The following is a 102,596-nucleotide window of genomic DNA, read 5'->3' on the forward strand; positions in this document are numbered from 1 at the left end:
AAAACAGGGCATGGCAAAAAACAACAACAAACAAAAACCACCAAACACACTATTGAGTTCTCAAACAACACACCCGCACGGCCGCGCCACTAGTCCGCGGCTTTGAAGCCGCGTACTCGTAGTGCGGACGCTCAGGAACCCACCGAAGTGGGATTTCCCTCTGGGAGTCGCCGCGCTCTTCGGGCTTGGCCCGTGTCGCAGCGACGAGTCCATAAGTTACGTGAGGGAAAAGTAGGAGTCAAATGGCCTGATAGAACGGGTTTTTCAGATCGATACCCGTCGCGCGCACCGGAGTGCGTTGGCTCCTACCGAGGGGTTCAACGCTTCCCCCCGCGTTATTGTTCCCGCCTCGCTCGAGCCCTCAAGCCACCCGTTCGATGCCGGCGATGTTGCGCTTACCGCGACGCAGCACCAGCCACCGCTCATGCAGGAAGTCAGCGGGCTGTGGAACCCATTCTTCGCTATCGACCCGGGCGTTGTTGACGTAGACGCCGCCTTCGGCGACGGTGCGCCTGGCGGCACCCTTGCTCGGCGAGAGCCCACTGGCCACGAGCAGGTCGATGATCGTGTCGGGCCCGCCGGGGTCCAGCTGAGCTACGGCGGCCTCGCGCAGCGCGGCACCCAGTGTCGGCTCGTCCAGCTCTGCCAGCTCGGCCCGGCCGAAAAGAGCCTGGCTGGCGTGCTCGACGGACTGCGTCGCGGCTTCGCCGTGCACCAACGTGGTGAGCTCGCGCGCCAGGCGTCGCTGCGCGGCACGTTCGTGGGCCCGTTCCGCCGTCGCCTGTTCCAGCTCGGTCAACTCCTCGGGCGCCAGGAAGGTGAACCAACGCAAATAGCGGACGACGTCCGCGTCGGCGGTGTTGATGAAGTACTGGTACCAGGCGTACGGGCTCGTCATCTCGGGGTCCAGCCACAGGCTGCCGCCTCCGGTCGACTTACCGAACTTCTTGCCTTCGGAGTCGGTCACCAACGGGGTGGTCAGGGCGTGCACCGTGGCTCCGTCCTTCTGGCGGACCAGCCGGACGCCGGCGATGATGTTGCCCCACTGATCGGAACCGCCGATCTGCAGAGAACAGTCGTAGCGCCGATGCAGCTCCACATAGTCGTTGGCCTGCAGCAGCATGTAGCTGAACTCGGTGTAGGAGATGCCCTCGCCCTCGAGGCGGCGCCGGACGGTGTCGCGGTCGAGCATGACGTTGACAGAGAAGTACTTGCCGACGTCGCGCAGGAACTCGATCGTCGACAGCGGGCCGGTCCACGACAGGTTGTTCTCGATGACGGCCCCGGTGTCGGTGTCGTCGAACTCGACGAAGCGCTCGAGCTGCCCGCGGATACGGTCCGCCCATTCCGCGACGGTGTCGGCGGTGTTCAGCGTGCGCTCCCCGGCATCGCGGGGGTCACCGATCATGCCGGTCGCACCGCCTGCCAGAACGATGGGCCGATGGCCCGCCTGCTGGAAGCGGCGCAGTGTCAGCAGCGGGATGAGATGGCCCGCATGCAGGCTCGGAGCGGTCGGGTCAAAGCCCGAGTAGACGGTGACCGGTCCGGCCCCAAGTGCTTCGGCCAGCGCGTCACGGTCGGTGGATTGCGCGATCAGCCCGCGCCACTCCAATTCGTCGAGGATCGACGTACCCATGCGTGCGATCTTTCCGTACTAGTCGCTTTCTCCGGGAGCCGGTGCCCGCGGGCTCCGCCGATACGCCGACACCTCGGGTCGGCCTTCCAGCCAGAATCGCCAGGGACGGTCGGCGGCCTTGCTCACGCCGACGCGCGGCCCCTCGGCGGCCACATGCCGCTCACCCAGCGTCAACTGGATCGGGCTGTCGGGGCCGAAGATGTCGATCCCGTTGTCTTCCATCGTGATTCCCAGTGCCGAGCACAGGTTGCCCGGCCCTCGAGCCAGCGCAGCGGGGCGGACCGAATCTCCGCGGCGGGCGTATGCGGCGCTCAAACCCGCCTCGATGGCGGCGGCCCTGAGCAGCACGGCACCTGCCACACCGTCCGTCGCGCACACGACGTTGGCGCAGACGTGGATGCCGTGGCTGCGATAGGTGTACAGCCGCCCCGGCGGGCCGAACATCACGCGATTGCGCGTTCCGGGTCCGCGGTACGAATGGGCGGCGGCGTCGGGCCACGGTCCGTCCGGTGGCCCGCCGTAGGCCTCGACCTCGACGATCATTGCGCTGACCCCGCGGCAGGTGAGGTCGGCGCCGAGCAGTCGGTGGGCAGCGGTCAGCGGGTCGACCGACAACAGTTCAGTGGTCACCGTCGACCGGGCCTTTTCGATTCATCGATGGCGATCCTACGGAGGCTCTTGACACGACGGCGCAGCGCGAGGATATTTCATCACATGATGACTTCATCGGCTGATGAATTACTCGAGCAGCGTGTTTCTCCGGCCGTTGAGATCAGGAACCTGCGGGTCATCCGAGGTAATCGCCTGGCAGTCGATGACGTCACGGTGTCCGTCGCCCCCGGCACGATCACGGGCCTGCTCGGACCATCCGGCTGCGGCAAGACGACGCTGATGCGAAGCGTTGTCGGCACCCAGATCATCAGTTCCGGCACGGTGACGGTGCTAGGGAAACCGGCCGGCTCGGCCGGCCTACGCCACCGCGTCGGCTATGTCACCCAGAACCCCACGATCTACGACGACCTACGGGTCATCGACAACGTCCGCTACTTCGCATCGCTGTACGGCACCGGCGCCGACTCCGCCGACGACGCCGTAACCGCCGTAGGGCTCAACGACCACAGAACAGCGTTGGGGGCCAACCTTTCCGGAGGCCAACGTACGCGGGTCTCGCTGGCGTGTGCGTTGGTCTCGCATCCCGATCTGCTGGTGCTCGACGAACCCACCGTGGGACTCGATCCCGTTCTGCGCGTGGAGCTGTGGGCCCATTTTCAGCAGCTGTCCCGCCAAGGGACCACTCTCCTGGTCTCCAGCCATGTGATGGACGAGGCCGACCACTGCGGCGACCTGCTGCTCATGCGTGAAGGCCGGGTGCTCGCCCACACCACGCCCTCGAAACTACGAGAGGACACGAGATGTCAGTCACTGGAGGAGGCGTTTCTGTCCGTCATCAAGCGCAGCACCGCAGCCAGCGCAGCCGGAGCCGACTGAGTCCGCAGGCGTACCTGGCCACCACCGGCCGCATCCTGCGCCAACTCGCCACCGATCACCGCAGTGTCGCGATGATCTTGATCGTGCCGAGCGCGGTCATCGCCCTGATGTACTTCATGTTTCAGAATTCCCCGCACCCGCCCGGCGCACCGAGTCCGTTCAACACCGCCTGCCTGATCATGCTCGGTCTGTTCCCCCTGGTGGTGATGTTTCTGATCACATCGATAACGATGCAGCGGGAACGGGTTTCGGGCACGTTGGAGCGGATCCTGACCACTCCCCTGCGCAGGCTCGACCTGCTCGCGGCGTACGGCACCGCGTTCTCGCTTGCCGCCGCAGCTCAGGCGACGATCGCGTGCGTCGTGTCCTACGCGTTCTTCGGCCTGCACACCGAAGGCAGCCCGGTGTGGGTCTTCACGATCGCGATCATCAACGCCGTCCTCGGAGTCGGGTTGGGATTGTTGTGTAGCGCGTTCGCGCGCACCGAATTTCAGGCCGTGCAGTTCATGCCCGTGGTGATCGTCCCCCAACTTCTGCTGTGCGGGATCATCGTGCCGCGCGCCGTGCTGCCGGAGTGGCTGCAGTGGATCAGCAACGTGATGCCGGCAAGTTACGCTCTGGAGGCGCTGCAACAGGTCGGGGCATACGCAGAGCCGACGTTCACCGTGGTGCGCGACGTCGCGGTCGTCATCGGCTTCGCGGTCGTCTCCCTCTGCCTGGCCGCGGCCACGCTACGACGAAGGACACCGTGACTACGTTGACCACCAACGCCGAACGTAAACGGCCGGGACGCCCACCCGGGCCGTCCGATACCCGTGAACGGATCCTGAACAGTGCGCGGGAGTTGTTCGCGCGCAATGGTATCGACAAGACCTCGATCCGCGCGATCGCGGCGGCGGCGGGCGTCGACCCCGCGCTGGTACATCACTACTTCGGAACCAAGACCCAGCTGTTCGCCGCGGCGATTCACATTCCGATCGATCCCATGCAGGTCATCGGCCCGCTGCAGCAAGTCCCCGTCGAGGAGATCGGCCGCACGCTGCCGTCCCTTCTGCTGCCGCTGTGGGATTCGGAACTGGGTAAGGGTTTCATCGCGACGTTGCGGTCGATCATCGCCGGCAACGACACCTCGTTGGTGCGGTCCTTCCTGCAGGAGGTGATCGCCAGAGAAGTCGGTTCGCGCGTCGACGATCCCCCGGGCAGCGGACCGGTCCGCGTGCAGTTCGTCGCCTCGCAACTGGTGGGCGTGGTGATGGCCCGCTACATCCTCGAACTCGAGCCGTTCAAATCGCTGCCGGTGGACCAGATCGTCGACACCATTGCCCCGAACCTGCAGCGCTACCTCACCGGAGAGCTACCCGGGTTCACCTGATGCGCGATCCAGCATCCGCTGATGCTCGGCGTCATCGGTGATGTCGACGGCCTCGTCGATCAGCAGCACCGGGATGCCATCGTCGATGCGATACGCCCGGCGCAGCCGCGGGTTGTAGAGGAATTCGTCGCCGATGAGCAGCAAGGAGCCCCGGTCCTGCGGGCATACCAGGATGTCGAGCAGTTTCTCGTCGAGGGCCACGGCGATCAGCCGGCCGGGACGGGGACGGCGGGCGTGACGGGAATCCCGGCGATCGACCCGCCGCCGGCAGCGGCCTGCTGCGCGGCGCGCGCCTGCATCTTGCGCTGGTGGGTGATCGTTTCCTTGAGCGCTTCGACCAGCGGCGTCTGATTCGGCCGGTCCTCGAGGGCCTCCTTGAGCGCGATGGCGTTCGCGTTGGAGGGCCGGAAGCCCAGCTTGCGCAGCTTCACGGCGTCGTCGATCAGCACAGAGACCTGGCCGCCGCCGTCGCCCTGCCGGTACTCCTCGTGGATTATCTGCAGTACCTGGTCAGCGTTCACCTTCGGCGCGGTCTCCTCGGCCCTGTTGCAGTCGTCGCCGGTGCATGGTCTCTTCGGGCTGTCGGCTTGCGGCTCGGGCGCCTCGGTCTGAACGGTCGGCTCGGCGGGCTGCGCCACCGCCGTCGGACCCGCGACACCGGTGAGCACACCGACTGTCAACACGCCTCCGGCCATACCGCCGATGACGATGCGGCGCCAGATGTCGCGTGAGCTACCGGTTCGCGATGTCATCAATCCTCCAGCTCGGTGGCGCGGTCGCCAGGCTGCCGACTTACCGCCAGCGGGAGCCTAACAGCGCTCGGCCCCGCCGGCAGGTCGTCATGACCGACCTTCGCTACTGGCCTTCGGCGATCTCGGAGCGGACCGCCACGGTCAGCCGCTTGTACCGATTCGTATCGGGGTCGAGGTACCACGCGTTACGCGACGGCTTCGGAACGCCCTCCGCTTGCAGCGGGCTGACCAGCGGCCGGTAGGACGCGCTGAGCGCCATCCCCGGCACCACATGGACGATGTCGGGTGGTTCGCCGACGGCCAGGTTCGCGAGGGCCTCGGTCAGGTCGGCAGACGGAATGCTGCCGCCGGGCTGCAACTCCAACGCCGTGATGGCCAGCTGGCGTCCGTTGGCTTGCACCCCGTAGGTGACCGCGAGGTCGACCGCGCCGAGGCAGCCGACCGCATCGTTGACGGTCGATGAGTAGACGCAGCCACGGTCGGTCTGGATGACCAGTCCGCGGCTGTCGACAAGCCAGTAGTCGCCATCGTCGTCGCGACGGAACAGGTACTCCGTGGACACCCAGGTGTCGGCCGGGGCGAAAACGCCCCGCTTGATCGGGGCGGTCGGGTCGACCGGCCCGCGTGGCCGGGCGAGCAGCACACCGACTTCGTTGGTCTCGGCGCGGCGGACGAAGCCCTGGTCGTCCTCCAGGATCAGGTCCTCGGCGGGGTCGTAGGCCGCCAGCGCGAGTTCGCGTGCACCCGGCAGCGGGCGGCCCTTGCTGCCGATCTTCGCGCCGGACACGTTGGCCAGCACGGCTTGTCCGTCGGTGGTCGCGAAGAACTCGACGACATGGGCGGGTTGGAAGATCTCAACCACACGCTTCCACAGTCCGGTCGGCATGCCCGAACCGATGAACAGCCGAACCGGGTGGCTGCCGTGCAGCGCGAACGACGGGTCGTCGATGACGTCGCGCAGCATCGCCCACGTGTAGCTGACGACCGTGACGCCGTACTGGCGAAGCTCGTTGAGGAACCGGTCCGGTCGCAGGCTGCGCGACAGCGCGATCCGCGAGCCGCCGACGGTGGCGCCGCCGATCGCCACCAACAGGGCGGACTGGTGGTGTAGCGGCGTCAGGCAGTAGACCGTGTCGCTGCGGCTGAGGTTGGCCGCCGACGCGGTGCCGAACGCCGAGATCGCCCACCGAGCGTTGGTGATCTGACGAGCGACCAGGTCGCCGCTGATCGAGCTGAAACCGATGAAGGCCAGGTCGCGGGCCAGACCCGGGTTCGGCCGGTACCACCCGGGCAGGTCGACCGCTTCCGGATCGATCTTCTCCATGTCGATGACGTCGCTGTCCTCGGGAACGTCGAGGTCGCGGGCCTCACCGCCGCCGAGCACCAGCACACGCATATCGAGTCGCCGAGCGGCTTCGAGGTTGCTGGGGTCGGTGATGATGTCGGACACCGAGCCGAGCCGGGCAGCGGTGGGCAGATCGACGTCCGGCGGCATGAGCACCGCCACCGCGCCCAGTCGCGAGAGCGCGGCGATTGCCACCAGTGCGCTGGGCCTAGTTTCCATCAGGACGCCGACGCGCGTGCCTTGGCGTACCCCGACCTCGATGAGGCCTCGGACGACGTTGTTGATGCGCCGGTCCACTGCTTCATAGGTGTGGACTCGGCCGTCGAACAGCAGGCAGTCACCGCGCGGGAAGTCGCGGGCCTGTTCGGACATGATGCGGCCGAACGAGATTCGGGTGTGCTCGTTGATCTGGCCGAGCCGAGCCAGGCGCGGCAGCGTGCGCGCCGTCTCGACGGCCAGTGCTCTGGCCGACTTGTTGGCGCTCACCACGGCATCGGCAGCCGAGCGGGCCAGGGTCCACGCCATCTCGGTCGCCGCGGCGGTGCCGTGCGCCAGGCGTGAGCTGATCGAGACGCCGGTCTCGTTGGGTTCGGCTTGCTGCAGGGCCATCGGGTTGACGCCTTCGGGCCGCTCGCCGGTGCCGTCGAGCCACTTGACCCACTGCGCCACCGCCGGCCACGTCTGGCTTGATGCCTTCGATCCGACGACAAGCCCGAAATGGCCTGCGCGAATGAGGAATTCGTAGACATCGGCCTTCGGGGCGGCGCGCTTGATACCGCGCACCGAAGCCGGCTGGCCGATGTCGTCGACTTCGCCGACCACGGCCAGCACCGGGCACTCGATATCCGACAGCGTGACCAGGTCACCGTGAATCGAGAAGCCGCCGCTCATCATCCGGTTGTGCGCGATGAACTGTTTCAGCAGCTCGGCGATGGCGGGGCCCGACCACGCAATCCAGCCATCGGAGGCCAGGAACCGGCGTTGCTGCTCGCGGGGCAACAGGGCCTCGCGATCGTGTAGCTGACGCAGGAAGTCAAGGCGCGACTGGGCGGTCTTGATCGGGTCGAGCATCTGGAAGCCGGTGCGGGCCAGCCAGCCCGGGATGTCGATCCGGCTGAACACGTGGTCGGCCATGAAATCGGCGGCCGCGGGCGCGACACTGGCGGGCAGGTTCATCGGCAGCGCGGCCAAGGTGTCGACCGGCGAGCCGAATGCGATGATGCTCGCCAGATCCTTCGACCTGCGGTAGGCCGCGACCTGGTAGGCGAACATTCCGCCCTGCGAGTAGCCGGCCAGATGCACGTCGCGACCGGTGACCTCTTTGACGGTGTCGATGGCCTCGCTGAGCGCGACGACGTGGTCGGCCAGCGTGCGTTCCATACCGCCTTCGACCTTGTCGGGTGAGCCGAAGTCGATGACCCACGGGTCGACGCCCGCCTTGTGCAGGATGCCGACGGCGCCGTCGTCGCGGGTGACGTCCCACATGTCGGCGGACATCATCATCGGGTGCACCATCAGCACGGGCGGGCCGGGTTGCTTGGATCCCGGCCTCGTGTCGGGCGGGAAATAGCGCCGCAACCGGTACATCGGCACGCTCTGGATGATCTGGAACGGCGAGGGTACGGCGCCGGTTTCCAGGCCGCCGTACCGCAGCACCTCCAGCCCGTTCTGGGCGGTGGCCACCAGCCGTCCGACCGGGTTCGTTATCGCCGACAGATCCACGCCGCACGCTCCCCTTCTGGCCGCCATAGAACCCCCGAATCGGCCGACGTCATCATGGCACAGGGGCCCGGCGGGCAGGGCCGACCTATCATCGGCGGCTGATGGCGAACCTGATCAATGTCGAGCGTGCGACCGTCGGCTACGGCACCCGCACGCTTCTCGATGCGGTCAGCCTGGGCATCGACGACGGCGACGCGATCGGCGTGGTCGGGCGCAACGGCGACGGCAAGACCACGCTGTTGCAGATCTTGACGCTCACCCGCGAGCCGGATTCGGGCCGGGTGACCCACACCTCGGGGTTGTCGGTGGGCTATTTGCGGCAGAGTGACGACTTCGCCGCCGATTCCATCGTGCGCGACGTGATCGTCGGTGGCCGTCCCGATCACGTCTGGGCGGCCGAACCCGAGACCCGCGACGTCGTCTCGCACCTATTGGCCGACGTCTCCCTCGACAGTGCGGTCGGCCGGCTCTCCGGCGGCGAGCGGCGCCGGGTGGCGCTGGCCGCGGTGCTGATCGCCGGTCATGACGTCCTCGTGCTCGACGAGCCGACCAACCACCTCGACGTCGAGGTGATCGGCTGGCTGGCCGCACACCTCAATCGGCGCCGGGCCAAGGCACTGGTGGTGGTGAGCCACGACCGCTGGTTCCTCGACGCGGTGTGCACAAGGACGTGGGAGGTGCATGCCAGCAGCGGAAAAGGGAAGGTGGACGGCTACGAAGGCGGTTACGCGGCCTACGTGCTCGCGCGGGCAGAGCGGATGCGGCTGGCGGCCGGTGCCGAGGCGCGCAGGCAGAACCTCATGCGCAAGGAGCTGGCATGGCTGCGGCGCGGACCCCCGGCGCGGACGTCGAAACCGAAGTTCCGCATCCAGGCCGCCAACGAGTTGATCGCCAACGAACCGCTGCCACGGGACTCCCTGGTTCTGCAGCGGTTCGCCACCACCCGGCTGGGCAAGGACGTGTTCGACCTGCACCGGGTGCGGCTCGAGATGGGCGACACCGTGGTGCTGGACCAAATCGACTGGTCGATCGGGCCCGGCGCGCGGATCGGACTGGTCGGCGTCAATGGCACCGGCAAGACGTCGGTGCTGCGACTGCTGGCAGGTGAGCTAGCGCCGACGGCGGGCACGATCAAGCGGGGCGCGACGCTGCGGATCGGCTATCTCAGCCAGGCCCTGGCCGAACTCGACGGCGCCGACCGGGTGCTGGACGCGGTCGAGAACCGGCGGCGCATCACGGAGTTGGCCGGCGGTGGCGAGATCAGCGCCGACACGTTGCTCCGGGACTTCGGGTTCACCGGCGACAAGCTGACGACGCGGGTGTCGGAGCTCTCAGGTGGTGAACGGCGCAGGTTGCAGTTTCTGCGGCTGCTGCTCGACGAACCCAACGTGCTGCTGCTCGACGAGCCCACCAACGACCTCGATATCGACACGTTGACCGTCATCGAGGATTACCTCGACGGCTGGCCGGGCACGCTGATCGCCGTCACCCACGATCGCTACTTCCTCGAACGGGTCTCCGATGTCACCTACGCGCTGACGGGTGGTGGTCGCTGCGAGCTGCTGCCGGGCGGAATCGAGCAGTATTTGTCGGACCGGGCGGCGGCGGCGTCACCGGGTCCTGCATCGACGGCGGGTGCAGCGACGGCGGGTTCGCAAGGGGAAACGGCGTCGGCGCGGGAGCGACGCACCGGCAAGGAGATGGCGCGCATCGAGGGGCAGCTGGAGAAATTGGAGTCCCGCATCGCCGCACTGCACGAGTCCATGGCCGAGGCCGCCGCGGACCATGTCCGGCTGGGCGAGCTCAACGCCGAACTCCAAGAGCTGTTGAACCGCAAGGAATCTCTCGAAGAAGCGTGGCTGGCCGCCGCTGACGGCTGACGTCCTAGCCGGGGAGCATGGCAACCAGATCGATCGGTGTCACCGCGCTCGCCGGGGTCGCTCTGCTCCTGCCGGGGTGCGGCTCGGGCGCCGAACCCCAGTCCACGGTGACCGTCACGGAGTCCGCCTCGCCCTCGAGCAGTCCGCAGGCCCCGCCGCCGCAGACCACACCGCCGCCTGCGGCGCCGCAGACGGGAGCAGCCGCCCCCGCCCGGCCGGCCCGCAATCAATGCGTCCGCCTCGAACCCGCACCGGATGCTCGGTACCAGGTGTACGACGCGGGGTCAGCAGTCGTCACGTTCGCTGACGGTCGCCTCACCCTCGAGTCGGTGACGCCGGCCGAGGGTTGGACGCATCGGGTCGACGATCAGGAACCCGAGGAGGTCGAGATCTCGTTCCGCAGAGGAGCTGAGGACCTCGACCTGGAAATCGAGGTCGACGACGGTCGTCTCGAGGTCAGCATCTGCAACGACGACGACTGATTCTGGGCGGCTAAGCGAGCACCCGGCGCAGGAACGCGATCTGATCCGCGATCACGCGCTGCCGGACGTCGTCGCGGTAGAAGTCGAAATGGGCGAGGTCGTAGCTCTTTAGCTCACCTCGGGGCGCGAGTTCCGCCAGTCGTGCCGCGTCGGCCTCTTGAGTTTCCTTGTCCCGCTTGCCGATGCACACCAACGCGGGCGCACGCACCCGTGGTGCATGGTCGCCGGGCTTGTAGCGCATCATCGTGAACAGCGCTCGCGGTGCGACCTCGTTGCGCCAGGTCGGGCTCTGCATGCCCTCGATGGTCTGGTGCGCCTCGGAAGTGGCCATGACCGCGAGCTCACCCGGCTCTCCCACCGCTTTGATGTAAGCGGGCGATGCGCCCAGAGCGCCGCGCACGGTGTCGGTGGTCATCGCCCACACCAACCGCAGAGTGGCGGCCCTCGACCGCCCCTCGACCTTCTTCGGGAATCCATTGAACGGGATCTGGGCGATCACCGCCGCGATCCGTGGGTCGCGTGCCGCGGCCGTGACCACATGGCCACCACCGAGCGAGCTGCCCCACAACACGATGCGGTCGGGGTCGATACCGCTGCGGCCGCGAGCGAACGTGACCGCTGCGGCAATGTCGTCGAGTTGGCCGCCGATATCCACCAGTTGCCTTGGTTCACCTTGGCTTTCACCGAAGTTGCGGTAGTCGAACGTGAGGGCCGCGTAACCGGCGGCGGCGAATTCCGTCGCGTTCGCCGTCAACGCCGGGGTGTCCTGCGTGCCGCCGAAGCCGTGGCACAGCACCACACACGGCCGGGTTTCGTCGGGGTCGCCGTTGTAGAGGTGGCCGACCAGAGTCGTCGCACCGGAGCGGAATTCGACGCGTTCGGTCATCTCCTCAACCGTAGCCGCAGCCGGTCAGCGGTTTCGCGCACGGCGCCGAGCTGCCGGGCGACCTGCGTCGGTGCGGTGCCGCCGCGGGCGTCGCGGGAGTCGACCGATCCCTCGACGGTCAGGACGTCACGCACCTGCGGGGTGAGTTCGGGATGGATTGCGGCGAGTTCGGCGTCCTCGAGTTCTTCCAGCGCGATGCCGCGCGCTTCGGCCGCGCGCACCGCGGCACCCGCCGCCTCATGCGCCACCCGGAACGGCACTCCCCTGCGCACAAGCCATTCGGCGACGTCGGTGGCCAGGGTGTAGCCGAGCGGCGCGAGCTCGGTCATCCGGTCGACGTCGAAGCGCAACGTCGCCACCAGCCCCGCCATGGCCGGCAGCAGGAGTTCGAGCTGCGCGACGGAGTCGAACACCGGTTCCTTGTCCTCCTGCAGGTCCCGGTTGTAGGCCAACGGTTGAGCTTTGAGCGTCGCCAGCAGCCCGGTGAGGTTGCCGATCAACCGGCCGGACTTGCCGCGGGCGAGTTCGGCGATGTCGGGGTTCTTCTTCTGCGGCATGATGGAGCTACCGGTCGACCAGGCGTCGTGCAGGGTGACGTAGCCGAATTCGGTTGTGCTCCATAAGATGATGTCCTCGGCCAGCCGGGACAGGTCGACGCCGATCATCGAGAACACGAATGCCGCCTCCGCGGCGAAGTCCCGCGATGCGGTGGCGTCGATCGAATTGTCGGCGGCGGTGTCGAAGCCGAGATCCTCGGCGATCGCGTCGGGGTTCAAGCCCAGGGACGACCCGGCCAGCGCACCGGACCCGTAGGGCGATACCGCGGCCCGCTTGTCGAAGTCGGCCAGGCGGTCGACGTCGCGCAGCAACGGATGCGCATGCGCCAGTAGGTGATGCGCGAGGAGCACGGGTTGTGCGGACTGCAGATGCGTCTTGCCCGGCATGATCGCGGTCGGGTGCGCGGCCGCCTGGGTCGCCAACGCGTCGACGACCTGCAGAGCCCCGTCGGCGACGCGCCTGATCGCGTCGCGCAGCCACATCCGAAACAGCGTGGCCACCTGGTCGTTTCGCGACCGGCCCGCCCGCAACCGGCCGCCGAGTTCCGCACCGACCCGATCGATCAGGCCGCGCTCGAGGGTGCCGTGCACGTCTTCGTCCGTCACCAGCGGTTCGAAGCTGCCGTCGGCGACGTCGGCGGCCAGGCTGTCGAGGCCCGCGAGCAACCCGTCGCGCTGATCGTCGGTCAGTAGCCCGGCGCCGTGCAGCACCTGCGCGTGCGCCTTCGACGCCCGGATGTCGTAAGGAGCGAGCACCCAGTCGAAGTGGGTCGACTTCGACAGGGCCGCGAGCGCGTCGGACGGTCCGTCGGCGAACCGTCCGCCCCACAGCGAGCCTTCGTTCGTGCTCATCTCAGGACCCTCACTTCCGGCGAGTGACCGCGTTTGTACGTCCGAACCCGGCGTGTCGCCGTACAGACACGGTCGCTCGCGGTAGTGGAGCGGAGGGCATCACGTGTCGAGGTCCCGGCGGGCGGCGATGCTGGACGACAGACCGTGGATCTGCACGAAACCGCGGGCCGCCGACTGGTCGAACGTATCGCCCTCGTCGTAGGTGGCGAGGTTGAAGTCGTAGAGCGACTCGGCGCTGCGGCGGCCGTTCACCGCGATGTGTCCGCCGTGCAACACCAGCCGGATCTCTCCGGTCACGTGCTCCTGGGTCTTGGCGACGAAGGACTCGAGCGCGGTCTTCAGCGGCGAGTACCAGAGCCCGTCGTAGACCAGCTCCCCCCACTTCTGATCGGTGTGGCGCTTGAAGCGGCCGAGTTCGCGCTCCAGCGTGACGTGTTCGAGTTCGGTGTGCGCGGTGATCAACACCATCGCACCCGGCGCCTCGTAGATCTCGCGGCTCTTGATGCCGACCAGCCGGTCCTCAACCACATCGAGCCTGCCGACACCCTGTTCGCCGGCCCGGCGGTTCAACTCCTCGATCGCCTGCAGCACCGTCACCGGGCGCCCGTCGATCGACACCGGCACGCCACGGTCGAAACCGATGATCACCTCGTCGGGTGTGCTCCAGTTGACCGTCGGATCCTCCGTGTAGTCGTAGACGTCCTTGGTCGGGGCGTTCCACAGATGCTCGAGGAAGCCGGTCTCCACGGCGCGACCCCAGACGTTCTGATCGATCGAGAACGGCGAACGCTTGGTGACGTTGATCGGGATCGCGTTCTCCTCGGCGAACGCGATCGCCTTCTCCCGTGTCCAGGCGTAGTCACGCACCGGCGCCAGCACCTTGAGATCCGGCGCCAGCGAAGCGAACCCGACCTCGAAGCGAACCTGGTCGTTGCCCTTGCCGGTGCAGCCGTGCGCGACGGTGCCGCCGCCGTGCTCGCGCGCCGCGGCCACGAGGTGCTTGACGATCAGCGGTCGGCTCAGCGCCGAGACCAGTGGGTAGCGGTCCATGTAGAGCGCGTTCGACTGGATCGCGGGTAGGCAGTACTCGTCGGCGAACTCGTCCTTGGCGTCGACGACGACGGCTTCCACGGCGCCGCAGTCGATGGCGCGCTTGCGCACAACCTCCATGTCCTCGCCGCCCTGGCCGAGATCGATTGCGACAGCGACGACCTCGCGCCCGGTCTCCTTGCCGATCCAGCTGATCGCCACCGAGGTGTCCAGGCCACCGGAATAGGCCAGGATGACGCGTTCGGACATCAGCAGGTCTCCTTTTGTCTAATGCTCTCGAGTTTCGTTGCCAGTTCGGCGCCGGTCATCGGCTCACGCGCGACGACCAGGATGGTGTCGTCGCCGGCGACGGTGCCGACGACGAACGGAAGGGCCGCGCGGTCCATCGCGCTGGCAAGGTAGTGCGCCGCCCCGGGCGGGGTGCGCAGGATGGCCAGGTTGCCGCTGGAGTCGGTCGACACGAGCAGTTCGGCCAGCAGCCGCGACATCCTCTCGGTGCCACCGGAAACGCCGCGCACCGGGCTGCCGTCCTCGGGGACGATGTACACGCCGACGCCGCCGTCGGCGCCGCGCAGTTTCACCGCGCCGAGTTCTTCCAGATCGCGCGACAGCGTGGCCTGCGTGACCTCGATGCCCTCCTCGGCCAGCAGGGCGGCCAACTCGGTCTGGCTGTGCACCGATCGCGACGACAGGATCGCCACGATGCGGGCCTGCCGCCCGGCACGAGTCGCCGCGGAAGTCACTGCCCGGCTCCCGCCCGCTCCAGCAGCCACACCAGCAGCGCCTTCTGCGCGTGCAGGCGGTTCTCGGCTTCATCCCACACCGCGCTCTGCGCCCCGTCGATCACCTCGTCGGTGATCTCCTCCCCGCGGTGCGCCGGAAGGCAGTGCAGCACAACCGCATCGGCGTCGGTACGGCCCAGCAGGGCTTCGTTGACCTGATACGGCCGGAACGGCCCCACCCGGTCCAGGCCGTCGTTCTCCTGACCCATCGACGTCCACGTGTCGGTGACCAGGACGTCGGCACCGTCGGCCGCTGCGTTCGCATCGGCGGTCACCGTGACCGTCGCACCGGTCTCCGAAGCCCGTTTCTGTGCGGCGTCGACGAAGTCCGGATGCGGTTGGAAGCCGTCCGGTGCCGCGATCGTCACATCGACGCCCGCCGTGACGCCGCCCAGCATGAGCGAGTGCGCCATGTTGTTGGCCCCGTCGCCGAGGTAGGTTATCCGCAAGCCCGCCAACCTGCCCTTGCGCTCGGCAAGCGTCTGCAGATCGGCCAGCACCTGGCACGGGTGGAACTCGTCGGACAGCGCGTTGACGATCGGCACGCTCGCACCCGCGGCCATCGCGGTCAGCCGGTCTTGTGCGAAGGTGCGCCACACAATCGCCTTGACGTAGCGCGACAGCACCCGGCCGGTGTCCTCCAGCGTCTCGTCTCGACCCAGCTGAGTGCTGCGGCCGTCGACCACGACGGCGTGGCCACCGAGTTGGGCAACGCCCAACTCGAACGAGAACCGGGTCCGCGTGGAGTTCTTGTCGAAGATCACCGCCACGCCGCTCGGACCTTCCAGAGGGCGACGGCTGAACGGCTGAGCTTTCAATTCGGCCGCCAAAGCGAGCACCTCGGCCTGCTCGGCGGGGCTCAGATCGTCGTCACGCAGGAAATGCCGGATGGTTGCGGTCATGAGGTTGCGCCCTTTTCAGAGCCGGTGTCGAGGACGGCGGGAAGCGCGGCGAGGAAGTCGTCGACCTGGGCCTCGCTGATCACCAGCGGCGGGGCCAGCCGGACCACGTCGGGAGCCGCGGCGTTGACGAGGAAGCCGGCGTCGCGGGCCGCGGCCTCGACGGCTTTGGCTGCTTCGGCGGTCAGCACGACACCGAGCAGCAGGCCGCGGCCGCGGACGTGGTCGATCAACGGATGCCCGGTGGCCTCGATGCCCGTCGACAGCATTTTGCCGAGCACGTCGGCGCGGCTGATCAGATCGTCGTCGGCCAGCACCCGCAGCACCGCCAGCGCGGCGGCGGTGCAGACAGGGTTGCCGCCGAACGTGCTGCCGTGCAATCCGGGCGTCAGCAGCTCCGCGGTGGCGCCCGTCGCGATGCATGCGCCGATCGGCAACCCGCCGCCGAGGCCCTTGGCCAGGGTTACGACATCCGGAGTGATCCCGTCGTGCTGATGCGCGAAAAACGCTCCGGTGCGGCCCATTCCGGTCTGCACCTCGTCGAGCACCAGCAGCGCGTTGTGCTGCGCGGTGATCTCGCGGGCGGCGACGAGGTAGCCGGCGGGCGGAACCACGACCCCGCCTTCGCCCATGATCGGCTCGAGAAACACCGCGGCGGTTTCGTCGTCGACGGCGGCTCGCAGCGCATCGATGTCGCCGTAGGGCACATGGGTCACCTCACCCGGCAGCGGCGCGAACGGCGCCTGCTTGGAGGGCTGGCCGGTGAGCGCAAGAGAGCCCATGGTGCGACCGTGGAAGGCGCCTTGCGCCGCAACCAGTTTCGTGCGCCCAGTGAGTCGTGTGATCTTGAAAGCGACTTCGTTGGCTTCGGTGCCGGAGTTGCAGAAGAACACCCTGGCCGGCGCGGCCGGCCCCGCTCCGAGCAGCCCGACCAGCGCTTCGGCCAGCGCGACACCGGGTTCGGTCGCATACAGGTTCGACGTGTGGCCCAGCGTGTTGAGCTGAGCAGTGACGGCTTCGATGACCGCGGGATGTCGGTGGCCCAGGATGTTGACCGCGATGCCGCCGAGCAGATCGACATAGGTCTTGCCGTCGACGTCGGTCACCACCGCGCCGTCACCGCTGGACAGCGCCAGCGGCGGGGTGCCGTAGTTGTTCATCATCACGGTCTGCCACCGCTCCAGCAGGGTCATGACCGCACCACTTTCGTCCCCGTCCCCTCGTCGGTGAGCAGTTCGACCAGCACGCAATGCTCGACGCGGCCGTCGATGACGTGCGCGCTCGGCACACCGCCGGCGACCGCGCGCAGGCACGCCTCGATCTTGGGCACCATTCCGGCCTCCAGTGTCGGCAGCATTTGCGTCAGTGCAGCGGAGTCGATTTCACTGACCAGCGAGCCGCGGTCGGGCCAATTCGTATACAGGCCCTCGACATCGGTGAGCATCAGCAGCTTCTCGGCGCCCAACGCCTCGGCCAGCGCAGCGGCCGCCGTGTCGGCGTTGATGTTGTGCACCACCCCGCCGATGTCGGGAGCGATGGTCGACACCACCGGAATCCGGCCCGCGGCAATGAGGTCCAGCAACGATTCGGCGTTGACCCTCTCGACGTCGCCGACCAGGCCGATGTCAGTGGCCACACCGTCGACGGTCACGCTGCGCCGCACCGCGGTGAACAACTGGGCATCCTCGCCGGTGACCCCGACCGCGTACGGGCCGTGGGCGTTGATCAGCCCGACCAGTTCCCGGCCGACCTGACCGAACAGCACCATGCGCGCCACGTCCAGCACCTCGGGTGTGGTGACCCGGAATCCGCCCTTGAAATCGCCTTGAATGCCGAGGCGTTTGAGCATCGCGCTGATCTGCGGGCCGCCGCCATGTACCACGACGGGATGGACGCCGCAGTTACGCAGGAAGACCATGTCGGCGGCGAACGCGGCCTTGAGCACGTCGTCGGTCATCGCGTTGCCGCCGTACTTGATCACGACGGTCTTGCCGTGCAGCTGTTTGAGCCACTCCAGTGCTTCGGCCAGAACCTTTGCCTTGACCGGGGTTTCAACGCTCATGAGCTGTACGCCGAGTTCTCTTCGACGTAACCGTGCGACAGGTCGGTGGTGCGGACGGAGGCCTGCGCCGACCCGTCGCCGAGGTCGATGGTGACGGTGATGTCGGCACCGGAGAGATCCACGTCGCGTGAACCCGGTTGCGGCGCCCCGTCCCGCCAGACCGCAAACCCGTTGAAGGATACGGTGACCCGCTCCGGATCCACCTTGAACGGCGCCATGCCGATGGCTGCCAGCACCCGACCCCAGTTCGGGTCCGAGCCGAACAGCGCGGTCTTGACCAGGCTGTCCCGCGCGACGATGCGGGCGCCGAGCAGCGCGTCGTCCTCGGAAGCCGCACCGGCCACCGTGATGACGATCCGTTTCGTCACACCCTCGGCGTCGGCCTGCAGCTGCTGGCACAGGTCGTCGCACACCCTCAGGATCGCCTCGTCGAGTTCGCTCTGGCTGGGCTTGACCGCGCTGGCGCCGGACGACAGAAGCAATACCGAGTCATTCGTCGAACAGCTGCCGTCGACGTCGAGACGGTCGAAGGTCAGCGAGGTGGCCTTGCGCAGCGCCTCGTCGAGTGCGGCGGAATCGGCGACGGCGTCGGTGGTGAGCACGCACAGCATCGTGGCCAGCGACGGGGCGATCATGCCTGCGCCCTTGGCCATTCCGCCGACGGTCCAGTTGTCGGCGTGGTGCAGCGCGACCTGCTTGGGCACGGTGTCGGTGGTCATGATGGCCCGCGCGGCCTCTTCGCCGCCGTGGAGTCCACCCGACAGTTCGTGCACGATCTCGGTGACGCCGGGGAGCACTTTGTCCATCGGCAGCCGGTCGCCGATCAGCCCGGTCGAACATACCGCGACCTCGATCGCGCCGGTTTCGGTGCCCCAGTCGCTCAACGCCGCCGCGACCGCCTCGGCGGTGGCGTGGGTGTCCTGGAAGCCCTGCGGCCCGGTGCAGGCGTTGGCGCCGCCGGAGTTCAGGATCACCGCGCGCAGGCGGCCGGTGGTGAGCACTTGGCGGCTCCACAGCACCGGCGCGGCCTTGACCTGATTGCGGGTGAACACCCCTGCAGCGGCGTAGTCGGGACCCTCGTTGAACACCAACGCCAGGTCCAGCGCGCCGGATGCTTTAATGCCTGCGGCGATTCCGGTCGCGCGGAAGCCTTCGGGGGCCGTGACGCCCTGGGTGCGAAGCAGCCTGGTTCCGGAAGTCACGGTGCCATGCCCACGATCGAAAGCCCCTCGGTCTCGGGCCAGCCCAGCGCCAGGTTCATCGACTGCACCGCGGCGCCGCCGGTGCCTTTGACGAGGTTGTCGATCGCGGCGACGGCGATCAACGTCTTCGCATCCTCGTCCAGGGCGACGGCCAGCTGGGCGGCGTTGCTGCCCAGCACCGAACCCGTCTTCGGCAGTTGCCCTTCGGGAAGCACATGGACGAACGGCTCGGCGTCGTAGGCCTTTTCGTAGGCGGCGCGGATCTCCGGTAGCGAGGCGTCCGTGCGCGCGGTGCAGGTGGCCAGGATGCCGCGAGAGGTCGGTATGAGCACCGGTGTGAACGACACCGTCACGTCTTTATTGCCGACCGCGCGCAGCCCCTGGGCGATCTCCGGTGTGTGCCGGTGCTTACCGCCGATGTTGTACGCGCGTGCCGAGCCGATCACCTCGGCGCCCAGCAGATCGGGTTTGGCGGCCCGGCCCGCCCCCGACGCGCCGCTGACCGACACCACGGTCACGGCTGGCTCGATGAGGTCCTCTGCCACCGCGGGCCACAGCGCGAGCAGGGCCGCGGTCGGATAGCACCCGGGCACGGCGATCCGCCTCGCACCGCGCAGCCGGTCGCGCGCACCCGGAAGCTCCGGCAGCCCGTAGGGCCAGGTACCGGCGTGCTCGGAGCCGTAGAACCGCTCCCAGGCGGCGGCATCGGTGAGCCGGAAGTCGGCGCCGCAGTCCACGATCAGCGTGTCGTCGCCGAGTTGTTCGGCCAGCTGAGCGGAATGCCCGTGCGGCAACCCCAGAAACACCACGTCGTGTCCCCCCAGCACCTCTTCGCCGGTGGCCTCCAGCACGCGGTCGGCCAGCGGCAACAGGTGCGGGTGGTGCTCGGCCAGCGAGGTGCCCGCACTCGCCGCCGCGGTCAGCGCACCGATCGTCAGCCGGCCGTCGGCATAGGCGGGATGTCCGAGAAGCAGGCGTAGGATCTCACCGCCGGCGTATCCGCTGGCGCCCGCTACCGCAACTGAAACCATGCAGGCAATTCTGCATGTTTATGCATACCTATGCAAATTCATTACTATCAGCGGCGTTGTTCGGCGCCGACCCGCTCCGTGGCGGCCTGCACGGCCGCTTCGCGCGCCGCGCTGGCCTCGTCCTCGGTGAGCGTGCGATCGGCGGCACGGAACCGCAGCGCGAACGCCAGCGATTTGCGGCCCTCGCCGACCTGCGGACCGGTGTAGACGTCGAACAGCCGCACGTCCTCGAGCAGCGGCCCCGCGCCGGCCCGCACCGCCTCGACCACGGCGGCCGCGGCGACGTCCTCGTCGACGACCAGGCTGATGTCCTGAAACACGGCGGGAAACGGCGACACCCTCGGAGCCGGAAGTCGCTCGACGATGGGTATGGCGTCCAGATTCAGTTCGAGGGCACAGGTGCGCTTGGGCAGACCCGACCGCTCCACAACCGCCGGGTGCAGTTCACCGGCGAAGCCGACGACGGTCCCGCTCTGCCGGTCGCCCAGCACCACTTCGGCGCAGCGGCCCGGATGCCACGGCAGGCGCTGAGCGGCGCGCAGGCTCAGCTCGACACCGGCGGCGCGAGCGATCACCTGCACTGCCTCGAACACGTCGCCGGGCTGCACCGCGCGACCCGGACCCCACGGGCCTGCGGGCTCGCGCAACCCGGCCACCACCAGGGCCACGTGCTGGGGCTGTCGCGGCAGCGACGCGTTCAGCGCGGCGATCTCCTCGCCGCTGGGCCGCCGGTCGGTCGGTATCCGTTCGAGGGAACGGGTGTCCGGCGTCGCTTGGACGACCTGCTGGATCGCGAACAAACCGACGTCGACGGTTCCGCGAGACACGTTGCGGCTCAGTGCCTCCAATAGTCCTGGCAGCAGGGTGGTGGCCAACTGCGGGCGGTCGGAATCCAGCGGGTTGAGCACGTCGGTCGTGATCCGGCGGGTGTCGTCGGCGCGCAGGCCCCACTGGTCGAATACGCCCGCGGGCAGAAACGGGGTGGGCAGGATCTCCACATACCCGTTGAGTCCCAACGACTTTCCGATCGCACGCCGTCGCCTCTGCACCGGGGTCAGCCCGCGGCCGGCCGGGGCCAGCGGCAACACCGACGGAATGGTCTCCAGATCCTCGAGACGCAGCACCTCTTCGACGAGGTCGGCAGGTTGACGCAGATCGGGCCGCCAACTCGGCGGCGTGACGGTGAGCGTGCCCTCGGCGGCGACGACCCGTGCGCCGATCTGGGTGAGCCGCCGTTCTGCGGTGCCCGGTGCGTACTCGACACCGGCGGTGCGGTCGGGCAGGTCGGCAGCCATGGCGACCGGCGGTTGCGACCAGTCGTCTCGGGGTGGCTCGCCGCGCCAATCGGTCAGCGTGGGTTCGACCGTGCCGTTGGTGATCTCGGCGAGCAGCGCGGCGCAGCGGTCCAACGCGGCGACCGAAATCGCCGGATCGACGCTGCGTTCGTAGCGCCGACCCGCCTCGCTGTACAGGCGCAGCCGTCGCTGCGTGCGCGAGACGGCGGCCGGGTCCCACACGGCGGCCTCGAGCAGTACGTCGGTGGTCGTCTCGCGCACCTCGGTGGTGCCCGCACCCATCACGCCGCCGATCGCGGCGGTCGCTTCGTCGTCGACGATCAGCACATCGGCCGTGTCGAGGCGGCGTTCGACATCGTCGAGGGTGACCACGGTCTCCCCCGGTTCGGCGAAGCGCACACGGAATCCGCCGGTGATCAGACTGCGGTCGTGGGCGTGCATCGGGTGGCCGAGCTCGAGCATCACGTAGTTGGTGACGTCCACGGCGGGAGAGATGGCCCGGATGCCGGACAACAGGAGCCGTCGCTGCAGCCACCACGGCGAGACGGCGCCGGCATCGATGCCGGTCACCGGGCGCAGTCCGAACCGCTGGACTCCGGTGCCCGGGTCGATCGACACGGGCAGCGCCTCGCCGTCGGCCGGTAACGGGGCGACGTCGGCGGGGTCGACGTAATCGAGGTCGTAGGCGGTGGCGACCTCGCGGGCCAGCCCGCGCACCGACAGGCAGTAGCCGCGGTCCGGTGTGATGGCCAGGTGAAAGACGACGTCGTCGAGGCCGAGGAGATCGGCGGCGGGGTGGCCCGGTTCGGCGGTGCCGGCCGGCAGCACGAGAATGCCCGAATGGTCGGTGCCCAGGTTCAGTTCGGCCGTCGAGCAGATCATCCCGTCGGAGATCCGGCCGTAGGTCTTGCGGCTGGCGATCGTGAAGTCGCCGGGCAGCACCGTACCGGGCAGTGCCACCACGACCAGATCGCCGACGGCGAAGTTTGTTGCGCCGCAGACGATGTCACGTGGCTCGTCTTCTCCGACGTCGACCTTGACGGCGCGGATGGGCTTCTTGAATTCGGTGAGCTCCTCGATGGCGGCCACCCGTCCCACTGTCAGTGGGCCCGTGACGGGGCCGACCGGGATGACCTCCTCGACCTCATGGCCGATGCGGATCAACGTCTCTTCGAGGTCGGCGGGGCTCACGTCCCAACCCGGCGCGCCGGCCCGCACAACGTCGCGCAGCCAGCTGTACGGCAGCCGCATCAGGCCCCTACCCCGAACGGCAGGGAGAACCGCACGTCACCTTCGACCATGTCGCGCATGTCCGGAATTCCGTTGCGGAACTGCAGGGTTCGTTCCAGGCCCATACCGAAAGCGAAGCCGGAATAGGCATCAGGATCGATCCCGCAGGCGCGCAGCACGTTCGGATGGACCATGCCGCAGCCGCCCCACTCGACCCAGCCGGCTCCGCCCTTCTTGTTCTCGAACCAGATATCGACCTCGGCCGACGGTTCCGTGAACGGAAAGAAGTGCGGACGGAACCGTGTGCGCGCCTGCGGACCGAACTCGGAGCGGGCGAACGCATCCAGCGTGCCGCGCAGATGGGCCATCGTCAGTCCTTTGTCCACCGCGAGGCCTTCGACCTGATGGAAGACCGGAGTGTGGGTGGCGTCGAGTTCGTCGGTGCGAAACGTGCGGCCGATCGAGACGATGTAGACCGGCGGCTCGCGTTCAAGAAGGGTGCGGATCTGCACCGGCGAGGTGTGCGTGCGCAACACCTGCCGCGACCCCTCGGGCGCGATGTGGAAGGTGTCCTGCTCGCTGCGCGCCGGATGGTCGGGAGCGAAGTTCAGCGCATCGAAGTTGAACTGCTCGGTTTCGACCTCGGGCCCCTCGGCGAGTTCCCATCCCATCGCGACGAACGTGTCGGCGATGCGCTCGCCCAGAATCGTGATCGGGTGGCGGGCGCCGACCGGTTGCCGGGTCGAAGGCAACGTCACATCGATACGCTCGGCCACCAGCACCGCGGCGTCGCGCTCTGCCCGCAGCGCCGCCAGCCGCTCGTCGTACGCGCTCTGCGCCTGAGTGCGGGCGACGTTGACCCGTTTCCCCGCGTCGGCCCGATCGGCCTTGGCCAGTGACCCAAGCGACTGGCGCGCCAACGCGATCGGAGACCGGTCGCCGAGATGCTCGGTTTTCGCCCGCGCGAGCTCATCGAGGTCAGCGGCCGCCTCGAACGCACGCCGAGCAGCGCTGACAGCCTCGGTCAGCGCTTCTTCGGACAGGTCTGCGGGCCGATCAGCCACCCGGCGATCATAGGTGATGCGCCGATGGCCCTCGAACGCATGCCGAGGCCGGCGTACGCACCGCAGCCCGCTATTCCGCCGCGGGCTGGTCCCCATCGTCGCCAGCCTCCGGCGGGTGCCTGAGAGTCTTCAGTCGATACATGACGAGATCGGCCGGGACACCGTCATGTTTCGAGGCGAAGAGTTGCCTACGGAGGCGCTTGGCCTCGACTTCGAGCGAATCGAACTCCTCGGCGGGGATGCGGTCCAATGTGGTCTGCGACACCACCAGCCCTCCGCGGGTCGCGCGGTCCATCACGCGGGCCGCGATGTTGACGTCGACTCCGACCCAGTCCGACCCGATGCGCTGGGGATGGCCGGTATGCACACCGACCCGCATCCGCGGCGTGAACCCGTCGACGTCAATGCTTTTCACCCCGTCGCGCGCGGCGATCGCGGCCCGCACCGCCGTCGTCGGGTCGAGGAAGACCGCCATGAGGCCGTCTCCCATGCGCTTGACGATCTGCCCGCCGGCCTCCAACAGGGGCGGCTCGGCCACCTGGGACACGCGGCGCAGCAGCCGCAGCGTGGCCTCGTCGCCCGCGTCGAGCGACCACGTCGAGAAGCCGACGAGATCGGTGAAGACCAGCGTCGCCTCGCGGTTGGCCGGTTTCCCGGACACCCGCTCGGTGAGGGCCTGCCACACTTGCAGCGCGCCGAGGCTCACCTCGCGGGTGGCGACGTTGTGCTGGAGCAGCCGATCGGCGGCGCGGGCGGCAGCGCGCGGCCCGCCCACCCCGTCGGCCGACAGGGGATCCCCGAACTCCGGATCACCGGGCAACGCGCGCCGCGTACGTCGCAGGAACGCGATGATGTTCTCGTTGCGATTGGTGTTCTTCAGCCAGCCCAGGGGCCCGGTCGACCGCTCGAACGGCTCGACATCCACGCCCGCCAGCCTATGCGGGCCGCTCGACGCCGAGCAATCTCCTCAAGCGAAGCGGTCGTCCGGATGACGAAACCGGAGCCGCTGAAGCAGCTGGTCACGGGTTTGTGGCGAGGTAGTAGCCGCTGCATAACGTTGTCCGGCGACGCGCCCCGCAAATCGTAGACAACGTTGGTTGTCAACATTATCGTGGAGTTCGACGCCGATTCAGCGAGGAATCAGATGACTGTGAGCAGCACCGCCAACCCCTTAGGTCCCGACTCGTTGACGTGGAAGTACTTCGGCGACCTCCGCACGGGATTGCTGGGTGTGTGGATCGGCGCCGTCCAGAACATGTATCCGGAACTGGGCGCGGGCGTCGAGGACCATTCGATCCTGCTGCGCGAACCGCTGCAGCGCGTCGCCCGCTCGGTGTATCCGATCATGGGTGTGGTCTACGACGGCGAACGCGCTTCCCAGACCGGCGAGCAGATCAAGAGCTACCACACCACGATCAAGGGTGTGGACACCGAGGGCCGGCGCTACCACGCGCTGAACCCCGAGACCTTCTATTGGGCGCACGCCACCTTCTTCATGCTGATCATCAAGACGGCCGAGTACTTCTGCGGCGGCCTGACCGAGGCCGAGAAACGCCAGCTGTTCGACGAGCACGTGCAGTGGTACCGGATGTACGGCATGAGCATGCGGCCGGTGCCGGAAAGCTGGGAAGAGTTCTGCGTGTACTGGGACCGCAAGTGCCGCGAGGAACTCGAGATCAATCGCGCCACCCTCGACATCTTCTCGATCCGGATTCCCAAGCCCTGGTTCGTGTTGATGCCCACCGGGCTGTGGGATCAGCTCTTCAAGCCGATGGTCGGCGCGCAGCGCTGGATCGCGGCGGGCGTGTTCGACGACGCCCTTCGGGAGAAGGCCAACATGCGATGGACGCCCGGCGACGAGGTGCTTCTTCGCCTGTTCGGCAAGCTGGTGGAGTTCGCTTTCGTGGCTGTGCCCGACGAAATCCGTTTGCATCCAAGGGCTTTGACTGCCTATCGGCGGGCCCAGGGCCGGCTTCCCTCCGACGCTCCACTGGTCGAAGCACCTGCGTTCATGGCGCCGCCGAGCGATCGGCGCGGGCTGCCGATGCACTACCTCCCTCCGCGCAAGTCGCTGCTCGATCGGGCCGGGTCGCTGGTGCACACCACGTTCTCTTTGGCGGGGCTGCGTCCGGCCCGCGGACGCCATAAGGCAGCCTAGAGGGCATGCTCGAATGGTCTGATGTCGATCTCGCCGTGCGCGATGCCGTCCGCGAGTTCGTCGACAAGGAAATCCGCCCGCACGTCGATGCGCTGGAAAGCGGCGAGATGGAGCCCTACCCCATCGTCCGCAAGCTGTTCGCCACGTTCGGCATCGCCGACATGGCGCGCGAGTCGCTGAACAAGCGCCTGGCCCGGCTGCGCGACGGCGGCGGTTCGTCGGAGAAGTCCTCGGGCGGCGGCATGTTCGGCGAGGGTTCCGGCGGCATGGGGTTCGTCGTGGTCAGCGAGCTGTGCCGGGTGTCGATGGGCGTCGTCACGGGCATGGGGGTCAGCCTCGGGCTGACGGTGCCGACGATCATGAGCCGCGGCACGCTGGCCCAGCAGGAACGCTGGCTTCCCGATCTGGTCACCTACGACAAGGTCGGCGCATGGGCGATCACCGAGCCCGACTCGGGCTCCGATGCCTTCGGCGGCATGAAGTCCTACGTCGTCCGTGATGGCGACGACTACATCCTCAACGGCCAGAAGACCTTCATCACCAACGGCCCCGACGCCGACGTCGTCGTGGTGTACGCGAAGCTCGACGAGGGCGACCCCAGCATCGACAAGCGCGACCGCAAGGTGCTCACCTTTGTGCTCGACCGCGGCATGGAAGGTTTCGTGCAGTCGAAGCCATTCCGCAAGATGGGAATTCACAGCTCGCGCACCGGCGAGCTGTTCTTCAACAACGTGCGGTTGGGCCGGGACCGGTTGCTCGGCGAAACCGAGGACAACTCCGCCGGTGACGGGCGCGCCAGCGCACGGTCGAGCTTCAGCGCCGAACGCATCGGCGTCGCCGCGATGTCGCTGGGCGTGATCGAGGAATGCCTGCGGTTGTGCGTCGACTACGCCAAGAGTCGCACGCTGTGGGGTCAGGAGATCGGCCAGTTCCAGCTGATCCAGCTCAAGCTCGCGAACATGGAAGTGGCGCGGATGAACGTGCGCAACATCCTGTTTCGCGTGATCGAAGCGGCGCAGGCCGGTGTGTCGATCTCACTGCCGGAGGCATCGGCGATCAAGTGGTACTGCTCACAGGCCGCCACCGACGTCGCGATGGAAGCGGTGCAGCTGTTCGGCGGCAACGGCTACATGACCGAGTACCGCGTCGAACAGCTTGCGCGCGACGCCAAGTCGTTGATGATCTACGCCGGCAGTAACGAGGTGCAGATCACCCACGTGGCGCGAGGCTTGTTGAGCTAGGAGCGGCGGTGCGCGCGTGCGCTCTGGTACAGGCAGATCGCCGCGGCCGCAGCCACATTGAGGCTCTCGGCGGCCCCCGGCATCGGGATGTGAACGCGATGCGTGGCCGACGCGGCCAGTTCTGCGGGCAGACCGTGGGCCTCCGGCCCGAACAACCACGCCGTCGGCTCGACCAGTGCGGCCTCCAGAGCGGGACTGTCCAATGACATCTCGCCGTCGATGGTCGTCGCCAACACCTGCAGGCCGCTGCCGGCGAGTTCCGACACCGCCGAACCGGGATCGTCCTCGGTGACAACGGGAATCGAGAAGATGCTGCCCGCGGACGCGCGCAAACACTTGCCGTTGTAGGGGTCCACGCTGTGCCCGGCGAACACGACGGCGTCCGCCCCCATCGCGTCGGCGATCCGAATCAGGGTGCCCGCGTTGCCCGGTTCGGAGATCTCGACCGCGACGGCGACCAGCCGCGGCGAGGCGGCCAAGACCTCGCCCAGCGACGTCTCCGGTGTCGCGCACACGGCGACCAGGCCGACCGGAGTCACCGTCTCCGACAACGCTTTGGCGGCGCGTTCCGTCACCAGGTGCACCGGGACATCGGCCAGCATCGCACCGAATCGGTGTGCGGCGTCCTCGGTGGCGAACACCTCGGATACGAGTCCGCGCCGCAACGCCGCCTCGACGAGGTTCGGCCCCTCGGCGAGGAAGCGTGCGGCGCGGCGTCGCCCGACGTGGCGGTGCAGCTTGACCGCTGCGACCACCCGGGCGGAGCGTTCGGTGAGCGTCAGGCAGCCTCGCCCGACGGCGCGTTCACGTCCTCGGGCAGTGCGCCCTTGGCGACCTCGACCAGCGCGGTGAACGCCGCGGGATCGCTGACGGCGATCTCGGCGAGGTTCTTGCGGTCCACCTCGACGCCAGCGGCCTTCAGCCCCTGGATCAGCCGGTTGTAGGTGATGTCGTTGGCGCGGGCCGCGGCATTGATACGCGAGATCCACAGCTTGCGGAACTCGCCCTTGCGGGCGCGCCGGTCACGATAGGCGTAGTTGAGCGAATGCAGCTGCTGCTCTTTGGCCTTGCGGTACAGCCGCGACCGCTGCCCCCGGTAACCCTTGGAGGCCTTGAGGATTGTCCGCCGCTTCTTCTGGGCGTTGACTGCGCGCTTGACGCGTGCCATGGGAATGTCCTTCGTTCAGGTCGTACGTGTTCGTCGGTCAGCCGTTGAGCATCTTCTTGATGCGGGCGTTGTCGGCGGCCGACACCTCGGTGCGGCCGGCGAGTCGCCGGGTGCGCTTGCTCGGCTTGTGCTCGAGCAAGTGGCGGCGGTTGGCCTTCTGGCGCACGATCTTGCCGGTCCCGGTGCGACGGAACCGCTTGGAAGCGCCGCTGTGGGTCTTCGCCTTGGGCATAGGTCCTCTGCTCTGTTGTTCTAACTGTTTCGGTCGGGTGCTGCGGCCGGCTCTGCGGAGCCTTCGGCCTGTTGCGCCGCCTTGGCGCGAGTCTTCGCGCCGCGGTGCGGGGCCAGCACCATCGTCATGTTGCGGCCGTCCTGCTTGGCCGAGGTCTCGACGAAGCCGTAGTCGGCGACGTCGGCGCCCAGCCGCTGCAGGAGACGGAAGCCCAATTCGGGTCGCGACTGTTCGCGGCCGCGGAACATGATCGTCACCTTGACCTTGGACCCGGCCTCGAGGAAGCGGATCACGTGACCCTTTTTGGTCTCGTAGTCGTGCGGGTCGATCTTGGGACGGAGCTTCTGTTCCTTGACGACGGTCTGCTGCTGGTTCTTGCGAGACTCGCGCGCCTTCTGAGCCGTCTCGTATTTGAACTTTCCGTAGTCCATGATCTTGCAGACCGGGGGTTTGGCATCCGGTGCTACTTCGACGAGATCGAGATCGGCATCCGCGGCGACGCGGAGGGCATCTTCGATGCGCACGATGCCTACCTGTTCACCGCCCGGTCCGATCAGGCGGACTTCAGGTACGCGGATGCGCTCGTTGACGCGGGTCTCAGTGCTGATGGGGCCTCCTATGTTGTCCTCTAGGAGCCCACTCCGTCAGCTCTGCTCAACGAACAGAAAAGCCCTGCTCAAAGCAGGGCCCACAGCCGACCAGGACAGGCAATCTGTTGCCTGTGACCGGACCGCTGAGCCGGTATGGCCAGCGGTGGGAGGGGGACTCCACTTGCTGTCCCTGGCGTTTGCCGGGACGGTCGCGCATGCCAGTCTAGCAGGCATGACCGATGACCCGAACTCAGCTGACCCGGCCGGCCCAGGTGATCTGAACGGCACCGCCGGCTCAGGTGATCTGAACGGCACGGCCGGCTCAGGTGATCTGAACGGCACGGCCGGCTCAGGTGATCTGAACGGCACCGCCGTTCGTGAACTCGCGGAGGTGCCCGCCGTCGAGGTGATCACCCGGTCGGCCGTGATGCTGATGAGCGCCGCCGCCGAGAAGCTCGGGCTGTCGTCCGACAATCCCGACGAGAGCCCGTACCGCGATCTCGACGAGGCCCGCCGGTTGATCACCGCGCTGGCCGGGTTGGTCACCGCGTCCGCGGAGTATCTCGGACCCCATGCCGGACCGGTGCGTGACGGGATGAAGACGCTGCAGCTGGCCTTCCGTGAGGCCAGCGCATCGCCCGACGAACCAGGGCAAGGCCCCGGCGAGAAATTCACCGGACCCGTCTGGTCGTGAGTCGCCACCCATTTGGGGTCCCAACCGAATAATGTCGCGGCCTATGACCGTCGCTAGCCTGCCCGTTACCCGCCGCAGGTCGAGGTACTGGTGGGTGCCCGCGGCGGCGGGCTGGACGGTAGGCATCATCGCCACGCTCTCGTTGTTGGCGAGCGTCTCGCCGTTCGTGCGGTCGGTTATCCGGGTTCCGCGCGAGTTCGTCAATGACTACATCTTCAACTTCCCCGACACCAGCTTCGCCTGGGCGTTCGTGCTGGCGCTGCTGGCCGCGGCGCTGGCGGCGCGCAAGCGGATAGCCTGGTTGATCCTCGTCGCCTACATGGTGGGTGCGATCGTCTTCAACATCGCGGACCTGGTGTCCGGCGACGAGTCGGTGGTCGAGGAGATCGGCGAAGTCATCGGGCTGGCCTTCCACGTCGCCGCGATCCTGTTCCTGCTGCTGGCTCGTGGCGAGTTCTGGGCGAAGGTGCGCCGCGGTGCCCTGCTGAAGGCAGCGGTCGTGCTGGTCGCGGGGATGGCGATCGGCACCCTGATCGGATGGGGCCTGCTCGAACTGTTCCCGGGCACGCTGACCAGTGACGACCGGTTCTGGTATGCGCTGAACCGGGTCAGCGCGTTCGCGGGCGCCGACTCCTCGAACTTCACCGGTCATCCGCACGTCCTGATCAACGCTGTGCTGGGCCTTTTCGGCGCACTGGCTCTGATGGTCGCGGCGATCGTGTTGTTCCAGTCCCAGCGCGCCGAGAACGCGCTGACCGGTGAGGACGAATCCGCGCTGCGCGGGCTGCTGGAGTTGTTCGGCAAAAACGACTCGCTCGGGTACTTCGCGACGCGCCGCGACAAGGCGGTGGTGTTCGCGCCCAACGGTCGGGCCGCCATCACCTACCGGGTGGAAGTCGGTGTGTGCCTGGCGAGCGGGGATCCGGTCGGCGATCCCAAGGCGTGGCCGGCGGCGATCGAGGCGTGGCTCGCGTTGTGTCAGACCTACGGCTGGGCCCCCGGGGTGATGGGCGCGAGTTCGGCGGGCGCCGAGGCGTTCCGCGAGGCCGGGCTCAACGCCCTGCAACTCGGCGACGAGGCCATTCTGTATCCCGACAGTTTCCGGCTGTCCGGGCCGGATATGCGCGCGGTCCGACAGGCCGTGACCCGGGCGCGGCGTGCGGGCGTGAGCGTGCGCATCCGCAGGCACCGCGACCTGGGCGCCGAGGAGATGGCCGACGTCATCGCCCGCGCCGAGGCCTGGCGCGACACCGAGGACGAACGCGGCTTCTCGATGGCACTCGGCCGGCTCGGCGACCCGGCCGACGGCGACTGCCTCCTTGTGGAAGCGGTCCAGAACGCGGGCGGGACAGACGAAGTCGTCGCCATGCTGTCACTGGTGCCCTGGGGCACCAACGGCGTCTCGCTGGACTTGATGCGGCGCGCACCCCACTCCCCCAACGGCACCATCGAACTGATGGTCAGCGAACTGTGCATGCAGGCCGAGGACATCGGCATCACACGAATCTCGTTGAACTTCGCCATGTTCCGCTCGGCGTTCGAACAGGGCGCTCAGCTCGGGGCGGGCCCGGTCGCCCGGCTGTGGCGCAGCCTGCTCGTGTTCTTCTCCCGATGGTGGCAGCTCGAGACGCTGTACCGCTCGAACATGAAATACCAACCGGACTGGGTGCCGCGTTACGCCTGCTACGACGACGCCCGACTGGTGCCACGGGTCGGGGTGGCGTCGGTGATCGCCGAAGGATTTCTGGTGCTGCCCTTTTCGCGGCGTCACGAACAGCCGCACACCGGACACCACACGGCGGTGCCGCAGGATCTGATGGCGACCGGACTGTTGCACCACGACGGTACGGCCCCCGATCTCAGCGGGCTGGCGGCCGATCTGCCCGACGCCGATGAGCCGCGGCTGCCTGAACAGGTGCGAGTGCGCATGGCCAAGCTGAAGGCGCTGCAGGACAACGGAATCGATGCCTATCCCGTCGGTACGCCACCGTCGCACACCATCGCCGAGGCGATCGAGGCCGACGACGACGTTTCGGTCACGGTGGCGGGGCGGGTGCTGCGCAGCCGCGACTACGGCGGCGTTCTGTTCGCCCAGCTGCGCGACTGGTCCGGCGAAGTCCAGCTGCTGCTGGACAACTCGCTGCTCGAATCGGCGACGACGGCCGACTTCACGCACGCCATCGATCTCGGCGACCTCATCGAGGTGTCGGGCACGATGGGCTACAGCAAGAAGGGCACCCGCTCACTTCTGGTCCGTGACTGGCGGATGATCGGCAAATGTCTGCGTCCACTGCCGGACAAGTGGAAGGGGTTGACCGACCAGGAAGCCCGTGTGCGCGCCCGCTACGTCGACCTGGCGATCAACACCGAGGCTCGCGACCTCATCCGCGCGCGCAGCGGCGTGCTGCATGCGATTCGGGAAACGTTGGTGGGCAAGGGGTTCCTGGAGGTCGAGACCCCGATCCTGCAACAGATCCACGGCGGCGCGAACGCCCGGCCGTTCCTCACCCACATCAACGCCTACGATCTGGACCTCTACCTGCGGATCGCTCCTGAGCTGTACCTCAAGCGGCTCTGCGTGGGCGGTGTCGAGCGGGTTTTCGAGCTGGGCAGGGCGTTCCGCAACGAAGGCGTCGACTTCAGCCACAACCCCGAATTCACTCTGCTGGAGGCGTATCAGGCGCATGCCGACTACAACGTCTGGATCGACGGCTGCCGGCAGCTCATCCAGAACGCCGCCGAGGCCGCCAACGGTACCCAGGTGTTCTACCGGCCGCAGGAAGGCGGTGGACTCGAACCCGTCGACATCTCCGGTCAGTGGACGGTCAAAACCGTGCACGATGCGGTGTCCGAAGCCCTCGGTGAACAGATCGGCCCCGACACCGAACTGCCACGGTTGCGCCAACTGTGTGACGCCGCGGCCATTCCGTACCTGACGCACTGGGATGCAGGCGCGGTGGTGCTGGAACTCTTTGAGCGGCTGGTCGAGGACCGCACCGAGGCGCCGACGTTCTACAAGGACTTCCCGACGTCCGTGTCGCCGCTGACCCGCCCGCACCGCAGCATTCCCGGCGTCGCCGAGCGCTGGGATCTGGTGGCCTGGGGAGTCGAACTCGGCACCGCCTACAGCGAACTCACCGATCCGGTCGAGCAGCGACGCCGGTTACAGGAGCAGTCGCTGCTGGCCGCGGGCGGCGATCCCGAGGCGATGGAACTCGACGAAGACTTCCTCCAGGCGATGGAGTACGCGATGCCGCCCACCGGCGGATTGGGCATGGGTGTGGACCGCGTCGTCATGCTGATCACGGGCCGCAGCATCCGCGAGACGCTGCCGTTCCCGTTGGCCAAGCCCCGTTGACAGCGAATCCGCGCGGTTGACAGCTGCCCCACAGCGCCCCACAAGGATTACCCGTCACTCTGTAGTTCGTGACATCGGCGACGCTGGCTCATGCGCTTCGTGGGCACCTGTCGTTGATGCATGGCTGGATTCCCACAGCGGTACAGGTAGCCGCCGCGATCGCGCTGATCGCTGCGATCGGCTGGCGAACACGTCGGTGGCGCCAGGTGTGGGTGCCGTGGGCGGCGCTGTGCGGCCTTGTGCTGACGGTGGCGACGTACGCCTTCTTTGCGTCGGAAGGACTTTCGGGCAACCCCGCACCACCTTCGCTGTGGGTGTGGGTGGGGCTCACGGGCACTGCGTGCGCTGTGCTGGTCGCCGGCTGGCAAGGCGCCCGCTGGTGGCGTCGGGGCGTCTCGCTGATGGCGCTGCCGTTGTGTCTGTTGTCCGCGGCACTGGTCGTCAACCTATGGGTGGGCTACCTCCCCACCGTGCAAGCGGCGTGGAATCAACTGACCGCGGGACCGCTTCCTGACCAGACGGACGCGGCGACGATGCAGGCGATGCAGGATCGGCATCAGATCCCGGCGAAGGGCACGGTCGTCCCGGTGCACATCGCCGACACGGCCTCGGGCTTCCAACACCGCACTGAGCTCGTCTACCTGCCACCGGCGTGGTACGCGACCAGTCCCCCACCTCCGCTTCCCACCGTGATGATGATCGGAGGCGAGTTCAACACCCCGGCGGATTGGGTTCGTGCCGGCAATGCGGTCGCCACGGCGGACGACTTCGCCTCCGGGCACGGCGGGTACTCCCCGGTTCTCGTCTTCGTCGACGCCGGTGGCACGTTTCGCAACGACACCGAATGTGTCAACGGCAAGCGCGGTAACGCCGCCGACCATCTAACCAAGGACGTCGTGCCGTACATGATATCGACGTTCAAAGTCAGCTCCAGACAGGCGAACTGGGGAGTCGTGGGTTGGTCGATGGGAGGCACCTGCGCCGTCGACCTGGCGGTGATGCATCCCGATATGTTCGGGGTCTTCGACGACATCGCCGGCGACCTGAGCCCAAACTCGGGCACCAAGGATCAGACGATCGAGCGCCTGTTCGGCGGTGATGCCGCAGCGTACGCGGCGTTCGACCCGACAACGGTGATCCGCCGACACGGCCGGTATTTCGGCCTCACGGGCCGATTCGATGTCAACACGGCGGACGCCGCGCAGAAGGACGCGGCCGGCGTGCTGTCCGGCCTGGGCACGGCACATGGCATCACCTGCTCGGTGGTGGTCCAGCCGGGCGTGCACGACTGGCCGTACGCCGCCCATGCGTTCGCCACGGCGCTGCCGTGGCTGGCAAGCCAACTGGGCACGCCGGGGGCCGCTGCCACCCCTAGGCTGACCGCGGTCCGCGATGTCGGAACACCGACGCCACCGCCGGACGGGCCGCGTCAGCTTCCCGTTAGCGCCGACGCGCCGACCGGGAAGCCGAAGTAGCTGTCCGGCTGTTGGCGCGGGCCTGCCGCGAGGAGGCTCCGGGTTGTCGAACGTCGCGGTAGGCAGCGAACCATAAGGGCAGCAGGCATTCCCGGCAGTCGATGTCCAATAACGCCTGCGGGCGACCGCGTCGGAGAAGCTACGACGGGCAGTAAGATTGGGTCGCGGCACCGACGAAGAACCCGCTCTGGTCCAGGCTCCAGTTGGCCGGTTCGCTGATCTCGACCGCGACCTGTTCGGGCTTCTGCCCGGTGGCCACGTAGTCACATACCGCGTGGGCGAGGGTGATTGCGTCCTTGGGTGTCGAGAACGGAATTCCCTCTTCTTCGAGCACCGCGACGAAGATGTCGTCGGTCTCGTCGGCGAGGGCCGGTGCCGCTGTGCCCAGCGCCATGGCGACGCCGACAACCGCTGAGAAGATGATGGTGCCGCGCATGGTGGTTCCTTTCGCAGTGATAACGGCAAGACGCTACGCGCAGCGTTCGAGCAGCGCCGGACTTTCGTCAAAATTGTCACAACCGCCTCGACCTGTGAGCGGGTAGCGTGGACGGCATGCCGGGCGACACCACTCCGGAACAAGATCAGCAACCCGCCGTCGAGGCCGAGGTCGTGGACCCGAAGCCCGAGTCCACCACGCCGGTCGAGCCCGTCGAAAGCGGCTACACACCGGGTGGTGTGCCGACGTTCGACGCCGTGCGGGAGAAGGTCGAGACGCGCTACAGCACCGCGATCGGCGCCTCCGAGCTCGCGGCTGAAACCCCCGAGGGTCGAAGCGTCGCCGAGCAATACGACGAGCGCCAGCGAGCAGCGGCCGAGCGTCTCGAACAGATCCGCGAGCAGATGCGCAAACAGTCCGACGAATCTCAGTAGTCCGATTCGGCGGCGAGGATCTCGGCCAGGAACGCATCGGGGCCGGGTCGATCCATCCGCGACCGGGCGAACGCGCGGACCCGGTCGCGGGTGTGCGCCGACTCGTCGATATCGGCGCCCACCACCACCCTCGCGCCGCGCCAGTCATGGTTCCAGGCAACCGCTTCGGTGATCGGTGTCGCGTCGGTGTCGGCAACGGGAAACGATGCACGCCCGTCCGCGCCGAGTACGCCCGCCCCGCCGACGGCCCCTGACTCCAACCGCACCGCGATGCCGTGGGGCGAGCCCAGCCCCGTCAACTCCACCTCGACGACCGCGCTCACACCGTCGTCGGCCGCTTCCACCGACCATTCGACGGTGTCCTCGGCGGCGTCGAAGACTCCCGGTGGTACGGCTGCCCAATTGAGCGAGGCGGTGCCGCCGGCGATGACCGCGGGACCTCGGGCTCGCGAATCCGCCCCTGCAGCAAGCGCATAGTCGGCGCGCCGACCGCTCACCTGGTCCGCATCGAGTGCGACCCCGACATCGTCGGCCACATCGCGACACAGCTCGATGAGCGCGGTCACCCGTGGATCACCTTCGTGCGCTGCAGCGTTCAGTGCCGCGGCATGCGGTGCCAGCAGATGGGCGATCTCCGAGTCGAAGGTGTCGTCGCCGAAGTAGTCCTGCGCTGCGGCCGTCAGCAGCGCGACTTCGGCATCCAGGAGCGCCCCGTCGAGCGTCGCGATCGCATCGCGTTGACTTGCCGGCCACCAGCGCCGCAGCCAGTGGCCGAGCGCGAGCCGGCGCAGCGGTTCGAGTGCATCGGGTACCAGGGCCACACCGGTCACCTCGACGCTGTCGACTGCGGCGCGATCACCCACCGCGGAGATCACCGCGTGGTGGCCGGCCTCGCCGACCACCCGCCACAACCAGTCCGCTCGCGCCGGATCGGTGAACGTGATCTGGGCATCCGTCGGCTCGTCGACCGTCCACGACAGCACCGCACCGCTGACTTCGAGAACGGCGACCACCGGAGCCGGGGCCACCAGCGGTCCCGTTGTCCACAGGCCCGAATCGGCCATCAGCCTCATCCCGCCACCTGCATCTCGAGCATCGTCTTGATCCGCTGGCGGTGGTCCAGGCTGACCGACCTCGCCACCCCTTCGAGCACCGCACGAACCTCGTCGACGTCGCCACACGGCTCCTGCCACACGTCGCGGCCGTGCAGCCGGACCCACAACCGGCTCAGGTACGGGCGCGCGAACATCGCCAGCTCGTCGATCACCTGCTGCTGGCGCGGATGGATCGGCCCGTCGGCGGCCAGATAGCGGCGCGCATGCAGCACATAAGCCTCTTTGCGGAGCCGCGCCTGAATCTGGCGGGCCAACTCGTAGCGGGGCACGGCGCCATCGGCCAGCGGCGCGAGATGCACCGCGACCTCGATTCCCGCGACCAGCGTTGCCTGCTTGTCCTCTCCTATCAGCCCCCAGGGAGCGCACGCCCGGTCGACCTCTTCGGCGCACAATGTCGGCACATCGGGAAGTTCGTCGCGGTCCATAGCCCTTCGCAGCGTTGCGCGCACCCTGTCGATCACGCTGCGGTTCAGGGGCCGGTCGTGGTCCGGCCCACCGATGATGCTCGGCTGCGGTTGTGGTTCAACAGAACTCAGGCCGAGATCCACGATCGACCATGGCAGCTCGGCCGGTCCGCTGCGCGCCTTGGCTCCGAGGTTGTACGGCGCGGCGTCGGCGATCAACGCCTGCCACACACGCTGTCGCGCGGCGGAGGCAGAGTGGCCGTCGGCGGGGCCGAGCACCGTGGTCAGTCCGGCCATGAACGGGCCGGTGATATCGGTACCCGCGCGAACATCTCGCCAACTGCGACTCAGCTGCCTCTCCAGTTCGGTGATGACCTTCTCGTCGGACACGAACCGGTTCAGTACTTCGATCGCGGTGCGGTCGCGTTCATCGTGTATCTCGCGCAGCACCTCCTCGGCACCGGAACCATGTTGTGCGGGCGGCCCTTTCGTCACGGCCAGCTCGAAACACACCGGGAAGTACAGCTCTTGGGCATTGCCCGAGGTGATGCGCAACCGACGCCGCTCCCGTTTGAGGACGTCGAACCAGGCCGCGGTGTCCCGCAGTTGCGCACCGTGCCCGACGATCGCGTCGTACATCGCATCGGCCACATCGGGCGCCACGAACGGCGCCGAGAATTGGGTGTTCGATCGCAGCCGCAGGACCAGCGGATCGATGATCCGTTTCACCGTTCGCCGCAGCGGCCCGCCGTCCTCGCTGCTGAGCACTTCGACACCGGGCCCGATGGCGCGCCAGGCGCGGTCGATGACCGCCCGGCGCGGATGGGCGACGGCCACGGCCGTCCCGGTGCTCATCAGGACAGGATAGAAGTAGGTTCCGGTTGTGGACAGCAGCAAAGTTGGGTTCGGTAGCGGCGCGCCCGCCCGACCCTTGAGGTCATGTTCACTGCGCTGTTCGCGTTCGTCTGCATCGTTTACATCGGCACGACGGCCGCTTCGTTACTACCCGCTTGGAAGCTCTCCCGAGTGGATTGCGGTGAGGCCGACGAGCGCCTGGCCACGGCGGAGGACATCCTCGCCGCGCGAGCGGAGTTCGACCGGACGATGGTGCGCAAGGGCCTGCTCACCCGCGACCGACTCGAGTTGATCCGCAACGGCATCCGTTCACCGGCAGTTGTCACCGCAATGCGGCCCACCGGGCAGGCGCTCGAGGACTGCCGGGAAGTCGAACTCGATGTGATGGTCAAAAAGCCTGAAGGCGGGCAGTTTCCCGCCCGGGAGACCGCGTTGGTGCCGGCGTCGGCGCTGGTCAAGGTCTCTCCCGGCAGCGTCATCGACACCTACTACTGTCCCGGTGACGAGACCGCCGTGGCGATCTGCGTGGCGCCGGTGTGATCAGCGCGCGCCGTCAACGGCGAAGCTGGCCAGCGCCGCCCAATACAGCGGGCTGGCGGTCAAATCGCCACCGCGCCAGTCGCGCATCCGGTCCCGCTGCCAGCGGTTCACCGCCCGGCCGGCCTCGTCGGCCTCATGGGCGCGGTCGACGGCTACGATCGCCTCGCTCATCGGGTCGGCCTCGGAAGCGGCGAACTGCCGGTAGCCCGCCGTCGTCGGCAGCGACCACAACGTGGCAGTGACCAATTGGGCCCCACCCAGGACCATCGCCGCCACCAGCCCACTGGCCTCGTCGAACTGATAGTCCCCGCCGGATGCGCACGCCAGCAGCGCAACCCGCGGAGGAAAGGGCAATCGCGCCGCCATGAGCTCACCCGCGGTGAGCGGTCGCTCTTCGGCGAGGTGCAGGGCCGCGCGGTCCGCGTGGCCGGCGTCGCCGTCGGCGGCGGTGGCGTGCCCGACGTAAACCATGCGACCGGGCCGGCGCGCGAGCTGACCGGCGAGCCAACCGCGGTCGGCGTCGGTACGCCGGAACAACTCGGTGACGGCCGCCACGTCCGGCAGCACCGGGCGGCGGTCGGCGAGATCGGCGAAATGACGAGCCAGGGCGGTATCAGGCGACGGTTTGCCGAGCACGGAGCCCAACGCCGCGTCCGGGCGCTGGCCGGGGACGCGCGGGTCGAGCACCAACAGAACGGGGTTGTCGCTTCTGTCGTTCCAATTCGCTAATGCCCGCGGCGAATTGACGATATTGGGTGGCACGGCCATCATGACCTCGGCCAGCTCCATCAGCCGGATGCCGTCTTCCTCCGGCGCCGCCAGCAGACCCCAGGGGATCCTGGCCAGCCGCGCGCTCGGGGACACGAACAGCGTCGCGCGCGGTGACGCCCCATGCTCGACGAGCAGCTGCCAGGCGGCGGGGGCGATCAGTTGTGTGCCCAGTGCGCGCGCAAGCTCGATTTCGGCTGTGGGCGAGGCGAAGGCGCCTCGTGCGATCGCGCGGTCGAGTGCGTCACGACGGGTTTCGGTGCCGAGTGGGTCGGGCAGCGCCTCGGCCAGCCGCTGTTCGGCTGCGACGAGGTCCGGCTGTTCGACCACCCAGGTGACGGTTCGCGACGGGTCTCCCACAACCCGCAGCCCGGCGTACGTCGCCACCCCGACGTCGGCGAACCGCAGGACGAGAGTCTTGGTCAGGGCCACGTGCACCACGCGGGCTCGTCCGCGGTCACGTCGCGGCCGTACCGCTCGGCTGCCAGGGCGCGGTAACGACCGATGATCGGGGCGGTGGCCGGGTCCATCACCAGCGGCGGCAACGGTCCGAGCCTGGTCAGCGACGCGCTCGCGGTAACCATCGGCCCGGCGGCGACCAGCGCGTACTCGTCGGCGGACTCCACGGGTACGGCCGCTGTGGCGGTGCCCGCCCAGTCCATAGCGTCGGCGGAAGCGGGTTCGGCGGTGAAGGTTCCGCGCGCGCTGTGGTATTCGATGAGCTCACTGACCAGTTCGGTGTTGCCCCACTCCCATGCGACGGCGAACGCGCCGGCGAGGATCGGAGCGGAAACGTAGGTCGCCCAACGCATTCGGGCGTCGGCGTCGGGAATCGCGTACCGTACCGAGTCGACGGCCATCGCGGCGGGAAGTTTGAGTTCGGCGGCCTTCTGGAGCTTCTCCGCCGCGTGGACGGGATCGGCAAGTGCGTCGGCCCGCCAGATGTTGCCGAGCTGGTCGTCGAGGCGGGCGTACTGCAGCCAGCTGTGGCGGGGCCACGCGTCGAGCAGTTCACGAGCCTGTCCGACGCGCTCGAGTGCTGCGGCGAAGTCTCCGCGGAAGATGTCGACCCAGCTGCGCTGCAACAGGATCCGGTGGATGTGCACGGGCTTCTCGATTTCACGCCAGTGCCGTTCGGCATGGCCGAGTCGTTCGTCGGCGTCGTCGAGCGCGTTCACGGAGATGCTGATCAGCCCGAAGTACAGCCAGCACCGCGAGACATCGTGTGCGCGAAGGTGTTCGGCGATGGCCGGATATGCCTCGTGGACCAACGTCTGCGCCTGCGGCCGGTCCCCCGCCGACCACGCCGCCGTCGCACGTTCGAGTTGGGTGCGCGCCACTGCGAGCCTCCATCCACGCGTCTCCGCGCGCGCGCCCGCCCGCCGCAGCCAGGGCTCGGCCGCAACGAGCCGGCCGGTCTCGACGCAGAACCTGCCATAGCCGGTGGCTCCCAGGACGAGGAGGTGATCGTGGTGTTCGCCACCGTCGCCGGGACGGTCGATCACGTCGATCACGCGCTCCCACAACGGGATCGACTTCACGTGCAGGTCGTCGTCACACAGCGCGACCGCACACAGGATCTCGGCGTAGGTGACCAGGAATCGGTGTTCGGTGGCGAGTTCGGCGACCGGCTCGTCGTCGGTCAGTGCGATCAACGCGGCCTCGGCGGTCTCATGGTCACCGTGCGCTGCGGCCAACCCTGTCTGCAGGAACTGCGCGCGCCGCGAGTACCGGCGCACCATCAGCTCGATCTCGGCCGTCGACATCGTCACCTGTGCCGCGGCTTCGGGCTTGGTACCCGCGAGGATCGCCGAATAGACGGCCAGGCATTCCCGCATCCGGTTCAGGCATTCCTCGGTGCCGTCGTATGCGGTGCGGACGAGGTAGATCTCGCCGAGCAGCGCGTACACCTCGAGCATCCAGTCGTCGCGGCCGGCCTGCTCGATCTGCGGCACCAGAGACAGCAGGAGATCCTTGGCCGCCTCCTCGTTGGCGGCGAATGCGAGGTGACGCGCACGCTCGAGGTCCGTGGGGATCGCCACCGCGCAATCATAGAAAGCGGCGGGCATGCCTGGCACGCCCGCCGCTTCAGGAGGTGGATCGCTCAACTGCAGTTGACCTTCACGGTGAACGGCTTGGTGATCGACCCTGCCATCGGGTTCGAGATGTCGGCGCCCGCCGCTTCGCCGGTGATGGTGTAGGTGTCGCCGTCGACCTTCACCTCGGCCGAACCGACCTTGGCACCCATGGTGTTGCTGACCGCGAGCGCGTTTCCGTCGACCACCATGCCCAGCGACTCCACCTTCGGATTCGCCTCATCGCTCATCACGATGCCCAGGCCCTGCTGACCGCCGATCGCGCCGCTGGCGACGTTGATCCGGCCGCCCTGCTTCACGCAGGTGACGGTGTTGAGGTCCAGACCTTCGAGATCCTTGCCGTCGACCTTCACCTCCGTGCTGCCGCCGCTGCTCACGCCCGCCGCGCTGGCCGCGGGGGCACTTCCCTTGTCGTCCGAACAGCCCACCAGCACGGTGGCGCCGGCGACCAGTCCGATCAGACCCACAACAACGCGATTCATCGATCTACCCTTCGTTGGGACATCGCCCCGATGGCGCCCGTCATGGCGGTAAGTCAAGACCGCACCGGTCGCTACCGATCCCAAACTTCTGTCGGCGCCCACCGGTACGGTTCGCAGGCGATGCGCAGATTCACGGTCGACGAGCGGCGGGCACGGCTGGCCCGTCGACACTTCCTCTGTGCGCCTGCGGACTCCGTCGGCGCCGTCGTCCGCGGTGTGCTCGGGCTGCATGCGACCGATCCGGCCAGCCCGTACCTGTCGCTGTGGGCGCGGCTGGCGGGGTTCGCCGTCGCCGATCTGGACACCGAACTCTACGAGCCGCGCACGCTGGTCAAACATCTCGCGATGCGCAGGACGCTGTGGACCGTCCACGCCAGCGATATGCCGCTGATCCAGTCCGCGGCAAGCGATCGGGTCGCCGACACCGAGCGTCGCCGACTCATCGCCGACGCGCAGAAGGCCGGTGTTTGCACCGATGGCGACGCGTGGCTCGATGCGGCCCGCACGGCGGTCCTTACGCATCTGACCGAGCATGGGGCGACGAGTGCGAAGGACCTGCGCGAGGCGCTGCCGGAGTTGGCAGGGTCGTGGGATCCAGCCCCGGGTAAGCGGTGGGGCGGCGAAACCCCGTTGGCACCGCGCATCCTGACCGTGCTGGCGGTGCGCGGCGACATCATGCGCGGCCCCAACGACGGGAAGTGGACGACGTCGCGACCCCGCTGGATCGCCACCGCCGAGTGGATCGGCACCGCCAGTGCCGCTGACCCGCAGATGGCCCGCTCCGAGGTCGTGCGCCGCTGGCTTGCCGCCTTCGGCCCGGCCACTTTGACCGACATCAAGTGGTGGTTCGGCAACACGGTGACCTGGGCGCGAGAAGCGTTGCGGGACATCGGCGCGGTCGAGGTCGACCTCGACGGCACACCGGGCTTCGTTCTACCCGACGACCTCGACGCGGAACCCGAACCCGAACCGTGGTGCGCACTGCTGCCCGGTCTGGACGTCACGACGATGGGCTGGTTCGACCGCGACTGGTACCTCGGACCGCACCGGGCGCAGGTGTTCGACCGAAACGGCAACGGCGGTCCCACGGCATGGTGCGACGGCAGGATCGTCGGTGCCTGGGCTCAGGACGGTGCCGGGCGGGTCGAGCTGCGGTTGCTCGAAGACGTGGGTCGCTCGGCGCAGGGCCGACTGCGCGAGCGCGCCGACCAGCTGACCGATTGGCTCGACGGAGTACGGGTCAGCCCACGGTTCCCGTCGCCGCTGTCGAAGGCTCAACGCCGAAGCTGAAGATCTGCACGAGATTGCGCTGCTGAATTCTCGAACACAGGCCCAGTTTCGACGGGTGGTCAGGCGCTGACCTTGCTGCGTTTGGCGTTGCGCGCCTTGGGCTTCGGCCGTTCGACGCCCAGACACTCGGCGAGGAAGTGGCCGGTGTAGCTGTCGGAATTGGCAGCGACATCCTCGGGTGTCCCGGACGCGACCAGGGTGCCGCCGCCCGCTCCGCCCTCGGGCCCCATGTCGACGATCCAGTCCGACGTCTTGATCACGTCGAGGTTGTGCTCGATGACGATGACCGTATTGCCTTTGTCGACAAGCCCGTTGATGACCTTGAGCAGCTTGCGGATGTCCTCGAAGTGCAGACCGGTGGTCGGCTCGTCGAGGATGTACACCGTGCGCCCGGTCGACCGCTTCTGCAGCTCGGAGGCCAACTTCACGCGCTGGGCCTCACCACCGGACAGTGTCGGGGCCGGTTGGCCCAGCCGCACGTAGCCCAGACCGACGTCGACGAGCGTCTTGAGGTACCGGTGTATCGAGGTGATCGGGGCGAAGAATTCGGACGCCTCCTCGATCGACATGTCGAGGACCTCGGCGACGGTCTTGCCCTTGTAGTGCACCTCGAGCGTCTCGCGGTTGTACCGGGCGCCGTGGCACACCTCGCACGGCACGTACACGTCGGGAAGGAAGTTCATCTCGATCTTGATGGTGCCGTCGCCGGAACACGCCTCGCAGCGACCGCCCTTGACGTTGAAGGAGAACCGCCCCGGTTGATACCCCCGCACCTTGGCCTCGGTGGTGGCCGCGAACAGCGTGCGGATCTTGTCGAAGACGCCGGTGTAGGTGGCTGGGTTGGACCGCGGTGTGCGCCCGATCGGGGACTGGTCGACCCGAACGAGTTTGTCCAGCTTGTCCAAACCCGTGACCCGGGTGTGGCGGCCCGGCACCTGCCGGGCACCGTTGAGCTTGTTCGCCAGCACCGACGCCAGGATGTCGTTGACCAACGTGGACTTACCCGAGCCCGAAACACCGGTGACCGCGGTCAGCACGCCGAGGGGAAAGGACACGTCGATCTCGCGCAGGTTGTGCTCGCGGGCGCCGACGACCGTCAGCAGCCGCTTCTTGTCGACCGGCCGCCGGATCGCCGGCACCTCGATCTCTTCCTTGCCCGAAAGATAGGCTCCGGTAAGCGATTCCGGGTTCTTCAGCAGCTCGTCGTAGGGCCCGCTGTGCACGATCTGACCGCCGTGCTCCCCCGCCGCGGGACCGATGTCGACGACCCAGTCGGCGTGGGCGATCGTGTCGAGATCATGCTCGACGACAATCAGCGTGTTACCCAGATCCCGCAGCCGGACGAGCGTGTCGATCAGCCGGCGGTTGTCCCGCTGATGCAGCCCGATCGACGGTTCGTCGAGCACGTAGAGCACCCCGACGAGGCCCGACCCGATCTGGGTGGCGAGCCGGATACGTTGCGCCTCACCGCCGGACAGCGTGGCGGCGGCCCGCGAGAGCGACAGGTAGTCCAGTCCGACGTCGAGCAGGAAGCCCAACCGCGACTGGATCTCCTTGAGCACCTGACCCGCGATGGCCTGCTCGCGTGCGCCCAGCGTCAACGCGTTGAGAAACTCCGAGCATTCGGCGATTGACAGCTCGGCGACCTCGGCGATGGACTTCGGCCCGAACTCCCCCGCCGTCAGGGTCACCGCGAGGATTTCGGGCTTGAGCCGCGTGCCCTCACACTCCGGGCAGGGCACATCGCGCATGAAGCCCTCGTAACGCTCCTTCATCTGCTCGGAGTCCGTCTGCTCCATCCTGCGCTGCAGGAACGCCATCACACCCTCGAAATCGGCGTAGTACGAACGGGTTCGGCCGTAACGGTTCTTGTACCGCACGTGCACCTGCTCGTCGCAGCCCTCGAGGATCGCCCGGCGCGCCTTGGCGGGCAGCTTCTTCCACCGCGTGTTGACATCGAACCCGAGCGCGTCACCGAGCCCCGCCAGCATCCGGGTGAAGTACTCCGCGGTCTGCCCCATCGACCAGGGCGCGATCGCCCCCTCGGCCAAGGTCAGGTCCGGGTCCGGCACCACCAGTTCCGGATCGACCTCCTTGCGGATGCCCAGGCCCAGACATTCGGGGCAGGCGCCGTAGGGCGAGTTGAACGAGAACGAGCGCGGCTCGAGATCGTCGACGGCCAGCGGATGTCCGTTGGGGCAGGCCAGCTTCTCGGAGAACCGCTGTTCGCGGTGCGGATGGTCGTCCTCGCGGTCGACGAACTCCAGCACGACGATGCCGTCGGCCAGATTCAGCGCCGTCTCGATCGAGTCCGTCAGCCGCTGCTTGGCGCTCGCCTTCACCGTCAGGCGGTCGACGACCACCTCGATGTCGTGTTTCTCCTGCTTCTTCAGCTTCGGCGGATCGGTGAGCGGATACACCACACCGTCGACGCGCACGCGGCTGTAGCCCTGCGTGTTCAGCTTGTCGAACAGGTCGACGAACTCGCCCTTGCGGGTGCGCACCACCGGCGCGAGCACCTGAAACCGAAGGCCCTCGTCCATCGCCAGCACCTGGTCGACGATCTGCTGCGGCGTCTGGCGGGCGATGCGCTCACCGCAGATCGGGCAGTGCGGCGTACCCGCGCGGGCGTACAACAGCCGCAGGTAGTCGTAGACCTCGGTGATGGTGCCGACCGTCGACCGCGGGTTGCGGTTGGTCGACTTCTGGTCGATGGACACCGCAGGCGACAACCCCTCGATGAAGTCGACGTCGGGTTTGTCCATCTGACCGAGAAACTGGCGGGCGTAGGCCGACAGCGACTCGACGTAACGGCGCTGGCCCTCGGCGAAGATCGTGTCGAAGGCCAGTGACGACTTCCCCGAACCCGAGAGGCCGGTGAAGACGATCAGCGCGTCACGTGGTAAATCAAGATCGACACTTCGCAGGTTGTGCTCGCGCGCACCCTTGACGACAAGGCGGTCAGCCACCCGGTTTTTCCTCCCGCAGAGATAGTTCAAAACCACTCTATGTGGACCCACCGACAAGCCCCAGACCAGCCGGATACCGTGAGGACATGACCGTCGTCGACGACAACTACACCGGCCACGTCGAACCAGGCACAGGGGCCCGGCGCACGCTTCCGAACGCCTCGATCGTCAAGGTCTCGGTCGGCCCGATGGACAACAACGCCTACCTGATCACGTGTTCCCGAACAGGCAAAACGCTTCTGATCGACGCCGCCAACGATGCGCCGACACTGCTTGAAGTGCTCGAGAAGCACGCCCCGAAACTGTCGCTGATCGTGACGAGCCACCAGCACTTCGACCACTGGCAGGCGCTGGAAGAAGTGGCCAAGGTCACCGGGGCGCCGACGGCGGCGCACCAACTCGACGCCGACCCGCTGCCGGTCCGGCCCGATCGGCTCCTCGCCCACGGCGACACCGTCGACATCGGCGAGCTGTCCCTCGACGTCATCCACCTGCAGGGCCACACCCCCGGTTCGGTGGCGCTCGCGCTCGACGGCGCCGACGAGGCCACCCACCTGTTCACCGGCGACTGCCTGTTTCCCGGCGGTGTCGGCAAGACGTGGGAGGACGGGGCTTTCGACCAGTTGCTCGGCGACGTCACCCGCCGCGTGTTCGACGTTTACGACGACTCGACGGTTGTCTACCCGGGCCACGGCGACGACACCACGCTCGGCACGGAACGGCCGCATCTGGCCGAGTGGAAGGAACGCGGTTGGTAGACGCGCCGATCGCGGTCGTCACAGGTGCCAGCCGCGGCGCCGGACGCGGGATCGCGCACGCGCTGGGCAGCCACGGCTGCACGGTGTATGTCACCGGGCGCACCGAGCGCGCAGGCGAGTCCGTGCTCGACGGCACGATCCACGAGACCGCCGAACTCGTCACGGCCGCAGGCGGCACCGGAATCGCCGTCCGCGTCGACCATGCCGACGACGAGCAGACGAAGGCCCTGTTCGAGCGGGTCGGACGGGAACAGGGCCGGCTGGACATCCTCGTGAACAACGCGGTGATCATCCGCGAGGAGATGATGGGCCGAACCCGGTTCTGGGAAGAGCCCGTCAACGTCATCGACTCCCTCGAGGTCGGCCTGCGCAGCAGCTACGTCGCGACCGTGTACGCGGCCCCGCTGATGCTCGCGCAGCGGCGCGGGCTGGTGGTGTTCACCTCCGCGCCCGGTGCGGCCCACTACGTGTTCGGCCCGGCATACGGCGTTCACAAAGCGGGCACCGACAAGATGGCCGCCGACATGGCCGTCGACTTCAAGGACTTCGGCATCGCGACGGCGTCGATCTGGATGGGGGTGCTGCTGACCGAACGCTTCAAGAAGCTGGTCGCGAGCACGCCCGACAAACTCGCCCACCTGCTCGACAACACCGAGACGCCGGAGTTCACCGGGCATCTGATCTGGGCCCTGTTCAACGACCCCCAGTTGATGGACAAGAGCGGCCAAACCTTCATCGGCGCGGAGTTGGCCGCGCAGTACGGCATCGACGACGCCGGAGGCCGCAGGCCGCCGTCGTACCGGGACCTGCACGGAATTCATCCGATCCGCCAATTCGATCGCGTCCTGCGGTGACCCGGGAGTGCGGCCCCCGCGTTATTGAGCGGCCATCTGACGCTCGGCCGTGTGAACTTCGATAGATTGCCTGGTGACGAAGAAAGGGCAGACATGAACACCGATCAGTTGAAGAAGGCGCAGAGCGGCGCCGGGTTCATCGCGGCACTCGACCAGAGCGGCGGCAGCACCCCCAAGGCGCTGAAGCTCTACGGGATCGCCGAGGACGCCTACTCCGGCGACGACCAGATGTTCGACCTCGTGCACGAGATGCGCACCCGGATCATCACCAGCCCCGCCTTTGACGGCGACCGCATCATGGGCACCATCCTGTTCGAGCAGACGATGGACCGCGAGATCGAGGGCCGTCCGACCGCCGACTACCTGTGGAACGTCAAGAACATCGTTCCGTTCCTCAAGATCGACAAGGGTCTCAACGACGAGCAGGACGGCGCGCAGACGATGAAGCCGATGCCCGGCCTCGACGATCTGCTCGACCGCGCCGCAGCGAACGGGGTCTTCGGCACCAAGGAGCGTTCGGTCATCAAACTGCCCGGCGCCGGTCTGGACGCGGTCGTCGCCCAGCAGTTCGAGGTCGCAGAGCAGGTACTCGCCAAGGGCCTGGTGCCGATCATCGAGCCCGAGGTCGACATCAAGAGCGCGAAGAAGGCCGAGGCCGAGGAGCAGCTCAAGGCCGCGCTACTCGACGGCGTTGGCAAGCTCGGCGACAAGAAGGTCATGCTCAAGCTCACGCTGCCCGACACCGACAACCTGTACAAGGATCTGGTCGAGCATCCGAACGTGCTGCGGGTCGTGGCGCTGTCCGGCGGCTACAGCCGCGACGAGGCGAACGAAAAGCTGTCGCGCAACATCGGTGTCATCGCGAGCTTCTCGCGCGCGCTGACCGAGGGCCTGACCGCCCAGCAGAGCGACGAAGAGTTCAACTCCACGCTCGACCAAGCGATCGCGAGCATCGCTAAAGCGTCGAGCACCTGATCTCGCTGCGGGGCTACGCGTCGGCGGTCCTCGCCGGCGCGTTCCCCGCGCTCGCGTTCCCGGCGCCCGCCCTGTGGTGGCTGGCCTGGATCGGGCTGGTCCCGCTGCTGCTCGTGCTCCGAGCGGCGCCGACGGCTGGACAGGCCGCCGCGCGAGCCTGGTTGGCGATGGCGGCGTTCGTCGGCGTCACCCAATACTGGCTGTGGCCGAGCACCGGTCCCCCGCTGCTCGTGCTCGCCGCCGGACTCGGTGCGCTGTGGCTGCCCTTCGGGTGGGCGGCGCACCGCCTGCTCTCCGGCGACGTCAATGCCGTTCGAGCCGTCAGCGCCGTAGCGGTATTGCCCAGCCTGTGGGTGCTCGCGGAAGCGGTCCGATCGTGGGACCGGCTCGGCGGGCCGTGGGCCGTCCTTGGCGCATCGCAGTGGAATCAACCCGCCACACTGGCGCCCGCCACGCTGGGCGGCGTGTGGCTCGTCAGCTTCCTGGTGGTGGCGGTCAACACCGCGGTTGTCGCGGCCCTGGTGCGGCGTTCGGCGGCGCCGGCGGTGCTCGCGGTGGTTCTTCTGGCGGCCGGTCCGGTCTGGTTCTGGTGGGGGCCGACACCCACGTCCGGCCCGACGGTCCGCGTCGCGCTCGTCCAACCAGGTGACATCGCCGAATCTACGGCGCGACAGGCCGCGAGCGAGGCCCTGACCTCGGAGCTGGCCGGGCAACCACTCGACCTGGTCGTTTGGGGCGAGAGCAGTGTGGGCGCGGACCTGGCGGCCCACCCGGAAGTCACGGCGCGGCTCGCCGCCCTTTCGCGGCGCGTCGGTGCGGACCTGCTGGTCAACGTCGACGCCCGGGCGGCATCGGGCGGCATCTACAAGTCGTCGGTGCTGGTCGGACCGGGCGGTCTGCAGGGCTCGTACGCGAAGACGCGCCTGGTCCCCTTCGGCGAATATGTGCCGCTGCGGCCCCTGATCGGCTGGGCCACGTCGGACACCCAGGCCGCGGGCGAGGATCGCCGCCGCGGGCAAGGGCCCGTCGTCCTGGACACCGACGTCGTCGCGATCGGACCGCTGATCAGCTTCGAGACGATGTTCTCCGACCTCGCGCGGGCAGCGGTCCGACGGGGAGCGGAGCTCCTCGTCTACCAGAGTTCGACGTCCTCATACCAAGGCAGTTGGGCGCAACCGCAGTTGGCGGCGATGCCCGCCGTACATGCGGTCGAAACGGGCCGTCCCGCGGTCCACGCCGCGCTGTCGGGGGTCAGTTCGGCGTTCGATGCCCGCGGCCGCCGACTGGCATGGATGCCGGCCGCCGAGCGCGAGGTCACTGTCGTTGACGTTCCGCTGGACGCGCGGACGACCCTTTATCAGCGGTGGGGCGACTGGACGATCGTGGCGGCGCTGGTGGTGGTTACGGCGTGGTGTGCACAATCAGCACATCGCTCTTGGAGCGGCGTGCGACGTTGGCGGGAACGGAACCGAGCAACCGGCCGGCGATCGTGGACAGGCCGACGTTACCGACGACCAGCAGATCCGCCTTGACCTCCTCGGCGAGTTCGACCAGCGCGTCGACGGGGGCGCCGACGATGGCCTTCTCCTCGACATTCGTGGCACCGGCCTGGTGGGCGCGTTCCTTCGCCTCGCGCAGGATCGCGTAGATCGGCGCGTTGCCGGACATCTTGTAACCCTCGTCCTTGAGCACGTCGGCCGCGCGCTGATCGTCGTTCTGGGGGAAGTACGCCGTGGCGATGACCAGCTTGGCGTCACCGGCGATCTGACCCGCTTTCTCGACCGCGCGCAACGACGAGTCCGATCCGTCCGTGCCAACCAAGACGGTCTGATAGGCGCTCATCCATATCCTCCCAGTTTCAGTTCGTTGCCACCCGGAACAGTAGCCGCTCAGGTGGCATTTGCCTGCGATTTCGTCCTACTTCGCACCCAACGTCACGCCGGACCGGTCCAGGTGACGCCGCCTACACCCGGCCGCGCGAAGCGATCGCCGGCGGCGTCGGTACCTCGGTCGTCGTGACTTTCATACCGCTTCGGCGAGCGCTGCGCGAGCGCGCACGCTAGCGTTTTGCCGTTCGCGGGAAGGGTGGGTAACAGGGCGTGGATCTGTCGCTGGGACCGCACCGCCTCGCGCGTCTCGACCCGTCGGGATCCCTTCGCGCCGGCCGGTTCGACGCCGCGCTGACTGCACTGTTCGCGGTCGCGGTGTCGGCGGCGGGCGCGGCTCGGCCGTCGCTGTGGTTCGACGAGGCGGCCACGATCTCGGCGTCGACGCGGTCGATCCCCCAACTCTGGGGCCTGCTGCACAACATCGACGCGGTGCACGGCCTGTACTACCTGCTGATGCACGGGTGGTTCGCGGTGTTTCCGGTCACCGAGTTCTACTCCAGGCTGTCGAGCTGCCTCGCGGTCGGGCTGGCGAGCGGCGGCCTCGTCGTCCTGGCGCGCCGCTTCGCCTCGCGGACGACGGCCGTATGTGCGGGCATCGTGTTGGCGATCCTGCCGCGCGTCACGTGGGCGGGTATCGAGGCGAGGTCCTATGCGCTGACCGTGGCCGCGGCGGTCTGGCTGACGGTGTTGTTGCTGCTCGCGGTCCGCCGCAACGCCAGATGGCTGTGGGTCTGCTACGGGCTGGCGCTGGTCGGGTCGTCGCTGCTGAACATCTTCGTCGTGCTGATGGTGCTCGTGCACGCCGTGACGCTGGCCGCGGTGGCGGCACCGCGAGCGGTCGCGCGCCGGTGGATCGTGACGGCCGCGGTGGCGATCGCGGTCCTGGCCCCGTTTCTGGCGTTCAGCAGGACGCAGGTCGCCCAGGTGCGGTGGATCAGGCCGCCGGGCTGGCACACGGTCGCAGAAGTCGTGCAGGAGCAGTACTTCGACCACAGCGTGGCGTTCGCGGTCACGGCGGGGCTGGTGCTGGCGCTGCTCGCGATGCGACGGTTCCGGCCGACGGATCGCGGCGTCCGGTCGCTGGTGGGGATCAGCGCTGCGTGGATCGTGCTTCCGACGGCAGTGCTGCTGCTGTACTCCGTGTGGTGGGAGCCCGTGTACTACCCGCGCTATCTGAGCTACACCTCGCCGGCGATGGCGCTGCTGTTGGCGGTCGCCATCACCGCGGTCGCCAGGACGCGTGAGGCCGTCGCGGTGGTGCTGACCGTGCTGGCGGTGGCGGCGACCCCGAACTATCTGGTCGAACAGCGAGGTCCTTACGCCAAGGAGGGCATGGACTTCAGCCAGGTGGCCGACGTCCTGACGGCGAACGCCTCCCCCGGCGACTGCGTGGTCCTCGACAACACCACCAACTGGGCGCCCGGCCCGATTCGTCCGTTGACGGCAGCGCGCCCCGAGGCGTACGCGGCCCTCGTCGACCCCGGCCGCGGTCGCCGCGCAGCGGATCGAAACCGCTTGTGGGACTTCCATCTTGGGATTTGGGGTGTGGCCGACCGACTTCGGCCCTGCACCGTGTTGTGGACGGTCTCACAACGCGACGCCACCGTCCCGGATCGGGAGAGCGGGCGCGCACTGGACCCGGGACCGCGTCTGCGCCGAGCACCTGCGTACCGGGTGCCGCAGGCGATGGGCTTCCGGATCGTCGAGCGCTGGCAGTTCAGCTTCGCGCAGGTGGTCAAGTCGACCCGGTAGCGCGAGTGGCGGCTGTATAACCGGGTAACCGTTTCCCATGCCCGCAAGGCCAGCCCACACCGCGGCGGAGTTCGTACCCGAGACCCGCGAGCTCGCTGCGCTCGCCGACGCCGCGCACGGTTGCAAGGGATGCGATCTGTACCTCGACGCAACGCAGGTCGTGTTCGGCGGCGGTTCCTCCGGCGCGGACATGATGCTGGTCGGCGAGCAGCCCGGCGATCAGGAGGACAAGGCCGGACAGCCGTTCGTCGGCCCCGCGGGCAAGCTGCTGGACAAGGCGCTGGTGCAGGCCGGTATCGACCGTGAACGGGTGTACGTGACCAATGCGGTCAAGCACTTCAAGTTCACACTGCCCGAACGCGGCAAGCGGCGGATCCACAAGACCCCGGGCCGCACGGAAGTCGTGGCATGCCGACCGTGGCTGCTGGCCGAGCTGGATGCCGTCAGACCCGAGGTGCTGGTGCTGATGGGTGCGACCGCCGCACAGTCGCTGCTGGGCAGCAAGTTTCGGCTGACCGCACACCGCGGCGAGGTATTGGAACTCCCGGCGATCGAGGAGCTCGACGTCGCACCCGAAGTCGCCGTGACCGTGCATCCGTCATCGGTGCTGCGCGGGCCACCGCAGGATCGGGAGAAAGCCTTCGACGCGCTGGTGTCCGATCTGCGGTACGCCGACGGCCTGCGTGCACGCGGCTGACTCTTATCGCGCCCAACGTGAGGTTGTGTCCGAGAATTCGAGCTCAGTTCGACAACAAGCTCACGTTCGGCGCCGTTGGCGGCAATATCCGCTAGCAGGCGGCCGGCGGCACCCACATCGAGACGGCGGGAGGCACCCAGGCGCAGGGACCGCCGTAATGCGGACCGTAGTAGGCCGGGCCGTCCCAGCGCGGACCACGACGCTTGTCCCAGTCGTCCCAGTCATCCTACTTGTCGAGCTTCCAGGTCACGTCTGGTGTGCTGGTCACCGCTACCTCGGCGTTGGCGACACCCGCTCCGACGCCCAAGGCAGTGAACGCCAGTGCACCGACAAGTCCCGCTTGCACTCCGATCTTCTTTACGCTCACGACCAATCCCTCACTACTGCAATGAATTATCGGTTCCCACCCGCGTCGATCCTATACGCGCGATCCTCGCGTCGACGATCCCGCCTGCGCCCGGCGTGGCTCACTTCGCAGCAGCAAAGTCCGGCGCAGAGCCGTCCAGAGTGCGCTGAATGAGGCTGTCGCACAGTTCGGTTGGGAGACGTCAGTTTGCCCGCCGGAGGCGGTCTGGTGAGCTTTGGCGTCCTCGGCTAAAGCGGCTCACCGCAGCGCGGCCGGCCGCTTCGCGTCGACGCGATCAAGCCCAGGGCGGCAAGCCCGGCGAATGCGGCGAGCAGCCACCGCGCCGGTGTGGCGTCGCCGCTGTCGGTCATGTTCACCAGCACTCCGGCCAGCCCCGCGCCGAAGGCACCGGAAATCAGCTGAACGGTGTTGATAGCCGCAGCCGCGGTGGGCCCCTCCGACGGGTCGTCCACCCGGCTCATCGCCCATGCCGACAGATGCGGCCACGCGATCCCGATCCCGGTGCCCGCCACGATCAGCGCGACCGCCCAGACCGCTACCGCGACGGCCGATGCGTCGTCGCGCATGGCCACCGCCGTGAGGGCAAGACCGGTGGCCATCACCGCCGGCGCGACGGCGACCGTACGCTTGATCGCGCGCCGGTTGCTCATCGAGGCGCTGCCGATTTCACCGACCGTCCACCCGAGCGCCAGGCCCGCCCCGAGAAAACCCGCCGCGACCGGTGTGAGATCGGCCAGTCGCTGACCGAACAGCGGGATGTACATGTCCGCCATCGTTGCGGCCATCAACACAGCGAGGGTCAGATAAATCCACTTCAGCGGCCCGCGCCCGAAAGCGCTGGGCGGCAACACCGCTGCGGGTTGGCGCCGATCGACGAACAAGAACACCGCCACCATGACGGCGCCCAAGCCCAGCAACACGCCCGTGAGCCACACATCGCGCGGGATACCGGCCGCGCTGACGGCCAACGCCGCAAAACCCAACAACATCAACGACCACACGGGAATCGGTGTCCGCGGCGCATCGACGTCGGCGCCCGTGCGTCTGGGCAACGCCAGCGGGACCAATACACCGATGGCCACGGTCAGAATCGCCAGCGCACCGAAAGCCCAACGCCACGAACCATACTGGGAGAACAGACCCCCGGCGGCGGGACCCAGCAGCGTCCCGACGCCCCACATCGCCGACACCAACGCCGACGCCTTGGTCCACAACCACTCGGGCAACGCCGTATTGATCACCGCATAGCCCAACCCGGCCAGCAGCCCGCCCGCCAGCCCCTGCACCGTGCGCCCCACGAGCAGGGCTTCCATCGTGGGCGCCGCGGCGCAGGCCAGGCTGCCCAGACCGAATACGCTGAGCGCCCCCAGATACGACACCCGCGGCCCGAAACGCATCAACGTCGAGTGCACCGTGGTCGCCGCGACCACCGAAGCGACCAGATACACCGTCGTCACCCATGCGTACAGCCGGTAACCGCCGATGTCGGCCACCGCGCTGGGCATCAGGCTGATGGTGAGGAACTCGTTGGTGGCATACAGCGCGACGCCGCCGGCCAGGACGGTGCTGGCGCCGAGGTACTTCGGCCCCAACAGGTCGCGCCAGCGTCCCGCAGGGGTCGTCGGCGCGGTGTCGGTCACGCCGGACACGCTACGAGCTCAACCATCGTTCAGGTCAAGCGGCGACCTCAGTCGGCAGGAGTGATGAGCCCGTAGTGGCCGTCGTAGCGGTGGTAGAGCACGGCTGCACGACCTTGCGCCGCGTCGATGAAGAACATGAACGGCAGCCCGAGCATGCCCATCCGCTCGGCGGCCTGCTCGACGGTGTGGCATGGCGGCGGGTGGGGGCTGATCGTCAGCGGCAGTTCAAACGGTGCCAGTTCGTCTTCCGAAGCCGGTTGCACCTGCGCCAGCCGGTATTCGGACGGACCGCTCTTGTAGAGGACGCTCGCCATCTGAGTGCGCTCCTCGGTGAACAGGTGGAAGTCGTAGTCGAGCAGGTTCATCTCCATCGCCGCCTCGTCCACCGTGCACGGCGCCAGGGTGAACGACTTGCGCCGCACAATTTGGCGCTCCTCGGGCGGAAGGGCAAGGCGGTTGGGTTGCTGCGCGGATTCGTCGGTGTCCTGCGGAGCTCGCACCGTTCGGCCGTCGCGGCGAGCCTGCCAGTGCTCGGCGGCACGCCGGAGCTGGCTTCGAAGGCGCTCCCCGAGGCGGTCGATCGCATCGCGCGCGGTGTCGCCCGAAGCCTGAGCGCGGACCAGTCGGCCGTCGACGTCGAGATTGGCTTGCGCGATGACCGGACGTTCCAGTTCCGGGTCGCCATGGCGCGTCAGCTTCACGTGGGCATGTGTCAACGGTCGGTGCGCGAACCGGCTGACGTCGTCGATCTTGCTCCGCGCGTAGTCGGCCGCGCCGGGAAGATCACCGCGCGTCGTCACGTCGACGTGGACTGGCGATTCGATATCGGTTCTGTCACTCATACTTTCGTTTGTACGCGAGGCGACCGGCCGGGACTAGGGCCGAAGGTCCCGACGGGGTCCGTCCTACTTCAAACCCGCGGCGTCCATGCCGCGCAGTTCCTTCTTCAGGTCGTGGATCTCGTCGCGGATGCGCGCGGCCAACTCGAACTGCAGATCCCGCGCTGCGGCCATCATCTGTTCGGTCAGGTCCCTAATCAGATCGGCCAACTCGGCTCGCGGCATGTTCGAGGTGTCACGGCCCTCGATGATGCCTGCGCTGACCGCCCGCCCGGGCTCGCCCTGCGCCCTGCGGCCGCGCGACGCGTTCCGTCCCGAACCGCCCACTTCGACGTCGTCGGCTTCGCGGTACACCTGGTCGAGAATGTCGGCGATCTTTTTGCGCAACGGTTTCGGATCGATGCCGTGGGCCTCGTTGTAGGCGATCTGCTTGGCACGCCGGCGCTCGGTCTCGTCGATGGCTTCCCGCATCGAATCGGTGATGTTGTCGGCGTACATGTGCACCTCGCCCGACACGTTGCGGGCGGCGCGGCCGATGGTCTGGATCAGGCTGCGGGTCGACCGCAGGAACCCCTCCTTGTCCGCGTCGAGGATCGCGACCAGCGACACCTCCGGCAGGTCGAGACCCTCGCGCAGCAGGTTGATGCCGACCAGCACGTCGTAGTCGCCGAGGCGCAGTTGGCGCAGCAATTCGACGCGACGCAGCGTGTCCACCTCCGAGTGCAGGTAGCGAACCCTGATCCCCATCTCGAGCAGGTAGTCGGTCAGGTCCTCGGCCATCTTCTTGGTCAGCGTGGTCACGAGCACCCGCTCGTCGCGCTCGGTGCGCATGCGGATCTCCCCGATCAGGTCATCGATCTGCCCCTTCGTCGGCTTCACGACCACCTTGGGATCCACCAAACCCGTTGGACGGATGACCTGTTCGACGAACTCACCGCCGGACTGGCTGAGCTCGTACGGTCCCGGCGTCGCCGACAGGTACACGGTCTGCCCGATGCGGTCGGCGAACTCCTCCCAGGTGAGCGGGCGGTTGTCGACGGCCGAGGGCAACCGGAAGCCGAAGTCGACCAGGTTTCGCTTACGCGACATGTCGCCTTCGTACATGCCGCCGATCTGCGGCACCGTCACGTGTGACTCGTCGATGACCAGCATGAAGTCTTCGGGGAAGTAGTCCAGCAGCGTGGCGGGCGCGGAACCGGCGGGCCTGGCGTCGATGTGACGCGAGTAGTTCTCGATACCCGAGCAGAAGCCGACCTGGCGCATCATCTCGATGTCGTAGTTGGTGCGCATCCGCAGCCGCTGCGCCTCCAGCAGCTTGCCCTGGCCCTCGAGCTCGGCCAGCCGCTCCTCGAGTTCCTGTTCGATGGTCGAGATCGCGTGCGCCATGCGCTCCGGGCCCGCGACGTAGTGGGTGGCCGGGAAGATCCGCAGCGTGTCGACCTTGCGGACGACGTCTCCTGTCAACGGGTGCAGGTAGTACAGCTCTTCGATCTCGTCGCCGAAGAACTCGATGCGGACCGCCAACTCCTCGTAGGACGGGATGATCTCGACGGTGTCTCCGCGCACGCGGAACGAGCCGCGGGTGAACGCCATGTCGTTGCGGGTGTACTGCACGTCGACGAGCAGCCGTAGCAGCGCGTCGCGCGGCACCTCGTCACCGATCTTGAGCTCGACGCTGCGGTCCAGGTAGGACTGCGGTGTGCCCAGGCCGTAGATGCAGGACACCGAGGCGACCACGACCACGTCGCGGCGGGACAGCAGGCTCGAGGTCGCCGAGTGGCGCAGCCGCTCGACGTCGTCGTTGATCGAGCTGTCCTTCTCGATGTAGGTGTCCGTCTGGGCGATGTACGCCTCGGGCTGGTAGTAGTCGTAGTACGAGACGAAGTACTCGACGGCGTTGTGCGGCAACATCTCCCGCAGTTCGTTTGCCATCTGCGCGGCGAGCGTCTTGTTCGGTTCCATCACCAGCGTCGGCCGCTGGACCCGCTCGATGAGCCACGCCGTCGTCGCCGACTTACCGGTGCCCGTGGCGCCCAGCAGCACCACATCGTGCTCGCCCGCCTTGATCCGGCGCTCCAGCTCGTCGATGGCGGCCGGCTGGTCGCCCGCCGGCGAGTAGGGGCTGACCACCTCGAAGCGGTTGCCCGTGCGCACGATCGCATCGACGGGGCGGTACTCCGAGTGCGCTAGCACGGGGTGTTCAGTAGCGAAAGCCATAATCACTCAGGGTAAGCGCGTACTCCGACAAGTTCATTCCCGCTGCGCCCTATCCTGTTGTCATCCACGCTCCCAAACACGAGACGTTCGACCTCGTCGCCCGCACCAACACCGACCCGAAGGGCATCGTGCGGGCGGTCGACATCTACACGGTCCAGCCCTGGGGCCTCTACATGGCTCGTCCGACCCCGGGCCGGGCGCAGTTCCACTATCTGGAGTCCTGGCTGCTGCCCTCGCTGCGGCTGCGCGCGACGGTGTTCCACTTCAACGCAGGTCACGAGCTCGACCAGGACTACTACCTGGACGTGGGCCACTACACACCGGGCTCGAAGGTCTGGCACGCCGAAGACCACTACCTCGACCTGGCGGTCCGCACCGGCCGGGGCGTCGAACTCCACGACGTCGACGAACTGCTCACCGCGGTGCGGCACAACCTGCTGGCGCCCGAGACCGGAGAACAGGCGGTCCAGACCGCGGCGGCCGCGATCGACGGGCTGGCCAGGCACGACTACGACCTCAACCGGTGGCTTGGGGGTCTTGGCATGCCGCTCACCTGGCGCGACGAGTAGTCATGCCCGAACCACCCGACGTCGAGGGCTTCCGCAGGGAGCTGACCGTGAGCTGCCGGGGCGTCGCATCCGCCGCGTCGACGTACGCGACGCGGAATGGCTCCGGGTAACGAACCACCTGCAGTTACCGATCTTGATGTCGATGGCTACCGCTACGAATTTGTCTGCCCAGGCACGGCCGGTATTCTCTCGTCGCATGTCCCCCACAACGCGCATCCGGACCGCTGGCGCGACGGCCGCGGCGATGCTCGTGGGCTCGGTTCTGTTCCCGGGTGGCGCCGCGGCCCAACCGAGCGCCGAGACCGAGGCGCAGCCGGCGCCCGAAGTTCTGCACAACGTCATCTACCGAGCGCGTGCGGACGGTACCTCCCGCGGCGCGGTCGTCGCGTACAAGATGGACGACCACAACGTCAACAGCGCGCAGCCCACGCTGCTACCCGGTCAGACGTTCGAGGTGAACGCGGTGCTGGCCGACCCCCAACTGGCCGGCATGGAGATCTCCATCGAATGGCCCTACGGCTCCAACCTGCACTGCGAGATCCTCGTCGACGACCAGATCGTGGCCAAGGCCGACCAGTTCATCGCGCCGCGCCTGCTGCGGCCCAAGGACGACCCGATGTACGGGGTGCTGCAATGCGGTGCCCCGCTGAACCTGCCGACCGACGGGGCCGCCACCGCACCGACACCCGACGTCAGCACACCGTTGCCTCCCGAGGCTTAACGCCTCACGGCCGCCACCCGGTGGTGTCGGCCCACTCCCACGCACGCCGGTAGGCATCGAGGAACCAGGGCTCCTTCGCGTCGGCATAGGCGCCCGTGTGTACGTGCCCCTCCTCGGCGACGCGCCGCTTCAACGCGAGGTAGTCGGCCTGGACGCCGGGATTGGCACGCATCCAGTCCACGAACAGCAATGCGAACTGCTGGCCCGGCCATCCGTCGACGCTGATGTGAACGTTGGTCGGCCGCCCCGGATCGGCCGAGCAGTAAATACGCTTGTGCCACAACGCATCATCGTTCGAATGATCGAACTCGGCAACCGTGCTGCGGGCATCCGGCCTGGCGACGCCCGCAGTGGCCTGCCCGCGCACGTAACCCGCGCCGGTCAGCGCGTCGTCCAGTTCATCGGCATCCGCGAGCGAGGCGACCGTCACCTGGACGTCGATCACGTCCTTGGCGTCCATCCCCGGCACCGCCGTGGAGCCGACGTGGTCGACGCGGACGGCGCGGTGCCCGCATGCGGTGTTGAGCCGAGCCACGATGCGCCGCGCCTGCTCGGGCCAATTCGGGTCGAAGGGCACCAGGACCGGCTTGGAGTGTGCCTGCTGCTTTTCGTGCAGGTTGTGCGCGAACGGCAGGATCCGCTCGTGCCACAGCGCGCGGGCCTTCTCGACCAGTTCACCCGCGGTGCCCGAGTTGTCGAGCCAGACGTCGGCAACGGCACGACGCTGCTCCTCGGTGGCCTGCGCGGCGATCCGCGCCCGGGCGTCCTCTTCGGTGAAGCCGCGGTGCTCGAGAAGGCGTCTCACCCGCACCTCCTCGTCGGCGTGGACGATGACCACCAACGGAAACATCGGAGCCATACCGGATTCGACGAGTAGCGGGATGTCCTCGATGATCACGGCGTCCTCGGCCGCGGCCGCGATGAGCTCGGACCGGCGGTGGGCCACCAGCGGATGCACGATCCCGTTGAGGGTTTGACGCTTCTGTTCGTCGCTGAACGCGATCGCTGCCAGCGCGGGACGGTTCAAGGCGCCGTCGTCGTGCAGGATCTCCCTGCCGAACGCGTCGACGAGCTTGGCCAACCCTTCGGTCCCCGGTTCGACGACCTCGCGGGCGATCACGTCACCGTCGACGACGATTCCGCCCAGATCACTGAACGTCGAAGACACGGTCGATTTTCCGGCGCCGATACCGCCGGACAGCCCAATGCGCAGCACCGCACCAGTCTGTCAGGGCCGCTCGACGGCGAAGGCCCCGGCTCGGTGAGCCGGGGCCTTCGGTCGTTACGAGTTAGGCGTTGCCTGCGAGCTTCTCACGCAGCGCCGCGAGCTGGGCGTCGCTGGCCAGCGAGCCGCCTGCGGACTCCTCGCCGCGCGAAGCGCCGTTGGACCTGGAACCCGACGCCTCAACAGCTTCTGCTTCAGCAGCGGCGAACTTCTCCATCTGCGCGGTGTGCATCTTGTGTCGGCGCTCGGCCTCGGCGTAGCGGGACTCCCACTCCTCACGCTGCTTCTCGAAACCCTCGAGCCATTCGTTGGTCTCGGAGTCGAAGCCCTCCGGGAAGATGTAGTTGCCCTGCTCGTCGTAGCTGTCGGCCATGCCGTACTTGCTGGGGTCGAACTCCTCGGTGTAGTCCTCGTTGGCCTGCTTCAGGCTCAGCGAGATACGGCGACGCTCCAGGTCGATGTCGATCACCTTGACCATCGCGTCGTCGCCGACCTGGACCACCTGATCCGGGACCTCGACGTGGCGCTCGGACAGCTCGGAGATGTGCACCAGGCCCTCGATGCCCTCCTCGACGCGGACGAACGCACCGAACGGGACCAGCTTGGTGACCTTGCCCGGCACGATCTGGCCGATCGCGTGGGTGCGGGCGAAGTGCCGCCACGGGTCTTCCTGAGTCGCCTTGAGCGACAACGAAACCCGCTCGCGGTCCATGTCCACGTCGAGCACCTCGACGGTGACCTCGTCGCCGACGTTGACAACCTCGGACGGGTGGTCGATGTGCTTCCACGACAGCTCCGAGACGTGCACCAGGCCATCGACGCCGCCGAGGTCGACGAAGGCGCCGAAGTTGACGATGGAAGACACGACACCCTTGCGGATGGCGCCCTTGGTGAGCTGGTTGAGGAACTCGCTGCGGACCTCGGACTGGGTCTGCTCCAGCCATGCGCGGCGGCTCAGCACGACGTTATTGCGGTTCTTGTCGAGCTCGATGATCTTGGCCTCGATCTCCTTGCCGATATACGGCTGCAGATCGCGGACGCGACGCATCTCGACCAGCGACGCGGGCAGGAAGCCGCGCAGGCCGATGTCGAGGATCAGGCCGCCCTTGACGACCTCGATGACGGTGCCCTTGACGGCCTCGTCCTTCTCCTTGAGCTCTTCGATGGTGCCCCAGGCCCGCTCGTACTGAGCGCGCTTCTTGGACAGGATCAGACGGCCTTCTTTGTCCTCCTTGGTGAGGACCAGGGCTTCGACCTCATCGCCCACGGAAACGACCTCGTTGGGGTCGACGTCGTGCTTGATGGAAAGTTCTCGGGACGGGATGACGCCTTCGGTCTTGTAACCGATGTCGAGCAGGACTTCGTCCCGGTCGACCTTGACGATGGTTCCCTCGACGATGTCGCCATCGTTGAAGTACTTGATGGTCTTGTCGATGGCGGCGAGAAAGTCCTCGCTCGAGCCGATGTCGTTGACGGCTACTTGCGGCGAGGTGACGGAGGGACTTGGCATGTGGTGGGTTGCTCCGGACAGGTTTGATCGTAGGGACTTAGGACATTCGAGTTATTGGCTCGGCGCGGGCGCCGACATCGTGCTCTGTACCCGCCGCAGAAGATGACGAAAACCACAGACAGGTACCCGTAGAGGCTACTCGACTGGGCACATGCTGGACAAACTCGGTCCCCACCGGCCGCTAGTCTGCTCAGGTGTCACATCCCGGCGCCCCACATCACCCCTGGCTGCCTGCTCCGCCGTTTCAACGCAAGGTCCGCAGGGTCGGGGCGCCGTTGGCGGTGCTCATTCTGCTTGCCACCGTGGTCGGGCTCATCATCATCGGGCTGACCGCTCTCAATCCCATCGGGGCGGGGATCGGGCTGGTGCTGTCGAGCCTGGCCATGGTGGTCGTGGTTCTGGCCTACGTGTGGCTCGACCGCTTCGAGCCCGAACCGCCGCGGTTGTTGGCCTTCGCGTTCCTGTGGGGCGCCTCGGTCGCGGTGGTGCTGTCGGTGATCCTCGGCCTCTACCTCGAGTCGTTGATTGTGAGGGGTGACGCCGAGGGGGTCAGCGCGGTCTCGGTGGTGGTCATCGCCCCGGTCATCGAGGAAGCGGCCAAGGGCGCGTTCCTGTTGGTCATGATGACCGGCCGGCGCCGCCGCGAGCTGAATTCCCTGACGGACTGCCTGGTCTACGCGGGGTTGGTCGGTGCGGGATTCGCCTGGCTTGAGGACATCCTCTACATCGCCAGCGGTGAATCGCTCGGCGACTCGCTGCTGACAGCCGCGCTACGACTGGTCATGGCGCCGTTCGCGCATTCACTGTTCACCACGTTCTTCGGGATCGGCGTCTACTTCGCCCTGCACCGCCGCGACGCATCCGCCAAGGCCGGCGCCGTTCTGCTGGGCTACCTGGCTGCGGTGTTCACCCACGCACTCTGGAACGGTTCGTCGCTGCTGGGCGTCGAGTGGTATCTCGGGGTTTACCTGTACTGGATGATGCCGCTGTTCGCGCTGGCGATCGTCCTGGGCGTGCAGAGTCGCCGTCGTGAGCAGGCGATTGTCGCCAGCAAGCTGCCCGGCATGGTGCAGGCCGGCCTCGTCACACCCGCCGAGGCCACCTGGCTGGGCTCGCTGCGGCACCGCAAGCTGGCGCTCGCCCAGGCCGCCCGCCAGGGAGGGCGCCCCGCCCGCAACGCGGTCAAACGGTTCGCCGGCCAGGTCGTCGAGTTGGCGTTTGTGCGCGACCGCATCGACCGCGGGTTCGGCGATCCGCGGGTGCAGGCGATGCTGGTCGAGGAGACCCACGCGCTCTACGCCGCCCGCGCGGCTGCGCCGGTACTGCAGGCGATGGCCGGTTATCGCGGCGGGCGCTGACCAGGTCGCCGCCTACGCCGCCGCCAGCCCCCGGGGCGCCGGAACGCTTGCCACAACACCAGGCCGGCCTGCAGACCGAGCGCGACCGAGATCATCGAGATGAATGTCACCCCCAGCGCGGAGTCGCCGTCAGCGCCGAACAACTCGGCGATTCCGATCAACCCCATCGAGCCTGGGACCAGGAGCCAGAAGCCGGGCAGAATCATCGTGAGCGCCGGCGGCGCGCTGCGGTACCGGCTCATCAGCAGTGCAGCCACGGTCAGCACCACGCCGCCACAGAAGCCGCTCGCGTAGCTGCCCAGCACCAAGTCGCCGAGGTACTGGGCGATGAAGGCGGCGTAAGCGACCAGCAGCAGCCACGGCAGAAACGACGTCGGCGGCCCGAGAAACAGCATGACGCCGACGGCGTAGACCGCGACCCCCAGCCACGGGGCCCACGGCCCCAGTTTGTTCAACGGCTCGGCGCTCAGATGCGATACGTCCTCGCCGAGCAGCTGGGCGGCGATGAGGATTCCGAACACCAACTGGGCCAATTGCGCGAACCCGGCCACCAGCCGACTGGAACCCGACACCGCATCTCGGGCGGTGACCTCGATGACCGCCAGAGTGATCGCGGCACCGGGCAGGAACATCGCCAGCGGGGGGATCAGCGCGCGCAGCCCGATGTGGTCGAGCCCGAGGTACTCGGCGACGGCGATACTCACCGCGGCCACGGAGAAAGCGCTGACAACCGGCAGCAGCTGGGCGAGCACACCGAAGCGCTGCCCCACCATGGCGAAAATCCCGACCATCACACCGAGCACGGTGGCGCCGAGCAGGTTCAGCGGTGTGGGCTCGAGCACCAGCCCCAGACCGGCGCTCCACACTCCGTAGCCGAGTACGGTCATCCACGGCCGGAACCGGGGCCGCGAGGCCAGGATGCGGTCGAGTTCGGTGTCTCCCTCTGCGGGATCGATCGCGCCGCGCATGGCGTTGGAAACCAAGCGCGCCAACGGGAAAGCTTGGTCGAAACGCACATCGCGGTCCAGATGGGCCGACTTGGCGATCGTTCCCGAGCCGGTCGCCGGGCCCACGACCTGCACGGTGTTGGGTAGCACGATCACTTCGGTGGGGACGCCGTACGCGGCGGAGGCGCGGCCCAGCATCTGCCGGATCAAGGTCACCGGGTAATTCGCCGCGGCCATGGCCGCGCCCAGTCGGGCCAGGAACCGGATCTCGTCGTCTGTGGTCTTGTTGTCCATCACACGCGCCCGTGTCGGACCGTACCCGACGACCGGCTCGCTAGTGGGCTGCGGCGTCCCAGCTGCGGCCGTAACCGACGCTGACCTCGAGCGGCACGTCAAGCGGGTAAGCGTTGCCCATCTGCTCGCGGACCAGCGCCTCGACCGCGTCGCGCTCACCGTCGGCGACCTCGAACAGCAGCTCGTCGTGCACCTGCAGCAGCATCCGCGACTTCAGCCCCGCTTCCTTGAGCGCCGTGTCGACGTTGATCATCGCGACCTTGATGATGTCGGCCGCGCTGCCCTGGATCGGCGCGTTGAGCGCTGCACGCTCGGCGGCCTCGCGGACGTTGCGGTTGCTGCTGTCCAATTCCGGCAGATAGCGCCGCCTGCCGAACACCGTCGATGTGTAGCCGTCCTTGCGCGCCTGGTCCACCACGTTGCGCAGGTAGTCGCGCACCCCGCCGAAGCGGTCGAAGTACTGCTCCATCTGGACCTTGGCTTCTTCGGTGGAGATCTTGAGCTGAGCGGCCAGCCCGTAGGCGCTCAGCCCGTAGGCCAGCCCGTACGACATCGCCTTGACGCGGCGCCGCAGTTCGGCGTTGACCTCGTCGATCGGCACCGAGAACGCCCGCGATGCGACGAACGAGTGGAGGTCCTCGCCCGTGTTGAAAGCTTCGATGAGGCCCTCGTCCTTGGACAGGTGCGCCATGATGCGCATCTCGATCTGGCTGTAGTCCGCGGTCATCAACTCCGCGTAACCCTTGCCCACCACGAACGCGTCGCGGATCCGGCGGCCGGCGTCGGTGCGGATCGGGATGTTCTGCAGATTCGGCTCGGTCGACGACAACCGCCCGGTGGCCGCGATCGTCTGGTTGAAGGTGGTGTGAATGCGGCCGTCGGACGCCACCGAATTGAGCAGCCCGTCGACGGTGACCTTCAACCGCGTCGCATCGCGGTGGGTCAGCAGATGTTGCAGGAACGGGTGGCCGGTCTTGTCGAACAGGGATTGCAGCGCGTCCGCGTCGGTGGTGTACCCGGTCTTCGTGCGCTTGGTCTTGGGCATCTCCAGCTCGTCGAACAGCACCACCTGCAGCTGCTTCGGCGAGCCGAGGTTGATCTGCTTACCGATCACCGCGTACGCCGCCTCGGCCGCGTCGCGGATGTGGTCGGCGAACTCGCTCTGCAGCTGCCCCAGTTGCTCGAGGTCCACCGCGATGCCCGCGGTCTCCATCTCGGCCAGCACCCGCTGCACCGGCAACTCCATGTTGTTGAGCAGAGCGAGCGAGTCGATGCGGGCGAGTTCCTCGTCGAGCGCGTCGGCCAGGTCCATCACCGCGCTGGCTCGCAGTATCACGGTCTGCACGGCCTGGTCGTCGACGCCGTCATTGTCGTCGAGCAGCGAAAGTTGTTGTTGCTCCGGGTTTTCAGCGCGCAGTTCACGCTTGAGATAACGCAGCGAGAGGTCGTCGAGCGCGAAACTGCGCTGCCCTGGCCGCACGAGGTACGCCGCCAGCGCGGTGTCCGACGTGACGCCGGCGAGCTTCCAGCCGCGGCCTTCGAGGTCGTGCATCGCCAGCTTGGCTTCGTGCAGCGCTTTGGGCGGGCCGGGGTCGGCGAGCCACGAGGCGAGGGCGGCCTCGTCGTCCTCGGTCAACGTGGCGGTGTCGATGTAGCGCCCTTCGCCGTCGGCGGCGACGATACCCAGCGCCGTCGCGTCCGCGTCGAACGCCAGGTGCGTGCCGACGACGGCCAGCCCGAACCGCTTGCCCGAACTGTGCTCGGCCAGCCACGCGGCCAGCTCCCCCGCTTCCAGCGCCCCGCCGCGGACGTCGAAGCCCTGGTCGACCTCGGGATCCGCCGAGGCCAGCGTGTCGAACAGCCGATCGCGCAGAACGCGGAACTCCAGGTCGTCGAACAGCCGGTGGATCTGGTCGCGGTCCCACGGCTGCATGCGCAGGGTGTCGGGGGTTTGCGGCAGCGGGACGTCCCTGACCAGATCGGTCAGTTCCCGATTGAGCACGACGCTGGACAGGTTGGCCCGCAACGCGTCACCGACCTTTCCCTTGACGGTGTCTACGTTGTCGACCAACGCCTGCAGCGAGCCGAACTCCGCGATCCACTTGGTCGCCGTCTTCTCACCGACGCCGGGGATGCCGGGCAGGTTGTCGCTGGGGTCGCCGCGCAGCGCCGCGAAGTCCGGGTACTGCTGCGGAGTCAAGCCGTACTTCTCCAGTACCGCCTCCGGGGTGAACCGCGTCAGCTCGCTGACGCCCTTGCGCGGGTACAGCACTGTGACGTCATCGCTGACCAACTGCAGCGAGTCACGGTCGCCGGAGACCACCAGGACCCGGTAGCCGCCCTGCTCGGCCTGCGTGGCCAGGGTGGCGATGATGTCGTCGGCCTCGAAGCCCGGTTCGGCGAGCACGGTGATGCCCAGCGCGCCGAGCACCTCCTTGGTGATGTCGATCTGGCCGCGGAACTCATCGGGCGTCGACGAGCGGCCGGCCTTGTACTCGGGGTACTTGTCCACGCGAAACGTTTGGCGTGACACGTCGAAAGCGGCGGCGATGTGGCTGGGCTGCTCGTCGCGCAGGAGGTTGATCAGCATGGCGGTGAAGCCGTACACCGCGTTGGTGGTGAGCCCGCCCTGGGTCTTGAAGTTCTCGGCGGGCAGTGCGTAGAACGCCCGGTATGCCAGGGAATTGCCGTCGAGCAACATCAATGTCGGCTTCTGGTCCGTCGGCTGGGACGCCGCCTTCTTGGCGGTGGCGGTGGTGGCAGGGCTCACGGACCTAACTCTAGGCACCGCCGCCGACATCAAGGCCACCGCCGCGACCGGCAAGGTGGCCCGTGAATGTGCGGTTTCATCCGCGACTCGCCGGCGCGGTCGGATGAATTCGCACGCTCACGACGGTCAGACCCCACGTCCCACTGAACTGGAACACGTTTCAGTTCTGCCAGACGACTCGGTACTCTGAGCGGGTGTCAGCTTCCACTCAGCCCGCGATCGACGGTTGGTTCGCCACCGACGGATCCGGAGCGCCCTACCTGATCGGGGGCAAGTGCCACCAGTGCGGCACCTATGTGTTCCCGCCCCGCGCCAACAACTGCCCCAACCCGGCGTGCGACGGTGACGAACTGGCGCAGGTGCCGCTGTCGCGGCGCGGAACCCTGTGGAGCTATACCGAGAACCGTTACGCTCCCCCGCCCCCGTATCCGGCGCCGGATCCCTTCGAGCCCTTCGCCGTTGCCGCGGTGCAGCTCGCCGACGAGGGCCTGATCGTGCTCGGCAAGGTCGTCGAAGGAACACTGGCCGCCGACCTGAAGGTCGGGATGGAGATGGAACTGACCACGATGCCGCTGTTCGTCGACGACGACGGCGTCGAACGCGTCGTTTACGCATGGAGGCCTGCGTCATGAGTCCTGAACCGCTGTACATCCTCGGCGCCGGTATGCACCCGTGGGGGAAATGGGGCCGCGACTTCACCGAGTACGGCGTCGTGGCCGCGCGGGCCGCGCTGGCCGAGGCGGGTCTGGACTGGCGTCAGATTCAGCTCGTCGCGGGAGCGGACACGATCCGTAACGGCTACCCCGGATTCGTGGCCGGCTCGACGTTCGCGCAGAAGCTGGGCTGGAACGGTGTGCCCGTGTCGTCGAGCTACGCCGCCTGCGCCAGCGGCTCGCAGGCGCTGCAGAGCGCCCGGGCCCATATCCTCGCCGGATTCTGCGATGTGGCGCTGGTGATCGGCGCTGACACCACCCCGAAGGGCTTCTTCGCCCCGGTCGGCGGCGAGCGCAAGAACGACCCCGACTGGCAACGCTTCCACCTGATCGGCGCCACCAACACCGTCTACTTCGCACTGCTGGCGCGCCGGCGCATGGACCTCTACGGGGCCACGCTGGAGGATTTCGCCGCGGTGAAGGTCAAGAATGCCAAGCACGGGTTGGACAACCCGAACGCGCGCTACCGCAAGGAAGCCACGATCGACGACGTGCTCGCCAGCCCGGTGGTCTCCGATCCCCTTCGGCTGCTTGATATCTGCGCGACGTCGGATGGCGCGGCCGCGTTAGTGGTGGCGAGCAAGTCGTTCGCCGAGAAGCATCTGGGCTCCGTCGACGGGATTCCGTCGGTGCGTGCGATCAGCACGGTGACACCGCAGTACCCGCAGCACCTGCCCGAATTACCGGACATCGCAACGGATTCCACGGCGGTCGTGGATGCACCCGAGCGGGTGTTCAAGGACCAGATTCTCGACGCCGCCTACACCGAGGCCGGTATCGGGCCGGAGGACCTGAGCCTCGCCGAGGTGTACGACCTGTCCACCGCGCTCGAACTCGACTGGTACGAGCATCTGGGCCTGTGCCCGAGGGGCGAGGCCGAGCAACTGCTGCGCAGCGGTGCGACGGCGATCGGCGGGAAGATCCCGGTCAATCCGTCCGGCGGCCTGGCCTGCTTCGGCGAAGCCATTCCAGCGCAGGCCATCGCGCAGGTGTGCGAGCTGACCTGGCAGCTGAAGGGACAGGCGACCGGCCGCCAGGTCGAGGGCGCCACCGTGGGCGTCACCGCCAACCAGGGCCTGTTCGGGCACGGCTCGTCCGTGATTGTTGCTCGCTAGGCAGTTCGAACCGTACGGCCCCTCCTACTGGGGCGCCATCGCCGTGTTCGTGGTCGGCGCCGCCGTGCTGGTGTGGGTGGGTCGCCGACAGACCGACCCCCAGGCGCAGCGACTCGGCCGCGCACTCGGCGGGCTGACCGCGCTGATCTACGGCGCGATTTTGGCCTACAACCTGGTGCCGCCGACCCTGGCGGGTTCGGTGCCGCTTCAGCTCACCGACGTGGCGACCGTCGTCGCGGCCTACGCGCTGTGGTCCCAGCGGCAGTGGGCGTATGCGCTCACGTACTACTGGGGTCTGGTGCTGAGCGTGCAGGCGTTGATCTCACCGGTGTTGCGGGGCCCCGACTTTCCGCACTACCGCTTCCTGGCGTTCTATGCGATCCACCTGCTCGTGGTCTGGGCGGCGATCTATCTGACGTGGGGCCGCGGCATGCGGCCCCACTGGCGCGACTACCGACTGGCGGTGGCGGTCACCAGCGCGTGGGCGGTGGTGACCGTCGTGTTCAACAGGATCGCCGACACCAACTACGGCTTCACGAACTACAAACCGGAGACCGCGTCGGCGTTGGACATCCTCGGGCCGTGGCCGGTCTACATCGTGAGCACTGCGGCCCTGGTCTTTGCCGTGTGGGCGTTGATGACATGGCCCTGGGTGCGCCGGCGATGATCGTCGTCGTCCGGGTCAAGCCAGGCAGCGCGAAAGGCCCGCTGGTGGAGGTCGACGACGCCGGCGAGCTGACGGTCTACGTTCGGGAGCGAGCCGTCGAGGGCAAGGCCACCAGGGCCGTCACCAAACTGCTCGCCGCGCACCTGGGCGTAGGGCCAAGCCGGCTCAAGCTGGTATCGGGCGCCGCGTCGCGGATCAAGCGCTTCGAGGTCAGTTGATCAAGCGACACCGAGGTAGGCGGCGCGAATACTGTCGTCGTTCAACAACTCCCGGGCATCCCCGGTGCGTGTGACCTCACCGGTCTCGAGGATGTAGGCGCGGTCCGAACGGCTCAGCGCCTGCTGCGCGTTCTGCTCCACCAGCAGCACCGTGGTGCCCTGCGCGTTGATCTCCGCGATGATCCTGAAGATCTGCGAGATCACCATCGGCGCCAGGCCCATGGACGGCTCGTCGAGCAGCAGCACCCGCGGCCTGGCCATCAGCGCGCGGCCGATCGCGAGCATCTGCTGCTCGCCACCCGACAGCGTGCCGCCGACCTGGCTGCGGCGTTCGGCCAACCGAGGGAACGTCTCGAGGATCCAGTCCAGTCGTTGCCTGTGCTCGGAGCGGGAGGGGAATTTGCGGCCGTAACAACCCATTTCAAGGTTTTCCACGACCGTCATCCCCGGGAAAACCCCACGTCCCTCTGGTGCCTGCACCAGCCCCTGGATCACGCGTTGGTGAGCCTTGACCTTGCTGATGTCCTGACCCTCGAACCATATCGAGCCCGACGTCAGGGGCAGCAGCCCTGAGATCGCACGCATGGTGGTCGTCTTACCGGCACCGTTGGAGCCGAGCAGCGTGACGAGCTCACCCTCGTGGACCTTCAGCGAGATACCGTGCAGTGCACGGATTCTCCCGTACTGCACGACGATGTCACGCAGCTCGAGGATGACGGGTCGTTCGGGGGCCTGGTCACTCGGCCTTTCATTCAAGGCTGTCATCGGGCACCCCCAGATAGGCTGCGATGACCTTCGGGTCCTCGCGGATGTCGGAAGGCAGGCCGTCGGCGATCTTGCGCCCGAACTCCAGCACCACGATGCGATCGGTCACGCCCATCACCAGCCTCATATCGTGTTCGATCAGCAGCACCGTGTAGCCGTCGTCGCGGATCTTCTGGATCAGTTCGATCAAGGCGGCCTTCTCGCGCGGGTTGAACCCTGCGGCCGGTTCGTCCAGACACAGCAGTTTGGGTTCGGTGGCCAGCGCCCGGGCGATCTCCAACCGGCGCTGATCACCGTACGACAGGTTCTTGGCCTTCTCCTCGCCGCGGTTGGCGATCCCGACGAAATGCAGGAGCGCCGCGGACCTCTCGATCGCCGATTGTTCCTCGCGCCGATGGCGCGGGGAGCGGACCAGCGCGCCCGGCACCGAGGTGAAGTGCCTGGCGTCGGTGCCGACCATGACGTTCTCCAGAGCCGTCATCTCGCCCCACAACCGGATGTTCTGGAAGGTGCGGGCGATGCCGCGGCGGGTGATCTGGTGGCGTTTGATCCGGCCCAGCGGCGCGCCGTCGAACGTGACGGTGCCCGACGTGGGTCGGTACACGCCGGTGATCGCGTTGAAGCACGTGGTCTTGCCCGCCCCGTTCGGCCCGATCATGCCGAGAATCTCACCGCGGCGGATGTCGATGGACACCGAGTCCAGCGCCGTCAGCCCGCCGAACTTCATTGTGAGATCGGTTGTCCGCAACAGGATCTCCCCCTCTGCGGCCTGGATCTCGCGGTGCACACCCGCCAGCTCTTCGATAGTCATCGCGCCGACTCCTTCTCCGGCGAGCGAAGCAGGTCGCGGGCGGCCTTACCGTAGGCCAGCAACTGCGCTCGCGCCGGGAACAGGCCCTGCGGCCGGAAGATCATCAACACCACGAGCGCCAGGCCGAAGAACAGGTACTTCAGGTCACCGAGGTTGATGCCCAGGAACTCCACCCCCAGCAACCGGTTCGGCAGGTAAACGATGATGAACGCACCGACCACCACGCCGAGCTTGTTGCCTTGCCCGCCGAGCACCACCGCGCATAGGAACAGCATCGAGTTGATGATGTTGAACGTCGGTGGGGCCACGAACTGCACCTGACCGGCGTACAGCGCGCCCGACAGCCCGCCGATCGCCGCGCCGATGACGAAGGCCCACAGCTTGAACCGGAACGTGTTGACGCCCATCACTTCCGCGGCGTCCTCGTCCTCGCGGACCGCGATCCAGGCGCGTCCCACGCGGCTGCGTTCGAGGTTGCCCACCAGTACCAGGATCCCGATCATCAGCACGATGCCCAACCAGAACCACCACGTCCCGTAGTTGGCGTCGCCCGCGGAGTTGCCGCTCGAGAAGACGCCGTCGGGCACGCGTTCGCTCGCACCGACTCGCGGGTAGGCGACCTCGTTGAGGCCGCGCGGCCCGTTGGTCACCTCCGAGAGGTTGTCGGCCATCAGGCGAATGATCTCGCCGAACCCCAGCGTGACGATCGCCAGGTAGTCGCCGCGCAACCTCAGCGTCGGCGTCCCCAGGATCAGACCCGTCAGCGCGGTGATCGCCATCGCCAGCGGCACACACGCCAGCCACGCCCAGTCCTCGTTGAACCACCCCGTGGCGCCCATCTTGTTCCACGGACTGTTCGGACTGGTCAGCAGCGCAACGGTGTACGCGCCCACGGCGTAGAACCCGACGTAGCCGAGGTCGAGCAGACCGGCCTGGCCGACCACGACGTTGAGGCCGATCGCGATGATCGCGACCATCGCGAACTGCGCCATGGTGCCGCCGAAGCTGATGTTCGGCGTGTTCAGGAACGGCGGCGGAAACAGCGGCAGCAGCGCGAGCAGGCCGAAGGCGATCAGCCCGAACCCCCACTTCTGTACGCGGGAAAGCCCGTCCCACCAACGACGCAGTGCGTCGCCGGGTGCCAAGACCTTCTCGCTGGCCCTCATGCTCGCGCCTTCCCGAGGCTTTCGCCGAGTATCCCCGTCGGCCTGAAGAACAGAACGAGAACCAGCAGCACGAAGGCGACGACGTCACGCCACTGGGTCCCGAACACGGCCTGCCCGTAGTTCTCCATGATGCCGAGCAGCAGGCCGCCCAGCAGGGCGCCGCGCAGGTTGCCGATGCCGCCGACGACCGCGGCCGAGAACGCTTTGATGCCGAGCAGGAAGCCACCGGAGTAGATGATGCCCTGCGGCACCTTCAGCGTGTAGAGCAGCGCGGCCGCCCCGGCCAGCAGGCCGCCGATCAAAAACGTCGTCATGATGATGCGTTCGCGCGAGACGCCCATCAGGGTCGCGGTGTCCGGGTCCTGGGCCACCGCCCGGATCCCGCGCCCGAACCTGGTCCGGTTGATGGTCAGATCGGTCATCAGGGCGAGAACCAGCGCCGCGCCGACGATGATCAGCGTGATGTTGGAGACCGCGGAACCGAACACCGTGAATTGGGTTTCGGGCGCGACGAGCCGGATCGGTTGTTGCGCATTGGATCCGCCGTACCCGTCGATGATCTCGGGCAGGATGAAGTGCACGAATTCCTGCAGCACGAACGACATGCCGATCGCGGTGATGAGAAAGGACAGTCGGTCGGCCTTGCGTCGTCGCAGCGGTCGGTAGGCCACCGCCTCCAGGCCGACCGCGGTGGCACCGGACACCGCCATCGCGAACAGCATGGCGATACCGAGATACAGCACCGTCAGGGCGATGCCCCTGTTGTAGGTGTTACCGCTCGGTGTGAAACCCAGGATCATGTCGAGGCAGAAGTACGCGCCGAACATGCCGAACATGAACACTTCCGAATGCGCGAAGTTGATCAGCTTCAGCACGCCGTAGACCAACGTGTAGCCGACGGCCACCAGCGCGTAGATGGCGCCCCACGACAGGCCGTCGATCGTCAACTGCCAGAAGCCGTCTCGCAACCCGTCGAGGTTGAAGCTGATGTTGGCTGCCAAGCAGGTGTACTGGTCGACGCACTCGGGTGGGATCCCGGTCATCCGGTGGCGGCTCCTCGCGGGAACGGGCCTCTAGCGAAAACGCGTCCGAGCCTTTCGGTCTCGGACGCGTTCGCCTCAGCGGCTATTGAACTTTGTAGATCCAGATCAAGCTGGTGGTCAGCTCGCCGTTCGGGGTCCACTGGTACTGGCGAGCCACGCCGCGACCGTCGTAATTGCGGACGAAGTCGAGCAGCGCGGGCCGGGTGACGGCGCCCGAGTCGATGCCCTTCAGCAGGATGGTGCCCAGGTCGTAGCCCTCGCTGCTGTAGGTGCCCGGTTCTTGGTTGAACTTCTTGGTGTACTCGTCGGCGAAACCGCCGGTGGCCGGACCGCACGGGCAGGACAGCACGGCGTCCTTGGACGCGTCGCCGGCCTGCTTGACGAACTCGGGGTCCTTGGTGCCGTCGGCGCTGGCGAACGTTCCCTCGTACCCGCCGTCGCGCAGCTGCTGCACGAACGGCGCCGCCTCGGCGTAGTAACCGCTGAAGAACACCGAGTCCGGACTGGCGCCCTTGATCTGGGTCACCGCTGCCGAGAAGTCCTTGTCGCCCTTCTTGACCGAGATGTTGCAGGACGAGTCGGCCACCGGACCGAGCGTCTGACGAACGGTCTGCGCCAGGCCCAGGCCGTAGTCCGTGCTGTCGTCGACGACGCAGACCTTCTGGTGGCCGAGGGTGTTCTTCAGGTAGTTGGCGACCGAGGGGCCCTGCACGCCGTCGTTGCCCAGACCGCGGAAGAAGGTCCGCCAGCCCTTGTCGGACAGCGTCACGTTGGTGGCCGAGGCCGTGGCGGCGACGAGACCGGCCTGGTTGAAGACGTCGCCGGTGGCCATGGTCTCACCGGAGAAGGCGGGACCGATCAGGCCGATGGTGGAGGCGTCATTGATGATCTGCGGTGCGATCTGGGTGGCCTTCTGCGGATCGCCCTCCGTGTCGAAGGTCTTCAGCTGGACCTGGCAGCCCGGGTTCGCGGCGTTGTGCTTGTCCACGGCCAGCTGGATGCCGTTCTTGATGTTGATGCCCAATGCCGCATCGGGCCCGTTGAGCGCTCCGGCCATCGCCAGCGACACCGGCGGGCACTGCGCGTTGCCGTCACCGGCGGGGTCGGCAGGCGCGGCGCTCTCGTCGGCCTTGACCTCGGCGCCGTTCTCGTCGATCTGCACCTGTTCGACGATCTTTAGATCGGTCTGTGCCTCACCGCCCTCGGTCGGCTCGGCCTGCTGGCAGCCGGCTATGCCGAGCACAACCAGACCAGCGCTGCTGATAGCAAATGCTTTCCGTGCCATGCGACCGCGCACGCTTCACCTCCGGGTCGTTGTGTTAGTCGGCTCCGGCGCCTGGGCCCGGCGGGCGGGGGCGGCGACGTTCCGGGAAGACCATAGCCAACGCTCGGCGCTGGTGCGCGGTGTTGAACGACGCGTCGCGGCCGTCGCGGTCAATCCGCGCCATCGGAAACGCACTTTTTACGCGGTGGCGAAGTCAGGGGTTAGCTCGACTCCGACGCGTCGCTCGGCGTGTCGAGGGTTTCGAGGACCACTTCGGCGACGCGTTTCATAGTGGTGCGCCGGTCCATCGCGGCGCGTTGAATCCACTTGAACGCCTCGGGCTCGGTCATCCCCTGATTGGCCTGCAGCAAACCCTTGGCCCGTTCGACGAGCTTGCGCGTCTCCAGTCGGTCGGCCAATGTGGCCACTTCCTGCTCCAGCGCGGCGATCTCGCCGAAGCGGCTCACCGCGACCTCGATGGCGGGAATGAGGTCGGTGACGGTGAAGGGTTTGACGAGGTAGGCCATGGCGCCGGCGTCCCTGGCGCGTTCGACCAGTTCTCGTTGGCTGAACGCGGTCAGGATGACGATCGGCGCGATGCGCTTGCTGGCGATCTCGGCCGCGGCGTCGATGCCGTCGCGCCGGGGCATCTTGACGTCCATGATCACGAGGTCGGGCTTGAGGCTCTCGGCGAGATCGACGGCCTCCTGTCCGTCGCCGGCCTCGCCGACGATCTCGTAGCCCTCTTCGCGGAGCATCTCGGCCAAGTCCATCCGGATCAGCGCTTCGTCCTCGGCGACGAGAACACGGCGGGCCTTCCCGGCCTCAGGTGGTGCCCCAGCAGCGGTTGCCATGGAAGCCATTGTGGCGGTAGCGGTGCCGTTCAGCGAGTTCGGGGCATCATCTAAGGTGGTAAGCCGCGCAGCAGAGCCGTCCGACTACTAGAGCCCTCGTAGCCCAATTGGCAGAGGCACACGACTCAAAATCGTGACAGTGTGAGTTCGAGTCTCACCGAGGGCACCGAGAATCAGCAGGTCGAGCCCGTTCGGCGTTACGCTCTAGTCGTGGAGATGAGGCTGCGGCCGGTCTGCGTGCCCGACGTGGCGCTGGAGAACCGGACGCCCGCCCGGGTTCGGCACCACGCGGAAAGGTCCGTGCGACGCCGCCGGGTGCTCGACGTCACCGCACTGATCAGCGCGGCGATCAGCGCCTTCTTCGGTTTTCAGGGTCTGCTCGTCGGTGTCGAGGTGTGGTGGATCCCGGTCCTCAGCCTCGTCAGCGCCGTGGCGTTCGCCACGATTCCACTGCTGTGCCGGTTCGGCGAACTCGTCGCACCGCTGGTGTTCTTCGCCGTCGCGTACGTGACCATCGCGATCCAGTGCATACAGTTGGGCACCGGGTCGGGGCTGCAGTTCTACTTCGTCGCCGCGGCCGCGATCGTGGTGGTCATTCTCGGCATCGACCACATCGTGCTGGCTTGCGTGCTGGCGGCGTTGGGCGCGGCGACGGTGGTGGCGCTGGAGTACCTCGTCCCCGAAGACACCGGCATTCAACCGGATTGGGCCCGCACCACCTCGTTCATCCTCACCGTGGCCACCGCGTGGATCCTCGTCGTCGCCACGCTGTGGTTCGCGCTCCGGGAGCTGCGCCGGGCGCGGTTGGCGATGGAAGCCGAATACGAACGCTCCGAACGTCTGCTGGCGAACATCCTGCCCTCGACCATCGCCGAGCGGCTCAAGGACCCGACCCGCACGGTCATCGCCGACAGGTACGACGACGCATCGATCCTGTTCGCCGACATCGCCGGGTACACCGAGCGGGCCAGCGACACCAATCCCTGCGATCTGGTGCGCTTCCTCGACCGGCTATACACGGATCTGGACGCGCTCGTCGACCGTCACGGGTTGGAGAAGGTCAAGACCAGCGGCGACTCGTACATGGTCGTCAGCGGTGTGCCGCATCCCCGGCCGGATCACCTCGAAGCGCTGGCGTGCCTGGCGCTCGACATGGCCGACGCCGTCGCCGACCTGCGTGACCCGCGCGGACGCAAGGTGCCGTTGCGGATCGGTCTGGCCACGGGACCGGTCGTAGCCGGGGTCGTCGGGGCCCGCAAGTTCTTCTACGACGTATGGGGCGATGCGGTCAACGTGGCATCCCGAATGGAGACCACCGACGTCGAGGGACGCATTCAGGTGCCCCAGGACGTGTACGAACGCCTGCGCAGCACCTTCGTGCTGGAGCCTCGTGGCGAAGTCGAAGTCAAAGGCAAGGGCGTCATGACGACGTGGTACCTCGTCGGACGCCGCGACGACGCAGCCGTGCGCGACGCGGTGGAACTCGAACCGCTCAGTCGTCGACCTCAGTCGGTTTGAGCCGCTCGGCCAGCGAGGCCAGCCGCCACAAGGTCTCCCGGTTGCGGGGGTAGACGGCGATGTCGGACAGCTTGCTGGGCATAACCGCCGCCGGACCGCTCACCGGGACTTCCGTCATCTCCACCCGGCATCCGTCGGGAATGTCGTACAGCCGCAGAGTGATTCGCGCGCCCCCGAAAGGCCGCCCCTTGGCGTGCAGGACCAACTCCTCGGGCGGCACGCTCTTCTCCACTACGGTGACGTCATTGAGCAACAACGGCCAGACGCCTATCGAATGGCGGATCTCGGACCCGGGCGCCGGCCAGTTCGGGTCGACTGCACGCATCCGGCTGTTGCCGACCACCCATTGTGAGTACGTCCACCCGTCGGCCATGACGTCCCAGACCTGTTGACGGGAAGCGTGAATATCGCGTGTCACAGTCACGGCGGAAGATATACCCCGATCGCGGAAAACGACTCACCTTCGCGACTGTGCCGTTGCATACGCAAAACGCCGCGACCGGCGTCGTGAAACGCACAGTCGCGGCGTCGGCAGTCCCTTAGACCTTGCGGTTCTCGGACTTGATCAGCCAGGCCAGCTTCTCGAGACCCTCGATCAGCTGGTGGAGGATGTCGGCGGTGGTCGGGTCCTCGGCGTCCACCGCGTCGTGAACCTGACGCATGGTGTCGACCGCGGCGTATACCCGACCCGTGATCAGGTCGACCGCATCCTGCGTGCTCACCGCGTAGGCGGGGAACTGCGGCAGTGTGGTGCCGGCGGTGACCGTATCCGACCGGCCATCGGGCCAGGCCTCCATCGCACGCATCCGCTCGGCGACGGTGTCGCTGCCCTCACGGGCGAAGTCGACGAGTTCGTCGAGTTGTAGATGAAGGTCGCGGAAGTTGGTGCCGACGATGTTCCAGTGCGCCTGCTTACCCTGAAGCTGCAGCTCGATCAGATCGACCAGAACCCGCTGCAGGCTGTCGCTGAGTTCCGGCGAGGCCTCGAAGGCCTGGATGTCTGCTTCCGAACGACGTGTTGTTGTGGTCATGATCGCTACAACGCCTCCTTTTCTGGACTGATTCCAGTTTAGCACATTTCCTGGTCAGAGGCCATTTTGTTGGTCTTGCCTGTCCAGGAGGCGGGCATATCCGGCGCCCATGCCCAACAGCACCAGGCCGACGACGATAAACACCACTACCCGGAAGATGCCGTCGAGCGTGCCCAGGTCGAACAGGAACAGCTTCGCCACCGCCGCGGCCACCAGCGCCAGGCCCCCGGCGATCGGAACCGAGCGGTCGGCTCGGGGCAACCGCGCCGCGTAGCCGAACAACGCCGCGGCCAGACCGATCCAGCAGATGGTCGCAGCCATGTGACCGGCGTAGAAGCCGCTGTCGGTACCGCCGACCAGCACGCCGGTCGTGACGGCGAACGTGGTGACCGCGTATCCGGCCACCGCGGCCGCGACCGCCCACCAGGCCGAGTTCCTGCGGTCGAACGCCCACACGACCGTCACCGACCACGCGATCAGCAGGACACTGGCTATCAGCGTCGACGCCGCGACCCCGCCGCTGGTCGCCGTCCCCCACATCAGCGTGTCCGGCGGCGCCCAGTTCAGGTAGTAGACGGCACCTACGACCGCGAAGCCGATCGAGATCGCCTTGGCCATGACGAGCTGCCGTCCTGCCGTCGCGACCACCAGCGCCATCGCCAACAGGACCGGCCCCGCGATAGGGCCGTCGAACGCCACCACCACCGCGATCATCGCCGACAGTGCGGAGAGCACCGTCCAGATGCGCCGCACCGCGCCGTCCACACCCGGCAATCGGTCGCTGATGAGCACGATGGCAAGCAGTGCTGCCGCCAGTGCGGCCGCCATCAGCGCCGCGACGATGCGGTCGACGGCCAGCGCGACCGACAGCACCGGCAGCAGACCTGCCCCCGTCAGCACGGCCATCGCCGACTTGTTGGCCGTCCCCGGCAGCAGGATCAGCGCGCCGGCGATCGCGAGCAGCGCCGCGATGGCGCACGCGCCGACCAGCCGCGGATCGCGGCCGTCGTCGAAATACACGCCGATGAGCGCCACCAGCAGCGGCAGCGTGCCGGCCGCGATGCGGGCGGCGTGCAGCCAGAGCCAGTCCTTGCCGATCTGCACGGGCAGCGAGGCCGCGGACAGCGCGAGCATGAACGCCACGAGCAGCAACGTCACACCACCGACCACGATCGGCGCCAGCACCAACAACGGCACCAGGACGAGCAGCCCCAGCTGCTCGGAGTTCCAGCGCCGGGCCAGCGTGAGCCCGCCACCGCCGATCAACGCGGCGAGTACCAGCCCGGCGGGCGCGGCCACCCAGTCGTAGATCGTGGTCAACGCGATGACGTCCATGTACGCCGCGGCGATTCCGGTCGCCGCCAAGGCGACGGCCCCGGTGCGGCCGCCGGGCCTGCGATGCAGCCACCAGCCTGCGCCCACAAGTCCACCGGCCAGTACCGCCCCGGCCGCGACGCGGATCTCGGGCCTCAACAGGCCCGCCTGCGCGGCCAGCACGAGGAGGAACACCACCCCGATCAACGTCACCGCGACACCGGCGACCGCCAGCAGCTTGCCGATCCAGCCTTCGTCCCGGGACGGAGGCGGAGCCGGTGGAGGTGAAGCCGCAACGGGTGCACCGTGATGCGGCGGATGCTGCGGCGGCGCTGGGTAGGCATGCGGCTGGTATATCGGCTCGTGTTGCGGTGATGACGTCAGCTGCCGGTCGAGTTCGGTCAGGTCCGACGACACCCGCGCCAGGTACGCGGAGATCGCGGCGACATCAGCGGACAGGCGGGCGACGACGGCACGCTGCGGTTCGGTCATGCAGCCATCGTCACAGCGCGACGGGCCTCACGGGATGAGTAGGACTACTCGTCCAACCCGTGTTCGATCGCATATCGCGCCAGCTCGACGCGATTAGCGACCTGCAGCTTGCGGAACGTGGCCTGCACGTGGTTCTCGACGGTGCGGTGGCTCAGCGACAACCGCGCCGCGATCTGTTTGGCGGTCAGCCCTTTGGCGACGTGGCGAAGGATCTCGGTTTCCCGCTCGGTCAGGCTCGGCGTCTCGGGCCCGCCGCGATTCTGGGCGATCCGCCGGTACTCGCCGAGCACCAGGCCCGCCAGGCCGGGGGTGAACACGGCCCTGCCCTCGGCGGTGGCGCGCACCGCATCGCCGAGTTCCTGCTTCGACGCGCTCTTCACCAGGTATCCGGTCGCCCCGGCCTTCACCGCCTCGAGCACGTCCTCCCGTTCGTCAGATGCCGACAGCACAAGGATTTTCGAGGACGGCGACACGGCGAGCACTTCCGCGGTCGCCTGCGCGCCGTCGCCGTCGGCGAGCCGCATGTCCATCACCACCACATCGGGCTGAACCGCCGCGGCGCGGCGGCGCGCAGCGCCGACGCCGTCGGCCGTGGCGACCACGGTGAAACCGTCCTCTTCGAGGTCGCGGGCCACCGCGTCGCGCCAGATGGGATGGTCGTCAACGACCATCACCGTCGGGGTAGCGTCAGTTCCCATTCCGTCCCGCTCTCCGGCGCGGTGGTCAGCTTGGCGCTGCCACCGAGCCAGTCCATCCGTCCGACAATCGATTTCGAGACACCGATGCGGCCCTCGCGCACCGCCTCCTCGAGCCGCCCTTCGGGAATCCCGGTGCCGTCGTCACGGATGCTCACCGTGATCGTGTCGCCGAGGTCTTCGAGCAGCACATAGGCATGGGCGTCCGGCCCGGCGTGCGCGACCACATTGTCGAGCGCGTTGACGACCGCGGCGGACAACTCGGTGGCCACGACGGCGTCGAGCAGTACGGGTTCGGCGGGCAGGCTGACCGATACGCGGTCGGACGCTCGCTGCCGCAACAATGCGCCGACGTCTCTCATCGCTCCTACGCGAGGTTCGGCGTCACCGGAGCTGACCAACCGCCTCAGCGCACGCTCCTGCTCGCCCGCGAGTTCAGCGAGTTCGGCTGTGGCTCCCCCGATTTCGCGGCCGCGACGCGAGACCAGCGCGAGCACCTGGATGGCGCCGTCGTGCACCTCCCGAGACAACCTCTGCCGCTCCTGGTGCGCCGCGGCCAGCCGGGTCGCCTGCTCCAGCTCGGAATGGGCCCGTCGGGCAGTCTGCGCGGCCATGCCCACCGCCAGGCCGACCGCGAGCTCGATGACAATCGTCGCGTTGCGGCCGAGGTCGTAGTTGATGAAGCCCTTGACGACGGTGCTGGCCACCATCACGAGCACGCCGGTGAACATGCCCGCGATCGGCCCAGCCACGATCGCCGCCGAGATGGTCGCGTTGGTCGCCCACAACGTCGTCGGCCACGACTGGTTGTCGAACGCCCACTGTGACGAGGCGACCACCTCGGTCGACAGGATCAACGCCACGACCACCGCGATCTCGACCAGCACGAACGCCGGACGTCTGCCGAACCCCTGCAGATAGGCGACGGCGCACAGCGCACTGGACCCCAGCAACACCGCGAACAGCGCCCACGCCATACCCGGGCGGTCCAGGTCCGGATTCACCGACACCTGGAATCCGAGCGCGTAGAGACAACTCAGCAATCGGAACACCTGGGCCGCCCGCCACAGCGGGGTGGCCGGATCCGGGGCGTTGGCCGACATCTGTCTACAACACCTTGGACAGAAACGCCTTCGTGCGTTCGTGCTTCGGGTTGGCCAGCACGTCGCGCGGCGGTCCGCTCTCCACGACCACGCCGCCGTCCATGAAGACCAGATGGTTGGCCACCTCGCGGGCGAACCCCATTTCGTGTGTCACCACCACCATCGTCATCCCCTCGGCGGCAAGCTTTTTCATCACTTCGAGCACCTCACCCACGAGCTCGGGGTCCAGCGCCGACGTGGGCTCGTCGAACAGCATCAGTTTGGGGCTCATCGCCAGAGCGCGGGCGATCGCGACGCGCTGCTGCTGCCCTCCGGACAGCTGGGCGGGATAGGCGTCGGCCTTGGCGGTCAGCCCCACCTGGTCGAGCAGGTCTCGCGCACGCGCCACCGCCTCGTCCTTCTTGACGCGCTTGACGTGAATGGGCGCCTCGATGATGTTCTCTAACACGGTGCGGTGCGGAAACAGGTTGAAGTGCTGGAACACCATGCCGATGTCGCGGCGCTGCCGGGCCGCTTCGCGCGGAGGCATCTCGTGAATCTTGTTGCCCCGCTGCCGGTATCCGATCAGCTCTCCGTCCACGTACAGGCGCCCGGCGTTGACCTGTTCGAGGTGGTTGATGCACCGCAGGAATGTGGACTTGCCCGAACCGGACGGCCCCACCATGCACAGCACTTCGCCGCGCCCGATCTCGAGTGTGACCCCTTTGAGAACCTGCAACGCACCGAAGTTCTTACAAACGGCCTCGGCTTTGACCATCGGTGTCACGGGTGCGCCTCCCCCAAGGTCTGCGCCTTGGCCAGCGCCTCGAGTTGTTTGGTGGTCAGCTTGCGCGACGCACCACGCGAGTAGTAGCGCTCCAGGTAGTACTGGCCGACCATCAGCACGCTGGTGATCGCCAGGTACCACGTCGCGGCGACCAGCAGAAGCGGAACGGGTTCGAAGATGCGCGCGGCGATCTCCCGCGACGTGATGCCGTACAGGTCCAGCGTGAACGGCACCGCGGTCACCAGCGACGTGGTCTTCAGCATGCTGATCACCTCGTTGCCGGTCGGTGGGATGATCACCCGCATCGCCTGCGGAAGCACGGTGCGCCGCATCGTCATCCCCCACGACATGCCCAGCGCCGTCGAGGCTTCGGTCTGCCCTTCGGGCACGGAACTGATTCCGGCGCGGATGATCTCGGCCATGTACGCGGCCTCATTCAGTGCCAGCCCGAGGATCGCCAGCAGGAAGGGGATCGACAGCGACTGCAGGTCGACCTCAAGCAGCGAAGGCCCGAACGGCACCCCGAGCCGAAGGTTCTGGTAGATCGTGGGTAGCAACCCCCAGAACACCAGCTGCACATACACCGGGGTGCCGCGGAAGATCCACAGATACACCCAGGCAACGGCTTTCAGCACCGGGTTGGGCGACAGCCGCATCACCGCGAGCAGCACACCCAACACGATCGCGAGCACCATCGAATAGACAGTGAGCTGCAACGTGTTGAGCACCCCGACCGTCAGCACCCGTTCGTTGAACAGGTACTTCCAGTACGTCGACCAGCGGTAGGAATCGTTGGTCGCCGCGCCGTAGAGGAACAGGGCGACGAGTATGACGATGACGACCGCCGCCACCCAGCGCCACGGATGGCGCAGCGGCACCGCATCGATGGCGGCCGGGGCCTCGGGTGACGACGTGTCGACATCGCTCATGGAAACGTCCTTTACGAGACGGCGCCGTTGATGACCGGCTTGTCGATCATCCCGTTCTCGACGCCCCAATTGGCGGCGATCTCTTTGTAGGTGCCGGTTTCGATCAGATGCTCGAGCGCCTTCTGCAGCGACTGCGCGAGGGCCGATCCCTTCTGCACGGGCCAGCCGTACGGCGCCGAATCGAAGATCTCACCGGCCGCTTCGAGCTTGCCGTTGGTCTCCTTGATCGCGTACGAGGTCACCGGTGAGTCGGCCGACATCGCGTCGGTCTGGCCGAGCACCACCGCGTTGGTGGCGGCGTCCTGCCCGTCGAATCTGACGATCTCGATCGGTGGCTTGCCCGCATCGATGCACGCCCTGCTCTTCGCTGGCAGCTCGTCGGTGTCTTGATAGGTGGTGGCCTGAACCGCCACCTTCTTGCCGCACGCATTGTTGGGGTCGATCGGCGCCTCCGGTCGCTGAGCCCACAGAGTCCCGGCGTTGAAGTAGGTCACGAAGTCGACTGACTTCTCGCGTTCCTTGGTGTCGGTGAACGACGACATCCCCACATCGAAGGTGCCTCCCTGGATCGACGGGATGATCCTGGCGAAGTCCGCCTCGCGGTATTCGGGCGTCAATCCGAGCGTGGCCGCGATCGCGTTCATCAGGTCGACGTCGAAGCCCACGATCTTGCCGCTGGGATCCTTGAACTCGTTGGGTTTGTAGGGGATGTTGACCCCGACGATCAGCTCTCCGCTCGACTTGATGTCCTCTGGAACGGTATTGGCGATCTCGTCGACCTTCGCCGCCGGCGCCGTCGGGGATGCACTGGTGGCATCCCCACCGCCGCCTCCCCCGCCGCTGGCGCAGCCGGACATCGCCAGGGCGCCGGCCGCGGCGAATACGACTGCGAAACGCCAGAATCCACTTCGACGGTTGTGACACTCACCTAACACGGATGCCTACTTTCTGCGTCGTGGGATCGGTGCGCAGCACCGGTAACGGAACAGTAGTGGAGACACCACGCTGCGGCAGGGGAACCCAACGGCACATACGCCGCGACCTCACCACTGATAGTCGAACCGATATCGAAATGCGATGATCATTGACGTTTCGCTATGCCACACTGCGGCCATGACTAGCACCGCGCCGCCCGACCTGCTGCGGCACCTGTGGAAAACGACCCTGGTCTCCGGACTTCTCGCGCTGATCCTCGGCGTGCTCATCTGGGTGTGGCCGGGCAAGACGATCGTGGTCGCTGCGATCTTCTTCGGGGCATACCTGCTGATCGCCGGCGTCGCCCAAGTGATCTTCGCTTTCAGCCTGCACGTTTCCGCCGGCAGCAGGGTGTTGCTGTTCATCTCCGGCGCCGCGGCGCTGATCCTTGCGGTTTTGTGCTTCCGTAGCCTGCAGGAGTCGATTCTGCTGCTGGCGATCTGGATCGGCATCGGCTTCATTTTCCGCGGCGTAGCGACCGCGGTCTCGGCGATCAGCGACCCGACGCTTCCCGGGCGGGCGTGGGAGATCTTCGTCGGCGTGATCAGCCTGATCGCGGGCGTGGTGATGCTCGCTCTGCCGTTCGAGTCGCTCGCGATTCTGACGGTTGTGGCCGGCATCTCGCTGGTCGTGATCGGCATCTTCGAGATCGTGGCCGCGTTCGGTATCCGCAAGGCGTTCAAGAACCGTGACAACGCCGGATCGGCCGCCCCACCTGCGTCGGAAGAGCCGGTGAGCTAACCCACACTGACGTCTACTACGCCCTGTCGTAGGCTGGTGCCACAGCCACGGAAGAGGGTGAGATGGACGCGCTCGATGTGTCGCGGTGGCAGTTCGGTATCACGACCGTCTACCACTTCATCTTCGTCCCGCTGACCATCGGGCTGGCGCCGTTGATCGCCGCCATGCAGACCGCGTGGCTGATCACCGGGAACTCGTCGTGGTACCGCCTCACCCGCTTCTTCGGCAAGCTGTTCCTGATCAACTTCGCCCTGGGCGTGGCCACCGGCATCGTTCAGGAATTCCAGTTCGGCATGAACTGGAGCGAGTATTCGCGGTTCGTCGGCGACGTTTTCGGCGCACCGCTGGCGATGGAGGGGCTGGCCGCCTTCTTCTTCGAGTCGACGTTCCTGGGCCTGTGGATCTTCGGGTGGACCCGGCTTCCCCGCCTCGTGCACCTGGCCTGCATCTGGGTGGTGGCCATCGCGGTGAACCTGTCGGCGTTCTTCATCATCGCCGCAAACTCATGGATGCAACATCCCGTCGGCGCTCGACTGAACCCGGACACCGGTCGCGCGGAGTTGACCAGCATCGTCGCGCTGTTCACCAACAACACCGCGATCGCCGCGTTCGCGCATGCGGTGTTCGGGGCGTTCCTGACCGCGGGGATGTTCGTCGCAGGCGTGTGCGTGTGGTGGATGATCCGCGCGCGAGACGACAAGTGTTCCGAGGCGCAGACGATGTACCGGCCGGCGGCGCTCATGGGCTGCCTGGTCGTCCTCGCGTCGACGCTCGGCCTCGTCGTCACCGGCGATGTCCAGGGCAAGTTGATGTTCGAACAACAGCCGATGAAGATGGCGTCGGCAGAATCGTTGTGCCACACCGCAACCGATCCCGACTTCTCCATTCTGACCGTCGGCACCCACAACAACTGTGACAGCGTCACGCACCTCATCGAGGTGCCGTACGTGCTGTCGTTTCTGGCCAAAGGCGAATTCGAGGGCGTCCACCTCGAAGGCGTCAAGGACCTTCAGAACCAGTACGTCGAGAAGTTCGGACCGGGCGACTACCGGCCCAACCTGTTCGTCACGTACTGGTCGTTCCGCGCCATGATCGGATTCCTCGCCGTCCCAGTGCTGTTCGCTTTGACCGTGCTGTGGCTGACACGTCGTCGCCGGATTCCGCAGTCGCGCCGGCTGTCCCGCTTCGCCCTGGTGGCGCTACCCGCGCCGTTTCTGGCCAACAGCGCCGGATGGATTTTCACCGAGATGGGCCGTCAACCGTGGGTGGTCGTGCCCAATCCGACCGGGGATCCGATGATTCGGCTGACCGTCGCCGACGGGGTCTCCGGGCATCCGGTCGGCATGGTGGTGCTCTCGCTCGTGGCCTTCACGCTGGTGTACGCGGCGCTGGCGGTCATCTGGTTCTGGCTCATCCGCCGCTACGCGATCGAAGGTCCGCAGGAACACGACTCCGAGCCCGCCGCGCCACTGCCACCCGGTAGCGACGAGGTCGCGCCGTTGTCGTTTGCGTACTAGGAGGAGTGGTGGCAATGGCGCTTGGCGAACTGTGGTTCGTGGTGATGGGCGGTCTGTTCCTCGGTTTCTTCGTCCTGGAGGGCTTCGATTTCGGCGTCGGCATGCTGATGGGCATGTTCGGCCGCAAGGGCGACGATGACCCCGAACGGTCACGTCGCGCGGTGCTCAACACCATCGGACCCGTCTGGGACGGCAACGAGGTCTGGCTGATCACCGCCGGCGGCGCAATGTTCGCCGCCTTCCCCGACTGGTACGCGACGATGTTCTCAGGTCTGTACCTACCGCTGCTGGCGATCCTGCTGTCGATGATCCTGCGCGTCGTGGCGATCGAATGGCGCGGCAAGATCGACGATCCCGGCTGGCGGCGGTGGGCCGACATCGGGATCGCCGTCGGATCGTGGGTGCCCGCCGTGCTGTGGGGTGTCGCGTTCGCGGCACTGGTGCGCGGGCTTCCCGTCGACGCCGACAAGCAGCTGCGCACCTCGATCGGCGACCTCGTGAACGGCTACACGCTGCTTGGCGGCCTGACCACCGCCGGACTGTTCCTGTTCCACGGCGCGGTGTTCGTGGCGTTGAAAACCGATGGCGCCGTGCGCGAGAACGCACTGCGATTCGCCGGCCGGCTGGCACTGCCGGTGACGGTGGTACTGGCGTCGTTCGGGCTGTGGACGCAGCTGGAGTACGGCAAGGCCTGGACATGGCTCGTGCTTGTCCTCGCAGGTATGGCACAGCTGGCGGCGACCCTTCGGGTGTGGCGCGGTACCGAAGAAGGCTGGGCTTTCGCGTACACCACTCTGACTGTCGCAGCGGTTGTGGTCTTGCTGTTCGGCGTGCTCTACCCGAACCTGATGCCGTCGACGATCGATCCCGCCTACAGCCTGACGATCGACAACGCGGCCTCCAGCCCGTACACGTTGACGATCATGAGCTGGGCGGCGCTGATCTTCGCACCGCTTGTCCTGGTGTATCAGGGATGGACGTATTGGGTTTTCCGGCAACGTATCTCGGCCGAGCGGATTCCCGATCCCGCGGGTTTGACGCGGCGGCGGACATGAACCTGTGGCGGACCTCGCCTGCGATGCGTCGCTACCTGGTCGCATCGGTGCTGTGCGGGGTGCTCATCACCGGCGCGACCATTGGTGCGGCCGTCGTGCTCGCCGATGTCGTCGCAGGCGTGATCACCGACCCCACCACGCGCCACCTCCGCCACTGGGCCGGCCCCCTCGCACTTCTGGTGGCGCTGTGGGTGATCCGCACCGTCGCACACTGGCTGCAGAGCAGGCTGGCGTCGACGGGCGCGACGCAGGTGATCGCCGATCTGTCCGCTCAGGTGCTCCGCGCGGTCACCGCGCTGCCACCGCGACTTCTCGCCGCCGAACGCGACACCGCGGCCGCATTGATCACTCGCGGCCTCGACGGTCTACGACCGTTCCTCACGGCGTACCTGCCGGCGGTGTTCCTCGCTGGGATCCTCACCCCGGCCACGGTGCTGGTGATCGCCGTGGTCGACTGGCGCTCGGCACTCATCGTCCTGATTGCGCTGCCGCTCATTCCGATATTCATGGTGTTGATCGGGCTGCTGACCAAGGAACGCTCGGTGGCCGCATTGTCGGCGATGAGCACCCTGCAGTCGCGGATGCTCGACCTGGTGGCGGGCATACCGACGTTGCGGGCGTTGGGGCGACTCGAAGGCTCTGTCGGGCGCATCACCGAACTGGCTGCAGCGCATCGCCGTTCGACGATGTCCACCCTGCGGATGGCGTTTCTGTCGGCGTTGGTCCTCGAACTGCTGGCCACTTTGGGCGTCGCGCTCATCGCCGTCGGCATCGGGTTGCGGCTGGTGTTCGGCGAGATGACACTGACCGCGGGCCTCACCGCGCTGCTGCTGGCACCGGAGGTGTTCTGGCCGCTTCGCCGCGTCGGGGTGGAGTTTCACGCCGCCCAGGACGGCAAGACGGCGGCCGACGCCGCACTCCGGCTCCTCGACAAGCTGCCGCGCCGACCGGCGGGAACCCGCACCGTCTCGGCGGCCGGGGCCACCATCCACCTCGGAGCCCTCGACGAGGATGTGGAGCCGGGCCGGGTGACGGTGCTGACCGGTCCCAACGGTGTCGGTAAGTCGACGCTGCTTCACACGATCCTCGGCCTGCATCCTGGCGAGGTTTCGATCAGCGGTATCGATGTCGGCGACCTCGACCTGCCGTCATGGTGGCACCAGGTCTCCTGGTTACCGCATCGTCCGGTGCTGGTACCGGGCAGCGTCCGCGACAACCTCGAGCTGTTCGGGCCCATCGCGAGACTCGAAGAAGCCTGCCGCTCAGCGGGTTTCGACGAAGTTCTCGCAACGCTCCCCCAGGACCTGGAGACCGTGCTCGGTCGCGATGGTGCGGGCCTGTCACTCGGTCAGCGCCAGCGGCTGGGGCTGGCCCGGGCGCTGGGCTCGACCGCGCCGGTGCTGTTGCTCGACGAGCCGACGTCGCATCTCGATGCGGCGATGGAGGCCCGTGCGCTCGACGCGATCGTCGCGCGGGCCCGCGCCGGCGCCACGGTGCTGGTCGTCGGTCACCGGGATGCGGTGCGCGCGATCGGCGACCGGGTGCTCGTCATGAGGGAGTTCGTCGATGCGTGAACTGTTGAGGGCTCGGCTGGGGCGACTGTCGCTCGCGGTGGTGCTCGGTGTCCTGTCGCTGGGCAGCGCGCTGGCGCTGGCCGCGATTTCGGCCTGGTTGATCACGAGGGCGTGGCAGATGCCGCCGGTGCTGCACCTGACGGTCGCCGTCGTCGCGGTGCGCGCGCTCGGCATCTCCCGCGGTGTGCTGGGGTACTGCCAGCGGCTGGCGTCGCACGACACCGCGCTGCGCTGTGCGGCGGACACCCGCGAGGCCCTGTACCGCCGCCTGGCCGAAGCGCCTGCCGACACCGCGATGCGAATGCCCAGCGGTGAACTGGTGGCCCGGATCGGCGCGTCGGTCGACGACCTCGCCGACGTCGTGGTGCGGGCGGTGCTGCCGATCGCGGTGGCCGCCGTACTCGGGCTGGCCGCCGTCGTCGGTATCGGCCTCATCTCCCTCGAGGCGGCCGTCCTCCTGGCGCTGTGTCTCCTGATCGCGGGCGTCGTCGCACCCGCGATGGCCGCCCGCGCCGCCGAGGCGACGGAAGATGCGGCCACGCAACATCATTCGGGACGTGATGTGGCGGTGATGCACGCCCTCGACCATGCTCCGGAGCTTCGGGTCTGCGGACGCCTCGAGGCGGTCCTCGCCGAAGCCGAGCGTCGCCACCGTGACTGGGGACGAGCCACGGACATGGCGGCGGCACCCGCCGCGGTGGCGGCCGCGGCCTCGACCGCGGCGATCGGCGCCAGCGTATTCGGCGCCGTGATCGCCGCGATCGCGATCGCCGACTCGGTCGCACCGACGACGCTCGCGATCCTGATGCTGTTACCGCTGTCGGCGTTCGAGGCGAGCGCCGCATTGCCCGCCGCCGCCGTGCAGTTGACCAGATCGCGTATCGCGGCGCGCCGCCTCGCCGAGATCACCGAACCGATCGACTCGGCGCGCGAGCGGCCGACCGTTCCCGAGGTCTCGGTGGGGCCCGGCGACCGCCTCGCGATCGTGGGCCCGAGCGGATCGGGCAAGACCACGCTGTTGCTGTCCATGGCCGAGCGCGACCCGGCCGCAGTCTTTCTCGCCGAAGACGCCCACCTGTTCGCCACCACAGTGCGGGACAACATGTTGGTGGCGCGCGGTGATGCCAACGACGACGAGATTCGAGCCGCGTTGCAGCGGGTGGGTCTGCGCGACTGGCTCGACGCGTTGCCGGACGGGCTGTCCACGGTGCTGATCGGCGGGGCGGCCGCCGTATCCGCCGGGCAGCGTCGGCGGCTGTTGTTGGCGCGCGCTCTTCTCACCACGGCCCCGACGGTGTTGCTCGACGAACCCACCGAGCATCTCGACGCCGCCGCCGCCCACCGGATTCTGGTCGACCTGCTGACTCCGGGTGCGCTGTTTGCTGCCGACCGCGCGGTCGTCGTGGCCACACATCATCTACCCGAGCACCTCGAGTGTCCTACCGTCATCCTCGCTGGTCGCGGAGTAACCTCCTCGGCATGAGCGAGCCGGAAAACCCCGAGACGCCACCGCAAACGCCGCCCCAAACACCACCGCCGCCGTCGCAGTCGCCGCCACCGCCGCCGCCGTCGCAGCCACCTCCGTCACAGCCGCAGTACGGCGCCTATCCGGGCGGTTATCCCCCGCCTCCGCCGCAGGGTTACGGCTATCCACCACCGGCGAGCGCCCCCAAGAACGGCATCGGCATCGCGGCCCTGGTTGTCGCGATCATCGCGCTGCTGTCGGTCTTCGGCGGGATCGTCCTCGGCGTCGTCGCCGTGATTCTCGGCTTCATCGGCTGGGGCCGGGCCAAGCGCGGTGAAGCCACCAACGGCGGTATCGCCATCGCCGGCATCGTGCTCGGGTTCTTGAGCATCATCGAAGCCATCGTCGTCATCTGGCTGGCCGTCTGGGGTTTCAACGAGGTGGGCGGCAGCGACTACATCGACTGCATATCGCGCGCGGGCAACGACCAGGATGCGGTGCAGCAGTGTGCCGAGGAGTTCCAACACCGGGTTGAGGACCAGTTCGACGTGACGATCACGCCGACGCCGTAGTCAGCGGGGCGGGAAATACTTGACGATCCCCTCCTGCACCACGGTGGCGACCGGCTGACCGGACCGATCGAAGAAGTGGCCGGTTCCCAGGCCTCGGGAATCGGCGGCCACGGGTGAGGCCGTCGAGTACAGCAACCATTGGTCGAAATGCACGGGCCGGTGAAACCACACCGAGTGGTTGGTGGTGACCGCGAAGATCCGGTCGTAACCCCATGACAAGCCGTGCGTGGTGATGATCGAGTCCAGCACGGTGGTGTCCGACGAGTAGACGAGCGCGGCGGCGTGCAGCACCGGATCGTCGGGCATCTGGCCGAGAGCCCTCATCCACACCCGGTTGTGCGCCAGCTTCTCGCCCTTGTCGCGCATCACCCAACTCGGATCGTTGGTGTAGCGCCAGTCGATGGGCCGCAACGCGTTGACGAAATGCGGGACGACCTCCTCGTAGCCGCGCAGCAGGTCGTCCACCGGCGGCACCGACTCCGGGTCGGGCAGGTCAGGAGGCGTGATCGCGTGCTCCAGGCTGCGACCGCCGGCAAGGAAGGACACCATCGCCGTCGTCAGTAGTTGGCCGTCCTGCATGACGTCGACGCGGCGGTTGGCGAAGCGGCGCTCGTCACGGAGCCGCACGACGTGGAACTCGAGATCCTTCTCCGGGTCCCCGCCCGCGATGAAGTGGGCCGACAACGCGCTGGGCGGCGTCGGCTGCTTCAAGCTGCGGCCGGCCGCCACGAACGACTGGGCCATCATCTGCCCGCCGAAGGTCCGCACTGGGTTCTTGCTGGGATGCGAGCCGATGTAGATGTCGTCGGCGATCTGGCGGAGGTCGAGTACCTCGAGCAGTTCGTCGAAATCCGCTGTCACACGTCATCCTCGCCGATTCTGTGCACATGGATCAGGTTGGTGGAGCCTACTGTGCCGGGTGGGATGCCGGCGATGACGACCACCAGGTCCCCTCGCTTGTAGCGACCGAGTTCGAGCAGCGACTTGTCGACCTGGCGGATCATTCCATCGGTGGTCTGGATGTGCGGCACGATGAACGTCTCGGTGCCCCAACTCAGCGCGAGCTGGCTGCGCACCTCCGGCAGCGACGTGAATGCCAGCAGCGGCAACGGCGTGTGCAGCCGTGCGAGCCTGCGCACCGTGTCACCCGACTGCGTGTAGGCGACCAGCGCCTTCGCGTCGAGGCGCTCGCCGATATCGCGAGCGGCATACGAGATGACGCCGCGCTTTGTCCGGGGCACGTGCGTAAGCGGCGGTGCGGCCACGGAGTTCTCCTCGACCGCCTTGATGATGCGCGCCATCGTCTTGACCGTTTCGAGCGGGTACTTACCCACGGAGGTCTCACCGGAAAGCATCACCGCGTCGGTGCCGTCGAGGATCGCGTTCGCGACATCGGACGCCTCGGCTCGGGTGGGCCGCGAGTTCTCGATCATCGACTCCAGCATCTGAGTCGCGACGATGACGGGTTTCGCGTTCTCCCTTGCCATTTGGATTGCGCGCTTCTGCACCAGCGGCACTTCCTCGAGCGGCAACTCCACGCCGAGGTCACCGCGGGCGACCATGATCGCGTCGAATGCCAGTACCACGGCCTCGAGATTGTCGATGGCTTCTGGCTTCTCGAGCTTGGCGATGACGGGCACTCGGCGACCGACCCGGTCCATCACCTCGTGCACGAGTTCGATGTCGGCAGGCGAACGGACGAATGACAGCGCGACGAAGTCGACGCCGAGGCGCAGGGCGAACTCGAGGTCGTCGATGTCCTTTTCCGACAGCGCCGGCGCCGAGACGTTCATCCCGGGTAGCGACATGCCCTTGTTGTTGCTGACCGGACCGCCCTCGGTGACGGTGCAGACGAGGTCGTTGCCCTCGATGCTCTCGACGACGAGGCCGACGTTGCCGTCGTCGACCAGGACCCGGTCACCCGGTGTGGCGTCCTCCGCCAGGCGCTTGTAGGTGGTCGACACGCGGTCGGACGTTCCCTCGACGTCGTCGACGGTGATGCGCACCGTCTCGCCGGCGGCCCAGAAGGTGGGGCCGTCCTTGAATCGGCCGAGCCGGATCTTGGGGCCCTGCAGGTCGGCGAGAATGCCGACCGCGCGGCCGGTGGCGTCGGATGCGGATCGGACCCGCTTGTAGTTGGCTTCGTGGTCGGGATAGTCGCCGTGGCTGAAGTTGAGCCGCGCGACGTCCATTCCCGCTGTGACCAGGGCACGGACGGCGTCATCGGTCGCGGTGGCCGGACCGAGGGTGCAGACGATCTTTCCGCGTCTATTCACGACACTCGAGCATAGTCGTTATCGATTCAGACGACGGCCAGCGGAAGAGCGCCTGGGATCACCGGGGCAGGCAGATCCGACTCCCCCATCAGGAACATGTCGACCGCGTGCGCAGCGCTGCGGCCCTCGGCGATCGCCCAGACGATCAGCGACGCGCCGCGGTGGGCGTCGCCGCAGACGAACACGCCGGGTGCGTCGGTCTGCCAGTCCGATCCGCACGGCAGCGCGCCGCGCCGGTTCGGTGTCAGGCCCAGTTCGTCGAGGAGCGGCATGTGTTCGACGCCGTCGAAACCGATCGCCAACAACGCCAGCTCGCAGGGGATTTCCATCGGTTCGCCGACCGGGGTGATGACGCGACGGCCGTCTGGGTCACGCTCGACCTTGACCTCGGCGATCTCCAGTGCGCGGAGGTTCCCGCTGTCGTCGCCGACGAATCGCTGGACGGCGACCTCGTAGCGCCGGTGGCCACCCTCGGCGTGGGCCGGTGAGAGCCGGGTCCGCAATACGAGCGGCCAGGTAGGCCATGGTGTGCGCGAGTCGTCGCGGGTTTCGGGCGGTTCGGGGTTGTAGTCGAGCTGGGTCACCGACAGCGCGCCCTGCCGATGCGCGGTGCCGAGGCAGTCGGCGCCGGTGTCACCGCCTCCGATGATCACGACGTGCTTGCCGTTGGCGCTGATCGTGCTGGGCCCGTCGCCCTCGCATTCTTTGTTCGCGGGCACGAGGTGCTCCATCGCCAGGTGGACACCTTTGAGATCGCGCCCCTCGACCACGTAGTCACGCGCACGCAGTGCACCGACGGCGAGCACGACGGCGTCGTACTGCGCGCGGAGCTGCTCGACGGAGACGTCCACGCCGACCTCGGTCTCGGTGACGAATCGCGTTCCCTCCGCCCGCATCTGAGCCAGTCGCTGATCCAGCGTCGCCTTTTGGAGCTTGTATTCGGGGATGCCGTAGCGCATCAGCCCACCGATGCGGTCATCCCGTTCGTAGACCGTCACCTCGTGGCCGGCACGGGTGAGCTGTTGTGCCGCAGCCAGTCCCGCCGGACCGGAGCCGACGATCGCGACGCGCTTACCGGAGGCGATCGCGGCCGGTTGCGGTTGCACCGCGCCCGAGTGCCATGCGCGGTCGGCGATGGTCTGCTCGATGCGCTTGATCGTGACGCTGCCGCCGGTCTGCTCCTCAGAGATCGACAGCACGCACGCCGCCTCGCACGGTGCCGGGCACAACCGGCCGGTGAACTCAGGGAAGTTGTTGGTGGCGTGCAGGCGGTCACTGGCCGCGTCCCATCTGCCGCGGCGCACAAGATCGTTCCACTCCGGGATCAGGTTGCCCAGCGGACAGCCCGCGGTTCCGGAGTGGCAGAACGGAATTCCGCAGTCCATGCACCGCCGGGCCTGCTGGGACACCTCGGCGGCGCGCAGGTTTGGGTCCTGCTGCTCGTAGACCTCGCGCCAGTCGCCCACGCGTTCATCGACAGGACGTTTGGCCGCCTCGACCTTCGGAACCTTGAGAAATCCGGTGGGATCAGCCACGGCTGGCCTCCATGATCGCGGTGTCGACGTCGCGGCCCTCGCGTTTGGCGGTGAGAGTGGCCTGCAGGACGCGCTGGTAGTCGCGGGGCATGATTTTGGTGAACTGGCTACTGCGCCTTGGCCAGTCCGAGAGCAGCGAGGCCGCCAGGCTACTGCCGGTGTACTGGGCGTGCCGGGAGATCACGTCGCGCAGCCAGGCGAGATCTTCCGGGTCGAGGCACTGCAGCTCCACCATCTCGGTGTTGACCCGCCTGTGGTCCAGGCCGAGGACGAAGGCGATGCCACCGGACATGCCCGCGGCCATGTTGCGGCCGGTCTTGCCGAGCACCACGACCCGACCGCCGGTCATGTACTCGCACGCGTGGTCGCCGACGCCTTCGACGACCGTCAGCGCACCCGAGTTTCGGGCCGCAAAGCGTTCGCCGGCGCGGCCGCGCAGGTACACCTCCCCCGACGTCGCGCCGAACAGCAGCGTGTTGCCGGCGATCACGTTGTCCTCGGCCAGGAACAGCACGTCCTCGGGCGGCCGCACCACGATCCGGCCGCCGGACAAGCCCTTTCCGACGTAGTCGTTGGCGTCGCCGACGAGTTCCAGGGTGATTCCCGGTGGCAGGAACGCACCGAGCGACTGGCCCGCAGAGCCGGTCAGGGTGATGTGAATGGTGCCGTCGGGCAGGCCCTGCGCGCCGTAGCGCCGGGTCACCTCGGAGCCCAGCAGCGTGCCGACGGTGCGGTTGACGTTGCGGATGGGCAGTTCGAGCCGGACGGTATGGGCGTCCTCGAGTGCACCCTCGGCGAGCTGGATCAGCGTCTGGTCGAGCGCCTGGTCCAGTGCGTGGTATTGCTCGCGGACCTTGCGGCGAGGCGAGGGTTGGCCCGTGTGCCCGTCGGCGGGCACGGCGAAGATCGGTGACAGGTCCAAGCCTTGGGTCTTCCAATGCTGGACGCCCTCGTCGGTATCGAGCAGCTCGGCGTGCCCGATTGCCTCGTCGAGGGTCCGGAAACCCAGCTCCGCCAGATACTTACGGATGTCTTCGGCGATGAAGCGGAAGAAGTTCTCGACAAACTCGGGCTTGCCGGTGAACCGGGCGCGCAGTTCGGGGTTTTGCGTGGCGACCCCGACCGGGCAGGTGTCGAGGTGGCAGACCCGCATCATGATGCAGCCGGACACGATGAGCGGGGCGGTGGCGAAGCCGTACTCCTCGGCGCCGAGCAGCGCGGCGACGACGACATCGCGCGCAGTGCGCATTCCGCCGTCGCACTGAACGGTGATCCGGTCGCGTAACCCGTTGAGCATCAACGTCTGCTGAGTCTCGGCGAGTCCGATCTCCCACGGCACGCCGGCGTGCTTGAGGCTCGTCAGGGGTGCCGCCCCGGTGCCGCCGTCGTAACCCGAGATCAGCACGACATCGGCGTGGGCCTTGGACACGCCTGCGGCGACGGTTCCGACGCCGACGCTGCTGACGAGCTTGACGTGGATGCGCGCCCGGTCGTTCGCGTTCTTGAGATCGTGGATCAGCTGCGCGAGATCCTCGATGGAGTAGATGTCGTGATGCGGCGGCGGCGAGATGAGGCCGACCCCTGGGGTGGAGTGTCGCGTCTTGGCGATGTTGGGATAGACCTTGAAGCCCGGGAGTTGACCCCCTTCACCGGGTTTCGCCCCTTGGGCCATCTTGATCTGGATGTCCGTCGCGTTCACCAGGTAGTCGCTGGTGACACCGAAGCGACCGGAGGCGACCTGCTTGACGGCGCTGCGACGCTTGGGGTCGTAGAGCCTATCGGTGTCCTCGCCGCCCTCACCGGAGTTCGAACGGCCGCCGAGGTTGTTCATCGCGATCGCCATCGTTTCGTGGGCCTCGGCCGAGATCGACCCGTAACTCATGGCGCCGGTGTTGAACCGCTTGACGATCTCCTCGACGGGTTCCACCTCGTCGAGCGGTACCGGCGGCCTGACCTTCTTGAACTCGAACAGGCCCCGCAGCGTTCCGCCTTCACGGCTGAGGCGGTTCACCTCGTCGGAATACTGCTGGAAGATGTCTTGGCGGGAGGTGCGCGTCGAATGCTGCAGCAGGAAAACGACTTCGGGGGTGAACAGGTGCAGTTCGCCTTCTCGGCGGAACGCGTAGTCGCCGCCGACCTCGAGGCGCCGGTGGACACGCTCGGTCGGGTTCTCCGGGTAGGCCCTGCGGTGGCGTTGTTTGACTTCTTCGGCGACCACGTCGAGGCCGACACCGCCGAGCTGGCTTGGGGTGCCGGTGAAGTACTCGTCGATGACATCTTTGTCGATGCCAACCGCCTCGAAGGCCTGCGCGGCCGTGTAGGAGGCGACGGTGGAGATGCCCATCTTGCTCATCACCTTCATGACACCTTTGCCGAGGGCCTTGCAGTAGTTGCGTACTGCGGCGGCGGGTTCGATACCGGTCAGTTCCCCTTCTCGGACGAGGTCTTCGATCGACTCGAAGGCGAGGTACGGGTTGACCGCGGCGGCGCCGAAGCCGATGAGCATCGCGATGTGGTGCACCTCGCGGGCGTCGCCGCTCTCGACCACCAGCGCGACGGTGGTGCGCTCCTTCGTGCGCACGAGGTGGTGGTGCACGGCCGAGACGGCCAACAGCGACGGGATCGGCGCGCGGGTGTGGTCGGAGTCCCTATCGGAGATGACAAGCGTTCGTGCGCCTTTGGCGATCGCCTCACAGGCTTTAGCGCGAAGGTCCTCAAGAGCGTCGGCAAGCCCTTCCCCGCCGCGCTCGACATCGTAGAGGCCCTTCAGCACGGTGGTGCGCAGGCCGGGGTGTTCACCGTCGTCGTTGATGTGAACGATCTTGTTGAGCTCGTCGTTGTCGAGAATCGGCCAGCGCAGCACGATCTGGCGACATGAGGCGGCGGACGGTTCGAGCAGGTTCTGTTCGGGACCCATGATCCGTGCCATCGATGTGACGATCTCTTCGCGGACGGCGTCCAGCGGCGGGTTAGTGACCTGTGCGAAGAGTTCGACGAAATAGTCGTAGAGCAGTCGGGACCGTTGTGAGAGCACCGCGGTTGGAGTGTCGGTGCCCATCGAGCCGAGCGGCTCTGCCCCCGAGGCGGCCATCGGTGTGAGCAGCACGCGCAGATCCTCTTCGGTGTAGCCGAAGGCGATCTGGCGCTTGACGACGTTGTCGTGGTTGGGCTGAACACGGGTGCGGTCGGGCAGGGTGGCGATGTCGAGCAGGCCGGCGTGCAACCACTCGCCGTAAGACTCCTGCGCCGACAGGTCCGCCTTGATCTCGTCGTCGGTGACGATGCGCCCAGCGCCGGTGTCGATCAGGAACATCTTGCCCGGTTGCAGGCGGCCCTTGGCGACGATCTGCGCTGACGGCACGTCGAGCACGCCGCTCTCGCTGGCGAGGATGACGCGATCGTCGATCGTGCGCCACCACCGGCCGGGGCGTAATCCGTTGCGGTCCAGCACCGCACCGACGAGCGTGCCGTCGGTGAAGGTGACACACGCGGGACCGTCCCAAGGCTCCATCAAGGATGCGTGGAACTGCCAGAAGGCGCGTTCGGCGTCGTCCATGGTGGCGCTGTTCTCCCAGGCCTCCGGGATCATCATCAGCACGGCGTGGTGCAGGCTGCAACCGCCGAGGTGCAGCAGTTCGAGCACTTCGTCGAAGGAGGCCGAGTCGGAAGCCTCCGGCGTGCAGATCGGGAACAGGCGGGACAGATCGCCGGGGATGTTCGCGCTGGCGAGCATCGCCTCGCGTGCGCGCATGCGATTGCGGTTGCCGCGAACGGTGTTGATCTCACCGTTGTGGGCGACGTAGCGGAAGGGGTGAGACAAGGGCCACGACGGGAACGTGTTCGTCGAGAACCGGCTGTGCACGATCGCGATGGCACTACGGCAGCGCTTGTCGCGCAGATCCGAGAAATATTGTGGCAGCTGCTTTGTGGTGAGCATGCCCTTGTACGCCATGGTGCGGCTGGACAGCGACGGAAAATAGACGCCTTCGCGCTCGGCCCGTTTGCGGAGCGGATAGACGCGTCGGTCCAGTTCGATGCCGCCGACCTCGGTGGTCGAGGCGACGAACAGTTGCTCCATGTGCGGCATGCAACCCAGCGCGGTGGCACCGAGGTTTGCGCCGAGGGGATCGATCGGCAAGAGGCGCCAGCCGAGCACCTTCAGCCCTTCGTCGTCGGCGATGGCTTCGACGCTTTCGCGGGCGGCTGCGCGGGCCGCGGGTTCTTGTGGCATGAAACAGATACCTGCGGCGAAGGTGTTGCTTCCGTCGAGCGCAGGGGCCGGGAGGTCGAAGTCGACGACCTCGCGCAGCAGCTCGACGGGCAGTTGGATGAGGATGCCCGCACCGTCACCGCTGTTGGTCTCGGCGCCTGCGGCGCCGCGGTGGTCGAGATGCTCGAGGGCGGTCAGCCCGTCGGCGACGATGGAGTGCGAGCGTCGGCCCTGGATGTCGACGACCATGGCGACACCGCAGGAATCCGCTTCATTGGCCGGGTCGTAGAGACCTTGGGGTTCGGGGAATGCCGAAAAGAGCATCGAGGGGGCACCTTCGCAGTCCGGAAGTGTTCATGTCCGGGACTGCACCGGCCCGCAGCCGATTGTAACAGCGCGGCTAAGCGCTCACCCGTCGAGAACCGTGGGGACCAGCGGGAATCCGGGAAGGTTGCGTACCACTGTCCAGGTCAGGGCTGAGACGACAATCACGACGATCATCGGGGTGTTCATCAACGGTTTGCTCTGGCGCCATCGGACCAGAAGCCACGTCAGCAAGAGGGGAAGGCCGACGAGTAGATAGAGGTTGTCCACCACGGCCGCAGCGAGATCGCCGTGCAGCAGATCGTGCGTCATGCGCAGTCCGCCGCAGGCGGGGCAGTCCAGACCGGTGAGCGCCTTGAAGGGGCAGGCCGGGAAGATGAAACCCGGGCGATGCGGATCGGCGATGCCGATGTAGGCCAGCGCGCCAGTCAGGACGGCGCCTGCACCGAGTGCGCCGTAAAGCCGCTTGCGGCTCGTGCCGACGCTAGGTGCCATCGCGCAGCGGGCGCCCCTGAGGATCGCGGACTTTGTCGGTGAGCAGCATGATTGCGTCGATGATGCCCCAGATGATGGCGCCGATACCGCACGTGATCAGGCCGACGACCAATTGCGCTATACCCAGCCCGGTGTAGCCGAGGTAGATGCGGCCGATGCCGACCAGGCCGAAGAGGCCAAGCAGCTGAAGCAGCCCCGCGACGAGTTTGGACTTGTCGGAATAGGGTTCGCCCGTAATGGGGTGACGGCCGTAGGGCGCCAATGGATCGCCGTATGCCGACGGGTAACCCCCCGGCGGCGGCCCGTACTCGCTGCCTGGCGGGGGCGGATATTGCGGCTGGTAATTCGGCTCTTGCGGGGGCGTGCTGCCATGCTCACTACCACCGAACTGCGGCTCCGTCATGGCACCCAGCATGCCAGACGGGGTGGTGCCAGTCAGTAAGAATTCTGTGCGCACTGGCCTCACGGCATTGCCCCGATGTTTGCGGAGGCTCGACGAACCCGGCGGTCGTAGCCGACAAAGGTCAAGAGATTGTCGCTCAATCTGATTCGCTAGAGCGGCCGCGGAAGGACTTCGCAAGTACCGATACCGCGCGTGTCAGAACGGTGGCGGTTGGTAGTTGGCGGCCAGCCAGGCTTGCCGCTGCCGTTCTTCTTCGGCAATCAGCTCGGCGCGCTGGCGACGTTCGGCTTTAATGCGATCGCGACGGTCGTCTTCGCGTGTCTGTTTGCGACGGGGCATCATCAGGCTTCGAACGGCCTTGTCGGGCGCGGTATCGGCGGGAATCTCAAGCTCGCCCGTCGACTGTCCGAGTGCCGGAAACAGGCTTGCGCCATGGGGTTCGCGGCGCCACACGTGTCCCGTGGGCCCGATCAACTCGATTGTGCCGTCGGGGAGTTGTCGATCGGTCCAGCCGCGTGGTCCGCAGAAGAACGTCTTGATCAGATGGTGAGTCCGGCAGTAGTGCTTGGTGTTCGACGGATGCGTCGGACCCTGGGGCCAAGGAGTGGTGTGGTCGACGTCGGACTGGTGCACCGGTTTGTCGCAGCCCGGCCATCGGCAGGTCAGGTCTCGCCACTGCAGGAAGTCGCGCAGCGCCACGTTGGGCCGGTACCCGTTGTCGGCTTTGGTCGGCACGGTTAACTGCTTCAGTTGCGCGGTCTTGGCAGTCTTACGAATCGACTCGGCGGGCAGCACCCCGAAGCCCTTCAGGTAACCGGGCTTGTCACTGCCTCCCTCGAGGGTGGCCTGCTCGGCAAGCACGTGGATGATGGCCGTCGTTGCGGCCGCGCGTTCTGCGGCTGCGGGGCAGTCGTCGAGCCCACATTCACAGGGCAGTGTGGATTCCCCGCGAGCCAGCGGTCCACATGCATCGGCGCGGCGCTGCTGCTGGGTTCGAGGATCTTTTTCGCACACCGTGGTGGCCAAAGCATTCAGTCGGTTGTCCAGTGCCGCACCATCGGTCGCCCGCAGATTGCCCCCGATCCAAGCCATCCCCGGACAGCCCGGCTCGACGTTGATGTGGCGATTGTCCTCGGCTCGGCGCGGGACCCGCACTGCTTCCGGATCGAAGCGTGCTACGAACATGTCCACGCGGTCAATTAGTTTGGGACCAGACAGTTTCATCCACTTCTCGGCCCTGGCAGCCAGCGCCTCATCGAGCGCGGGCATGATGTCGGGCTCGACGTTCTCGGTGCGAGACATGATGGTGGCCACCACCCGGTAATCGATCCACCCGCGTCGAAACACTTCTGCTACCCGGGGAAGCCGTTCGCGCAACGTGTTCGCCGCATGTACTTGACTGAGCGCGCGGGCATGACTGATGTTCTGAACCGGCGATATCTCTGCCGCTACGACGACAGCGACATCGGTTAGGAACATCTTGGCTTCAATATGCTCGGTGACGCGCCGTGCGTAGAGTTCGGCGACGAGCGCCAGCCGGCGCCCCATCGCCGCAGCCTCCTCGCGAGCCTCTTCACCCATAAGGGTGATTAGATCGCCAGCGGAAGCGTCTTCGAACATGTGTTCGATACTACTCGAATCCACTGACTCAAACTTTCTGACAGGGTCGCGTTATCCACAGCGCGGCTGACGTTGAGGAGGTTGGGTGAGTCATGG

90 protein-coding genes, 1 tRNA gene and 1 pseudogene are annotated in these 102,596 nt (G+C 67.4%); 34 read left to right on the forward strand and 58 right to left on the reverse strand.

Annotated elements, in window-relative coordinates:
* Positions 1-361: 361 nt before the first annotated feature.
* Positions 362-1,636 (reverse strand): tyrosine--tRNA ligase, encoded by a 1,275-nt coding sequence (gene tyrS / locus A5759_RS00030; protein ID WP_068192285.1) that lies wholly within the window; start codon positions 1,634-1,636, stop codon positions 362-364.
* A gap of 18 nt (positions 1,637-1,654) precedes the next feature.
* Complete coding sequence (locus A5759_RS00035; RefSeq protein ID WP_068192289.1) at positions 1,655-2,266, reverse strand: DNA-3-methyladenine glycosylase; 612 nt, start codon at positions 2,264-2,266, stop codon at positions 1,655-1,657.
* 84 nt (positions 2,267-2,350) lie between these two features.
* On the opposite strand from A5759_RS00035, the gene A5759_RS00040 reads away from it, so the two are divergent.
* From A5759_RS00040 to A5759_RS00050, 3 genes are read left to right on the forward strand one after another with little or no spacing between them, the layout of a single operon-like run.
* Positions 2,351-3,124 carry an ABC transporter ATP-binding protein gene (locus A5759_RS00040; protein ID WP_068192292.1) on the forward strand — a complete coding sequence of 258 codons (774 nt, stop codon included), beginning with the start codon at positions 2,351-2,353 and terminating at the stop codon, positions 3,122-3,124.
* Positions 3,049-3,876, forward strand: a complete 828-nt coding sequence (locus A5759_RS00045) for an ABC transporter permease (RefSeq protein ID WP_082961885.1) — start codon at positions 3,049-3,051, stop codon at positions 3,874-3,876. Before A5759_RS00040 ends, A5759_RS00045 begins: the two co-directional genes overlap by 76 nt.
* A 5-nt stretch (positions 3,877-3,881) precedes the next feature.
* The gene (locus A5759_RS00050) at positions 3,882-4,496 is read left to right on the forward strand and encodes a TetR/AcrR family transcriptional regulator (protein WP_066850440.1); all 615 of its coding nucleotides are present in this window, start codon (positions 3,882-3,884) and stop codon (positions 4,494-4,496) included.
* On the opposite strand, the gene A5759_RS00055 is transcribed toward A5759_RS00050, so the two are convergent.
* The 3 genes from A5759_RS00055 to A5759_RS00065 all read right to left on the reverse strand — a co-directional run bounded on the left by A5759_RS00055 (position 4,479) and on the right by A5759_RS00065 (position 8,342).
* Positions 4,479-4,703: a Trm112 family protein gene (locus A5759_RS00055; protein WP_174522812.1), complete on the reverse strand. Its 225-nt coding sequence runs from the start codon at positions 4,701-4,703 to the stop codon at positions 4,479-4,481. The genes A5759_RS00050 and A5759_RS00055 overlap by 18 nt on opposite strands.
* A complete protein-coding gene (locus tag A5759_RS00060) occupies positions 4,703-5,248 on the reverse strand; it encodes a hypothetical protein (protein ID WP_068192298.1) in 546 nt (181 codons plus the stop codon). The genes A5759_RS00055 and A5759_RS00060 overlap by 1 nt, the downstream gene beginning before the upstream one ends.
* A 103-nt stretch (positions 5,249-5,351) precedes the next feature.
* Positions 5,352-8,342 (reverse strand): acyl-CoA synthetase, encoded by a 2,991-nt coding sequence (locus A5759_RS00065; RefSeq protein WP_369816142.1) that lies wholly within the window; start codon positions 8,340-8,342, stop codon positions 5,352-5,354.
* Positions 8,343-8,416: 74 nt separating this feature from the next.
* Here A5759_RS00065 and A5759_RS00070 point away from each other — a divergent pair, with 74 nt between their 5' ends.
* Together A5759_RS00070 and A5759_RS00075 are read left to right on the forward strand one after the other, a co-directional pair.
* Complete coding sequence (locus tag A5759_RS00070) at positions 8,417-10,195, forward strand: ABC-F family ATP-binding cassette domain-containing protein (protein WP_068192305.1); 1,779 nt, start codon at positions 8,417-8,419, stop codon at positions 10,193-10,195.
* A 17-nt stretch (positions 10,196-10,212) separates the two neighbouring features.
* Positions 10,213-10,677: a hypothetical protein gene (locus tag A5759_RS00075; protein ID WP_068192307.1), complete on the forward strand. Its 465-nt coding sequence runs from the start codon at positions 10,213-10,215 to the stop codon at positions 10,675-10,677.
* 10 nt (positions 10,678-10,687) lie between these two features.
* Here A5759_RS00075 and A5759_RS00080 read toward each other — a convergent pair whose 3' ends face one another.
* From A5759_RS00080 to A5759_RS00135, 12 genes are all read right to left on the reverse strand, one after another.
* Complete coding sequence (locus A5759_RS00080; RefSeq protein WP_068192311.1) at positions 10,688-11,563, reverse strand: alpha/beta hydrolase; 876 nt, start codon at positions 11,561-11,563, stop codon at positions 10,688-10,690.
* Positions 11,560-12,972, reverse strand: a complete 1,413-nt coding sequence (argH, locus tag A5759_RS00085) for an argininosuccinate lyase (RefSeq protein WP_068192315.1) — start codon at positions 12,970-12,972, stop codon at positions 11,560-11,562. Before argH ends, A5759_RS00080 begins: the two co-directional genes overlap by 4 nt.
* Before the next feature lie 99 nt (positions 12,973-13,071).
* A complete protein-coding gene (locus tag A5759_RS00090; protein WP_068192318.1) occupies positions 13,072-14,271 on the reverse strand; it encodes an argininosuccinate synthase in 1,200 nt (399 codons plus the stop codon).
* On the reverse strand, positions 14,271-14,795 hold the full coding sequence (locus A5759_RS00095) for an arginine repressor (RefSeq protein ID WP_197505904.1): 525 nt from the start codon (positions 14,793-14,795) through the stop codon (positions 14,271-14,273). The genes A5759_RS00090 and A5759_RS00095 overlap by 1 nt, the downstream gene beginning before the upstream one ends.
* On the reverse strand, positions 14,762-15,706 hold the full coding sequence (gene argF, locus A5759_RS00100; RefSeq protein ID WP_068192321.1) for an ornithine carbamoyltransferase: 945 nt from the start codon (positions 15,704-15,706) through the stop codon (positions 14,762-14,764). Before argF ends, A5759_RS00095 begins: the two co-directional genes overlap by 34 nt.
* The gene (locus tag A5759_RS00105; protein WP_068192322.1) at positions 15,703-16,896 is read right to left on the reverse strand and encodes an acetylornithine transaminase; all 1,194 of its coding nucleotides are present in this window, start codon (positions 16,894-16,896) and stop codon (positions 15,703-15,705) included. Before A5759_RS00105 ends, argF begins: the two co-directional genes overlap by 4 nt.
* Complete coding sequence (gene argB / locus A5759_RS00110; RefSeq protein WP_068192326.1) at positions 16,893-17,765, reverse strand: acetylglutamate kinase; 873 nt, start codon at positions 17,763-17,765, stop codon at positions 16,893-16,895. Before argB ends, A5759_RS00105 begins: the two co-directional genes overlap by 4 nt.
* Positions 17,762-18,967, reverse strand: coding sequence for a bifunctional glutamate N-acetyltransferase/amino-acid acetyltransferase ArgJ (gene argJ, locus A5759_RS00115; protein ID WP_068192328.1), 1,206 nt, complete (start codon positions 18,965-18,967; stop codon positions 17,762-17,764). The genes argB and argJ overlap by 4 nt, the downstream gene beginning before the upstream one ends.
* Complete coding sequence (argC, locus tag A5759_RS00120) at positions 18,964-19,998, reverse strand: N-acetyl-gamma-glutamyl-phosphate reductase (RefSeq protein ID WP_068192331.1); 1,035 nt, start codon at positions 19,996-19,998, stop codon at positions 18,964-18,966. Before argC ends, argJ begins: the two co-directional genes overlap by 4 nt.
* Before the next feature lie 47 nt (positions 19,999-20,045).
* Positions 20,046-22,544: a phenylalanine--tRNA ligase subunit beta gene (gene pheT, locus A5759_RS00125; RefSeq protein WP_068192335.1), complete on the reverse strand. Its 2,499-nt coding sequence runs from the start codon at positions 22,542-22,544 to the stop codon at positions 20,046-20,048.
* On the reverse strand, positions 22,544-23,587 hold the full coding sequence (pheS, locus tag A5759_RS00130; RefSeq protein WP_068192338.1) for a phenylalanine--tRNA ligase subunit alpha: 1,044 nt from the start codon (positions 23,585-23,587) through the stop codon (positions 22,544-22,546). The genes pheT and pheS overlap by 1 nt, the downstream gene beginning before the upstream one ends.
* 70 nt (positions 23,588-23,657) lie before the next feature.
* The gene (locus tag A5759_RS00135; protein ID WP_231984487.1) at positions 23,658-24,512 is read right to left on the reverse strand and encodes an adenylate/guanylate cyclase domain-containing protein; all 855 of its coding nucleotides are present in this window, start codon (positions 24,510-24,512) and stop codon (positions 23,658-23,660) included.
* Between the two features lie 219 nt (positions 24,513-24,731).
* Between A5759_RS00135 and A5759_RS00140 the strand changes: the two genes are divergently transcribed.
* Entirely contained in the window at positions 24,732-25,745 is a 1,014-nt protein-coding gene (locus A5759_RS00140; protein WP_068192444.1) for an oxygenase MpaB family protein, read from the forward strand.
* Positions 25,746-26,011: 266 nt separating this feature from the next.
* Positions 26,012-26,986, forward strand: a complete 975-nt coding sequence (locus A5759_RS00145; protein ID WP_369816145.1) for an acyl-CoA dehydrogenase family protein — start codon at positions 26,012-26,014, stop codon at positions 26,984-26,986.
* Here A5759_RS00145 and A5759_RS00150 read toward each other — a convergent pair.
* The 4 genes from A5759_RS00150 to infC are packed head-to-tail and all read right to left on the reverse strand — an operon-like array spanning position 26,983 to position 28,994.
* Positions 26,983-27,741 carry an RNA methyltransferase gene (locus A5759_RS00150; protein ID WP_068192347.1) on the reverse strand — a complete coding sequence of 253 codons (759 nt, stop codon included), beginning with the start codon at positions 27,739-27,741 and terminating at the stop codon, positions 26,983-26,985. The two genes, A5759_RS00145 and A5759_RS00150, sit on opposite strands and share 4 nt — an antisense overlap.
* Positions 27,742-27,764: 23 nt before the next feature.
* Complete coding sequence (gene rplT, locus A5759_RS00155) at positions 27,765-28,154, reverse strand: 50S ribosomal protein L20 (protein WP_064346258.1); 390 nt, start codon at positions 28,152-28,154, stop codon at positions 27,765-27,767.
* Positions 28,155-28,191: 37 nt separating this feature from the next.
* A complete protein-coding gene (gene rpmI / locus A5759_RS00160; RefSeq protein ID WP_064395677.1) occupies positions 28,192-28,386 on the reverse strand; it encodes a 50S ribosomal protein L35 in 195 nt (64 codons plus the stop codon).
* 20 nt (positions 28,387-28,406) lie between these two features.
* Positions 28,407-28,994 (reverse strand): translation initiation factor IF-3, encoded by a 588-nt coding sequence (gene infC / locus A5759_RS00165; protein ID WP_082693995.1) that lies wholly within the window; start codon positions 28,992-28,994, stop codon positions 28,407-28,409.
* Positions 28,995-29,208: 214 nt separating this feature from the next.
* On the opposite strand from infC, the gene A5759_RS00170 reads away from it, so the two are divergent.
* The 3 genes from A5759_RS00170 to A5759_RS00180 all read left to right on the forward strand — a co-directional run bounded on the left by A5759_RS00170 (position 29,209) and on the right by A5759_RS00180 (position 34,503).
* Entirely contained in the window at positions 29,209-29,670 is a 462-nt protein-coding gene (locus tag A5759_RS00170; RefSeq protein ID WP_231984488.1) for a DUF1844 domain-containing protein, read from the forward strand.
* 43 nt (positions 29,671-29,713) lie between these two features.
* Complete coding sequence (gene lysX / locus A5759_RS00175) at positions 29,714-33,028, forward strand: bifunctional lysylphosphatidylglycerol synthetase/lysine--tRNA ligase LysX (RefSeq protein WP_068192350.1); 3,315 nt, start codon at positions 29,714-29,716, stop codon at positions 33,026-33,028.
* A gap of 116 nt (positions 33,029-33,144) precedes the next feature.
* The gene (locus tag A5759_RS00180; protein WP_082961886.1) at positions 33,145-34,503 is read left to right on the forward strand and encodes an alpha/beta hydrolase family protein; all 1,359 of its coding nucleotides are present in this window, start codon (positions 33,145-33,147) and stop codon (positions 34,501-34,503) included.
* 139 nt (positions 34,504-34,642) lie between these two features.
* Here A5759_RS00180 and A5759_RS00185 read toward each other — a convergent pair whose 3' ends face one another.
* Positions 34,643-34,939 carry a DUF732 domain-containing protein gene (locus A5759_RS00185; protein ID WP_068192355.1) on the reverse strand — a complete coding sequence of 99 codons (297 nt, stop codon included), beginning with the start codon at positions 34,937-34,939 and terminating at the stop codon, positions 34,643-34,645.
* Between the two features lie 116 nt (positions 34,940-35,055).
* Between A5759_RS00185 and A5759_RS00190 the strand changes: the two genes are divergently transcribed.
* Complete coding sequence (locus A5759_RS00190) at positions 35,056-35,373, forward strand: hypothetical protein (protein WP_231984489.1); 318 nt, start codon at positions 35,056-35,058, stop codon at positions 35,371-35,373.
* Here A5759_RS00190 and A5759_RS00195 read toward each other — a convergent pair.
* Both A5759_RS00195 and A5759_RS00200 read right to left on the reverse strand, forming a co-directional pair.
* A complete protein-coding gene (locus A5759_RS00195; protein WP_068192358.1) occupies positions 35,367-36,446 on the reverse strand; it encodes a hypothetical protein in 1,080 nt (359 codons plus the stop codon). The two genes, A5759_RS00190 and A5759_RS00195, sit on opposite strands and share 7 nt — an antisense overlap.
* Positions 36,443-37,747 (reverse strand): hypothetical protein, encoded by a 1,305-nt coding sequence (locus A5759_RS00200; RefSeq protein WP_068192453.1) that lies wholly within the window; start codon positions 37,745-37,747, stop codon positions 36,443-36,445. Before A5759_RS00200 ends, A5759_RS00195 begins: the two co-directional genes overlap by 4 nt.
* 84 nt (positions 37,748-37,831) lie before the next feature.
* Here A5759_RS00200 and A5759_RS00205 point away from each other — a divergent pair, with 84 nt between their 5' ends.
* Positions 37,832-38,287, forward strand: a complete 456-nt coding sequence (locus A5759_RS00205; protein WP_068192362.1) for a hypothetical protein — start codon at positions 37,832-37,834, stop codon at positions 38,285-38,287.
* On the opposite strand, the gene A5759_RS00210 is transcribed toward A5759_RS00205, so the two are convergent.
* From A5759_RS00210 to A5759_RS00220, 3 genes are all read right to left on the reverse strand, one after another.
* The gene (locus tag A5759_RS00210; RefSeq protein WP_156616755.1) at positions 38,288-39,496 is read right to left on the reverse strand and encodes a CHAT domain-containing protein; all 1,209 of its coding nucleotides are present in this window, start codon (positions 39,494-39,496) and stop codon (positions 38,288-38,290) included.
* A complete protein-coding gene (locus A5759_RS00215; protein WP_068192455.1) occupies positions 39,478-41,097 on the reverse strand; it encodes a hypothetical protein in 1,620 nt (539 codons plus the stop codon). Before A5759_RS00215 ends, A5759_RS00210 begins: the two co-directional genes overlap by 19 nt.
* A 62-nt stretch (positions 41,098-41,159) precedes the next feature.
* Positions 41,160-41,633: a lipoprotein LpqH gene (locus tag A5759_RS00220; RefSeq protein WP_064395685.1), complete on the reverse strand. Its 474-nt coding sequence runs from the start codon at positions 41,631-41,633 to the stop codon at positions 41,160-41,162.
* Positions 41,634-41,753: 120 nt separating this feature from the next.
* Between A5759_RS00220 and A5759_RS00225 the strand changes: the two genes are divergently transcribed.
* Positions 41,754-42,923: a winged helix DNA-binding domain-containing protein gene (locus tag A5759_RS00225; RefSeq protein WP_068192461.1), complete on the forward strand. Its 1,170-nt coding sequence runs from the start codon at positions 41,754-41,756 to the stop codon at positions 42,921-42,923.
* A gap of 59 nt (positions 42,924-42,982) precedes the next feature.
* Here A5759_RS00225 and uvrA read toward each other — a convergent pair whose 3' ends face one another.
* Positions 42,983-45,892, reverse strand: a complete 2,910-nt coding sequence (uvrA, locus tag A5759_RS00230) for an excinuclease ABC subunit UvrA (RefSeq protein WP_068192364.1) — start codon at positions 45,890-45,892, stop codon at positions 42,983-42,985.
* Between the two features lie 86 nt (positions 45,893-45,978).
* Between uvrA and A5759_RS00235 the strand changes: the two genes are divergently transcribed.
* The 4 genes and pseudogenes from A5759_RS00235 to lnt all read left to right on the forward strand — a co-directional run.
* Entirely contained in the window at positions 45,979-46,650 is a 672-nt protein-coding gene (locus A5759_RS00235; protein ID WP_068192368.1) for an MBL fold metallo-hydrolase, read from the forward strand.
* The gene (locus A5759_RS00240) at positions 46,644-47,504 is read left to right on the forward strand and encodes an SDR family NAD(P)-dependent oxidoreductase (RefSeq protein ID WP_156616756.1); all 861 of its coding nucleotides are present in this window, start codon (positions 46,644-46,646) and stop codon (positions 47,502-47,504) included. The genes A5759_RS00235 and A5759_RS00240 overlap by 7 nt, the downstream gene beginning before the upstream one ends.
* 93 nt (positions 47,505-47,597) lie before the next feature.
* Positions 47,598-48,479, forward strand: a complete 882-nt coding sequence (locus A5759_RS00245) for a fructose bisphosphate aldolase (protein WP_068192372.1) — start codon at positions 47,598-47,600, stop codon at positions 48,477-48,479.
* Positions 48,476-49,927 (forward strand): annotated as a pseudogene (gene lnt / locus A5759_RS00250) (apolipoprotein N-acyltransferase); the annotation flags it as partial. The gene A5759_RS00245 and the pseudogene lnt, both read left to right, overlap by 4 nt.
* On the opposite strand, the gene A5759_RS26200 reads toward lnt, so the two are convergent.
* Positions 49,881-50,321 carry a universal stress protein gene (locus A5759_RS26200; protein ID WP_068192374.1) on the reverse strand — a complete coding sequence of 147 codons (441 nt, stop codon included), beginning with the start codon at positions 50,319-50,321 and terminating at the stop codon, positions 49,881-49,883. The pseudogene lnt and the gene A5759_RS26200 sit on opposite strands and share 47 nt — an antisense overlap.
* A gap of 257 nt (positions 50,322-50,578) precedes the next feature.
* Between A5759_RS26200 and A5759_RS00260 the strand changes: the two genes are divergently transcribed.
* Both A5759_RS00260 and A5759_RS00265 read left to right on the forward strand, forming a co-directional pair.
* Positions 50,579-52,120, forward strand: coding sequence for a glycosyltransferase family 39 protein (locus A5759_RS00260; RefSeq protein WP_068192377.1), 1,542 nt, complete (start codon positions 50,579-50,581; stop codon positions 52,118-52,120).
* A 37-nt stretch (positions 52,121-52,157) separates the two neighbouring features.
* Positions 52,158-52,817: a UdgX family uracil-DNA binding protein gene (locus A5759_RS00265; protein ID WP_068192379.1), complete on the forward strand. Its 660-nt coding sequence runs from the start codon at positions 52,158-52,160 to the stop codon at positions 52,815-52,817.
* A 226-nt stretch (positions 52,818-53,043) separates the two neighbouring features.
* On the opposite strand, the gene A5759_RS26205 is transcribed toward A5759_RS00265, so the two are convergent.
* From A5759_RS26205 to uvrB, 4 genes are all read right to left on the reverse strand, one after another.
* Positions 53,044-53,184: a hypothetical protein gene (locus A5759_RS26205; protein WP_231984490.1), complete on the reverse strand. Its 141-nt coding sequence runs from the start codon at positions 53,182-53,184 to the stop codon at positions 53,044-53,046.
* Between the two features lie 227 nt (positions 53,185-53,411).
* Complete coding sequence (locus tag A5759_RS00270) at positions 53,412-54,824, reverse strand: MFS transporter (RefSeq protein ID WP_068192467.1); 1,413 nt, start codon at positions 54,822-54,824, stop codon at positions 53,412-53,414.
* A 47-nt stretch (positions 54,825-54,871) separates the two neighbouring features.
* On the reverse strand, positions 54,872-55,666 hold the full coding sequence (locus A5759_RS00275; protein WP_068192382.1) for an HPF/RaiA family ribosome-associated protein: 795 nt from the start codon (positions 55,664-55,666) through the stop codon (positions 54,872-54,874).
* Between the two features lie 63 nt (positions 55,667-55,729).
* Positions 55,730-57,880 (reverse strand): excinuclease ABC subunit UvrB, encoded by a 2,151-nt coding sequence (uvrB, locus tag A5759_RS00280; RefSeq protein WP_068192386.1) that lies wholly within the window; start codon positions 57,878-57,880, stop codon positions 55,730-55,732.
* Between the two features lie 62 nt (positions 57,881-57,942).
* On the opposite strand from uvrB, the gene A5759_RS00285 reads away from it, so the two are divergent.
* Positions 57,943-58,449, forward strand: coding sequence for a DUF402 domain-containing protein (locus A5759_RS00285; protein WP_197505908.1), 507 nt, complete (start codon positions 57,943-57,945; stop codon positions 58,447-58,449).
* 196 nt (positions 58,450-58,645) lie between these two features.
* Complete coding sequence (locus tag A5759_RS00290; RefSeq protein ID WP_066850189.1) at positions 58,646-59,170, forward strand: hypothetical protein; 525 nt, start codon at positions 58,646-58,648, stop codon at positions 59,168-59,170.
* A 4-nt stretch (positions 59,171-59,174) separates the two neighbouring features.
* Here A5759_RS00290 and coaE read toward each other — a convergent pair whose 3' ends face one another.
* Positions 59,175-60,386: a dephospho-CoA kinase gene (coaE, locus tag A5759_RS00295; protein ID WP_068192394.1), complete on the reverse strand. Its 1,212-nt coding sequence runs from the start codon at positions 60,384-60,386 to the stop codon at positions 59,175-59,177.
* 73 nt (positions 60,387-60,459) lie between these two features.
* Positions 60,460-61,905, reverse strand: coding sequence for a 30S ribosomal protein S1 (gene rpsA, locus A5759_RS00300; RefSeq protein ID WP_064395699.1), 1,446 nt, complete (start codon positions 61,903-61,905; stop codon positions 60,460-60,462).
* Positions 61,906-62,099: 194 nt separating this feature from the next.
* On the opposite strand from rpsA, the gene A5759_RS00305 reads away from it, so the two are divergent.
* Positions 62,100-63,263 (forward strand): PrsW family intramembrane metalloprotease, encoded by a 1,164-nt coding sequence (locus A5759_RS00305; protein WP_064419757.1) that lies wholly within the window; start codon positions 62,100-62,102, stop codon positions 63,261-63,263.
* On the opposite strand, the gene A5759_RS00310 is transcribed toward A5759_RS00305, so the two are convergent.
* Positions 63,245-64,504: a threonine/serine exporter ThrE family protein gene (locus tag A5759_RS00310; protein ID WP_068192397.1), complete on the reverse strand. Its 1,260-nt coding sequence runs from the start codon at positions 64,502-64,504 to the stop codon at positions 63,245-63,247. The genes A5759_RS00305 and A5759_RS00310 overlap by 19 nt on opposite strands.
* A 40-nt stretch (positions 64,505-64,544) precedes the next feature.
* A complete protein-coding gene (gene polA / locus A5759_RS00315) occupies positions 64,545-67,205 on the reverse strand; it encodes a DNA polymerase I (RefSeq protein ID WP_197505909.1) in 2,661 nt (886 codons plus the stop codon).
* Between the two features lie 263 nt (positions 67,206-67,468).
* Here polA and A5759_RS00320 point away from each other — a divergent pair, with 263 nt between their 5' ends.
* Genes A5759_RS00320 through A5759_RS00335 form a run of 4 tightly spaced genes read left to right on the forward strand, consistent with a single transcriptional unit; the run spans position 67,469 to position 69,987 of the window.
* Positions 67,469-67,906: a Zn-ribbon domain-containing OB-fold protein gene (locus A5759_RS00320; RefSeq protein ID WP_064395703.1), complete on the forward strand. Its 438-nt coding sequence runs from the start codon at positions 67,469-67,471 to the stop codon at positions 67,904-67,906.
* Complete coding sequence (locus A5759_RS00325) at positions 67,903-69,102, forward strand: lipid-transfer protein (protein WP_064395730.1); 1,200 nt, start codon at positions 67,903-67,905, stop codon at positions 69,100-69,102. Before A5759_RS00320 ends, A5759_RS00325 begins: the two co-directional genes overlap by 4 nt.
* Complete coding sequence (locus A5759_RS00330; RefSeq protein WP_068192399.1) at positions 69,092-69,769, forward strand: TIGR02206 family membrane protein; 678 nt, start codon at positions 69,092-69,094, stop codon at positions 69,767-69,769. The genes A5759_RS00325 and A5759_RS00330 overlap by 11 nt, the downstream gene beginning before the upstream one ends.
* On the forward strand, positions 69,766-69,987 hold the full coding sequence (locus A5759_RS00335; protein ID WP_068192469.1) for a DUF167 domain-containing protein: 222 nt from the start codon (positions 69,766-69,768) through the stop codon (positions 69,985-69,987). Before A5759_RS00330 ends, A5759_RS00335 begins: the two co-directional genes overlap by 4 nt.
* On the opposite strand, the gene A5759_RS00340 is transcribed toward A5759_RS00335, so the two are convergent.
* The 6 genes from A5759_RS00340 to A5759_RS00365 form a co-directional block, all read right to left on the reverse strand.
* The gene (locus A5759_RS00340; RefSeq protein ID WP_068192402.1) at positions 69,988-70,752 is read right to left on the reverse strand and encodes an ABC transporter ATP-binding protein; all 765 of its coding nucleotides are present in this window, start codon (positions 70,750-70,752) and stop codon (positions 69,988-69,990) included.
* Complete coding sequence (locus tag A5759_RS00345; RefSeq protein WP_068192403.1) at positions 70,736-71,563, reverse strand: ABC transporter ATP-binding protein; 828 nt, start codon at positions 71,561-71,563, stop codon at positions 70,736-70,738. Before A5759_RS00345 ends, A5759_RS00340 begins: the two co-directional genes overlap by 17 nt.
* A complete protein-coding gene (locus A5759_RS00350; protein WP_064395706.1) occupies positions 71,560-72,729 on the reverse strand; it encodes a branched-chain amino acid ABC transporter permease in 1,170 nt (389 codons plus the stop codon). The genes A5759_RS00345 and A5759_RS00350 overlap by 4 nt, the downstream gene beginning before the upstream one ends.
* Entirely contained in the window at positions 72,726-73,772 is a 1,047-nt protein-coding gene (locus tag A5759_RS00355) for a branched-chain amino acid ABC transporter permease (RefSeq protein ID WP_068192406.1), read from the reverse strand. The genes A5759_RS00350 and A5759_RS00355 overlap by 4 nt, the downstream gene beginning before the upstream one ends.
* Positions 73,773-73,854: 82 nt before the next feature.
* Positions 73,855-75,069 (reverse strand): branched-chain amino acid ABC transporter substrate-binding protein, encoded by a 1,215-nt coding sequence (locus A5759_RS00360; RefSeq protein ID WP_068192409.1) that lies wholly within the window; start codon positions 75,067-75,069, stop codon positions 73,855-73,857.
* Between the two features lie 188 nt (positions 75,070-75,257).
* Positions 75,258-75,890 (reverse strand): ANTAR domain-containing response regulator, encoded by a 633-nt coding sequence (locus A5759_RS00365; RefSeq protein WP_064395713.1) that lies wholly within the window; start codon positions 75,888-75,890, stop codon positions 75,258-75,260.
* 92 nt (positions 75,891-75,982) lie between these two features.
* Here A5759_RS00365 and A5759_RS00370 point away from each other — a divergent pair.
* Positions 75,983-76,056: transfer RNA gene (locus tag A5759_RS00370), tRNA-Leu, on the forward strand.
* A 50-nt stretch (positions 76,057-76,106) separates the two neighbouring features.
* Positions 76,107-77,408 carry an adenylate/guanylate cyclase domain-containing protein gene (locus tag A5759_RS00375; RefSeq protein ID WP_082961890.1) on the forward strand — a complete coding sequence of 434 codons (1,302 nt, stop codon included), beginning with the start codon at positions 76,107-76,109 and terminating at the stop codon, positions 77,406-77,408.
* Here A5759_RS00375 and A5759_RS00380 read toward each other — a convergent pair.
* The 8 genes from A5759_RS00380 to A5759_RS00415 form a co-directional block, all read right to left on the reverse strand.
* Positions 77,383-77,832 (reverse strand): SRPBCC family protein, encoded by a 450-nt coding sequence (locus A5759_RS00380; RefSeq protein WP_064395591.1) that lies wholly within the window; start codon positions 77,830-77,832, stop codon positions 77,383-77,385. The two genes, A5759_RS00375 and A5759_RS00380, sit on opposite strands and share 26 nt — an antisense overlap.
* 115 nt (positions 77,833-77,947) lie before the next feature.
* Positions 77,948-78,439, reverse strand: coding sequence for a Dps family protein (locus A5759_RS00385; protein WP_064395590.1), 492 nt, complete (start codon positions 78,437-78,439; stop codon positions 77,948-77,950).
* Positions 78,440-78,493: 54 nt separating this feature from the next.
* Positions 78,494-80,245, reverse strand: coding sequence for a DUF2339 domain-containing protein (locus A5759_RS00390; protein ID WP_068192412.1), 1,752 nt, complete (start codon positions 80,243-80,245; stop codon positions 78,494-78,496).
* 44 nt (positions 80,246-80,289) lie between these two features.
* Positions 80,290-80,943: a response regulator transcription factor gene (locus tag A5759_RS00395; protein ID WP_068192414.1), complete on the reverse strand. Its 654-nt coding sequence runs from the start codon at positions 80,941-80,943 to the stop codon at positions 80,290-80,292.
* Positions 80,916-82,043 (reverse strand): MacS family sensor histidine kinase, encoded by a 1,128-nt coding sequence (gene macS, locus A5759_RS00400; RefSeq protein ID WP_197505905.1) that lies wholly within the window; start codon positions 82,041-82,043, stop codon positions 80,916-80,918. Before macS ends, A5759_RS00395 begins: the two co-directional genes overlap by 28 nt.
* 4 nt (positions 82,044-82,047) lie before the next feature.
* The gene (locus A5759_RS00405) at positions 82,048-82,800 is read right to left on the reverse strand and encodes an amino acid ABC transporter ATP-binding protein (protein ID WP_064395649.1); all 753 of its coding nucleotides are present in this window, start codon (positions 82,798-82,800) and stop codon (positions 82,048-82,050) included.
* Between the two features lie 5 nt (positions 82,801-82,805).
* Positions 82,806-83,738 carry an amino acid ABC transporter permease gene (locus A5759_RS00410; protein WP_066850227.1) on the reverse strand — a complete coding sequence of 311 codons (933 nt, stop codon included), beginning with the start codon at positions 83,736-83,738 and terminating at the stop codon, positions 82,806-82,808.
* A gap of 11 nt (positions 83,739-83,749) precedes the next feature.
* On the reverse strand, positions 83,750-84,595 hold the full coding sequence (locus A5759_RS00415; RefSeq protein WP_066808949.1) for an ABC transporter substrate-binding protein: 846 nt from the start codon (positions 84,593-84,595) through the stop codon (positions 83,750-83,752).
* Between the two features lie 256 nt (positions 84,596-84,851).
* Between A5759_RS00415 and A5759_RS00420 the strand changes: the two genes are divergently transcribed.
* The 6 genes from A5759_RS00420 (at position 84,852) to A5759_RS00445 (ending at position 91,637) form a co-directional block, all read left to right on the forward strand.
* A complete protein-coding gene (locus A5759_RS00420; protein ID WP_068192417.1) occupies positions 84,852-85,454 on the forward strand; it encodes an HdeD family acid-resistance protein in 603 nt (200 codons plus the stop codon).
* 62 nt (positions 85,455-85,516) lie between these two features.
* Positions 85,517-86,971 carry a cytochrome ubiquinol oxidase subunit I gene (locus A5759_RS00425; RefSeq protein WP_064419769.1) on the forward strand — a complete coding sequence of 485 codons (1,455 nt, stop codon included), beginning with the start codon at positions 85,517-85,519 and terminating at the stop codon, positions 86,969-86,971.
* Positions 86,972-86,985: 14 nt separating this feature from the next.
* Positions 86,986-88,026: a cytochrome d ubiquinol oxidase subunit II gene (gene cydB, locus A5759_RS00430; RefSeq protein WP_068192419.1), complete on the forward strand. Its 1,041-nt coding sequence runs from the start codon at positions 86,986-86,988 to the stop codon at positions 88,024-88,026.
* 23 nt (positions 88,027-88,049) lie between these two features.
* Positions 88,050-89,600: a thiol reductant ABC exporter subunit CydD gene (gene cydD / locus A5759_RS00435; protein ID WP_197505910.1), complete on the forward strand. Its 1,551-nt coding sequence runs from the start codon at positions 88,050-88,052 to the stop codon at positions 89,598-89,600.
* A complete protein-coding gene (locus tag A5759_RS00440; RefSeq protein WP_068192426.1) occupies positions 89,593-91,083 on the forward strand; it encodes an ATP-binding cassette domain-containing protein in 1,491 nt (496 codons plus the stop codon). The genes cydD and A5759_RS00440 overlap by 8 nt, the downstream gene beginning before the upstream one ends.
* The gene (locus A5759_RS00445; protein ID WP_064395580.1) at positions 91,080-91,637 is read left to right on the forward strand and encodes a DUF4190 domain-containing protein; all 558 of its coding nucleotides are present in this window, start codon (positions 91,080-91,082) and stop codon (positions 91,635-91,637) included. Before A5759_RS00440 ends, A5759_RS00445 begins: the two co-directional genes overlap by 4 nt.
* On the opposite strand, the gene A5759_RS00450 is transcribed toward A5759_RS00445, so the two are convergent.
* The 7 genes from A5759_RS00450 to A5759_RS00480 all read right to left on the reverse strand — a co-directional run bounded on the left by A5759_RS00450 (position 91,638) and on the right by A5759_RS00480 (position 102,500).
* Complete coding sequence (locus A5759_RS00450) at positions 91,638-92,498, reverse strand: acyl-CoA thioesterase II (protein WP_068192429.1); 861 nt, start codon at positions 92,496-92,498, stop codon at positions 91,638-91,640. It abuts the gene before it with no gap.
* A complete protein-coding gene (pyk, locus tag A5759_RS00455; protein ID WP_064395578.1) occupies positions 92,495-93,913 on the reverse strand; it encodes a pyruvate kinase in 1,419 nt (472 codons plus the stop codon). The genes A5759_RS00450 and pyk overlap by 4 nt, the downstream gene beginning before the upstream one ends.
* Positions 93,914-93,939: 26 nt before the next feature.
* Entirely contained in the window at positions 93,940-95,448 is a 1,509-nt protein-coding gene (locus tag A5759_RS00460; RefSeq protein ID WP_068192432.1) for a glutamate synthase subunit beta, read from the reverse strand.
* On the reverse strand, positions 95,441-99,982 hold the full coding sequence (gltB, locus tag A5759_RS00465) for a glutamate synthase large subunit (RefSeq protein ID WP_068192435.1): 4,542 nt from the start codon (positions 99,980-99,982) through the stop codon (positions 95,441-95,443). Before gltB ends, A5759_RS00460 begins: the two co-directional genes overlap by 8 nt.
* Before the next feature lie 84 nt (positions 99,983-100,066).
* Positions 100,067-100,477 carry a DUF2752 domain-containing protein gene (locus A5759_RS00470; RefSeq protein WP_068192438.1) on the reverse strand — a complete coding sequence of 137 codons (411 nt, stop codon included), beginning with the start codon at positions 100,475-100,477 and terminating at the stop codon, positions 100,067-100,069.
* Positions 100,467-100,880: an NINE protein gene (locus tag A5759_RS00475; protein WP_064426732.1), complete on the reverse strand. Its 414-nt coding sequence runs from the start codon at positions 100,878-100,880 to the stop codon at positions 100,467-100,469. Before A5759_RS00475 ends, A5759_RS00470 begins: the two co-directional genes overlap by 11 nt.
* A 195-nt stretch (positions 100,881-101,075) precedes the next feature.
* On the reverse strand, positions 101,076-102,500 hold the full coding sequence (locus A5759_RS00480; protein WP_068192440.1) for an HNH endonuclease signature motif containing protein: 1,425 nt from the start codon (positions 102,498-102,500) through the stop codon (positions 101,076-101,078).
* Positions 102,501-102,596 lie beyond the last annotated feature (96 nt).

The sequence above is a fragment of the Mycobacterium sp. 852014-52144_SCH5372336 genome, from assembly GCF_001665615.1.
GTDB lineage: Bacteria > Actinomycetota > Actinomycetes > Mycobacteriales > Mycobacteriaceae > Mycobacterium > Mycobacterium neumannii_A.

What these genes read in the sequence shown, in the direction of transcription:
- lysX (WP_068192350.1), top strand. Translation starts at nt 29,714, where the DNA reads ATGACCGTCGCTAGCCTGCCCGTTACCCGCCGCAGGTCGAGGTACTGG.
- A5759_RS00205 (WP_068192362.1), top strand. Translation starts at nt 37,832, where the DNA reads ATGTTCACTGCGCTGTTCGCGTTCGTCTGCATCGTTTACATCGGCACG.
- A5759_RS00080 (WP_068192311.1), bottom strand. Translation starts at nt 11,563, where the DNA reads ATGACCGAACGCGTCGAATTCCGCTCCGGTGCGACGACTCTGGTCGGC.
- A5759_RS00470 (WP_068192438.1), bottom strand. Translation starts at nt 100,477, where the DNA reads ATGGCACCTAGCGTCGGCACGAGCCGCAAGCGGCTTTACGGCGCACTC.
- A5759_RS00395 (WP_068192414.1), bottom strand. Translation starts at nt 80,943, where the DNA reads ATGGGAACTGACGCTACCCCGACGGTGATGGTCGTTGACGACCATCCC.
- A5759_RS00375 (WP_082961890.1), top strand. Translation starts at nt 76,107, where the DNA reads ATGAGGCTGCGGCCGGTCTGCGTGCCCGACGTGGCGCTGGAGAACCGG.
- A5759_RS00140 (WP_068192444.1), top strand. Translation starts at nt 24,732, where the DNA reads ATGACTGTGAGCAGCACCGCCAACCCCTTAGGTCCCGACTCGTTGACG.
- A5759_RS00290 (WP_066850189.1), top strand. Translation starts at nt 58,646, where the DNA reads ATGTCCCCCACAACGCGCATCCGGACCGCTGGCGCGACGGCCGCGGCG.
- A5759_RS00345 (WP_068192403.1), bottom strand. Translation starts at nt 71,563, where the DNA reads ATGACTATCGAAGAGCTGGCGGGTGTGCACCGCGAGATCCAGGCCGCA.
- A5759_RS00475 (WP_064426732.1), bottom strand. Translation starts at nt 100,880, where the DNA reads ATGACGGAGCCGCAGTTCGGTGGTAGTGAGCATGGCAGCACGCCCCCG.
- A5759_RS00335 (WP_068192469.1), top strand. Translation starts at nt 69,766, where the DNA reads ATGATCGTCGTCGTCCGGGTCAAGCCAGGCAGCGCGAAAGGCCCGCTG.
- A5759_RS00225 (WP_068192461.1), top strand. Translation starts at nt 41,754, where the DNA reads ATGCGCAGATTCACGGTCGACGAGCGGCGGGCACGGCTGGCCCGTCGA.
- gltB (WP_068192435.1), bottom strand. Translation starts at nt 99,982, where the DNA reads ATGCTCTTTTCGGCATTCCCCGAACCCCAAGGTCTCTACGACCCGGCC.
- A5759_RS00325 (WP_064395730.1), top strand. Translation starts at nt 67,903, where the DNA reads ATGAGTCCTGAACCGCTGTACATCCTCGGCGCCGGTATGCACCCGTGG.
- argC (WP_068192331.1), bottom strand. Translation starts at nt 19,998, where the DNA reads ATGGTTTCAGTTGCGGTAGCGGGCGCCAGCGGATACGCCGGCGGTGAG.
- A5759_RS00440 (WP_068192426.1), top strand. Translation starts at nt 89,593, where the DNA reads ATGCGTGAACTGTTGAGGGCTCGGCTGGGGCGACTGTCGCTCGCGGTG.
- A5759_RS00060 (WP_068192298.1), bottom strand. Translation starts at nt 5,248, where the DNA reads ATGACATCGCGAACCGGTAGCTCACGCGACATCTGGCGCCGCATCGTC.
- A5759_RS00040 (WP_068192292.1), top strand. Translation starts at nt 2,351, where the DNA reads ATGATGACTTCATCGGCTGATGAATTACTCGAGCAGCGTGTTTCTCCG.
- polA (WP_197505909.1), bottom strand. Translation starts at nt 67,205, where the DNA reads ATGTTGCTCGACGGCAATTCCCTGGCATACCGGGCGTTCTACGCACTG.
- A5759_RS00420 (WP_068192417.1), top strand. Translation starts at nt 84,852, where the DNA reads ATGACTAGCACCGCGCCGCCCGACCTGCTGCGGCACCTGTGGAAAACG.
- A5759_RS00065 (WP_369816142.1), bottom strand. Translation starts at nt 8,342, where the DNA reads ATGGCGGCCAGAAGGGGAGCGTGCGGCGTGGATCTGTCGGCGATAACG.
- A5759_RS00170 (WP_231984488.1), top strand. Translation starts at nt 29,209, where the DNA reads ATGACCGATGACCCGAACTCAGCTGACCCGGCCGGCCCAGGTGATCTG.
- A5759_RS00405 (WP_064395649.1), bottom strand. Translation starts at nt 82,800, where the DNA reads ATGGTCAAAGCCGAGGCCGTTTGTAAGAACTTCGGTGCGTTGCAGGTT.
- cydD (WP_197505910.1), top strand. Translation starts at nt 88,050, where the DNA reads ATGCGTCGCTACCTGGTCGCATCGGTGCTGTGCGGGGTGCTCATCACC.
- A5759_RS00105 (WP_068192322.1), bottom strand. Translation starts at nt 16,896, where the DNA reads ATGACCCTGCTGGAGCGGTGGCAGACCGTGATGATGAACAACTACGGC.
- A5759_RS00090 (WP_068192318.1), bottom strand. Translation starts at nt 14,271, where the DNA reads ATGTCCGAACGCGTCATCCTGGCCTATTCCGGTGGCCTGGACACCTCG.
- A5759_RS26200 (WP_068192374.1), bottom strand. Translation starts at nt 50,321, where the DNA reads ATGAGCGCCTATCAGACCGTCTTGGTTGGCACGGACGGATCGGACTCG.
- A5759_RS00415 (WP_066808949.1), bottom strand. Translation starts at nt 84,595, where the DNA reads ATGTCCGGCTGCGCCAGCGGCGGGGGAGGCGGCGGTGGGGATGCCACC.
- A5759_RS00355 (WP_068192406.1), bottom strand. Translation starts at nt 73,772, where the DNA reads ATGACCGGGATCCCACCCGAGTGCGTCGACCAGTACACCTGCTTGGCA.
- A5759_RS00480 (WP_068192440.1), bottom strand. Translation starts at nt 102,500, where the DNA reads ATGTTCGAAGACGCTTCCGCTGGCGATCTAATCACCCTTATGGGTGAA.
- A5759_RS00045 (WP_082961885.1), top strand. Translation starts at nt 3,049, where the DNA reads ATGTCAGTCACTGGAGGAGGCGTTTCTGTCCGTCATCAAGCGCAGCAC.
- A5759_RS00190 (WP_231984489.1), top strand. Translation starts at nt 35,056, where the DNA reads ATGCCGGGCGACACCACTCCGGAACAAGATCAGCAACCCGCCGTCGAG.
- A5759_RS00390 (WP_068192412.1), bottom strand. Translation starts at nt 80,245, where the DNA reads ATGACCGAACCGCAGCGTGCCGTCGTCGCCCGCCTGTCCGCTGATGTC.
- macS (WP_197505905.1), bottom strand. Translation starts at nt 82,043, where the DNA reads ATGTCGGCCAACGCCCCGGATCCGGCCACCCCGCTGTGGCGGGCGGCC.
- cydB (WP_068192419.1), top strand. Translation starts at nt 86,986, where the DNA reads ATGGCGCTTGGCGAACTGTGGTTCGTGGTGATGGGCGGTCTGTTCCTC.
- A5759_RS00070 (WP_068192305.1), top strand. Translation starts at nt 8,417, where the DNA reads ATGGCGAACCTGATCAATGTCGAGCGTGCGACCGTCGGCTACGGCACC.
- A5759_RS00425 (WP_064419769.1), top strand. Translation starts at nt 85,517, where the DNA reads ATGGACGCGCTCGATGTGTCGCGGTGGCAGTTCGGTATCACGACCGTC.
- rplT (WP_064346258.1), bottom strand. Translation starts at nt 28,154, where the DNA reads ATGGCACGCGTCAAGCGCGCAGTCAACGCCCAGAAGAAGCGGCGGACA.
- argH (WP_068192315.1), bottom strand. Translation starts at nt 12,972, where the DNA reads ATGAGCACGAACGAAGGCTCGCTGTGGGGCGGACGGTTCGCCGACGGA.
- A5759_RS00365 (WP_064395713.1), bottom strand. Translation starts at nt 75,890, where the DNA reads ATGGCAACCGCTGCTGGGGCACCACCTGAGGCCGGGAAGGCCCGCCGT.
- A5759_RS00235 (WP_068192368.1), top strand. Translation starts at nt 45,979, where the DNA reads ATGACCGTCGTCGACGACAACTACACCGGCCACGTCGAACCAGGCACA.
- A5759_RS00195 (WP_068192358.1), bottom strand. Translation starts at nt 36,446, where the DNA reads ATGAGGCTGATGGCCGATTCGGGCCTGTGGACAACGGGACCGCTGGTG.
- A5759_RS00275 (WP_068192382.1), bottom strand. Translation starts at nt 55,666, where the DNA reads ATGAGTGACAGAACCGATATCGAATCGCCAGTCCACGTCGACGTGACG.
- A5759_RS00310 (WP_068192397.1), bottom strand. Translation starts at nt 64,504, where the DNA reads ATGGACAACAAGACCACAGACGACGAGATCCGGTTCCTGGCCCGACTG.
- uvrB (WP_068192386.1), bottom strand. Translation starts at nt 57,880, where the DNA reads ATGGCTTTCGCTACTGAACACCCCGTGCTAGCGCACTCGGAGTACCGC.
- A5759_RS00075 (WP_068192307.1), top strand. Translation starts at nt 10,213, where the DNA reads ATGGCAACCAGATCGATCGGTGTCACCGCGCTCGCCGGGGTCGCTCTG.
- A5759_RS00180 (WP_082961886.1), top strand. Translation starts at nt 33,145, where the DNA reads ATGCATGGCTGGATTCCCACAGCGGTACAGGTAGCCGCCGCGATCGCG.
- rpsA (WP_064395699.1), bottom strand. Translation starts at nt 61,905, where the DNA reads ATGCCAAGTCCCTCCGTCACCTCGCCGCAAGTAGCCGTCAACGACATC.
- pheT (WP_068192335.1), bottom strand. Translation starts at nt 22,544, where the DNA reads ATGCGGCTGCCGTACAGCTGGCTGCGCGACGTTGTGCGGGCCGGCGCG.
- A5759_RS00200 (WP_068192453.1), bottom strand. Translation starts at nt 37,747, where the DNA reads ATGAGCACCGGGACGGCCGTGGCCGTCGCCCATCCGCGCCGGGCGGTC.
- A5759_RS00245 (WP_068192372.1), top strand. Translation starts at nt 47,598, where the DNA reads ATGAACACCGATCAGTTGAAGAAGGCGCAGAGCGGCGCCGGGTTCATC.
- A5759_RS00445 (WP_064395580.1), top strand. Translation starts at nt 91,080, where the DNA reads ATGAGCGAGCCGGAAAACCCCGAGACGCCACCGCAAACGCCGCCCCAA.
- rpmI (WP_064395677.1), bottom strand. Translation starts at nt 28,386, where the DNA reads ATGCCCAAGGCGAAGACCCACAGCGGCGCTTCCAAGCGGTTCCGTCGC.
- A5759_RS00220 (WP_064395685.1), bottom strand. Translation starts at nt 41,633, where the DNA reads ATGAATCGCGTTGTTGTGGGTCTGATCGGACTGGTCGCCGGCGCCACC.
- tyrS (WP_068192285.1), bottom strand. Translation starts at nt 1,636, where the DNA reads ATGGGTACGTCGATCCTCGACGAATTGGAGTGGCGCGGGCTGATCGCG.
- A5759_RS00340 (WP_068192402.1), bottom strand. Translation starts at nt 70,752, where the DNA reads ATGACAGCCTTGAATGAAAGGCCGAGTGACCAGGCCCCCGAACGACCC.
- A5759_RS00145 (WP_369816145.1), top strand. Translation starts at nt 26,012, where the DNA reads ATGGGGTTCGTCGTGGTCAGCGAGCTGTGCCGGGTGTCGATGGGCGTC.
- A5759_RS00350 (WP_064395706.1), bottom strand. Translation starts at nt 72,729, where the DNA reads ATGAGGGCCAGCGAGAAGGTCTTGGCACCCGGCGACGCACTGCGTCGT.
- A5759_RS00385 (WP_064395590.1), bottom strand. Translation starts at nt 78,439, where the DNA reads ATGACCACAACAACACGTCGTTCGGAAGCAGACATCCAGGCCTTCGAG.
- argB (WP_068192326.1), bottom strand. Translation starts at nt 17,765, where the DNA reads ATGAGCGTTGAAACCCCGGTCAAGGCAAAGGTTCTGGCCGAAGCACTG.
- argF (WP_068192321.1), bottom strand. Translation starts at nt 15,706, where the DNA reads ATGACCGCAACCATCCGGCATTTCCTGCGTGACGACGATCTGAGCCCC.
- A5759_RS00185 (WP_068192355.1), bottom strand. Translation starts at nt 34,939, where the DNA reads ATGCGCGGCACCATCATCTTCTCAGCGGTTGTCGGCGTCGCCATGGCG.
- A5759_RS00410 (WP_066850227.1), bottom strand. Translation starts at nt 83,738, where the DNA reads ATGAGCGATGTCGACACGTCGTCACCCGAGGCCCCGGCCGCCATCGAT.
- A5759_RS00265 (WP_068192379.1), top strand. Translation starts at nt 52,158, where the DNA reads ATGCCCGCAAGGCCAGCCCACACCGCGGCGGAGTTCGTACCCGAGACC.